We start from the raw sequence: 112,948 nt of genomic DNA on the forward strand, positions 1-112,948 counted from the left end.
TCCAGAGCCGGTTTATCGACTATAAGTATGGCGAGACGCCGGAAGGTTAATCCTTCACGCGCCCCGTCAGCCAGGGCAACCAGCGCAGCGCCGCAAACAGCACGACAGGCCAGAACCAGGTGGCGAGCATATCGCCCTTGGTATCCTGCCACGACCAGAGCGTGCGGAACAGCACATCGTAAAGCTCGTTGAGGCTCTCGGCCACGATCACCGCGATCAGCGGCCCGCGCGAGGCCAAAGGCCGCCGCATCACCACCGCAGCACCCAGCCAGATGGCCAGACCGACATAGGTATGGACAATCTTGTCGGGATACTGGGGCGCGAACGTATCCACGATCCAGTCCATCAGGCGGCCATAATCAGTGATATGCAGCATCGGCCTTCTATGCTGCACCGCACAAAGGGCGTCCAGCAAATTCTCGACCGCAAAGGAAAAGGGCCGGAAAAGGTTGCCCTTTCCCGACCCTTGATTCCGTCCATCCGACGATGAAGCGGATCAGCCGACGATGGAATTAACCACCGTGAACTTCGGCCAGATCCACCTTGATGCCCGGACCCTGCGAGGTCGACAGGCCGATCTTGCGGACATACTTGCCCTTGGCGCCGGCGGGCTTCGCCTTGACGATCGCGTCAACGAAAGCGTCAAAGTTGGCGCGCAGAGCTTCGTCCGAGAACGAGAGCTTGCCGATGCCGCCGTGGATGATACCGGCCTTTTCGACGCGGAATTCGATCTGACCGCCCTTGGCAGCCTTGACCGCTTCGGCAACGTTCGGCGTCACAGTGCCCAGCTTGGGGTTCGGCATCAGGCCCTTGGGGCCCAGCAGCTTGCCCAGACGGCCCACGATGCCCATCATGTCGGGCGTGGCGATGACGCGACCGTAGTCGAGATTGCCGGCCTGCATGTCTTCGAGCAGGTCTTCGGCGCCAACGCGGTCTGCGCCAGCGGCCAGAGCCGCTTCAGCCTTGTCGCCACGTGCGAACACGGCAACCTTCACGTCCTTGCCGGTGCCCGAGGGCAGCGTGACCATGCCGCGGACCATCTGGTCGGCGTGGCGGGGGTCAACGCCCAGGTTCATCGAGATTTCGAGCGTTTCGTCATACTTGGCGCTCTTGAGTTCGCGCAGCAGCGCGATGGCATCGTTGATGCCGTGCAGATTCTGGTTGTCGCCCAGCTTCTCGGCGAGCGACTTCTGCTTCTTGGTCAGCTTGGCCATGTCTTAGCCCTCCACAACCTGAATGCCCATGGCGCGGGCCGAACCGGCGATGATCTTGACAGCCGCGTCCAGATCGTTGGCGTTCAGGTCCTTCATCTTGGCCTGAGCGATTTCAGCGAGCTGAGCGTGGGTGATCTTGCCGGCCGAATCCTTGCCCGGAGCCTTCGAACCCGACTTCAGGCCCAGCGCCTTCTTGATGAAGAAGGTGGCGGGCGGGGTCTTGGTCACGAACGAGAACGACTTGTCCGAATAAACCGTGATCACGGTGGGCAGCGGGGTGCCGGGCTCGACGCCCTGGGTGGCCGCGTTGAATTCCTTACAGAAACCCATGATGTTGACGCCGCGCTGACCCAGAGCCGGGCCGATCGGCGGGCTGGGCTTGGCTTGGCCGGCTGCGATCTGCAGCTTGATATAACCGTCAATTTTCTTGGCCACGATGGCCTCCTTTCATCCTGTACGAGCCGGCGGGCCGACCCTTCAGATCAAGCGGTCGAACGGCGCCCGAAGGCCCCTCCCGCGCGGAAATACCGAAAGAATCGGGCAAGCCCGCCTCATTCGGCAAGCGGTGGCCCATACAGCTTTGTCGGGTAATTGCAAGCGGCGCTGCGGGTCAGCCTTCAAAAAGCCCCGCCGTGCGCATCAGCAGTCCGGCCACGCGCTGCTCCATGCCCGGATCAAAGCGCACGGAGGGCACCGCAACGGCAAAGGCGCCGATCACCTCGCCCCCTGCCATGGCCGCACAGGCCAGCCCCTCGATGCCCACCGAATATTCGCTGCCGGTGCGGCCATAGCCGCGCTCGCGCGTGCGGGCGATCTCGCGGCGCAGATCCGCCGCGCTCACCAGCGTGGCCTCGGTAAAGCTCTCGCGGCGGCTTTCGCGCAGATAACGCTCGACCTCCTCATCGGGCATCGCGGCCAGAATCGCCTTGCCCGCCGCCAACCCATGCAGCGGCGCCCGCGCGCCCACGGCAATCGCATAACGCAGCGCATGTTCGCTGCTTTCGGTCACCAGCGTCTGCAATTGCCAGCCATCGCGGACAAAGAACGAGGCCGTCTCGTTCAATTGCACCCGCAGCGCGCGCACCAGCGGGGCCACGCGATCCTCAAGTGTCGGCTCGGACCGGGCCTGCAAACGCTGCAATCCCGGCCCCGGCAGGTAATTGCGCCCCGCCCGCGCCAGATAGCCCCGCTCGACCAGAGTGGCGAGGAGATAGGACAGGCTGGAAACCGGAATCGCCAGTGCCCCGGCGATTTCCTGCGCCACAGCCGGACCGCCGCGCGCCACGACATATTCGATAATGTCGAGCGTGCGCATCGCCGATTTGACATGCGAGGTGGAAGTTCCAGCTTCAGCCATGCCCCCTCCTATAGAATGCCCACGCCCCAGTAAAAGCCCTGATCAGAGCCGCGCCCCGGCGATATCGGCGCCTTCACGCAGAGACCGCAGCTTTTTCCACGTCACATCCGGGTCAATCTTGCCATAACCGGCAAAGGTGCCAAACCCGCAGTCGGTGCTGGCCACCACGCGCTCGGCGCCCACGATTCCCGCGAAACGCTCGATGCGCTGGGCGATCAGTTCGGGATGTTCGACATAGTTCGAACAGGTGTCGATCAGGCCCGGCGCAAGGATCTTGTGATCGGGGATCCTGGCATCGGCCCAGACCTTCCACTCATGCTCATGGCGCGGATTGGCGGCCTCGAACAGGATCGTGGCGGGGCGGGCTTTCAGGATGATATCGACCACGCGTTCGAGCGGAATGTCATGGTCATGCGGGCCTTCATAATTGCCCCAGCAGATATGCATCCGCATCCGCTCGGGCGGAATGTTGGCGGTCGCAGCGTTCAAGGCGGCCACATTCTCCTCGGCCACCTTGAGGAATTCGGCCTCGCTCAGGTCCTGATAGCCGGTGTGGCGGCTCATCGCCAGATCGGGGCAGTCGAGCTGCAGATAGAAACCTTCATCGACGATGGTTTCATATTCGGTCCGCATCGCCTCGGCCAGATCGGCAAGGTAAGCCTCGTGGCTGGGGTAATATTTGTTCACCTGAAACGCGGTGATCAGGCCCGGCGAGGCGGCATTCATAAATGCCTGCGTGCCCTCGCGGCCCTCTTGCGCCAGCGCGGACTTGAACCGACGGATGTCCTCGTGCAGCGGCTCCAGATTGACCAGCTTGATCGGCCCCACGCAGCTTGCCCGCACGAAATCCTGGCTGCCCATCATCGCAGAAAGCTTCTTCACCAGCGCCGGATGCTCGGCCAGATCAAGCGCGGATTTGCGGTCCACATGGCCGCCAAAGCCGCTCAGCCGCTCGATCATATAGGTCGAATAGCCGATCTTTCCGATCTCGCCGTCCGAGACGATATCGACCCCGCATTCCACCTGATGACGCACCGCTTCCTTCACCGCTGCCGACACCTTGGCGTCAAATTCCGCCGCATCATAAGGTTCGCCACGGTCGCGCGCGATCAGCAGCGGCGTCAGCTCTTCCCCACGCGGCATCGAGCCAACATGGGTGGTGCGGATATGGGGCATGTGTCCTCTCCTGTGACGGGCTTTTGCGTTCTCCTATATGAAATTATCGGATGGGTGAAGAAAGAAGTGTGCCTCCGGCGGGTTAAGGGCGGGGGCCCTTAACAATCCCGATTTTGGGGTAGGGTTATGATGCATAGCCGGGTGATGGCGATAAAGCTTGCGGCGCGGCAGAGGCATCCCTGTCCGCGCCGCAGGCTGTAATAATTCAAACGCTGCGTCCGACACCCATCTGCCGAACCCTTGGCGCAACGCAGACAGTAACGGGAGCGCGAGGGTCTAGACCCTCGCATCTAAACTCCCTTAGAACCCTACCCCATCACCACCACCGGCTTGACCACGGCCCCGCTTTCCCCGGCCTCAATCGCCTCATTGATCTGCTCGAACGGAAATACCCCGATCAGCCGATCATAGGGAAAGCGCCCGGCCAGATGATGCTCGATCAGTTCGGGCAGGAAGCCGAACAGGTCAGAATCCCCGCCAAGAATACCCTTGACCGTGCGCCCGCCGCCCATGAAGGCGGTTTCGTTGAAGGTCAGCATGGCGGTGGGGTCGCTGGCCCCGACGATGCCCAGCACGCCGCGCGGGGCAAGCAGGTTGAAGGCGCTCTCGATGATGCTGCCAAGGCCGGTGTTGTCAAAGGCATAGGCCAGCCCTTGGGGGCAAAGCGCGGCGATCTTGCCGAAAGGATCATCGCGCCCGTCCAACGCATGCGTCGCCCCCAATTCCAGCGCCAGCGCGCGGCGGTTTTCGTGCAGGTCCACCGCGATGATCGGATCCGCTCCGGCAATTTTCGCCGCCATCACCGCCGCAAGGCCCACGGCGCCTGCGCCAAAGATGGCAATCGGCATCCCGGCCTGCACCTTCATGCTGCGCAGCACCGCCCCCGCCCCGGTCATCATCCCGCAGCCCAGCGGCGCAAGGCGCTCCAAAGGCACCGCGCCCGCACTGTCGGGCACGCGCACCACATTGCGCGCCGTGGCCAGCGCATAGGTGGCAAAGCTGCTTTGGCCGAAGAAATTACCATGCACCGGCTCCTCGCCCGCATGCAGGGTGAAGCTGCCGTCGGCGCGCGCGCCGGCAAAATTATGCGGGAAGAAATTGTAGCAATAGGTCGGCGCGTGATCGTGACAGCACGGGCATGTGCCGCAGGAGTTGAAGCTCATCAGCACCCGGTCACCCGGCTTCACATGAGTCACATCCGCGCCCACCGCCTCAACGATGCCCGCCCCTTCATGGCCCAGCACCACCGGCATGGGCGTGGGCAATTGCTGATCACGCACTGCAAGGTCGGTGTGGCAAATGCCCGAGCCGACGATCCGCACCAGCACCTCGTCATCGCGCGGATCATCAAGGCGCAATGTCTCGAGCGTCAAAGCTCCGTGCGGCTGACGGCAAACGGCAGCGGTAATTTCAGGCATAATGGCTCCCTTAAAGCGCGATAACGACCTTGCCGAACAGATCGGGCGAGGATTGATAGGCGAAGGCATCCTTGACCTGCGCCATCGGAAATACCCGATCGACCACCGGCCTGATGCGATTGCTATCGATAAAAGCGTTCAACTCCAAGGCCATCGCCTTCGAGCCAACGAAAATCCCGCGCAAGCTGGCGCCTTTGAGCATCAGCCCGTGGGGGCTGGTGTCGCCCTCACGCGTCAACACACCGATCAGCGCGATCTCTCCGCCAAAGCCGACCGCCGCGATGGATTGCGCCAGCGTGCCCGCTCCGCCCACTTCGACCACATGTTCAAAGCCGCCGTTGGTATGGGTGGCCGCCTCGACGCCCCATTGCGGATTGTCGCGATAATTGACCGTGGCATCGGCCCCCAGCGCCGCCACACGCTCCTGCTTGCCCGCGCTGCTGCTGGTGGCCACCACGCGCGCGCCTGCCGCCTTGGCGATCTGCAGCGCCATCAATGACACGCCCCCGGTGCCCAGCACCAGCACATTGTCGCCCGCCTTGACCGGGGAGGGGCCGCACATCAGCGCATTCCACGCCGTCACCCCGGCGCAGGGCAGACAGGCCGCCTCCTCAAAGCTGAGCGTGCGGGCGATGCGGATCACCCCTTGCGCGGGCAGCACGACATATTCGGCCAGCATCCCGTTGGCCCCGCCAGCCCCCAGCGCGGGGCCGACGCCTGGATTGGCCGGCCCTTCGAGCCAATGCTGGAAAAAGATCCCCGCCACCCGGTCGCCCAGCGCCAGATCATGCACCCCATCGCCCAGCCCGACGATCTCGCCCGCGCCATCGGAAAAGGGCACGATATCCTCGGCCACCGGGCCGCCGATATAGACGCCGCGCACGATCGCAGAATCGCGGAAATTGAGCGAGCAGGCCCGCACCCGGATCAGCACCTCGCCCCAGCCGGGGCGCGGCACATCGCGCTCGACCAGATGCAGGTCATCGAGGCTGGTCGCCCCTTTGCGCAGAACCCATGCCTTCATAGCGTCCTCCTCCGGCCTCGTGTCCCCGTGCTTATGGCGAGGCAAATTTGTATGTAATACATATTTCTTGCTTTGATATTCGCAACCATGAAGTTATCACAAGGATGACAAAGATTCACAGAGTCCCAAGACTCGTTTCTCCGGGAGAGTACCATGGCTGAAGCAACCCTCGCAGACCTTGCCGCGCGCCTTGAACGCGTCGAGCATGATCTGGCCATCCAGCAGGATATCCACCAGATCCGCCGTATCCAGTACACCTATGGCTTCTTCATTGATAAATCACAATATAATGAAGTGGTTGACCTCTTTTCCGATGAAGGCGAAGTGTGGTTTCTGGGCGGGATCTACAAGGGCAAGGCCGGGGTCCGCCGCCTCTATATCGAGCGCTTCCAGACCAATTTCACACAGGGCCACAATGGCCCGCGCTATGGCTGGCTGCTCGACCATCCCCAGTTGCAGATGGTGATCGACGTGGCGCCCGACCGCAAGACCGCCCATGTGCGCGGCCGCTCGATGATGCAGGCGGGCCTGCACGAAAGCGCCGAGGGCAACCAGCGCGCATGGTGGGAAGGCGGCCTGTATGAAAACGAATATGTCCGCGAGGCCAATGAGGCGGGCGAACTCGTCTGGAAAATCAAGGCGCTGCGCTACTATCCCTTCTGGCATGGCACCTTTGCCGATGGTTGGGCCAAAACCCCCATCGACTATATCCCGATGACCAAGACGCTCTTCCCCGAAGATCCGCTCGGCCCCGACGCGCTGGTCGATCCCCTGCCCCGCCTGTGGCCCGCCACCGATACCGTGCCGTTCCACTATCCCCACCCCGTGACCGGCGCGCCCATCGTGCTGGACAATTCGCGGGCGCGGGAAGGGTTTAAGGATTAAGTTTCAGGTGCGAGGGTCTAGACCCTCGCGCTCCCGTTAATGTCTTCGTTGCGCATGGGGTTCGGCGTTGAGTGTCGGACGCCATGGCTGAATTTTAAAGCCTGTGGCACGGATGGGACTCCGCTCGCCGCGCCGCAGGCTTTAATCCCAATCACCCCTCACGCCCCCCACCCCATTAACGGGATTGCAAAGGGACAAGTCCCTTTGCCCGCCGGAGGCAAACCCTGCTAAAGCCCCCACCATGACCGACCTCGACCGCCTCCTTGCCGAACACGCCATCGCCCGCCTCATCACGCGCTACGTCCACCTGAACGACGCTGGCCAATGGGAGGATCTGGCCGCGCTTTACACGCAGGATGGGAGGATGAACCGCCCCACCGCTCCCGACAGTTTCACCACCGGGCACGAGGCGATTCTGGCCGCGTTTCAGGCCCGTCCGCCGCGCGCCAGTCGACATATCGTGGCCAATATCGTGGTGGATGTGGCCGACGACGGGCAAAGCGCCAGCGCCTACAGCCAGCTCCTACTCTTCACCGGCGAGGCCGATGGCGCGGGTTTGCCGCTGCAATCGTCCAAGCCGCCGCTGGTGGGCAGCTATCAGGATCATCTGGTGCTGACTTCAGGCGAATGGAAATTTGCCGAGCGGCGCGGCAGTCTGGATTTCCGGCAAGCCTAGAGCAGATTGGCCGGACCAAAGGCCAGCGGCAGCAGTTCCGACAGCTTCATTTCCGCAACGCCATCGGCCGAAGCGCTCCACACCACCGGGTCGGTGCCGCCCAGTTGCGCCAGCTCGTTCAGCACCTGACGGCAGCGTCCGCAGGGCGTGACCGGCCCCGGTCCGGGCTGGGCCACGCCATCCTCGCCGGGCGATCCGCCGATGACCGCCACGACCACCAGCCCGCCGCGCACGCCATCGGCCATCGCCCGCGACACCGCCACCGTTTCCGCGCAGAGCGCCAGTCCATAGGAGGCATTCTCGACATTCGCGCCGGTCACCACGCTGCCATCGGCAAAGCCGAGCGCCGCGCCGACATGAAACGCCGAATAGGGCGCATAGGCGCGGGCGGAAGCCGAACGAGCGGCGGCAATCAGGGCGTCACGGTTATGATTCATGGCGTGCATCATGGTCCTTTTTACTTCTGCACCACAACCCAGCGCAAGGGCTGCTCGGCCGCCGAGGTCTGCAGGCCCGAATTGGCGGTCCACAGTGCCCATGGCCGCCCGCCGTAATCGGGCTGCACCCGGTCCGCGCTCAGCCACAGCGCACGGTCGAGCGTGGCGGCAATGGGATAGGTCTTTTCAAATTCGCGCCCCAGTTTCAGCACAGCCGGTTTGCCCGTATGCGTCTCGATCTGGTTGAGAAAGGTCATCAGCTCGCTGACCACGGCGGCATCCGACACCGGCACCGGGCAATGATCGGCCAGTTGCTCCAGTTCGACCGCCGGGGGCAGCATCTTTTTATCGCGCGGGACCACGGTGACGAAATTGGCGGCCTGCTTGTCGGCGGGCTGACACGGATCATATTTGTGCAGCGCGCCCCATGGCAGGCCCGCGCTGCGCGCCGCATCGAGATTTTTCACCACGGCGGGATCGCGCGCGAAAGCGCTGGCCGAAGCCTCAATATAGACGAAATTGGCGCCGATTGCCTTCAAGGCGACAAAATCCACCGGCCCGTCCGCGCTGCCCACCAGCGCGCCCTGCGTCGGGAATGTCGTGCGGTCGGGCTGCCAGTGGCGCATGCTCCACCACGCCCAGACCCCGCCCACGATGCCCAGCAGCGCCAGCACTGCCAGCAGACGCCAGAGAAGCGACGGGCGCCCGCTGCGGCCTTTGCCGCGCGGACGGGTTTTGGTTTTTGCCATGTTATTCAACGTTCTTTGTAATGGCCCGTCCGCATGAAACGCGAATCGTCATCAGGCCTTGATATGCAGTACGCAAATCAGCGTAAACAACCGGCGCGCGGTGGGGAAGTCGGTTTCCACCTTGCCCTCCAGCCTTTCGAGCAGAAGTTCGGCAGCATGGTTGTGGACCCCGCGCCGAGCCATGTCGATCGTCTCGATTTCCTTGGCCGAAGCCTTGCGGATCGCCTGATAATAGCTTTCGCAAATGGCGAAATATTCGCGAATCGAGCGGCGGAAGCGCCCCAGCCCCAGCATGATCGTTTCGAGCAATTCGCCCTCATGCCCTTCGCGCCCATCGCTGATCTCCATCGACAGACGCCCGTCATGGACCGCGAGGCGCACCGCATAAGGTCCGTGATAGCCCGCATCCCAGATCCGCAAGGGCTTGAAAACATTGTCCTCGATCAGATCGAACACCGCCACGCGCCGCTCCTGCTCGATGTCGTCATTGCGACGCAGAATCGTCGTTTCATCCAGATCGATGCTGGAAATGCGCGCAGTGGGCGCCACGGGAGGCAGGTTGGACAACATAAGACCTCCTCATTTCGCAAATGCGAGGGGCGCAGGCAAGGGGGTGCAAGGAACTATGGTGCAAACCATAGCATGGGCCCGCACAGAGATTTTCCCGCCAGCGCCCCGCCCCAATCCCCATTATCCACAGGGTCGTTTGCAACACACCCCATTGCGCCGCCCGGCCGCTGGGCGCATGAGGGCCCATCCATGGCACAATCTGACACCCATCTCGCCCCGGCTTTGCCGTTTTCGCCCGCCAATGATTCCGGTGCGCGCGCGCAGGCGCTGCCCGCCAATATCGAGGCCGAGGCAGCCTTTCTGGGCGCCATCCTGATCGACAACCGCGTGGTCGAGGAACTGGCCAAGCCCTTGTCGCCCGCGCATTTCTTCGAACCTGTCCATGGCCGCATCTTTGAGCGCATCCTGCAATTGCTGGATCGCAAGGCGGTGGTCACGCCGGTCACGCTCAAGCCCTATTTCGAAAGCGACGAGGCGCTCAAGGCGCTGGGCGGCACGGCCTATCTGGGCCGCCTGACCGCCGATGGTCAGGGGCTGATCGCGCCGCGCGTGCTGGCCGAACAGATTTACGATCTGGCGCTGCTGCGCGAACTGGTGCGCGTGGGGCGCGATCTGGTTCAGGGCGCGATGGACACCAGCGAATCGGTTGAACCGCTTGAACAGATCGAGGCCGCCGAGGCCGCGCTCTACAAGGTGGCCGACGGCGCGGGCGGCGCGAATGAGGCCAAGAGCTTTGCAGAGGCCACTCGCACCGCCATTTCGGGCATCGAAAAGGCGTTCAACAGCGGCGGCCATGTCGCGGGCAAGACCACGGGCCTTGATTCGGTCAACCAGCGCATCGGCGGTCTGCACGATTCCGACCTTATCATTCTGGCCGGCCGTCCGGGCATGGGCAAAACCTCGCTGGCCACCAATATCGCCTTCAACGCGGCCAACCGCCTGCTGACCGACCGCGAGTTGGGCCTCGATCCAGCCAAGAGCATCGGCGCGGCGACGGCTTTCTTCAGCCTCGAAATGAGCGCGGATCAGCTCGCCACGCGTATCCTTGCCGAGCAATCGGGCATTTCCTCCAGCGCGCTGCGTATGGGCAAGATCAGCCGTGAGGATTTTCAGGCGCTCTCCTTCGCCAGCCAGCGTTTGAGTCAATTGCCGCTGTATATTGACGATACGCCGGGCCTGACGATTGCGGGCCTGCGCGCCCGTGCGCGCCGTTTGAAGCGGCGCCATGACATTGGTCTGGTCATCGTCGACTACCTTCAGCTTCTGCAGGGCAGCGGGCGGGCGACCGACAATCGCGTCAATGAAATTTCGGAAATTTCGCGCGGTTTGAAAACTTTGGCCAAGGAACTGCATGTTCCCGTGATCGCCCTGTCCCAGCTCAGCCGTGCGGTGGAACAGCGCGAGGACAAGCGTCCCCAGCTTTCCGACCTTCGCGAATCCGGCTCGATCGAACAGGACGCCGATATGGTCTGGTTCGTGTTCCGCGAGGACTATTACGTCAAGGGCCGCGAGCCCAAGGAGCCCGGCCCCACCGATCCGCCCGCCGTGGTCGAGGCCCATGCCAAGTGGCAGGAGGAAATGGAGCGCGTCTTTGGTCTGGCCGAACTGATCATCGCCAAGCAGCGCCATGGCGCCACCGGCAAGGTCCGCATGCGCTTTGAGGCCAAGATCACCAAGTTCAGCGATCTGGCGCCCGAGGAATTGGCCAATTATTCCTATGACCTGGAGGAGTGAGGCGTCCTTTGCCTCACGAATCCTTGACTTTCGCCGCTTTGCCGCCTAGGCGCCAAGGTTCGCTGGAATTTCCCTATTCAAGACGGAGTGCCCATGGCGCGCGTAACCGTTGAAGATTGTGTCGACAAGATCCCCAACCGCTTCGATCTCGTGCTGCTGGCTGCCCAGCGCGCGCGCGAAATCTCGGGCGGTGCGGAACTGACGCTCGAACGCGATCGTGATAAAAACCCGGTGGTGGCCCTGCGCGAAATCGCAGAGGAAACCGTCCGTCCCAAGATCCTCAAGGAATCGCTGATCACCTCGATGCAGCGCGTCCTGCCTGACGATGATGATGAAGTCGATGACATCGGCTCGCTCTCGCAAAGCGCCGAGGCGCTGCGCATCACGGCGGCGGCTCCGGTGCGTAACACCTCGCTGGGCGGGGATTACGACGGCTGATTTCATCGCATTGGCGATTAAGACAAAAGGCCCCGGAAGAGCTTCGGCTTTTCCGGGGCCTTTTGTTTTGAGCCTTCGTCGATAGGCCCCCAAAGAAAAGGCCCCGCTGTTGTTGCCAGCGAGGCCCATTTTCGCAACCAAGGCAGCTTTTTACGCCCCCTGCGGCGAAATCCCGCCAAGGCCGTTCGCCAGACTGCTCGACCGGCCCGCGCGCGGCACGCTGGTGCCCCTGATCGCAGCGGGCAGAGGCACACCGCTGGGCGCTTCGGGGCGGTCGATCTTGCCGGTGTCCACCACCTGCTTAATCTCGTCACCGGTCAGCGTTTCGTATTCCAGCAGCGCCTGCGCCAGCGTATGCAGCTTGTCGATCTGCGACTTGAGCAGGTCGGTCGCCCGTACATGGGCATTGTCGACCAGATTGCGGATCTCGCTGTCGATCAGCTTGTTCGTTTCATCCGAGGCGAACAGGCGCTGGCTGGCGCCCATGCCCAGATAGCCCTCGTTCTGATCCTCATACTGCAGCGGCCCCAGCTTGTCGCTCATGCCCCACTTGGTAACCATGTTGCGCGCCAGACCCGTAGCATACTGGATATCGCCCGAGGCGCCGCTCGACACCTTCTCATAACCAAAGATCAGCTCTTCGGCCACACGACCGCCCATGGCGACCGACAGGTTCGCATGCATCTTGTCGCGGTGATACGAATAGCTGTCCCGCTCCGGCAGGCGCATCACCATGCCCAGCGCGCGACCGCGCGGGATGATCGTTGCCTTGTGGATCGGATCGCTGGCCGGTTCATTCACCGAGACAAGCGCATGGCCGGCCTCGTGATAGGCGGTCATCTTCTTTTCTTCCTCGGTCATGACCATGCTGCGACGCTCGGCGCCCATCATGACCTTGTCCTTGGCGTCCTCGAATTCCTGCATCGCCACCAGACGCTTGTTGCGCCGGGCCGCCAGCAGCGCCGCCTCATTGACCAAATTGGCCAGATCCGCACCCGCAAAGCCCGGCGTGCCGCGCGCGATCACGCGGGGCTGAACATCGGGGGCCAACGGCACTTTCTTCATATGCACGGCCAGGATCTTTTCGCGGCCCTCGATATCGGGCACCGGCACCACGACCTGACGGTCGAAACGGCCCGGACGCAGCAGGGCGGGGTCCAGCACATCGGGGCGGTTGGTCGCGGCGATGATGATGATGCCATCATTGCCCTCGAACCCGTCCATCTCGACCAGCAACTGGTTCAGCGTCTGCTCGCGCTCGTCGTTCGAATTGCCAAGGCCGTTGCCACGGCTGCGGCCCACCGCGTCGATTTCGTCGATGAAGACGATGCAGGGCGCGTTCTTCTTGGCCTGTTCGAACATGTCGCGCACGCGGCTCGCGCCCACGCCGACGAACATTTCGACGAAATCCGAACCCGAAATGGTGAAGAAGGGCACGCCCGCCTCACCCGCAATCGCGCGGGCCAGCAGCGTCTTACCGGTCCCCGGCGAACCGACCAGCAGCGCGCCCTTGGGGATCTTGCCGCCAAGCTTGGAAAAGCGGCCCGGATCGCGCAGGAACTCGACGATTTCCTCCAGCTCCTCGCGCGCCTCATCAATGCCGGCCACATCGGCAAAGGTCACGCGCCCCTGCTTTTCGGTCAGCATCTTGGCCTTGCTCTTGCCAAAGCCCATGGCGCCGCCGCCGCCGCCCTTCTGCATCTGGCGCATGGCGAGGAAACCCACCGCCACGATCAGCAGGAAAGGCAGAGCCTGAAGCAGGATATAGAGCAGCACGTTCGGCTCTTCGGGAGCCTTGCCCTGATATTTCACGTTATTCTGGGCCAGAAGCGGCGCCAGCGTCACGTCGTTGGGAATGGGAACGGTGCTGTAGGCCTCGCCGTTCTTGAACTTGCCGGTGATGCGCTGTTCGCCCACCTGCGCGTCATAGACGCTGCCCTCGGCGACCTTGGCGCGGAATTCGGAATAGGGGATCGCCTGCGCGCCTATGTCATTGCGCGCGCTGAACAGCGATACGGCGAAGAACAGGGCGAGGAAGATCCCTCCCCACACCAAAAGGCTCTTCGTCCAGGGGTTTCCATTGGGCTGTTCGTCATTCATCGAGGGGCGCGTCCTTTCACACCCATGTAATGTAGGGCGGCGGGGCTGAATCGCAAGCTGGGGAAGGTGTATATTCCGATCGAGTTTACCGATCAGAAGCGATTATCCCCGCGAAAGCAGATAGACCGCATGTTCCGCGCGCCAGGTTGCCATCGCGGGGCTGATCAGGCTGTCGCCGTTCAAATACCACGCGCCTTCCACCTTCAGCCCGCGCTGGGCCACGAAATCGCGGAAATCGGCGATGGTCAGGTGGTGGATGTTGGGCGTTTCATACCAACCCACCGGCAACAGCCGCGTCACCGGCATCCGCCCGCGCCACAACAGATCGCTGCGCACCCGCCAATGGCCGAAATTGGGAAAGGACACAAAGGCCCGCCGCCCGATCCTCAGCAATTCCTCCAACACCATGTCGGGCCGCTTGGTGGTCTGCAAGGTCTGACTCAGGATCGCGTAATCGAAACTGGCATCGGGATAGAGCGCCAGATCGGTGTCCGCGTCGCCCTGAATGGCCGAAAGCCCATGGCCCACGCATTCGGCCACATTATGCGGGTCGATCTCCAGCCCGCGCACATCACAGCCCCGCTCATCGCGCAGCGCCGCCATCAGCGTGCCATCGCCGCAGCCCACATCCAGCACCTTCGCCCCCGGCGCCACATGCCCGGCGATCACCGCCAGATCGGGGCGTAAATTTGCCATAATCCGGTTCATCGGCTCAAAAATCCCGTAATCACCCGGTCGAGCGCGGGCACATCGAGCAGGAAGCTGTCATGCCCATAGGGCGCAGCCAGTTCCATAAAGGACACCGGCGCCCCGGCGGCATTGACCGCATGGGCGATCTTGCGCGATTCGGCGGTGGGATAGAGCCAGTCGGTGTCGAAACTGACCACACAGAAACGCGCCGTTACCCCGGCAAAGGCTTCGGACAGGCGGGTGGTATGGTCTGCCCCGAACCGCTCCTCGGAAACATCGAAATAGCTCATCGCGCGGGTGATATAGAGATAGGAATTGGCGTCGAACCGGCCGGTAAAGCTGCTGCCCTGATAGCGCAGATAGCTTTCCACCTGAAAATCCGCGCCAAAGCCAAAGCTTTTCGCGTCCCTGTCCTGAAGCCGCCGCCCGAATTTCTCCGACAGCGTTGCTTCCGACAGATAGGTGATATGCGCCGCCATCCGCGCCACCGCCAGCCCCGCATCCGGCGCCCGACCCGTGCCGTAATAGGCCCCGCCCTGCCAATCGGGATCGGCCATGATCGCCTGCCGCCCCACCTCCTGAAACGCGATATTCTGCACCGGCATCACCGCCGTGGTGGCCAGCAGCAGCACTCGCGCCACGCGCTCGGGCCAATGGATCGAGAGCGAGAGCGCCTGCATCCCGCCCATCGAACCGCCCACAACCGCATAAAGCCGCTCCACCCCCAGATGGTCGAGCAGCGCCATATGCGCGCGCACCATGTCACGGATGGTGATGACGGGAAAACGCAGCCCATAGGGCTGGCCATCGGGGGCAAGGCTGCCCGGCCCGGTCGTGCCCATGCAGGAGCCCAGCACATTGGGGCAGATGACGTAAAAGCGGTCGGTGTCGATCGGCTTGCCCGGTCCTACCATCTTGCTCCACCACCCCGGCTTGCCGGTGATGGGATGCGGGCTGGCGACATATTGATCGCCCGTGGTGGCGTGACAGATCAGGATCGCATTGTCGCGCGCATCATTGAGCGCGCCATAGGTTTCAAACGCGATCCGCACGCCTTCAAGGCTCTGTCCGCCATCCAGCGGCAGCGGATCGGGCAGGTCATAGGTTTGCGAACAGGACGTAAAGAGGCTGGCCATTATGCGCGTTGAATTGGGGGCTGATGCGCGCGAAGTCAACGGGAAGTCCATGCGTCACCCCCTGTCATTTCGCCCCATGTTCGGCTAAGGGCCGCGCCATCATGACCAAACTTCCCACCCCCAAGCCCTGGATCAGCGCGATCCACGCCTATGTCCCCGGCAAGTCCAAGGGCAAGGACGGCAGGCCGTTGACCAAGCTTTCGGCCAATGAAAACCCGCTGGGCACGTCGGCTGCGGCGCTGGCGGCGCGCGATGCGGCGGCGGCCCCGGCGCTCTATCCCGATCCCGACAGCAATGCTCTGCGCGCCGCCTTGGGGCAATTGCACGGCATTCCCGCCGCCCGCATCGTGATGGGCACCGGGTCGGACGAGATCCTGCATATTGCCGCGCAGGCCTATGCCGGACCGGGGGACGAGATCATCTATGTCCGCTATGGTTTCAGCGTCTATGACATTGCCGCGCGCCGCTGCGGCGCAACGCCGATTGTCGCGCCGGACGCCGATTACGGCACCGATGTCGATGCGCTGCTGGCGCTGGTGACGGAACGGACGCGGGTGGTCTTTGTCGCCAATCCGAACAATCCGACCGGTTCCTTCCTGCCGAAGGGCGAAATCGCCCGCCTCCATGCCGCGCTGCCATCCGATGTGCTGCTGGTGCTGGATCAGGCCTATGGCGAATATGTCGATCCGGCGGATGAAGATGGCGCGATGGCGCTGGCGGAATCGGCGGACAACGTGCTGGTCACACGTACCTTTTCCAAGATCTATGGTCTGGCGGGCGAGCGTTTGGGCTGGGGCACGGGGGCCGATCACATTATCGACGCCCTCAACCGCATTCGCGGGCCGTTCAACCTCTCGAACACCGCACAGGCAATGGGCCTTGCGGCCGTTGCCGATCAGGCGTTTGTCGTGGCCAGCCGCGAGCATAATGCCGCCACCCGCGCGCGTTTTGTCGAGCGGCTTGAGGCGCTGGGAAATCAGGGCGTGCGCCCGCTGCCCAGCCAAGCCAATTTCGTGCTGATCCTGTTCGAAGGCGCGCTGGAGGCAGAGACGGTCTATAACGGCCTGATGGACATCGGCTATATCACCCGCTGGCTGCCCAATCAGGGCCTGCCGCACGGGCTTCGCATCACCATCGGCAGCCAGGCGCAGATGGATGAAATCGCGGATGAAATCACCCGTCTGGTGCGAGGCGCATAAAGATGTCCTTTGCCAAAATCGCCATCATCGGCTTGGGGCTTCAGGGCGGCTCGATCGGTCTTGCGGTTCAGCAATATCTGCCCAAAATCGCCACCTCAGGCTATGACCGCGACCCGGCAACCCGCGCGCGGGCAGCCGAACGCGGATTGGTGGGCCATGTGGCCGAAACCGCCGTGGAGGCCGTGCAAGACGCCGATCTGGTGATCTTCTGCGTGCCGCTGGGCGCGATGGGCGATGCGGCGCGGGAATGCGCGCCCGGCCTGCGTGGCGATGCTATCATTTCCGATGTCGGTTCTTCAAAGGAAGCGGTCGCCAAAGTGCTGGGCGAGGTGCTGCCCAACCACACGATCATCCCGGCCCACCCGGTCGCGGGCACCGAAAATTCCGGCCCTGACGCCGGTTTCGCCAGCCTGTTCGAAGGCCGCTGGTGCATCATCACCCCGGCCGAGGGCACCGATCCCTTCGAGCTCGAGCGCCTCTCCGTGCTGTGGCAGGCCATCGGCGCGCGGGTGGAAATCATGGCCCCCGCGCATCACGATCGCGTGCTGGCCGTGACCAGCCACCTGCCGCACCTTATCGCATACACAATCGTGGGCACTGCGGGCGACCTCGAAGAAGTGACCCAAAACGAAGTCATCAAATATTCCGCAGGCGGCTTTCGCGATTTCACCCGCATCGCCGCGTCGGACCCCACCATGTGGCGCGATGTCTTCCTCTATAACCGCGACGCCGTCCTCCACATGCTGCAGGTGTTCACCGAAGACCTGACCGAGCTGCAAAAGGCGATCCGCCTTGGCGATGGCGAAAAACTGTTCGACCATTTCACCCGCACCCGCGCGATCCGCCGCTCGATCATCGAACAGGGGCAGGATGTGGCCAGCGCCAATTTCGGGCGGGATGGGAAGGTTTAAGGGGGTTTAAGGGAGTTATAAATGCGAGGGATGATTTTAGATAACCGATTTGTCGAGACAAATCGGTTGGCCCCTCGCGCTCCCATTACTGTCTTTGTCGCGCATGGGGTTCGACGTTTTGTGTCGGACGCACCGCCTGCAAATTAAAAGCCTGCGCCGCAAACAAGGGTAACCCCACCGCGCCGCAGGCTTTCAAATCCATCGCCCAAACAAACCTGATACCCTCCAGCACCACCCCATTAACGGGATTGCAAAGGGCCCCCGCCCTTTGCCCGCCGGAGGCAAAATCTTCCCTAATCATTCAACGCATTAATCGCCGCCTTGACCCGCGCCTCGATCTCCTCACGCGGCAGACCGGCCGGAATCACTTCACCAAAGCGATAGGTCACCGTCCCGCGCCTTTTCCAGAAGCCGTGCAGCAGCGGGCCCGAATTGACAGCCACCGGCACCACCGGCAGCCCGATCATCTTATACAGCCCGGCAAACCCGGCCTGAGGCGCAGGCTGGGTGCCGTGGCGCACGCGGGTGCCTTCGGGAAAGATCGCCAGCGGGCGGTTTTGCTGCGACAAGCCGCGCGCGGCCGAAACCATCGCGCGCAGGGCCTTGGCACCCTGATCGCGTTCGACCGGGACAAGGCCGTACAGCCCCGCCGCCCGGCCCCACAGGGGCACGCGCAGCAGTTCGACCTTGGCGAACACCGCCGGAAAGGGCAGCAGCGTGGGCAGGTCAATCGCCTCGAACATGCTTTCATGTTTCAGCGCGACAAAGACCGGGCCCGAAGGCACCGTGCCCTCGATCACCACCTTGGTCCCCATGATATGCACCACGCCCCAACGGTGCATGTTCGACCATCGGGTGCAGATCCAGATCGCCCCTTCGCGCCCGCCAAACGCGATGAAGAAGGGAATCGTCAGCCCCATCAGGACCGAGCAGGTGTAGAAAAACAAAGAGAAGGCAATCGAGCGCAATGCGTTGCCGATGCCCAGCGGCGATTTATTCATATCAACCTTTTCCGATATGCCACAGGCGCCGCAACACGAACTTGCTGTATTCGGCAAACAGGATGCCCAGCGAGGGCCGTGTCGGCACCGCGTCTTCTGTCAGTTCCACGTCGGCCGGGATGGTCTGGCGCAATTCCCATGCGGCGCGGCGCATATGCCAGTCCGAGGTCACCAGCCGCACCCGGCGCAACCCGTGGCGTTTGATCCATTGGGCCGATTCGCGCGCATTGGAGCGCGTATCGACCGATTCGTAGCCCAGCGTGATGCAGCAGGCCAGCAGGGCCGCGCTCATCTTGTACTGCGCGGCCAGTTCGCCCGGCTTCACCTCCGGGTCCACGCCCGAAATCAGCAGGCGCGGCGCCACGCCATCGCGCAGCAGATCCAGCCCCCGCGCGATCCGCCCCTCGCCGCCGGTCAGCACGATGATGCCATCGGCCTTGGCGATCGGCGCGGGCTGGGGCTGAAACGCGGCGAAACCGGCAAAGCCCAGCGCCCAGACCGTGAGCAGCAGCGCAAGGAGGCGGCGCAGCATCTAAAGCATCCTTCGCAGCGCGATCAGCACGGAAAGCCGCGCCGTCAGCATGGCCAGCACCACCGCCGCCACCGGCACCAGCGCCACCACCGCCCAGTCGAGCGGCCGCAGCACCCCGCCGGCCAGCAGCCCCGCGCCCAGCCCGGCGAAACGCGCACCCAGCACCATCACCGCAATCTGGCCCAGCACCATGCCCACCAGACTGCCCAAGGTGGCGTCCATGCCCATCGAGCGCTGGAAAATGCGCGCGATCTGGGCATCGGTGCCGCCCAGATTATGCACGATCTCAATCGTTCGCCGATGCGTGCCCAGCGCCGAGCGCGCCGAGAGCAGCACCGCCGCCGTCAGCGCCAGCGCCAGCAGGCCGATCATCGAGAGCGCCAGCCAGCGCAGCGAATCCATCGCCTCGAACACCGGGGCCAGCCAATGCGATTGCGCATCCACCCGCGCCCCCGGCGCCACCCGGCCCAGCGCCGCGCGCAGGGCAGCGATGCGTGCACCATTGGCTGCCCCGTCAATCCGCACGTCGATCATCGCGGGCACGGGCACCATATCGCCATCGCTCATCCCCGCGCCCAACCATGGCACGAGCAGTTGGTCCAGCTCCGCCTGGGGCACCACGCGGGCCGAAATCACGCCCGGCACGCCCAACAGCGCCTTTTGCGCGGCCTGCGCCTGCGCGGCGCGGACGGGGGCCTGCGCCTCAATGATCTGAACGCTGACCCCTCCGGCCAGATCCAGCGCGGCGGCATTGGCGATGTTGCGCAGCGCAAGGCCCGTGGCCGCCGCGATCACCGTGATCGTCACCATGATCGCGATCACCCATGGCGTCGGCCCCGACAGCCGCGCCTGAGGCACGAGCACGCCCTCGCCCCCGCTGCCAAAGGCGCGCCAGCCCGCCAGCTTGCCCTCGCCGCTGCCCGAAAGAGCGGCGCGGCCCGAGAACCACCCACGACGCGGCGCGGCAGGCGCAGGATCGACAGGCCCGCCGGTGGGCGCCAGCGGCCGGTGCGGGATCTGCACCTGTTCATCGTCGAGATTCATGCCTGGCAGGTTCATGGCTGGGCATTCTCCCGGCGCGGGGGATAGCGCAGCGCCCCGGTCGGGTCCGACATTCGCCCCCGGTCCAGCCGCATAATCAGGCTGCCTGGCACTTTCTGCAGCAGGTGCAGATCGTGGGTGGCCACCACCACGGTCGTGCCGAGCCGGTTGAGCGCCTCGAACAGGCGCAGCAGCTTGATCGCCATTTCGGGATCGACGTTGCCGGTCGGTTCGTCGGCCACCAGCAGTTCGGGCCGCCCGATCACCGCGCGCGCGATGGCCACGCGCTGCTGCTCACCGCCCGAGAGCGTGGCCGGGCGCGCGCCCATCCGGTCGGCCAGGCCCACCCATTCGAGCATATCCTTGACCGGCTGCACCACATCGCGTTCGGGCACCCCCGCCACGCGCAGCGGCAGCGCCACATTGTCGAAGGCCGAGAGATGCGGCACCAGCCGGTAATCCTGATAGACCACCCCGATCCGCCGCCGAAATCCCGGCAGGCGATGACGCGGCAGGGTGATCGCATCGGTGCCGAACAGGCTGATCATCCCGCGCGAGGGGCGCTGGGCCAGATAGAGCATGCGCAGCAGCGAGGACTTACCCGCGCCGCTGGCCCCGGTCAGAAAATAGAAATGGCCCGCATGAAGCGTGAAACCGACATCGCACAGCACCTCGCGGTCGGGGCCATAGCGCAGGCCCACATTGTCGAAGCGGGCGATTTCTCCTGCTATGCCCGTCATTTGGCTCTCCCACACGCATCGGACGCGGCAATGCATCGGCGCGAAATGCCGTATTGCAGGCTTGTAACAGGAGAACGTTCGACCATCGTTTCCCAGCTATAGTACGGCTTTGCCCGCGAAAAAAGGGCGGTGGAAAAATGGCTGTTCGCGCAGCGGTCGCCCCCTGTTCCCCTTGTGCTGTGCAACGGTTGCATGCTTTAGCTGTGGGCGATGATTATTGCCTGTCCTGCTTGCGCGACACGCTATGCCGTCCCCGACAGCGCCATCGGGGTCGATGGCCGCACCGTGCGCTGCGCCACCTGCCGCCACAGCTGGTTTCAGGAAGGGCCGGTGATCGAGGTGCCCCCGGCGCCTGCGCCCGTGGCCCCGGCCCCTGTGGCGCCCGCGCCGCAAGTGGCGCGCCCCGCTGAACAGGCCCCTGCGCCCGCTCCGGTTGCCGCTCCGGCCCCACCCCCGCCCGCACCCCCGGTTATGGCCGCGCCCCCTCCGGCCCCGGCGGTCGAGCAGGCCCCGCCCCCGATTGCGGACAATTTCGCCGCCACCCCATCCAGCTTTGCCCATGAGCCGCCGTTTCGCCCGCGCCGCAATCCGGCGCGGATGTGGACGATGCTGGCGGTCGGCTTTGCCCTGATGGCAACGGGCGCGATGGCGGCGGTCTATCAGTTCGGCCTGCCCACCTGGCTGCCCCTGCCCCAGACGGGGCACAGCGAGCCGGATCTGAAACTGACCTTTCCGGCCGCGCGTCAGGAGCGCCGCCCGCTCAACAACCAAAACGATTATTTCAACATTTCCGGCACGATCACCAATATCGGCCAGAACCGCCGCAGCGTGCCCAGCCTGATGATCGTGCTGCGCGATGCGCGCAACCGCGCGGTCTATACGGTTGAGGCCGCGCCGCCCAAGCCGGTGCTGAACCCCGGCGAGAACCTGACCATCAACACCGCGATCGTGGACGCGCCGAAAGCGGCGGTCTCGGCCGAGGTGAAATGGAAGGTGAATTGAAACAAATTTTCCACAAGTTCGATTCAGCGCTTGGCAAGCTCAAACTCCTCTGTTAGGGGCGCCCTCCTACCCCACTGATAGGCCAGAGCTTCTGGCAAATCAGACACGGATTGCGGTCGTGGCGGAATTGGTAGACGCGCAACGTTGAGGTCGTTGTGGGTGAAAACCCGTGGAAGTTCGAGTCTTCTCGACCGCACCAATATCCTTTGATTTCAAAGGATAAATTCGGGGGAATGGCACAGTGTGGCACACTGCCATTCCCCGAGTATGCTGTGAAGCGTTCCTAAATCGAGATGTTTTTAGCCGAGAATGGCTTGCCGACCTATCGAATGATGCGGGGGCGGCCACCGTGCCGGCGTGGTAAATCGCTGCTGGCTCTCGCCCATTCCCTCGCGACCTCAGGAAGCCACCTCGGCCGAGCCAAGGCGGAAACCCGTGGTGGCAGCTTTTCAGGGCATTGGGAAACCATCCGGCAGATGGTGCTTTCGGAATAGCCCAGGAATTTCGACAACTCCCTCGGTGTCCAGAGGTGATCCTCCTCAGTCATCCACCTCTATGCCTCAGCGGTCTTGCGCATCTTGGCAAATGCACGATCACTTTCGAGGAATGCTGCCAGCATCGCCGGTATCAGTTCGGTGACGGATTCCTCCCGGCCATATGCCTCGGCATACAGCGTCGCATATTGCTGCAGCGACGTAAGAACCGACCGAGGGGCGGATCTCTGCAACACAGGTGTCGAAATCAAAAGCACCATAAAGGGCCGGGACGCCAGCGGCATTCATTCGGCCGGCGTTTCTCAACCGCCGCGGTGGCGTCCCCAGCAAATTGGCGGGATCAGCGATGACCCTCTCGCGCTCGCTGGCACCGTTGATCTGGCGAGCGCGGTAGATTCGCAAAGTTTCATCTGAGCCGATCTCATACACTACAGGCTGGCCGAGATCGTCCTTCTGGAGATGGATGTTCTCGAAGAGTTGGCGAAGGCGATCCCTCGCGAGGTCGCTAAAGAAGCGGCGGTTGTAGGTAATTTCGAGCTTGAACTGCTCCCACGCTTCGCTGCGCGGGTTGGAAGTATGCTCGACCCGAACGTAATTTTGGTCATCGGAGTAGAAAGGTTCGCCTCCATCACGCGGATCATAGGGATCGTCGTCGATGAGTTGGCTGACGATCGCGTCTGAGATCCGATCATCCTCAGCTTGTGTTAGGTCGCTGATGATTTCTCGCAAGCTCAAGCCTTGTTGCTGCCAATCGGCGCGATCATCCTCGCGGCCATACGATGGCTGATATTCGCCGATCATATAGTTAGGCACAATCACAGCGTCGATGATCGGTGCGATGGCGTCAACGGGAATGCCGCTGCGATTGGAATGAAAGTCGCATTTGAGATCGCGTGGAAACTTTGGTCTCAACTCCTTAAGGCGCCGTCTCAGGCCGGGTTCGCCGAAGCAGAAAGGGCATAGCGTGGTCATTCCCAAGGCTGTGGACGAAATACCAGTAATTCGCACTATAAAATTAGGGCAGCTTAATGGAAACAGAATGGCAAGTTCCAACGGGAACAGTCGTTCAAGCCTCGATCCGGAAACGTCGTATGCTGGTCGCAGCCGGTCACCGCGCTGTCACTATCACACCGATGGCCTTGCCCTTGTTGTCCCAAAAGCCCTGTCTGGACTTATCGCAGCGCGGAACATATCAGGGAAGCCAGCTTCGACGAGGTAATACGATGGCGGCCACCCAATCTCCATCCAGTCAAACCTGGGCCGAAACGCGCGGTGTGAAATGGCGCGATCAGCTTGGTCCGATGGAGGCGATGCTTGCACCCATCGATGCCCCGTTGATCGCCGCGCTGGATCTTGCCGGGCATTTGCGGATCGCCGAGATCGGTGCGGGCGGCGGCGCCACAACGCGCGCCATTGCCGCCGCCACGCCCGGCAGCACGATCGAGGGTTTTGACATTTCGCCGGATCTTGTCGAGGCGGCCAAAGCCCGTGCGGGCAGCATCGCCCGCTTCACCCTTGCCGATGTTGCCCGTTTCCGACCCGCGGAAAAGTTCGATCGCCTCGCATCGCGCTTTGGCGTCATGTTCTTCGAGGCGCCGGAACTTGCCTTTGCCAACCTGCACCACTGGCTGCGGTCGGGCGGCAAGCTAGCTTTCGCGGTTTGGGGGCCCGGCAAAGAGGTGGCCTTTATGGCCAGTGTGCGCGATGCGGTGGCGGCGGTGATCGATTTGCCCCAGCCCGACCCGGATGCGCCCGGGCCCTGCCGCTATGGCGATCCATCAAGGTTGATCGCGCTGCTGGACGCCGTCGGGTTTCGCGATTGCGCCGCCAAGACCTGGCGCGGCGACCTGCAGGTCGGCGGCGGGATGACGCCCGATGCGGCAGCGGAATTTCTCCTTGCATCCTCGTCTGCGGCCGGGCCGCTGGCCGACGCCGGAGCCCGCGAACAGGCCGAGGCCCATGACCGTATGACGGCAGTTTGCGCCGCCAACTTGCGCGATGGCACCGTCTGGATGCCGGCGCGCGTGGAAATCATCACCGCCACGGCCTGAACGGCGCAGGATTCGGGTTGCCAAGCTGGATTGCCGTAACACGGACAGCATGGAAGGAGCCCAAGGATGGCCCGAACATCGATGCCGACGCTCTGCGCAATGCCTCGCTTCGCCCCAATTGCTGCCGTTCCCTGACCTAATCAGCTGATCGGAACCCGCCGTTCATTCATGCTTACGCTGATAGAGCTCAGCGGGGCGAAAGGCGGTTTGGGTCTCGCGCTCGCCCGTCGGTTCGATCCAGCCGGTGTCGAGCATGCGGCGGCGGAAGGCGGGCTTGCTGAAACTGTTGCCGGTGATCGCCTCATGCACCCTTTGCAGGTCGCGCAGAGTGAACAGATCGGGCAACAGGGCAAAGGCGACCGGCGCGTAATCCAGCTTGCCGCGCAACCGGTCATGAGCAAGGGCAAGGATAGCCGCATGATCAAACGCCAGCGCTTCGGGCAAAGCGCCGACCGGCACCAGCATCAGATCATCCCGCAACCCTACCGCTTGCGCAAGTTGTGCATGGGTCAGCAGGGCGAAATAGGCCACACTGACCGTCCGCATGCGGGGATCGCGCCCCGGATCGCCAAAGGTGTAAAGCTGTTCCAGCCAACCGCCCTCGCCCGCAGCAAAGCCCGCCTTGTCGGTCAGTATGCGACGGGCAGCCTGCTCCAGCCCCTCATGTTCGCCCACAAACCCTCCGGGCAGGGCAAGATGGCCGGTGAAAGGCTCAGCCCCACGCCTTTGCAACAGGGCGCAGAGGCGGTCATCGACCACGCTCATCAGGACAAGATCGACGGTGACGGCAAGAAGAGGATAGTTCATGGGCGATACTTATATCTTGACTGAATATAAGTTCAACACTTATAAGCCCTCTTACAACGAGTCGGGGAGCCCGGCTCGTTTCCATCTTTCGAGGGAGCCTCGGACATGACCATCGACTTCGGCGTCTTTATCGGGCGCTTTCAGCCGCTGCATATCGGTCACGAACATGTGATCACCCACGCATTGGAACGGGTCAACCGTCTGATTGTGCTGGTGGGATCGGCCAATGTGGCGCGCGACCCGCGCAACCCCTTCACCTATGCCGAACGCGAAGCCATGCTGCGCTCCGCCTTTCGCCATGAAGTGGCAGAGGGCCGCCTGATCATCGCTCCGCTCGACGATCATCTCTATTCCGACACGGCATGGGTGACGCAGGTTCAGCGCAAGGTGCGCGCCATCGTGCTGGATCATGGCAACAACCATGGCTTTCAAACCCATGGCATCAGCGATTTCCGCGTCGCCCTGACCGGCTATGGCAAGGATGCCTCCTCCTTCTATCTGAAACTCTTCCCCGAATGGGAGAACCTTCAGATCGACAGCCAATATGGCACCTTCTCCTCCAGCGATGTGCGCAGCCGCTATTTTCAACGCATTGCCGAAGTGCCCGCCTCCATCCTCTCGACCGGCGTGACGGAATTCCTGCGCAGCTTTATGCTGGGCGAGACATTCCGCGCTTTGCTGGAGGAAGCCGAATTCCTCGCCGCCTATCCGGAGCAATGGGGGCGCGGGCCTTTTGTCACGGCCGATGCGGTGGTGGTGCAATCGGGCCATATCTTGCTGGTCGAACGGGGCCGCGCGCCCGGCAAGGGCCTGCTCGCCCTGCCCGGCGGTTTCGTGAACCCGGAGGAACGCATCCGCGACGCCGCGATCCGCGAATTGCGCGAGGAAACCTCGATCAGCGACGGCAAGGGTCAGATCCCCCCCGCCATGCTGGCCAGTTTTATCGAGGACGCGCGCACCCGCGTGTTCGATGCGCCGAACCGCTCTTTGCGCGGGCGGATCATTACGCACGCCTTCCTCTTCCGCCTGCCCGAAAGGCGCAAGCTGTTCAGCGTGAAGGGCGGCGATGATGCCGCCCATGCCCGCTGGTATCGCTTTGGCGACCTCTCGCCGGAGATGCTGTTCGAGGACCACTGGTCGATCATCGAAGAGATGGCCGACCTCTGACACCCCAAGACCTGAAGTCCCATGCCGCGCGGGGGAGTCCCGCGTCCGCCTGTCCCTGTGAGGAGTTCACACCATGACCAATCTCATTCTGGCTACTGACAGCTATAAGCACAGCCACTTCCGGCAATATCCGCCCGAAACACGCGCGATCAGCGCCTATGTCGAAGCGCGGGCCAATGATTTTGCCGATGAAGTGCTGTTCATGGGCCTTCAGCCCTTCCTGATCGACAGGCTGGCCCGTCCGATCACCATGGGTGACATTGACGAGGCCGAGGCGATCTGCGCCGCCCATGGTGTGCCCTTCAACCGCGCCGGGTGGGAGATCATCCTGAACGATCACGCCGGTTTCCTGCCCATCACCATCCGCGCCCTGCCCGAAGGGATGATCGTGCCCACCGGCGTGCCCATGGTGCAGGTGGAAACGACCGATCCGCGCCTGCCATGGCTGGCGACCTTTATCGAGACGGCGCTACTGCGCGCTATCTGGTATCCCACCACGGTGGCCACCATTAGCCGCCAATGCCGCCTGATCATCGCCGCAGGGCTGGAGAAGACCGGCGAGGACCCGGCGGGCCAATTGCCCTTCAAACTGCACGATTTCGGCGCACGCGGGGTCAGCAGCGGGGAGAGCGCAGGTCTGGGCGGCATGGCGCATCTGGTGAACTTCATGGGCACGGACACGATGGAGGCTTTGCTGGCCGCACGCCGCTATTATGGCGCGGATATGGCGGGTTTCTCTATCCCTGCGGCGGAACACAGCACGATGACCAGCTGGGGCCGCGAGCGTGAGCAGGACGCCTATGCCAATATGCTCGACGCGTTTGATGGCGTGGTGGCGGTCGTCTCGGACAGCTATGATCTGGATGCGGCGATCACCGGCATATGGGGCGGCGCCTTACGTGAGAAGGTTCTGGCCCGTGACGGAACGTTGGTGGTGCGGCCCGACAGCGGCGATCCGGTGGAAACGCCGGTGCGGGTGATCAGGATGCTGTGGGATGCCTTTGGCGGCGCAGTGAATGCGAAGGGTTATCGTGTTCTCGACCCGCATGTCCGCGTGATACAGGGCGACGGCATGACCCCCGCCACCATCGCTCGCCTGATCGACCGGTTGATTGCGGAAGGTTTTGCCATCGACAACATCGCCTTCGGCATGGGCGGCGGCCTGCTGCAACAGGTCAACCGCGACACTTTGCGCTTTGCCATGAAGGCCAATGCCATGCGCGATGACACCGGTGTTTGGCGCGATGTCGTCAAGGCCCCCGCGACTGACCCGACCAAGGCCAGCAAGGCGGGCCGCCAGGCCGTGGTGCGGCGAGATGGGCGTTTGAACATCGCCCGTGCGGAGAATGTGACCGATGCTGACAATCTGCTGATACCGGTCTGGCGCAATGGCACCATGCTGGTGCGCCACAGTTTTGACCAGTTGAGAGCAAGAGCGGCATAAAAATGATGGCATGGCGTTGAAGCCGGCTTTTCAACGCCATTCGCCCTTAAAGCGGACGAAAGCGTTGCAAAGCAGGCCCTGCGGAAGCGGCCGTCGGTTCACCCCTTCGATGCATTCTGTGAACAGCCACCAGGTTTCTGGACGACTGTGATCCCCAATTGTGAGGACAGGAGGCGGCGATAGGGGAACCCAATTTCAGCGATGAGTGCGTGCGTGATGCGGTGACCCAGATTATCAAGCGCGGTATCCTGTAGAGGATGTGTGGAAACGGCTCGGTGTCAGTCTACATCTATCCCATCACTTTTCAGCTGTAAGTAGCGCAGATACCCCGAAGCTTACGTTGCATGATCTGGCGGACATTAGGTTTGGGCGCAAATTCGCACGTGCCACCGACAATGGCTGTAATGCCCTGCTGTGCCAAAACCCAATTTTCGCAGATCCTTTGCACTATGGTAAATGGGTAGCGACGTCCCATTGAGCATCGAATTGATGCAGAGTTATCTGCAATCCATGCTAAAGGCGGATCTGTCGCGAATTTCGACGTCGAGCCACTCGTGAGCGAGTTACCTGCTGTGCCCCCGCTTAACGAAGGCGGACGCGTCATGTGCCGGAACGAGATCTTCTAAGCCGAATTACGAACCATCACACACGGCGCATTGGCGACAGGGGTTCTGCCCCACCCGCAATCCCGTGCGCTTCGCATCAGCAACGAAGCGAATTCCCGCGCAAATAGCAGGCCCAATGCCTGGGTCACACACCAACCAAGGACACAACCGACATGGCCAAATCACAAAAACGCAGCAATCGAGAGATCCGCAAACCGAAAGCCACAAAGGGCAAAACCATCGTGCCGCTGGCACCGCTGGAAAGTTCGCCGGTATTGGCCGCGACGCGCAAGCCGAAAGGCAAGCTATAAGACGATTTTCAGAATCAACCGCTTCGAGTTGCCTTCGTCGGTAATGCCCTGCCCCGCCGGTGTGGCATCGCAACCTTCACTACTGATCTTGAATTGGCCGTGCGCCACCTTGATGACGTGGCCCAGACCGCAATCATTGCGATGTGTGATCAGGGTGGGCAATATGCCTATCCACCCCATGTTCGCTGGTCTATCGCGCAGGAGGACGCGGGCGGCTATCTGGCAGCGGTCGATTTCATCCATGAACAAGGCTTTGATGTCGTTTCGCTCCAACATGAATTCGGCATCTATGGCGGCGAGGCCGGAGACTATGTCCTTGGCCTGATTTCTGCGCTGCGTATTCCCCTTGTCTCAACATTGCATACTGTTCTGGATCGCCCATCGGACGCCCAGCGCAGGGTCATCATGGCCATTCTGGCTGCTTCGATGCGCGTTGTGGTCATGGCGCAGAAGGGGCGCTCCATCCTGATCGATGTTTACGGCGCTGATCCTAAAAAGATACTCGTCATTCCCCATGGCATTCCGGACATGCCGCTGATCATTCCGCAACAGGCCAAAGAGAAGCTCGGATTTTCCGGGCATCGCATCGTTCTGACATTTGGCCTGATCAGTCCAAATAAGGGGATCGAGGCAATGATCTCGGCAATGCCGGTGGTTTTGGCTGCTGCGCCCGATACAGTCTATGTGGTGATGGGTGCCACTCACCCGACCTTGCTCCGCGAAGCTGGCGAGGCCTATCGCGAGAGCCTGATCGCGCTGGTCCATAATCTGGGGCTGGAAAGGCATGTGGTGTTTCTCAACCACTTTGCCGATCGGCCCGAACTGCTCCAGCATATTGCCATGTGCGACGTTTATGTGACGCCCTATATGGTCGAAACCCAGATGACATCTGGGACGCTGGCCTATGCGCACGGACTTGGGCGACCGGTGGTATCGACGCCTTACTGGCATGCCCTCGAATTGCTGACTGATGGTTCTGGCGCTCTGGTGCCCTTTGGCGATGCGGCCAGCCTTGGCGAGGTGGTCGCCGATCTGTTGACCAATGAAGCCTCCCGCCTTGCCATGGGGCGCCGGGCCTATGTAGCCAGTCGTGCGATGACGTGGCGCAATACCGCTCTGCATTATTGCGAAGCCTTTCGCGCAGCATGCCGCAAGCCGTCGCCCGAATTGCCGGCCATGCCGCTCGATCACTTTGCGGCGATGTGCGACAGCACCGGCCTTATTCAGCACGCGGTTCACGACATTGCAGACCGAAGTCACGGCTACTGCATTGATGACAATGCCCGCGCCCTGCTGCTGTGCTGCGGCATGGAGATGCGGGGAGACCCGAACCGGCATAACAAGTTTATCAAAACGGCGCTGCCCCGATTTGCCAGCTTTATCCAGCATGGATGGAACCCGGACCAAAGCAGGTTTCGCAATTTCATGGGCTTTGATCGCCGATGGCTGGAAGATATTGGATCCGAGGACAGCCACGGTCGCACACTCTGGGCCTTGGGCGCCTGTTTGGCGCAAGGTCGGGAAACGCCGCGGGGCCAGTGGGCTACCGCTCTGTTCGAAAAGGCACTGCCCCCCATTAAAGCCTTCACTTCAGCGCGGGCATGGGCCTTCGCGCTGCTGGGCTTGTCTTTCTATTGCAGCGCCAGGCCAAACAATCACGATGCGCGAAGGCTGCAACTGACACTAGGAGGTCGACTTCAGGCGCGATTGCTTGCCTGTGAAAGCGATGATTGGGTTTGGTTCGAAGATGGGCTGGCCTATGATAACGCCCGCCTTTGCGAGGCGCTTATCGTAACCGGCAGAAGTTGTGGATCGCGCGACCTGATCGATGCCGGTCTGCGCAGCCTGCGCTGGCTGCTTGAACGCCAGACGGCACCGGAGGGTCATTTCCGCCCGGTCGGTACGCAAGGGTTCCTGTTGGCGTCGCGCGAAACCCCGCCATGCTTTGACCAACAGCCCGTTGAAGCCTGCGCCACCATCGCGGCCTGCCTCGCCGCCTCGTTCGTCGATCCATCGCCATCATGGCATGTCGAAGCGCACAAGGCCTTTGCATGGTTTACCGGCGCCAATGATTTGGGCCTGCCTCTGGTTGATATCGCAACCGGCAGTTGTCGCGATGGCCTGCATCCTGATCGTGTCAATGAAAACAGGGGGGCCGAATCCCTGCTCTCCTACCTTCTGTCTCTTTCCGACATGCAGCAATTTGAGCGAGACCTGCCATGGCCAACGGCCATTCGCCTGCCGGATGCATCGTCATTCACTCTTCATGGTGAAGCGGAGGCAGGCTTCCGTCGTTAACACGAAGGTCGTCCGGCGCTCATTCCTTGCCGCATTTGTCCCCCCAGTGCCGGGATTCCGGCAGATGGCTCTGTCCTCCGATGAAAGACATTCAGCATGCTGATCCGCGCCGGATATAATATTGGTTTTGCCTGTGAGCAGCCCGTCCCGATGTTGGCCAAGCTCAGTGTCCATGCATCGCGCAACAAGGACCTGCGCACCGCACAGCGTATCTTCACCACACCCGATGTGCCGATGTACGATTATGTCGATAACTTCGGCAACATCTGCACCCGGCTGACCATGCCGGCAGGCGGCTTGACCATTTCCTGCGGCTTTGTGATCGAGGATTCCTTCGAACCCGACCGGGTGGATGTTCATGCCCGGCAGGCGCCGTTGGCAGAATTGCCCGATGATGTGCTCCACTATCTTCTGAGCAGTCGCTATTGCGAAACCGACCGCCTTACCGAATTGGCCTGGGGCCTATTTGGCCAGGTTCCGCAAGGTTGGGGCCTCGTGCAGGCTATCGTCGATTATGTCCATGGCGCGATTCGCTTTGACTATATGGCCGCTCGCCCGACCAAAACGGCGTGGGATGTGTTTCATGAGCGCACCGGGGTATGCCGCGATTACGCGCATCTGGCGATTGCCCTGTGCCGCTGCATGAACATTCCCGCGCGCTATTGCACCGGCTACCTTGGCGATATGGATCTGCCTGCCGCCGTGGGCGACATGGATTTTTCCGCCTGGTTCGAAGTATGGCTGGGCGATCGCTGGTACGTCTTTGACGCGCGCCATAACTTTCCCCGACGCGGGCGCATTTTGATGGCGCGCGGGCGCGACGCGGCTGATGCAGCGCTTACCACAACTTTTGGTCTGGTTACGCTATCGCGCTTTGAGATCTATACTGACGAGGATCGGTTGGGATAGACCGTCATACATGTTATCTGGCTTGCCGCCGGTTCAGCACCATACCGGCGCGGTTTTAAGGCAAAGAATGCCAATGACTTTGGCCCGATTTCCGCATTAAGGTTATATTTTATTGCCGGAATGCGTCCAGGCCATCACGCAGCACAATCACTCATCAAGCGGGTTTTCATCGTCGGGCAAGCGAGCGGAGATCTCGCGCTCCTGGCTCTCGCGGCGATTGGCCTCTATCTTGGCCACACGCTCTGCCATCGCCTGCCATGCCGCCGCCGAATGCAAATGGCGTTCGCGGGCATTGGCCAGAATACTTGCCTCGGCATGGCGCAGACTTTGTTCGGCGCAATGCCGGTAATATTCGCTTGAGTTGGCCATGGCGATCCTTTCCCAACGGGATAAGCTGTCGATCAATCCACCATATCAGCCACCAACCGCTGCATTTCGGCGACAGTGAGGACGCCCGATGGCAACCGATGCGCAAAATAAGGATGAACCGAAGTGGATTTCACAGAGAAAGCGATAAATTTCAGAATGGTAAGCATATGGATTGTCAAAAATTCAGGTAAGCGGCGGCCTCTCGGCCGTATAAGGACGGGTTGGGTTGAATAGGCAGCAGCCCTCCCGAACCCGAGGTGCGGAAGGAGGCTTCAAAGGCGGCATTTCCCGTGCCCGGCTGCGATCACGCAGAGCGGATCAAGCAGGCCAGACACGGGCCGCCGCGCCGAAAGGAAACCCTTCATCGCGACGGACATTTCCCGATGCCCCTACGGACACCGGCGAACACTTGAATCAGGCAGAAACCAGATTGACTGCGGACTGCTTGCCGCGACGATCGGTTTCGACCTCATAGCTGAGACGCTGGTCCTTGTTCAGCGTGGCCATTCCGGCGTGCTGAACCGCGCTGATGTGGACAAAGCTGTCATTGCCGCCATCTTCGGGCGCAATGAAGCCATAACCTTTGTCAGTATTGAAGAACTTGACGGTGCCGATGGGCATGGGTGTTTCCTTTTCACGAAAACAAGAGAACCCACCCGCAAAAGCGCGGATGGAGCCAGCAGCATGTGAAGAGAAGGATAACCGAATTAATCGGATTCAAATTCCGTCGCAGGCGACGTTAGCGGTTACCGCCATAGGTCGAAATTTTTCAAAAGTCAATTTACGTAGCGGAAGATCGGCTGCGCGATTATCGTGGCAACTTCGCTCCATATCATCTAGGCGCCATATACACCGATCCGGCCGGCATCTGCTTTGCCCAATCATCCCAACCCGCGTCCCCGCCGGAGTTTCCATCCCATTTCCGCACCTCAATCCAGCCCCGCCACAATTACACCCCCTCCTTGCCATGAGATGCCGGTCACCATCGTCAGCCGTTGCCGCAACCATGTAACGGAGCGCCCGTTGGTGGGCGATCTGCCCTTCAATGCTTCCTTTGATGCTGTCGATATTTGGATTACTCGGGCAACCGAAACGGGGAGGTTGGCGTTCATTGCGAACGGAGCGCCACGATGATGAGAAAATATGATCTTGTTGACCGCGCGCAGGTGCCTGGTGGCGTTGAGCTGCAATTGCTGCGCTGCGGCGACGAGTTCGCCATCGTATTTGGTCGGAACGAATTGATGAGCAGCGATATGTTCGCTTCTGAACAGGCGCTGGCCACTCTGACCTGTGAAAGAATCGCCGGACAGAATGCGCCGCAGGTGCTGATCGGCGGCTATGGCATGGGCTTCACCCTACGCGCGGCGCTGGCGGCGCTTGGCAAGGATGCCAGCGTGATCGTGGCCGAACTGGTGCCGAAAATTCTGGTCTGGGCGCGCGGGCCGATGCATCGCCTGACGGATGGCTGCCTGGACGATGCGCGGGTGACGGTGGTGATCGATGACGTCGGCCTGCTGATCCATTCGGCGGCGAGCGGCTATGATGCTATCCTCCTGGATGTGGACAACGGCCCTGAAGGTCTGACCCGCCGTCGCAACGACATTCTCTATTCCCCCGCCGGATTGCAGGCGAGCCGAAAAGCGTTGCGCTCCGGCGGCGTGCTGGCGGTATGGTCAGCCGATGGCGACGGAGATTTTACCCAGCGGCTGGAGCAAGCCGGGTTCGACGTCAGCGAGGTCAGGGTCAACGCCTTTGCTGTCGAAGCCGATCAATCCGTCGATGGAACACGTGTGAACCATCATATCTGGTTTGCCCGCAAGCGCTGATATCCATGGCCCGGTCGACCGGTTCATCTGCCGCCCATGCTGGCCGCCATCCGGCGTCAATATCCCAAGCTGTCGATCGAACTTGTGGCAAGCGATGCTGTCGATGATCTGCTGCAACGCCGCGCGGATATCGCGATCCGCATGGTCGATCCTGTCCAGCAGGCATTGGTCGCGCGCAGGATCGGCACGGTGCAACTCGGTCTTTATGCCCATCGCGACTATCTCGACCGGCGCGGCCTTCCGCAATCCATCGCCGAACTGCCCGGGCACGACCTGATCGGGGTGGCTTCACTTTGCGCGCCGCGCTGGCCAATCTGCCTGATGACGCACAGGTCACCGTTGCGGAAATCGTGCCCGAGATCATTGCCTGGGCGCGCGGGCCGATGGCCGACGTGGCTGCAGGCTGCCTCGACGATCAGCGCGTCAGGCTTGTACAGGGCGATGTCGTCGACGTGATCGCTGGCTCTGCGGGCGGGTTTGATGCCATTCTGCTCGATGTCGATAACGGACCCGACGGCTTGGTGCGCGCCGGCAATGACCGACTGTATGCCAAGGCCGGGTTGCGCACTGCTGCCCGCGCGTTGCGCCCCGGTGGGGTGCTGGCAATCTGGTCCGCCGCGCGCGACGACGCCTTCACACGACGCCTGAAAGCCGCCGGTTTCGCGGTGGACGAGGTTACGGTCTATGCGCGCTATGACAAGCAAGGCAACGGCAAAGGCGCCAAGCATGTGATCTGGTTCGCGAAACTCGACGCCGAACGGCGTTGCAAAACGCTTTAATTCCGGTTGCGCCGCCATTCCTGACGTGCCCGGACGCTGATCAGGGCGTTGGAACCGATCGCACATTCACGTTGATCGATCGCAGCACGGCGTGAGGACAGGTGGATCTGGTGCGCATCTTCGAGGCTCTCTGCCGCGTCAGCCCCGCGCGCGAACACAGCATAGAAGGCGGATTCAACCGGTCATCGCAACACCCCGAAAATTGGAGGTTGTGGTCATGGCGGGTCGACGCGCATCAGAGCGAAGCACACGAGGAAAATTGCGTTCACCTGGACGTCCACCCGCATGGCGGCGTGAGCATCAACGCCGCTTTTGGCAGGCGATTGTCCAAGGCCGCTCAAGTGAGCAAGCCGCTGCCGATGCCGGTATTTCGACGCCGCTTGGTCCACGCTGGTTTCGGAGTTCGGGAGGTATGCCGCCAACACATCTGGCGCCTTTGGCACCTGCACTTACCGGTAGATTTCTAACCTTCCACGAGCGGGAGGAGATCGCAATCGAACTCGCCCGGGGAACCGGGATCCGCGCAATCGCACGCAAGCTCCAGCGTTCGCCGAGTACGATTTCGCGTGAAATTCGGCGCAACGCTGCAACCCGTGGCGGCAATCTGGATTACCGGGCCATTGCAGCCCAATGGCATGCGGACCGTGCGGCAGCGCGACCTAGACCTAGCAAGCTGGCGACAAATCCTGCATTGCGGGCCTATGTGGAGGAGCGTCTTTCCGGCCAGGTTACAGATGCGCAGGGTATCGGCTTTGCCGGCCCGGCAGTGGTATGGAAGAAGCGTCGCGCTGTTCATCGCCAAAGCAGGCGTTGGTCGACTGCATGGAGCCCCGAGCAGATCGCGCAGAGGCTTCGGATCGATTTCCCGGAGGATACTACCATGCGCATCAGCCATGAAGCGATCTATCAGTCGCTGTATATTCAAGGGCGTGGCGCCTTACGCCGGGATCTAACAGCATGCCTGCGCTCTGGCCGTGCGCTGCGCGTACCTCGCGAACGCGTCAGAGGTCGCGGAAAATCATTCGTGACGGATGCCATCATGATCAGCGAACGGCCACCGGAAGTGGAAGATCGGGCTGTTCCCGGACACTGGGAGGGCGATCTTATCCTTGGCATGCACAGCTCGGCGATCGGCACGCTTGTCGAACGCAGTTCGCGCTTTACGATGCTGCTGCACCTGCCGCGCATGGACGGCTATCAACGCGGCCAGGGGATCAAGAACGGTCCTCCTCTTGCCGGGCATGGCGCCGAAGCTGTTCGTGAAGCTATCGCCGAGTCCATGTGCAAACTGCCTGAAAAGCTACGCCAGTCACTGACTTGGGATCAAGGTGCAGAAATGGCGCAACATGCCCGGCTGCGCGTCGAAAGCGGGCTTGATATCTACTTCTGCGATCCGCAAAGCCCTTGGCAGCGAGGATCGAACGAGAACACCAATGGCCTGCTACGCCAGTACTTCCCGAAAGGCACAGACCTGAGCAATCATAACACCCGTGAACTGGATGCTGTTGCTCACACCTTAAATACTCGGCCTCGCAAAACTCTCGGATGGAAAACACCTGCAGAAGCTCTCGACCAATTCCTCGCTGGGCAGTATGAAGCCAGTGTTGCGATGACCGGTTGAATCCGCCGAAGGCGCGGGCCTCACTTTGGCGCCACAACGACTGCAAACAGCCGATCAATATTCAGCTGAAGGTCCTGAACAGCCGGGTTTTCGGCATATTTAGGCAATCCCAGCGGCAGACTCATGCTCTCATGCATGGCCGAGGTCTCCGCGTCATTCAGGAGGCCTCGCTTTCTCAGGATGTTGGCAAGGCTGACAATTCCGTTGATGGCGGAAACGTCCGAGGCCTCAAGTGCATCAATCAGGTCTTTTTCGGCAAGGTTCGGGTTCTCTGTCATTGCGAAGCACCTAGCAAATGGCTCGCAGCGAGCTTTTCGTGCTGGGCAAGCTCCCGGTTGCGCGCGACTTCAAGGACCTGATTGGCCATGCTGCGCCATGCCTTCTCGGAGCGCAATGCCCGTGCCCGCACATTCTCCAGCACGCAGCAAGCCGCTTCTTGGGCGGCTTGCTCGGCTCGTTCGATGAGAAATTCGTACGAAAGCGCCATAAGCATTCACTCCTTGGTTGTGGTCAGGGGCATCGGACATGTCGGCAGTTCCCCAGCAGGCTGCCGACATGTCTGTTGATCAGTTGGCGCTGCTGAGATTGATCGCCGATTCCTTGCCGTTGCGGCCGGTCTCGACGTCATAGGACACGCGCTGGTCCTTGCTCAGAGTTCCAAGGCCGGCAGCCTGCACGGCAGAAATATGGACAAAGCTGTCCTTGCTGCCGTCATCAGGCTGAATGAAGCCATAGCCCTTGTCTTCGTTGAAAAATTTTACGGTTCCGGTAGTCATGATCGTTTCCTTTCAAGAAACATTGGTGGACATCAGCGATTGCTGACGATGTCAGGCTTCAAGTCGTCCATTGAAAGGAAGTCGTCGTCTTGCAGGAATGGGAACACAGCCCCAGATCTGAAACCAATTCGTCGATACCTGTCGAAGTTCGACACGAGCAGGATAGGTGCGCCGGCATTCACTGGCGCGTTTGCATCAGGCGCTTGCCGGCGCCGAACAATGAGTAATGCTCCAGGCGCAGGCAGCAGCAGCGCCGAGTTGGCGCTGGACAGCGCTTATCCGGCCTGCAATCGACAAGGCTTGAGCAAGATGTGCCCGGCGAACGTCATTGCAGACCGAATGATCGGCCCGCATCAACGCTTGCTGATGAGCGGCATATTCTTTGTTGATATCCATAGGACATCTCCTGCTGGACGCGGCCCGGCCCAACGCAAGTCCGCGCCAGGCCTTTCCGCGAGGGTCTTCCTGATCAGTCGACCATCGCTGCGACGATGCGTCGCAGTTCGAGGGGCGAAAGCATGGCGGTGGAAGTCATGTACCGGCCCATGGTTTCGCCTGCCGCCGAGTTCTTGCGCGGCGAGTTTGTGTGGCGCTTGAAAGCGCCAGTATGCATCAAAGTCATTTTATCCTTGCGGGCAGCGATGCGCTGCCGCCTCATGAAATCAGATTAGCGCCTGATCACACGCCTACGGACAGCACCTAGCCCCTGGCCGGGCGTCCGTTCGCGATAGATGATCCGACCTTTGGTCAGGTCGTAAGGCGTCATTTCCAAGTGTACGAGGTCGCCAACGACCGAGCGGATCCGGTGACGGCGCATTTTACCTGCCGTGTAGGCGATAATCCGATACCCATTGTCGAGTGTCACGCCAAAGCGTCCATCGGGCAGTATCTCGTCGATCTTGCCTTCCACCGTCATGAGCTCTTCTTTCGCCAATCCAGTTCCTTGCGTACAAAAAGTCATCCGCGAACGGGCGGATCCCGGCACGGAGCCACACAGCATGAAATGGAAAAGGGGCCGCAAAGGCGGCAATCAAATTCCGTCGCAAACGACGTTAGGCAATTTTCTATTAGCGGATAGTTTGAAAATTACAAGCAGTTTTGAAAAGCATGCGGGTAAGTATGAAGAGGTGCCGTTCCGGGCGCCACGCCATCCGGGCCGTTCCTAGCTACGGCATGGTAACGTGAATGTAGGACAGTTAACTACCTTTGCTCGCCGACAGGAGACTTTCAGATCTGTCCGCAACCTTGGACCTAGTAGAGATGGCCGTCGCTACCTGGTGAATGGCGGGTTTCGGCCTAGCTGGACGTTTTTGGGTATGGCGGAGAATAGCGGCAAAGTCCCACGACACCGCGTTCGCTTCTGGCGGAAGGCGCCCAATTATGGACATTCGATTGCCAACTACAGCGCTGGGCATGCGCTCCGTTCGGCCGCCGCGATCTTCACCATCAACTGGCCGAACACTCTGTCCGAGGCGGTCGGGTGCATCCGCCGCAACGCTTGCGAGGTGACCAGGAACTCATCGGGAGGCACGTCGGCCTGGTGAAATAGGCCGACCGTCCCTACCCGAACGATTTTGGGTGGCGTTCCCGGTTACTCCAGTGTGATTTTGACGCCGCCGCCGCTGGCGCTGAGCTGCAAGCCTTTCGAACTGGTGTCGAGTTCAAGTATGACATTTCCCTTCTTGAGCTTGATGCTGCCCGCGCCTCTGACCGCCGTAGCGCTAGCATCAGCCGCAACATAAGTCCCGGCGAAGTTGGAGATGTTGGTTAGGTTCGAAACTCGACCATAGCCGCGGATTTTCGCAACACCAATTTTGCCGACTGAAATACCGCCGATCTTGAACTTGTATTTTTTGCCGTTGTACGTAAGTGTGCCACCGCCGACGTTACCGCCGAGAAGGAATCCGAACTGGGTTTCACTTATAGTAATCCTGCCGCTGGTTGACTTCGCCTCGGCGATAAGCGGAGTGCCAACCATTGTTGCTACTGCCGTCGCGAAGACGAAGTTGCGGCATATACCCATGTCAAAATCCCTCTGAGATTACGTGCTGAACGGTATCCTTCCGTAACAGTTGCAGGGGCACAAAGTTCCGTCCGCTTCCGGCAGAAGCCGCCGTCGCCGCAAATAGCATCTGTGGACGCCCCTGAAGAAGCAAGCGTAAAATTGGGTCTGGTACGTAGTCGGGTGCTGCCATCTGTCCGGCCTCTGAGTGCAGCGCCATGCTGCGGGCCCGTATGGGAGTTCGCGGATCGGATCCATATCAGCTTATCGCGCTCGAAGCGCTCTGCCATTCCCTGGTTTGCCAATCCGGTCTTGCCGACCGTTGTGCCATACCCTCCTTCGACCGCCTACGTCTCCGACGACCTCTGACGTTGGCCTCGGCTTACGCCGCAACCAACGCCGGAGCCTTGAAATCCTCATGCCTGGTCAGCAAGGCCCAGACAATCCTGGCCATCTTGTTGGCCAGCGCAACGGACACCAGCATGCGCGGCTTGCGCGCCAACATGCTCTCGAGCCAGGAGCCTGCCGGTGCGCCGAACCTGCAGGCCTGTCGCACCATCGAACTGCCGCCTATGATCAGCAAACGCCTGATCGTTCGATCGCCCATTTTCGAGATGGAGCCGAGCTTTGGTTTGCCTCCCGTCGAATGCTGCAATGGCGTCAGGCCCAGCCAGGCTGCGAAGTCGCGCCCCTTCGCGAAAGTTTCGATGGGCGGCGCCAGCGAGAGGATCGCCGCCGCCGTGACCGGGCCGATGCCGGGAATGGTCATCAGCCGGCGAGCAGTATCGTCCTCTCGCGCGCGACGCGCGATCTCGCGGTCAAGATCGGCGATCTGCTCGTCGATCCGCTCAAGATGGTTGGTCATGACCTTGAGCATGGCCCGCGCAGCCGGTGGAAGTGTCGAGGCCATCTCGTCGTCGTCGAGCAAGCCGGCCAGCAGGTTCATGTGCATCTTCCCCTTGGGGGCGATCCAACCATATTCTGCCAGATGACCACGCAGAGCGTTGATGAGTTGGGTCCGTTGGCGGACCATCAGGTCGCGGGTGCGGAACACCATACCAGATGCCTGCTGTTCCTCGGTTTTGACCGCAACGAAGCGCATGCCGGGACGCTGGGCTGCCTCGCAGATCGCTTCGGCATCGACAGCGTCGTTCTTCTGCCGTTTCACGAAGGGCTTCACGTAGGCAGGAGGGATGAGGCGCACGCTATGCCCGAACTGGGTCAGTTGCCGTGCCCAGTGATGTGCGCCACCGCATGCTTCCATCGCAACAAGGCACGCAGGTTGTGCCGCGAAGAAGTCCAGAAGCTTGGCCCTGGTCAGCCTGCGGCTGAAAATCATCTGCCCTCCCGCATCCGCGCCATGCGCGTGGAAAACATTCTTCGCGATATCCAAGCCGATCGTGATAACCTCTGACACGGACGCCTCCATTAAGTGGTGCTCAACACCTCCACTATGGCACATCGATGCCGCCGAGGGGCGTCCACATGGGGTAATCGCGGGAAGCGAGTCGGCCCTGGTCAGCAAGACATAGAAGGGAGTGGCTGTTCCCCGATAAGATGGAAGTACGGGCTCACGACGCGATGCCGGGCCCAGCATCTGATGGAGAACAGCCATGGGAGAATATATCGGCCTCGACGTATCGATGAAAGACACCGCGATCTCGGTTCGGCGCGAGGGCAAGCGGGTCTGGCGAGGCAAGTGCGCGTCGGATCCGGAGGCCATTGCCCGGTTGGTCCGCAAGCACGCCTCAGAACCAGAGCGAGTCATCTTCGAGACCGGCCCGTTGTCGGTATGGTTCTATCACGCGCTTCAAGCCGAAGGACTGCCAGCGATCTGCATTGATGCGCGCCACGCCAAAGCGGCGTTGGACATGGCCACCAACAAGACCGACGCCAACGACGCGGACGGCTTGGCGCATCTGGCCGAGGTCGGCTTCTACCGTGAGGTTCGGGTCAAAGGCTTCGACAGCATGCTGACCCGCACGCTGGTGGCTGCGCGCACCAAGTTGGTCAGGATCAAGACTGAGATCTCCAACCAGATCCGCGGTCTGATGAAAACGTTCGGCCTCGTCATTCCCGCCGGGAAGGGCAGCACGTTCGAGACCAATGTGAGGGTAAGGCTCGGCGAGCATTCCGAACTGGCCGCCATCATCTTGCCGCTGCTCGAGGCTTGGCGCAGCGTGCGAATGCGCGCAGCCGAACTTACGCGACGCCTGATCGCCGATGCGCGTCAGAGCGAGGCATGCCAGCTGCTCATGACTATCCCAGGCGTCGGTGTCGTCACTGCGACCGCCTTCGCGACGGCTGTGGAAGATCCAGCCAACTTCCGAAGGTCGCGATCCGTAGGTGCCTGGCTCGGCCTGACCACGCGCCGCTACCAATCGGGTCAGGTGGACTACAACGGGCACATCTCCAGGCGCGGCGATCACCAGGTACGAAATCTTCTGTACGAAGCGGCCTGCGTCATCCTGACCCGCAGCTCTGCTGAGAGCACCTTACGAGATTGGGGCCTCAAGCTTCGCGAACGCGTCGGCTTCAAGCGCGCAGCCGTTGCGGTTGCGCGCAAGCTCTCGGTCGTGATGCATGCCATGCTCAAGTCAGGCGAGCTGTTCGACAAGACCGCCGGCGCACCAGTGTAGCGACTTCGCCGGCGTGCAGCCGGCGAGCGGATCCGTCCCTGCCGGGACGTGGGCTGAACCATTCCGCTTGATGGGATGCACCGGCATCTGCCGAGTGCGTCGTCCACATAGGAAGGTCCTGTCCGCCGAAGACCCACCGTGCGGCGGCCCTTGCCGACCGCGAAGACGACCCTGAACCCGGCATACGGTCAGCTCAAAATCTGCTTGCAATGGAGGCGGCGATTAGACGACCCCATCAGCTTAGTCCCACGATGCGGCGTTCCAGTGCCAGCGATACTCAACCATTCCCAGCCACCAGCTAGAACGTGTGCAGAAGATGATTTTTGGCGCATTGCTGCCAGGGCCCGGTTCGATCAACGGCTCACCAGTGACCATAGATCTCTGGATGTCTGTTTCCAAGGGCAAAGCCGGGCTGCAGCGGTTACGATGATGGCTCGAGTTGACTATGAAATACTGGGCCCCCCTCGGCTGCGTCCCAACGTCCAGTCAACCCTATCTCCGCGCGTAATAGCAGACACTGATTTGCCGAGCTGATTTTCCAACATGGGCCGCCAAGGCAACAGGGTAAACTCCTTGGTATTTTCGACGAGCGCAAACTGACCGCTGAGCAGATCAATCCGGCGCAACACCCGCCCCTCGACCCGATCACCCTGACAGGCTTCAACGAAGGGTTTACCGATCCCATCTGACAACTCGCCGTCAACTCGAACAAGCTCGCACCTCTCAAGCAGCGCGAGCGCTCCAACGCGAAACGAAACAAGTTAGCGTCCGCGCTCGTGGTGTAATTTTCGGTGTAGATTGAGGCGATCGCATGGGGTGGGGCATGCCCCACCCCATGCGATTTCGATCTCGGTGGCCACCGGGCTCATCGGTAAGGTGGAGTTACCACACTTCACACGCCAACCGAGGAGTTGATCCCGATGACCGACGACAGACTACCGCTTGCCGAGCTGATGGCGAAGACCGGAGATGGAGATTTTCTGCGCACGATCGCTGAGAGCGTCTTGCAGATTATCATGGAGGCCGACGTTGACGGCTTGGTCGGCGCTGGCCGCCATGAACGATCTGGCGACCGGACGACCTGGCGCAATGGCTACCGCGACCGCAGCCTCGACACCCGGCTCGGCACTCTCAACCTGAAGATCCCCAAGCTGCGGACCGGCGCTTACTTTCCCGGCTTTCTGGAACCCAGGAAGACCGTAGAGAAGGCGCTGGTCGCGGTGATCCAGGAGGCGTGGATCGCCGGCGTCAGCACCCGGCGCGTCGATGAGCTGGTCCAGGCGATGGGCATGACCGGCATCTCAAAGTCCTCGGTGTCCAAGCTGTGCAAGGACATCGACGAGCGCGTCCATGCCTTCCTCAAACGCCCGCTCGCCGGTGACTGGCCCTATCTCTGGCTCGATGCCACCTACCTCAAGGTGCGCGAGGGCGGACGGATCGTCAGTGTCGCCGCGATAATCGCCGTCGCCGTAAATACCGAGGGCAAGCGCGAGATCGTCGGCCTCCATATCGGCCCCTCCGAAGCCGAGGTGTTCTGGTCCGACTTCCTCAAGGACCTTGCCCGGCGCGGCCTGACTGGCGTGAAGCTGGTCATCTCCGATGCCCACGAGGGCCTCAAGGCGGCGATTACCCGCGTGCTCAGCGCCACCTGGCAGCGCTGCCGCGTCCACTTCATGCGCAATGCCTTGGCCTACGTGCCCAAGGGCCAGAACACCGTCGTTGCCGCTGCCATCCGCCAGGTCTTCCTCCAGCCCGACCATGCCGCCGCGACACAGGTCTGGCGCCAGGTCGCCGACCAGCTGCGTACCCGCTGGCCGAAGCTCGGCACCTGCATGGACGATGCCGAGCACGACGTGCTCGCTTACATGACCTTCCCCGAGCAGCACCGGGTCAAGTTGCATTCCACCAATCCGCTGGAACGCCTGAACAAGGAAGTGAAGCGCCGTGCCGATGTCGTCGGTATCTTCCCGAACGAGGACAGCATCATCCGTCTCGTCGGCGCCGTCCTGCTCGAGCAGAACGACGAATACCAGCTCCAGCACCGATACATGCAGATCGAGGGCATGGCTGCCCTTGCCGCTCCAACCATTGAGGAGGTTCAGCCGCTACAGATTACACCCAAGGCCGCCTGAAAATGCAGCCCGTTGGCCACACCACAATTTACACCACATTGACGGACGCGACCCGAAACAACGCCGCCGCGCCCCTGCGCGGCGTCAACAGCCGGTCACCTGACCGACCCCCGCCAGGGATCGAAGCCGAATGGCCGAGACGCAATCGCGGCTCGGCGGCGCAGCCGCGAGAGAGCGGTCGTGCGCGCAGCGCTCGAGGCGCCAGCTATCTCGCTTCGGCAGGCAAGATCAGTCTCTAGAATTTCCGAACGCCTCGATTGCTTGGCTGAGTCCATCCCCGGTGATCCATCTCGCTCGTTCGAAATGAGAACGCCAGCACTGCTCAGAACCCTTTTCGTCGGGATCAAGCTTGTTACCGTTGGCGGGACCCGAGCAAACGCCACCTGGCGCAGGTACGCAATTTCCAACGGGGGCGATGTAATCCGCATTGGGAAATGAGGTGAAACGGTCGTGAATGTAGGAAAGACCGCCATTGACTGTCAGGCCGCGCGCGACGGCGATCTCTCCGTCGAGATCGACACCGTAGAGACGCGCCTTACTTCCTCACCGTTCACGCGATCGTCCGGTTTGCGCGCAGCCGGGGCATTCTGTGTCAGGGGCGCGGCAGCGCCGCCAATTCGGCGGTCTGCTTCGTGTTGGGCATTACTTCCATCGACCCGGTGCAGTCCGAATTGCTCTTCGAACGCTTCGTCAGCGCCGAGCGGCGTGAGCCGCCCGACATCGATGTGGATTTCGAGCATGAGCGGCGCGAGGAGGTCAGCCGGGTAAACAGAGCGCCGTTCAAAGCTCCGGCAGAGGCTGATCAGCATGGCCCCAGCCGGCGAGGGATTTTCCCCCTGCCCGCTCGATCAGGCGCGAAAGGTCGGCGATCCCGAAAGGGTGGGCATTCTCCATCCGCTCCAACTCTTCCCAATCCAGCGGCACGGCCACCGGCGCGCCTTCTCGTGCGCGGACTGAATAAGGCAGGACCGCCGTGCTGCCGCGCTGGTTGCGCAGCCAGTCGATGAAGATGCGGCCTTTGCGCTTGGCCTTGCTCATCGTGGCGATGAAGCGGTCGGGCTCGCTCATCGCCATGGCTTTGGCAAAGCGCTGGGCGAAATCCTTGTGGGCCTCCCAATCATGGCCGGGGCGCAGCGGCACCGTGACATGCACGCCCTTGCCGCCCGACAGGAGGGCAAAGCTGACCAGCCCCAGATCGGCAAGCTGGCGACGAATGTCGAAAGCGGCCTTTTTCACCTGCGCGAAATCCAGCCCCACATCGGGGTCGAGGTCAAAGATCATGCGGTCGGGACGCTCCACCGCCCGCGCCGTCGCCGCCCAGCCGTGGAACTCGATGGCGCCCATCTGGACGCAGGCGAGCAGGCCCTCGGCATCCTCGATATAGAGGTAATCCTCGCTCGCGCCGTCTTTCTCGGTGATCGGCACATGATGGACATGCTCGCCGAACGAGCCGCTGTCGTGTTTCTGGAAGAAGCATTGCTTGGCCCGGCCCTGCGGACAGCGCACAAGACTGAGCGGCCGCCCCGCCGCAAAGGGCAGCATCAGCGGCGCAACGGCCTGATAATAGGCGGCCAGATCGCCCTTGGTCTGCCCGCTTTCGGGAAACAGCACGCGGTCCGGGTGGGTGATGGTGATCTGGGCAGGCTCGACCGGCTTTTCGCGGATTTCGGGGGTCACTTCGCTGGCTTTCTTGTCCTGACGCAATCCGATGAAGCTGGCATGGCGGACGCGCCCATCGGCGGTGAATTGGGCAAAGGCGATTTCGGCCACCAGTTCGGGGCGCAGCCAATGCGCGCGGCGGGCCTCGGCGCGGGGCACGTCGGCGGGCGGCGTGTCGGCGGCCAGCGGCGCCATGGTCCGGCTCAGGTCCTCCAGCAACGCGGCGTCAAATCCGGTTCCCACCTTGCCTTTATAGGCCAGTGTTTCGCCTTCCCACTGGCCCAGCAGGAGCGCGCCGAAAGGGCGCCCCCGCGCCGGGCTTTGCGTCCAGCCGAGGAGGACAAATTCCTGCCGCATCGTGCATTTGACCTTGATCCAATTGCGCGTGCGGTCTCTGCGATAGGGGGCATCGGCGCGCTTGGCGATGATGCCTTCCTGCCCCGCCTTGCACATGGCGTCAAACAGCGCCTCGCCCGCGCCGATTACATGATCAGCCACATGCAGCGGCGGCCCCGCATCGGCCAGCAGTGCCGCCAGTCTCTCCTTGCGCTCGATATTGGGCAGGGGTTTGAGATCCTGATCCGACAGGCGCAGCAGGTCGAAGGCAAAATAGGCCATGCCGCCGTCCCGTTCTTCCTTGAGCGCGGCCTGAAGCGCGGAAAAGGAGGGATTGCCCGCGGCATCGAAAGCCACCACCTCGCCGTCGATCAGCGCCGGGGGCAGGTCCAGCGCCGCCAGCGCCTGCGCGATGCCCGCAAACCGTTCGGTCCAGTCCAGGCCGGTGCGGGTATGGAGCCGCACCTTGCCCCCCGCCACCGCAGCCAGGATGCGATAGCCGTCAAACTTGATCTCATGCATCCAGGCATTCGACGCGGGCACGGCATCGACCAGCGTGGCCAGTTGCACCGGTTCAAAATCCGGCAGCACGGCTTTGCGCGATGGCGCAGCCTTGCGGCGCTTGTGGCCTGCCTCGCTGCGGTTATGGACCACCGCGCGCTCCATCACGTCGGCAAAGGCCTGCCCCTTCTTGCCCGCCAGCGATTGCCGCCCGCCTGCATCGCTGGCGATCTGGGCCATGCTGCGCCCGGTCAGCACGCTGGTCAGGTTGCGCTCGACCAGCGTGTCGCCGGTTCCGGCATGGGCGTCCTCGATCTTGCGCAATAGCCAGTTCTCACGCTTTTCCTTGCCGCGCGGCTTCATGCGGACCAACAGCCATTCGCCCTTCATCCGCTCGCCCCACAGGCGGAAATGGAGATGACCCTCCTCGATGTCATTGGCGCTCTTGCCCTGCACGGGGGCCCAATGGCCGCGATCCCACAGCATCACAGTGCCGCCGCCATATTCGCCCTTGGGGATGCTGCCCTCGAATTCGGCATAGGCCATCGGGTGATCCTCAGTGCGCACGGCAAGGCGCTTGTCGGCCGGATCAATGCTGGGGCCGCGCGTCACCGCCCAGCTTTTGAGCACGCCATCAACCTCAAGCCGGAAATCCCAATGCAGGCGGGTGGCGTCATGCTTCTGGGCGATGAATATCGGGCGCTCGGCCGCTTGGGGCGCTTCCTCGCCCGAAGGCTCTGCCGTGCGGGTAAAATCGCGACGGCGGCGATAAGCATCGAGGGGATCGCGCAGGGCCATGTCAGGCGCGCTTGCGACGCGATCGCGCCGGTTTTTCGCCGTCACCCTTACCGCCGTCGCCCTTACCGCCATCGCCCACCGACTTCTTCAGCGCCGCCATCAGGTCGATGACATTGCCGCCCCCTCCTGCGCCCGGTTCCTCCGCATCCTCCAGAATACGCTGGCCGCCCTTGGCCTTGCGCTTCTTTTCGATCAGGCGGTGGAGCGCGTCGATATAGTGGTCGCGGAAAACCTCGGGCTTGAAAGGCGCGGTCTTTTTCTCGATCAAGGTGGTGGCCAGATCGATCAGATCCTCCCCCGGCTCCTGATCGGGCAGGTCGCGGAAGGCGTTCTGCACCTTGGCCACCTCGTCGGCATAGCGCAGGACCTCCATGATAAGCCCCCGTCCGCAGGGGCGCACCGACACCAGTTGCTCGCGCCCGCGCACGGACAATTGCCCCAACCCCGCCCTGCCCGTCTGGCGCAGGGCATCGCGCAGCACGCCGTAAGCCTCCTGCGCCAGATCGTCTGCAGGCTGGATGAAATAGGGCTTTTCGTAAAACAGCACGTCAATCGCGCCGCTCTCGACAAATTGCACCAGTTCGAGCGTCTTGCGGCTTTCGATCCGTACCGCCTCGATCTCCTCCTCATCAAGCAGGACATAGGTGTCCTTCTCGACCTCATAGCCCTTGAGGATCTCGTCGCGGTCCACCGGGCCCAGGCCGGGCACGACCTTTTCATAGCGTACGCGTTTGCCGCTGGGTTCGTGGATCTGGTGAAAGCTGATCGCCGCGCCGGACCGCGTCGCGGGATAGATCTCCACCGGGATCGAAACCAGCGCCAGCCTGATCTGGCCCTGCCAATACGCGCGTGCGGGCATGATGCACCTCCAGCTTACTGGAAGCGCCGGGCAGGATCGGAGTTCCCTTAAACTGCCGGTCTTTCAGCTCTGGTTGCAGGTTGATCGGCAATAATGCCTTCAAGGTCGCGCTGAACATGCTGATCGTGCGATTGGCCGAGGAATTGCGCGACACGCACATCACGGGGAATTCGGTCCGCCCCGGCTATGTGAAAAATGATTTGACCGGTCACAGCGGCTTCATGACCCCCGAAGAGGGCGCCAGATTGCCCCTCAATCTGATGCTGGCGGCGTTTCCACAAGCATGGCCACGAAAGCCTTGACGGCGGGGTTTGCCCGGCGGCTCTCCGGCCAGAGCATGGTGACCGGATGCCCCTCTACGGCGTGATCGGCCAACACGGGGACAAGGCGCCCCGCAGCGACATGGGTCGCCGCAGCGAAAGTCGCCGCCATGCCGATGCCGCCCCCCGCCACCATCGCGGCCAGAGCGGCATCGCTGGCATCGACCACGATGGCGGCGGCGGGCACGATCTCGATCACGCGCTCACCGGTCCTGAACGGCCAGCGGAACATTTGGCCATTGCTCTGGTATCGCAGGTTGATGGTATCGTGTGCCGTCAGTTCTTCCGGATGCTGCGGTGTGCCGCGCGCCGCGAGATAGCCGGGCGAGGCATAGGCGCATAGACGCATCGTCATGAGCCTGCGCGACAGCAGACGGGAGTCCGCAAGGTCCCCGATCCTTATCGCAACGTCGATCCCCTCCTCGATCAGATCGATATGGCGGTCATCCAGCCTGAGGTCGATGGTCACCTGGGGATACCTGGCGCGAAATTCCGGCAGCATCGGCGCGATCACATGCATGCCGATCGGCAGCGACGCGGCGATCCTCAGGTTTCCCGTAGGCTGGCCGCGCGCACGGACCGCCACCTGCCCGATCTCCTCCGCGTCATGCAGCAGGCGCAGCGCCCGCTCATGCAGCTCGCGCCCTTCCGATGTCAGCGTCAGCGACCGCGTGGTGCGCGTGAAGAGCGCCAGCCCAAGCTGTTGCTCCAGCCGTTGCACGCTCTTGCTGATGGCCGATGGCGTGATGCCCAACGCGCGCGCCGCCGCCGCATAGCTGCCCAGCGATCCTGCGCGCGCGAAGGCGATGAGACCCGTCAGCCGATCCAACATCATTCGTTCCTTCATGGAAGGACTAAAGCGAATGATGGGCCAATTATCAAGTTTCACGCTCTGCATTATCTCAAAGGCATCAGCGGCGATCCGCCGCAAGGAGATTGCCCATGAGCGAGATGATGAAAGCAGTCCGACTGCATGTTTTTGGTGGCCCCGAGGTGCTGACCTATGAGGATGCGCCCCGCCCGGAAATTGGAGCGAGCGATGTACTGGTCCGTGTCCACGCCGTCGGCATCAACCCGCCCGATCTCTATCTGCGTGACGGGTATCGCGCCTTGCCGCCCGAATGGCGGCCCGCGCCCAACTTTGCTCTCATCATCGGCACGGACATATCGGGCGTGGTCGAAGCCATCGGCAAGGATGTCACCGATTTCACCGTTGGCGACGAAGTGTTCTCAATGGTGCGCTTTCCCGAAGATCTGATGACGGGCAGCGGCGCCTATGCGGACTATGTGCGGGTCGCGGCATCGGAACTGGCGCACAAGCCCGCCACCATCGACCATGAACAGGCCGCCGGCGCGCCCATGTCGCTGCTGACCGCGTGGCAGTTCCTGATCGATGTGGGCCATGATGCGCCCAACCCGTTCCAATCCGTGCCCCATACGCCTGTGCCGCTTGGCGGTAAGACGGTGGTGGTCAATGGCGCAGGCGGGGGCGTCGGCCACCTCCTTGTCCAGATCGCGAAATGGCAGGGCGCGCGGGTCATCGCCGTGGCCTCGGGCCGGAATGAGGCCCTGATGCGCGATCTGGGCGCGGACCAGTTCATCGACTATACCAAAACCGCCGCGCAAGATGTGATCCGCGATGCCGATCTGGTGATCGACGCGGTGGGCGGCGCCAATATGGAGCGCTTCCTTCAGGTGCTGAAGCCCGGCGGTGCGCTGTTTCTCGTCAATCCTCTGGGATTTGACGGCCATGAGCAGGCCCGCGAACGCGGTGTCACCGTCTCCTCCACGCAGGTTCGCTCCAACGGGCCGCAACTGGCCGAAGCGGGACGCCTGCTCGGTGATGGCACGATTCGCGTTGTGGTCGACAGTCGCTATCCGCTCGCCGAGGCATCGCGCGCTCATGCCCGCGCCATGAAAGGCGGCATCCAGGGCAAGATCGTGCTGACGGCGCTTCCCGCATGACCGGGGCGCTGGTTCAGGGCACGGCGCCATGGTTCGCCATGGTGGGGGTCGCAATCGCAGAGGCGGCGGAAAGGCTCGGGATTCCTCCCGACCTCAACCTGTCAGTTCTGGAGCGCTATGTGGATGGCGAAAGGCTGGACAACGGGCTTTTTCAGGGCCTGCGCGTTGATGTCGTGGGGGGATCGCTCGCCTTCCGCTCCGGCGTGCTGGCGGGCGAGACGGCGCAGGTCGTGATCGACGTGACAGCCGCAACGGCCCGCCGGTTGAACCTGCTGCTCAGCGCCGACCCCGCCTATGCGCAGGCCGTCGGCAAGGCCATGCGGGACGGCGATCTGCGCATCCACGGTGATCTGGGCGCGCTCGGCCCGATCTTCGCCTTGGCCCATGATCGGATAGTCGAGCAGACGTGTTGATGCTCACGCGAGGGCGGATCACCTATCAGCAGCGTTGACCGCACCCAATTTGAACCGGAGGCATTGTTTGCCTCCAGTCGATTACGTAATGGAATCAATCGCCCTCAGGGCGACATTCAGCCTTTCAAATTTGGCCATCGGTAGCGGCCATCTGTTCATGGCAGAAATCTCCAACAACCGAGTATGAAATCTGTTTAACGACCAGTTTTCAACTCTGGCATGCCAGATCCACCATTCATCAAACGCATCAGACGAGCAACCATTGCTCCTACGTATCTAGGGGCGGCGCCGAAACCAAAACATCATCATCAAGGAGGTCGCGCAAGGGCGCGGTAACGTCTGTCAGCCTCAGGGGCGATACGTGGGCGCCAAGCTCCACAAGTTTCCGCCCCTGCACGTAATCCTTGACGCGATTAACAGCATCGATCGCGATGACCCTGCCACCCCTGAGATAGATCACCGAGAATGAGCGATCGGCAGGATCGCCCCGCAGGACGGCCTGATCATGCCCACGCGACAGGCCCACGGTCTGGAGTTTCAGGTCGTATTGGTTCGACCAGAACCAGGGCGTTGCCTCGTAAACACGCGCATCGCCACACAATGACTGCGCAACCGTGGCAGCCATGTCATTGGCGTTTTGAACGCTTTCCAGCCGCATCACTTCGCCACCCGCAAAGGCATTCTCGTGAGCGGCACAGTCCCCGATCGCGTAGATATCGGGGAGCGAGGTCATGCACTGGGCGTTCACGCGCACGCCCGCATGAGCAGTTCCCTCGGCCCCCGCCGCAATCAACGGGGCCACGCTCGGCTCAATGCCGATGCCCACGATGACCAGATCGGCGGGGATGACCGTGCCATCCTCCATGCAAACCCCGGAGACATGGCCGTCAGTGCCGAAGAGATGGCTGATGCTGGCCTGTGTCCGCAGATCCACCCCATGGGCGCGGTGCTCGGCTTCATAAAAGTTGGAAAGCACCTCGCCCGCGACGCGTGCCAACACCCGGCTCGCGGCTTCGAGCACCACCACGGAGCAATCCAGTTTGGTCAGTACGGCGGCAGCCTCCAGGCCGATGTATCCCCCGCCGATGATGACGGCACGGCGGGCCCCTCCCCTGAGTTCATGCACCAATCGGTCAACGTCGGCGCGCGTGCGCACGGCATGAACACCTGCAAGATCCGCCCCGTCGCAGGTGAGGCGGCGCGGGTCACCACCAGTGGCCCAAATCAACGTTCCATAGCTGATAACTCTGCCATCGCTCAGAATCAGGCGTTTGACGGCCGGATCGACATGCGTCCCCGCGCGGCCCAACACGAGGCCGATGCCGCGTTCGGCCCAGAACGCGGCAGGCCTGAGAAGAAGCCGCTCGAATGTCTTTTCGCCAGAGAGATAGCCCTTCGACAGCGGCGGGCGTTCGTAGGGCAGGTCGGGCTCGCGCCCGACGATCAGGATCGACCCTGTAAAGCCGTGCTGTCTCAACGCGATCGCCGCTTGCGCCCCACCATGCCCGCCGCCCACAATCACAATGTCTGCCGTGCCTGCCATAGCTCAGTCCTCTGGTGCGATCTGGACGACCAATCCCTCCATGTCGGCCGCCAGCGTCAGTTGGCAGGACAGGCGGGAGCCTGGCCGGCGGAATTCCGAGCTATCGAGGAGATCATCCTCGTCCTTGCTGGTGGGTACCTCGAGCCCTTCGGCTCCCGCCTCGACGAACACATGGCATGTCGCGCAAGAACAGCAGCCGCCGCAGAGAGCGAGGAGCTCGTCGATGCCGCTCTCGCGAATCGCCTCCATAAGTGTCCGCCCCATGCGGCCCGGAAGCTGATGCGGCGTGCCATTACGGGTTTTGACTGTGATATCGATCATTTCGGAATCCAGGAATCGGCGGACTGAAGGGGCGGTTTGGCGCGACGACGCGCTCGCCAAGGCTGCTATGCGGTTGGCCTCAACATTAATCCGCCACCGGCGACAGCAGCGTGCTCGCTCTCGCAATCTCATGGCCGAACTGATCAGGGCCATGGGCTGGCACGAAGGCGTTGTCGCGGTCCTCGATCTCGGTCCAGCGATCCAGAATTGCCTCGGCAGCACCGGATTCCCCTGCCACGACTCCTTGCGTCAGCAGAATATGCGCGCTTTCGAAGCTGCCTGCACCCGCGCAAAGAATGGCACCATTGGGCGCGCTATCAGCAGCGAGCGCGACGACGGACGGCGCAACCAGCTTCGGGTCAAGGCGCAGGAGGTCATCCGCGCCATACAGACCGTCAGTCATGCGCGTTGCCGCCGAGGGCGAGAGGCAATTGACCCGGATGTTGTATTTCTCGCCCTCAAGGCGCAGCGTTTGCATCAGGCCGACCAATCCCATCTTGGCGGCCGCGTAATTGGCCTGCCCGAAATTGCCGAAAAGCCCCGATGAGGAGGTCGTCAGGACAATTCTGCCATAGCCGCGCTCCCGCATGCCCGCCCAGACCGCCTTGGTGCAATGCACCGATCCCATCAGATGAACCTCAATCACCGCACGAAAGTCCTCGACCTCCATCTTGGCGAAGCTGCGGTCGCGCAGGATGCCCGCATTGTTGACCAGTATATCCACGCCGCCGAATGCATGCTCCACAGCTGCGACCATGTCCGTCACAGCGACGAAATCGGTGATATCCGTTTCATCGAGAAGCGCCTCGCCCCCGCGCGTCACGATCTCCTCGACCACGGCGCGCCCGCCGTCGCTCTGACCGCCAAGATCGTTCACCACCACCCGCGCGCCATGGGCTGCCAGCGCCAGCGCATGGGCGCGGCCCAGTCCGCCACCGGCACCCGTCACGATTGCAGTTTTGCCTGTCAAATCGACCATATGCTTCATCCCTGTCTGCACGAGCCTTTGTCAGGCCGGACTTACCCATGGGAGGAAGCTGTCGGAAATCGCTTCGCGCTATGCCTTTCATAAGTCCAAAAGATGAGCAATCATCGACCGGGCGCCTCATGTAGGCTGAAGATGTACCGAGCCCATCGAAGGCCGGGCACGCAAGAGGATGGAACTGGACCAGGATGGCAAACTTAAATCGGTTCGACTTCAATCTCCTGCTGGCACTGGACACGCTCCTGTCGGAGCGGAGCGTGACGCGGGCGGCCGACCGACTGTGCGTGACCCAACCCGCGCTGAGCGGCTCCTTGCAGCGACTGCGCCAGCATTTCGACGATCCGCTGCTGCTGCGCGTCGGACGCGAGATGGAGCTGACCCCGAAGGCCCGCGCGCTGATCGAGCCGGTGCGCATCGCGCTTTTGCATATCGACGCGGTGCTGGAAACGAAGGCGCAATTCGACCCCGGCACGTCGGAGCGGACATTCCGCGTCGCGATGTCCGACTATTGCGTTCATATCTATCTGCCGAAGGTGGTGCGCATCCTGAGCACCCGCGCGCCGCAGCTCAGGCTCATGGTCGAGAATGTGTTCGGCCCAAGCTTCTCACGCCTTGAGGGCGGCGATATCGACATGGTGATCACCCATGGGGATCGCAGTCTGTTTGGCCGTGAAGGGCGGGATGTCGATCTGTCGAGCGCAGACCTGTTCGTGGACAGCTTCGTTTGTGTTGTCGACCGCGACCATCCGATCGGCGAGACCATGACGAAGGAGGATTACCTCTCCTATCCCCACGCTCTCGCCTTCTTTGGCGCCAATGTGCGGACAGTGGAGGAAGCGGAGATCGAGCGGCGCGGCATCGTCATCAAGGAATTGCTGCATGTGCCGACCTTCGCGGGGCTGCTGCAGATGCTGCCGGGCACCGAACTGATTGCCACGGTGCAAAGCAAGCTGGCCGAACAGCTCGCCGATTCTCAAAAACTGCGTGTCCTGCGGCCGCCGATCAATCTGGGCACGCTTCAGGAAACGTTGATCTGGCATAACCGGAACCATGACGATCCGGGCCATATGTGGCTGCGCGGCGTCATGAACGAGGCCGCAGTGGAGCTAACCTGATGGGTAGCTCCACTGCGGCCCTGTGCCCTCCGACTGCAACCCGTCTAGAGGAAAACCGCCAGATTGGGCGTTTGCAGGATCGTCTCTGCCAGGATGACGGTGCGCCGCATCAGACGGCATTCTCCATCCGCGGCGATCCGGATGCGGTCGGTCCGGCGCGCGGGGATCCATTCATAGGCCCGGTCAATCGCGCGCTGCCTGTAGAGTGTTAGCGCGCTGTGCACCCGGTACACGCCGCCGCCTTCATCCGCCTCGATGAAGACAGACCCCACCGTGCGCACCGTCCGCGAGGCAGGATCTTCCGCCCAGTTTTCGTTGGTGCGCATCCGTTCCAGACGTTTCTGGATCATGGCCATGTCCTCATGCATGCGGAACGCGCCGGCGGGAAACTCATCCTCGCGCTTGCGCGCACTGATGCGCATGGGGATCTCGTAGAGGATCGCCTCGTCGAGCAGACCGGCCCAATCCTCCAGCCGCCCTGTGTCGAGCAGCATGGCCTCATATCCGAGGAACTGACGGATCGCAATGTCGATCTCTGGTGTGATCGCGCTCATTTCCCGCTCTCCACCATCTGGCTAAGCCAATGCCGGTAAAACGCGCGCTGGCTCGGCTCGCCTGGGCCGGGGCGCCAGGCTTCGCCCGGCCCCTCCCAGCTTTCGTCCAGCTTCTGCTGGCCCATGCCCTCAAGCCCCATCTGCATATTGAACGCGGTGTTTTCCTTGCGCGCCCACACGCTGCGGGCAGCCTCAGGGGCACCTTCCCAGACGACGGTATCGTCCTGCTCGAAAATGCCGGCGGAGCTGAAGCCGAACTGACCGGCGGCATAGCTGTCGGCAGCCTGCTGCTCATCCATGAAATTCCATTTGAGCTGCCAGGACCATAACTCCATCTCGCCTGGCCCGGACGGCTGCCACTGCCGCCAGGATGTATAAACCGCCGGCGGCTTGCCAGGCGAAGGCGGCCCGAAGAAGCGCAGAAATGACAGGTTGGGGAAGATCGTCCCGACGATTGGCGGATTCTTCTTCACCACATCCTGCAAAAGCGGATCGAGCCGATCGAGATCGAAATGCTCCTGGATATCGGACGGGTAGTACCAGACGTGCCCATCGGGTCCGAACATGCTGTCGAAATCATGCCCAAGGAAACTGTGGCCGCCGGGAATGACATAGTGTGTCGAGAAGTTGTTCAGGACGTCAAACCCTTGGGCAAGCTCGATCGTTTGTACCGACCCATGTGCAACGCCAACATGATAGCCGTCGCCACCAAAGTTCTCGGAACCTGTCTTCCAGTCACCGCGAACCTTGTAGCGGTCAGGTGGCCCCATCGGGCTCATCCCGCCGGGATGCAGGTCCATCAGTCCGCGCATGAACCATGCAGCGCCCCCCAGATATTCCATCAGAGTCGGAGCATTGGGATCAAGCGAAGCGAAGATCATGCCGAGAAAGCTCTCGACATGCGGTGCCTTGAGAAGGCCCCAATCCTTGGGGTCGAGCCCAGCATAGGCCTTGCTCTTGTCAGGCGCGCCGATCCAGTCGCCGTTGTTCTTGAAAACCCAACCATGATAGGGGCACCGGAAATGGCTCTGATTGCCAACATCGGTCTGGCACAGCTTGGTGCCGCGATGGCGGCAGAAATTAGCCAGAACGTGGATGGCGCTCTTGGTATCACGGGTGACGATAACGCTGTCGCGCCCGATCCGGCGCTGCATGAAATCACCCTTGTCGGGAATCTCCGACTCGAAACCGAGGAACACCCAGCTTTTGGCGAAAATGCGCTCCATCTCGGCATCGAAGATGTCGGCATTGGCGAAAATGTTGACAGGAACGAGCCCCTTTTCCAGCTCGCTGCCTGTACGTTCCAGGATATCGTCCAGCCTCTCGCCGATGCCGGGGCAGGACTGTGCTGCATGCATGACCATGACGGCCCTCCCTCCTTCAGCGCGCCGAGATGATCGGGCGGTTGGCAAGCCCCTGGTCTGCCATGATGATTTCCCCGGTCAGGATCCGCTGCTTAGGGTCGGCCAGCAGGGCATAGGCCGGGCCATATTCCGCGCCGGTCGGCAGGTGATCGAGCAGCGTCACCTTGCGGATCATGGCCATGAAGCTGTCTTTGGGAATGTCATTCTGGCTCTCGCTTTCAAGGCCGAGCGCACCCGGCCCCCGCAGGTCGGAATCGGCAATGCCGCAGGGCGATACGGCGTTGACCCGGATATCGGGCGCGAATTCGAACGCCAACTGGCGCACCACGCCCAGCACGGCATGCTTTGAAGCCGTGTAGAGCAGGCCGCCGCCATCGGCGCAGTAAGACGCATTGGAGGATGCGGTGAGCGTGATCGACCCGTTGCGCCTGGCCAGTGCCTCGCGGAACACCACGGCCGACAGGATGTAGCCGAGCACGTTGATCTGCATCACCTCGTTGAAGGCGGCTGGAATCTTGTCCAGCGCCAGATCGGAGATCGGGCGGTTCCCGTCGAAGATGCCTTGCGCGCCCACGAGGCAGTCGACATCGCCGAACCGCGCGAGAATGGCATTGCGAAATGCCTCCAGCGCCGCGATGTCGCGCACGTCGCCCTGCATGACGAGCGTATCTTCACCGAAGGCCTGTTGCAGCGCGGTGACCTTCTCGGGCGAGATATCGAGCAGGGCTAGCCTGGCTCCCAGCGTTCGGAAATATTGTGCGAGCCCGAGGCCAAGGCCCGAACCGCTGCCGGTCAGGGCTATGACGGCGCCTGTCAGATCGGTCATCTTCTTCCCACTCCTGTTATGGTGTCACGCGGTTTGCGCACGATCAGATCATTTCGATAAATCTCTCGCGAATCCAGTCCGCGATAAAGCTGCGGACCGGTTCCATATTGTCCGCGCTGCAATGCTCGATACCGCCTTCGCGGGGCGTGAAAATCTTGAGGTCCGCACGGGGGCTTCGCACCGCCTGTTCATGCGAGCGATAGGCATATTCTAGGGGAATCTGCCGATCGTTCTCGCCATGCACCACGAGGAAAGGCACGTCGATCTGCTCGACCACACCGGTCAGTGTGATCCGCTCCGACAGGGCCATGAAATCCTCCAGACTGGTCTGACCCCAGACCCACATCACATGCGCCCAGTAATGCGGCACCGGATTCTCGCCCTCATTGCGCCGACGGCGTTGCTGTACCAGACCCCATTCATGGTTGGCACCCCAGGCCACGCAAAGGCGGAACCGCTTCTCGAAGGCGGCGGCGCGCGGCGCGTAATAGCCGCCGAGCGACCAGCCCATCATCCCGATGCGGCCAGAGGCGACATCCGCGCGCCCTTCAAGCCAGTCGACCGCCTTACCCGCCCAGAGTTCGGTCTCGACAATCGCAGGCAACCGGTTTGCCCGGAGCGCGCCGCCTACGCCGGGCTGGTCCACGATCAGGCAGGATATGCCCCGGGCCCGCAACGCCTTGGGCAGCCCGACCAGAAAGACCATCTCCTTCACGCTGTCGAGGCCGTTGCAAAAGACCATGCAGGGCGGCGACGGATTCTCAGGAGTGGCCGCCGAGCAGAACAGCGCGGGATAATGACTGTCCGCGTATGGGATCTCGACCATCTCGCAGGGCTCGCCGTTGCATGCGACATAGCGTGCGAAGGTTGCCAGCATGTCCGCATAGGCTTGCATCCGGGGCGGGTAATCGCTGGCCTGCATGCGTTCCGCAGTGATCAGATAGGCGCAAGACCGGCGATATTTCGCTGCAGCGCTCTCCAGGTTTCCGGCTGCTTCGTCATCCTGCGCCATCTCGCCCACCCGATCTGCCATGGCGAGCCAGGTATCGAAAAAGGCGTCAACGCCGCTGTCCCCAGCTTCGGCCGCACGGGCGGTTTCCCGGTTGGCGAGATCGATATCGCCAATCGCCCCGCCCATCTCCAGCGCAAGGTTGATCGACAGGTTCCAGACGTAGTTGGTGGGGAAGGGTTCAAACATTGTCCATCCCCTCAGCCACGCCCTCGGCTACTTGGGCCTCGGTCAGATATTTGAAGCTCCACGCGGGCTCAGTTTCGAGAAAGGCTGGCACGCTATGCGTGAAATGGCTGTAACCGAACAGCGGAACATCAAACTCGCGGGGGACCCAGTTGTCATCCACATAGTCCGCATCGGCACCATATTCTGCTTCTCCCCCCGCCGGAGAAGGGAGATAATAGAAAAGCGCGGAATCTATCCGGTGTCGGCCAAGCCCGATGTCAGATGGCTGCCAACCGCGCCGCACCATATAATTGGCGCCGATCATCAGCTCGTCAATATCCTCGACACCGAAATTGGCGTGATCGAAGCGCAATTGGCCATCGCAACCAGGGAAATTCGCATTGGCATTGAGAAATAGCAAATTGTGGTGGTTGTTGCTGCCGCTGGCGCGCAGATATTGACCAAAGCCGGTCTGCACATCGCTCAGCCGGAAACCCAGACGTGCGCGCATGAAGCGGCTCGCTTCCTCGAAATCGGGAATGCGGAAGACCACATGGTTGATCACCTTGGGCCTTGCGCGGCGGCGCCATTTGCGGTGGGTGTTCAGGCGCCGCACACAGCCGGGCGCGTTGACCGCATCGGGCGCGTTGGCGAAGGATTGCGGGGTCCAGCGCAGAAAGGAAAAGGGTATGCCGAAGAGCTGAACCCTGAACCCGTCCGCGACCTGCTCCAGCGCATGATCCTGCCCAAGGTTGGCGGCCAATGCGTCGAGCGAAGCCTCGTCGCTCACGCCCCAGGCCACCTCGTGAACGCCATCGCCCACGATATCTGAAGGAGCGAGCGCAGCGTCGCCGGTGCCGAGAATTTCGACTTCGGCCCCGTTTGCGAGTGTAAAGAGACCCGGACGTTCATTGCCCGCCGGCGCCAGACCGAAATCAGTGAAAAAGCGCCGCGCGACGCTGGTGTCGGACACCGCATAACGCAGGCGCCTGATCCCGATAATTGCCATTCCGCTCTCTCCCCAGCCCAACAACAGGCCGACTCCTGCCAGCCATCCAAAGGCCGCTCGTCGTTGGGAGGTGGGCTAGACCCACCCGCTACTGGTCAAAAATTGTTTATCGGAATGCGTGACATAAGCTCTGCCTATTGGCCCTGAGGCGAATGGATCAGGGGGACTTATCCAACTTATCGGGCAAAGTGATTTCCCACATCCTCGGTGATCTGGAACCGTGCTTTCAAACAGGCGACGGGAAAGGATTGGTTATGCGCAAGGCAATCGTGACATGTGCGGTGACGGGCGGGGTCCACACACCCTCCATGTCGCCGCACCTCCCGGTTACCCCAGAGGAGATTGCGGGCTCCGCGATCGAGGCAGCCCGCGCGGGCGCGACCATCGTGCATCTTCATGCCCGTGATCCCGAGACGGGAAAGCCGACGCAGGACCCTGACGTCTATCGCCAGTTCCTGCCGGTCATAGCCGATCGCTGCGATGCCATCATCAATGTCACGACCGGCGGCTCGCCTGTTCTGACACTGGAGGACCGCCTGGCTCCTGCGCTGACCTTCCAACCCGAGATTGCATCGCTCAACATGGGATCGATGAACTTCGCTTTTTACGAGATGCTGCAGCGCTTCACCTGCTTCGAGCATGACTGGGAAGAACCCTATGTCAGGGGCAGTGACGACTACATTTTCCGCAACACCTTCCGCGATATCGCCTATATCCTCGAAAAATGCGAAGCGCTGGGCACGCGCTTCGAGATTGAGTGCTATGACATCGGGCACCTCTATTCGGCCGCACATTTCGCCGATCGCGGCCTCCTCAAGCCACCCTTTTTCATCCAGTCAGTCTTCGGCATCCGGGGGGGGATCGGCGTCCACCCCGAAGATGTCGCGATGATGCGGCGGACGGCAGATCGCCTGTTTGGCGCCGATTATGTCTGGTCAGTAATGGGGGCGGGCAGGCATCAGATGCCGATCGCCACAATGTCAGCCGCAATGGGCGGCAATGTTCGCGTCGGGCTGGAGGACTCGCTGTGGGGCGAGCCAGGCCGGCTCGCACAATCCAATGCTGAACAGGTCTCGCGCATTATCAACGTGCTCCATAGCCTTTCGATCGAGGTCGCCACACCGCAGGACGCGCGCGAAATCTTGCAGCTCAAGGGAGCCGCCGCGACGCGGATCGCCGCGTGACTCTTATCCGGCAGGGGCGAGGCCCCAATCCGCTTGTTGGCTTTCGTGTCGAAGACCGAATGCTGCGCAACATAGGCCGCGATTTGCAGCGCCCCGAATGCATCCTGGCCGAACGCGACGGCACCTTGTGGTCGGCCGATGCGCGCGGCGGTGTGATGCGGATCGCGCCCGATGGTAGCCAGCAGTTGATCTGTCAGGAGGCAGACGGGCATTTCAATCTATCTGGCGATGCGAAAAGCAGTCTGGTTTCCGGCACCCTCCCCAATGGCCTCGCCTTCGGGCCGGATGGCACCATCCTTGTCTCGAACTTCGGCAAGGACCGCCTGGAGGCGATGGACCGGCACACGGGGACGACGCGCATTCTGCACGACACGATTGACGGCAAGCCGATGGGAAAGGTCAATTTTGTGCTGCGCGACCGCAAAGGCCGGATCTGGCTGACGGTCTCGACAATGGTGAACCCGTGGACCGACGCCATCACGCCCTCGATTCGCGACGGCTATATCGCCCTGATCGACGATCGGGGCATCCGCGTGGTGGCGGAGGGCTTCGCCTTCACCAATGAGCTGCGCCTCGATGCCGCCGAGGAATGGCTGTATGTGGCCGAAACGACGGGCAAATGCATCACCCGTATGCGCGTTGGCAATGATGGCTCGCTCAGTGATCGCGAAACCTATGGCCCCGCCTCGCTCGGAACCGGGGCGATCGACGGCATTTGCTTCGATGCCTATGGCAATCTGTGGGCGACGATGATCTTTGCCGACCGGCTTGTGGCCATCACTCCGGAGGGCGATGTCCTGGAACTGGCCGACTTTGGCAATGCCGCGGCGACCGACCGGTTCGAAGCGGAATTCGCAAGCGGGGCGTCGGTCTCCTTTGAGACGCTGTCGGCCTGTGGCGGAACCGTCGCGCCGTGGCTGGCCAGTATGACATTCGCCGGAGCGGATTTGCGCACCGTTTGCCTGGGCTCGCTGCGGGGCACGACGATCCCGACCTTTACGGCGCCGGTCGCCGGTCTGCCGATGGCGCATTGGTGATATGCCGCGCCCGATATTCCACGCTTATGCTTCCCATCAGCAATGGCAATTGGATGCGTTAGCCGAAGCGCAATAGGCAGGACAACAGGGAAGGGCGCGAGACAATGACGCCTTCCAGGCCATGAAGGAGCAGGATTTGTCGACAGGGGCTCGTCATCGCAGCTACCCGCTGAACGCCTGGTATATGGCGTGCTGGGCCAGTGACCTGGTTGCCGGCAGCCTGATGGCGCGAACCCTGCTCGATCAACCGCTTGTTTTCTTCCGGGATGAGGATGGCGCGCCGGTTGCCATGGACGACATGTGCCCCCACCGCTTCGCCCCGCTTTCTCGCGGCAGGCTGGAAGGCGGCGTTCTGCGCTGCGTCTATCACGGCTTGCGCTTCGATGCCTCGGGCGCCTGTCTCGGCAATGGTGCCGCCTACAGCCGCTTTCCGCCGGGCACGCGGGTGCGCACCCACCGCCTGGTGGAACGGTATCGTGCGATCTGGATATGGCTGGGTGATCCTGATCGGGCCGACCCGGAGCATATCCCCGCGCTCTCACGCATGCCGGAGCCTGGCGGGCATGAGAACATCGGCAATTATCTGCATGTCCACGCGAACTGGCTGCTCGAGATCGACAACATCATGGATCTCACCCACGTCCATTACCTGCATCTTGGCTCGCTGGGCAACGAGAGCATGCGGACGGGCGAGATGGAGGTCAGCGAGAAGGACGGTGTGGTGCGAGCGGAACTCCGCATGCCGAACACGATCTGCCCGTTCGGCCCGCTCGAAGGCCAGCTTTGCGATCAGTGGAACAATGTCGAATGGCATTCGCCATCGGCCATGATCCTGGACTTCGGGGCGCTGCCGCCGGGCGAGCCGCCCGTGCAGGACGAGGGCGGCTATGCGTTCCATATTTTCACGCCCGAGACCGAGCACAGCACGCATTATTTCTTCGGCAGTTCCGGCTCCTACCCCGAGGAGGAAGCGTGGCGGCCGCGCATGATCGGCGAATTGCAGAACCGCGTTTTCCTGGAGGAGGACAATCCTCTGATCGAAGCCGTGCAGCAACGCATGGCCGGGCGCGATTTCTGGGACATGCGCCCGGCCATCTTGTCCAGCGGTGCCGCCGCGATCAGGGTCCGCCGCAAGATCGCCAAGCTCTGCCGTGATGAAGCGAACACCTCGGGCTGACGCCAGGCCTGGCAACCGCCACAATCGATAAACCACGATAATGGGAGGATTTATGGCTCATCTGCCCTTGCGGGCGGCGGTGCTCTGTGGCGCCGCGTTTATCGCCCTTGGAAGCAGCCCGGTGCTGGCTCAAGATAGTCACCCCAAATCACCGGCCGCCGCCGATCCCCAATCCTCGGGCACCATCGCCGACATCGTGGTCACGGCGCAAAAGCGCGCCGAATCGGTGCAGAACACGCCGCTGGCGGTGTCCGCCATCGGTGGCGCTGCCCTTGCCCAGCGCGGCGCCACCGATCTGACATCGATTGCCTCCGCCGTGCCCGGCCTGAACGTTTCAGAACAGGTCGGACAGGCTCGCCTGACCCTGCGCGGGATCGGCGTCGACAACATTTCGACCGGCGCCGAGAGCAGCGTTGCATTTAACCAGGATGGAGTGTTCTTCTCCCGCTCAGCGGCGGCGCTGGCGTCCTTTTACGATGTCGAGCGTGTCGAGGTGCTGCGCGGCCCTCAGGGCACGCTTTATGGCCGCAACGCGACCGGCGGCAGTGTCAACATCATCACCAACCGCCCGACCTTCAGCACAAAGGCCGGGACCAGCCTGACCTATGGCAATTACGACACGATCAATACCGAAGCCTATTACTCAACCGGCCTGACCGACACGGTGGCCGTCCGCTTCGCTGGGCAAATCCAGAACCATGCTGGTTATGGGAAAAATGTCCTCACGGATACCGACATCGACGATAAACATTCGCAGGCAGTTCGTGGGCAGCTGCTGTTCGAGCCGAACACGCGCCTCACCATCCTGCTGGGGGCGGATTATTATCATCAGAATGACCGCTCGAACACCTATCACTATTTCGGGGCAGCCGGGTTTACGGCGACGGGCACGCCCATCACGCCGACCGGCCTGTTGCTTGGCGGGGTCGACCCTGGCCCGCGCAACGTGGCCAGCGTGCGCGATCCTGCCAACAATGCGCAATTCTGGGGTGCGCGGGCGGTCATTTCCTTCAAGCTGACCGACCATCTCTCCCTGCGCTCGCTCAGCGCCTATCGTTCCAGCCATTATCTGGTCAATTCGGATTTGAACCCGATCGGCGTGAACCTCTTCCCGATCGACTTTGGCGAGACATCGAACGAATATTCCCAGGAATTTCAGCTCAATCTGGACACCAGCCGCAACAAGCTGGTCGTGGGCGCCTTCTACATGCACGAGGATATCGACGGTTTCATCCAGGGACCGTTCAACCTTCGCACGCTGGGCGGGCCGAGCTCCTTTGTTCAGGGCTTTTACTCGGGCGGGCATCTCAAGACCGACGCCGCCGCCATCTTCGCGCAAGACAGTTTTTCCATCACCCACAAGCTGCGACTGACCCTGGGCGGGCGCTACAGCTGGGAAAGGAAGGGCGTCGCGGACCAGTCCGACTTTGACTTTGCCGACGCCTATGTTCCCGGCGCGCCTGTGACCGTGCCTGTCCATGTAGCCAGCAAGACCTTCGGATCCTTCACCCCGAAAATCGGCCTCGATTATAACATCGCGGAAAAAGTGATGGCCTATGCCTCCTATTCGAAGGGGTTCAAAGCGGGCACGTTCAACCTTGGTTCCGCCAGCCCCGCGCTCAACCCAGAAAAGGTGAATGCTTACGAACTCGGGCTCAAGTCGACCCTGCTTGATGGACATCTGCGCGCCAACCTTTCCGGTTTCTACTATGATTATTCCGATCTTCAGGTCGGCAAGGTGCAGGGGCAACTGCTGGTGCTCGAAAACGCGGCTGCGGCCCAGATTTACGGCCTGGAAAGCGAGTTCACGCTGAAGCCTGTGCGCGACCTCACCATCGGGCTCAACGCCAGCTGGCTTCACGGGCGGTTCAAGCGATATGTCACCGCCGATCAGGCTCGGCCCGGTGGCGACGGGCACACGCTCGACGAGAACGGCGTTCCAGCCTTCAATCTGGCGGGGAACACCCTGCCGCAATCGCCCAATTACACAATCGACCTGTCAGCGGAGTACAGCGTCCATCTTCCAAACGGCTCGCTCACGCTCCGGGGCGAGAGCTACTGGTCGGACCAGGTCTACTTCTCGGCCTTTAACCTTCAGCCGATGTCACAGCCAGCCTACAACCAGCAGAACGCCTACCTCACCTATCGCCTGAAGAGTGGCCTGCGGCTGACAGGCTTCGTGCGGAATATCGGCAACAAGACCATCCGGGCCTCAGGCCAGGTGGCAAGCGCGCTGCTCGGCTCACCGATACTCGGATTCGTGAAACCTCCTCGCACCTACGGGCTAACCGTCGCTTTCGATTATTGAGGGGGAGGCCTCTTTCCCTTTCAACGAGCCTATGCATTTGCCAAGACAATCAAAGCACACGAGGCGGCAGAGGCTCGTTGAAATTCGTTTCGGTGTTGCGGGTCTGTCAAGACCCGTACGCACTTCCGGTCGGAAGCCAATCCCATTCTCGAATAGACAGTTAATGGAATTAGCCTGGGGCCGCATGAAATCCTTCTCATCGGCATCGTGCGTAGCGGTTGAACCGGCTCAACGTATGCCAGCTATAATCCATCTATGGTTTTGAAGCTGAACTTTCGGTTAGCACTCTAAATAGGCGCCATTTGCTCTCACTGGCCCAGCGGACCACTTTACTCGAGGGGCATATCTGAACGAAGGGCGGCTTGGCCTCATGGCTGAAAATTCGGAGACGTTCCGGTCCGTCCTCACTTCTTGCTATTCGCTCCGGGGATGACAGACCCAGAATATATGGCAAATTGCGACGTGCGCAATTCAAGTCGAGGCCATCAGATCTTGGGGACGAAATGGGTACAAGATTGCCATTTTGCTAGAAGAGCTGGGCGCGGCCTAGCCTCAACGGCATGCGGCATGGTCAACAGCTTACGAGTCTCACGACAGACATGGCGATCGGCACCGCACCTTAGGGTGCCGCGCACCGGTCTTGGCGGCAATGTCTCAACCAAATCGACATCAAGGCCGGAAAGATTGCGGGCTCGCATTATCAGTCGGGTTGTATCTGAGCAGGCTTGTCGTATAGCACCTAACACTATCACTAAACCGCATCAGCCAGAGCAGAAAATACACCGTCCGCTGACGGCCAGACTTTTCCAGACGATCTGTTGGACTAAAGGCAATTCAGGTGATTTTCTTTTTTGCGATTTGTATCTGAAATCAGTTTCTTGGTCGTCCTCGACATTTCCCCTCCCGGGCAGCGGTCAAGTGATTGCCTGCAACCCCTTCGCCTTCACGAGATTCAGCAGCTTGAGCGAAGGTCCGTCGGGGCGTTTTTCGCCGCGTTCCCATTTGCTGACGGCGTCCTTCCGGACGTTGAGGTAATGAGCGAACACCGGCTGCGAGACCTTTTCGCGCGCTCGCAAGGCACGAATTTCCTCGGGGGTCATCGGCTCGACGGGGGTAAGACATAGCGCATCGAACCCGCGCATGGTCGACTTGTCGACGAGTCCAATCCGATGGAGTCCCGCCGCGGCCTCATGCACCGAAGCCAGAATCGGACTTTCAGTCCGCTTGCGTTTCGCCTTCACGATCATCGTCCGAAACCTCGATTAATTCGCCCGCCTCGACAGCGGCCTCTACCTCGTCCTCGGAAAGGCCCAGGTACACCGTCGCCAATTGCTTCAGTGCCTTGAGTTCTTTCACGCTTACATTTGCCTTCTCATTCTTGGCAAAGCCATGAGCAAAGAAGCTGTGCCCGCCAACCCTGAAGAAGATGATCGTCCGAAATCCTCCTGACCTGCCACCGCCGCTTCTGGCCACGCGTTGCTTGAACACGCCGCCGCCTAGGTCCGCGTCGTGAACCCCGGCCGCGACGTCAGCTGCCGCAGCGCGAAGGGTTTCCGACGCGAGTCCCGCCTTGCGCGCGAAACGAGCAAAGCCCTTCGTCATGAACACGGTCACGATGGTTCACGCTCGACGGAACAAGCCATAGTATAGTCCTTAGAGCTACAATTTCAAGACCTGCAGGGCGGCCCTGTCTGGTGGGCCGAATAAGGTCGCCATCGCACCTCCAACAGGCATGCGATGCCTATGCATCCAGCCGCTCAGCGAGATCGGCCGCTCGCGGCTTGTAGTAGATTTGAAGCATCGAAAGGGACTTGTGCCCTGTGATTGCTGCCAGCTCCAGGACGTTGGAGAGTTTCGGGGCCATTGTCGTGGCCGCCTCGCGACGGCTGTCATGAAAGTGAATGTGGGGCGGGCCAGCCTCGCGCTTTGCCTCCCGAAACAACTTGTCGAAGTGCCCCGTCTGGACAGGGACACAACTGGCGCGGTCGGCTGTCGCTTCTTCACAATCTGCAGCAGCGCCATCGCGACCTTGGACAGCGGCACGTCACGTTCCTCGCCGTTCTTCGTCATGTCGAGGTGCGCGTGGCGGGCGTCGAAATCGATGTCCGACCATCGCAGCGAAAGGATTTCACCCTTTCGCATGGCCGTCTCCAGCGCGAGGTAGAAGGCAAATGCGACCCATTGCGCCGACATCGTCGGCTCGGACTTTCCATCCCAACCAAGCTTTGCGATGATCGCCTTGCGGTCGGCGACCGTGATGCGCTGCGTGCGCGGCCGTGGCTTGCGCGGTTTGGTGATCTGAGCGCAGGGATTGGAGGTCAGGCCCACGCGCCACTCCTTCATCGCGTGGGTGAACATGCTCGAAATCAGGCAGAGTTCGCGGTTCATCGTCGAGGGAGACACCTTGCACAGCCGCTTGTCGCGCCATTCCGCCATGTCAGGACCGGTGATCGCAGTGATCGGCCGGTCGAACAGGCGGCTCCGGCGGATGAGCATCTTGATACGGATCTGCTCCCACCGACAGCCTCTTTTCGCGGGCGACACTTCTTTCGCATAGCGCGTAAACACGTCCTTGGCGGGCTTTCCGGCAACGGGGGTTACCGGTTCCTGAACGATGCTCTCGGCGCTGTTGCCCGCGATGATCTTGGCTTCGGTCGCGATGGCCCAGGCTTCTGCCTCAGCCCGCGTATCGAAGGTCGCGGACAGCGCTTCGCCCTTACGGCGAACCTGGGCGCGCCATGATTTCTTTCTCCTCTGAAGTGTCGCCATTGTGCCAAATCCTGCTATTTTTGTGCCACGCCGCTTGGGGGGGGGCGGTTCGCCTGACTCGGCATAGACATCTCGGCACAAAAGGCACAAGAGGGGGTCAGAATACGTCATTCCGGGTAAGATTTTGTCAGAACAAATATATTGATAACAATGTATTAGCCGGAGATGCTGGCCATCAACTGGCATCTGAACCGCACTTTCAGGGACTTGGGGTGTCACTCAAGGTTGAGCGCGTGTTCTGACTATTCGCCAGGCATCGTGCAGCGACTATCGCAGCTGCAAAGCCCGACAGCGCCCCTACCACGAGCGCCCAGCGCGGGCCAAAATGATCAGCGATCCACCCCAAAATCGGCGCGCCGATTGGCGTGCCTCCCAACGCAATGCCAACGCGCAACGCCATCACGCGACCGCGCATGGCCGGTTCGGTCGAAAGTTGCATCAGACTGTTTGTCGTGTTGGTGAAAGTCAGCGAGGCCCCGCCGATCACCACCAATGCAGCGCCAAACAACCAATAGGTTGGCGCGACCGCCGCCAAGGCACAGCCCACGCCAAAAATGGTGGCACCTGCCAGCAATGCCCCGAATCCCGAATGTCCGCGCCCGGCATTTAGCAGCGCTCCCGCAAGGGTTCCAATCGCCATGGTCGATGACAACAAGCCATAAGCGCGCGCGTCGACATGGAAGACACCAACCGCCATCGTCGAGATGAAGATCGGGAAATTCAATCCGAAAGTGCCGATCAGGAACAGCATGATCAGGATCGCCTTGAGGTCAGGGCGCGACCTGACATAGCGCAGGCCGTCGGCGAAGCTGCCTGGCGCGCTGCGTGTCTGGGGGTGAGGGTGTAACTCATCGCCGCGCAGCATCAGAAGGGAGATCAGCACGGCCATAAAGGAAGCGCCGTTGATCAGAAAAGCCCAGCCGGTGCCGACCGCGGCGATGATGATGCCCGACGCCGCAGGACCAATCATGCGGGCCGCGTTGAAAGAGGTGGAGTTCAGCGCGACCGCGTTGGCAAGATGCTCATCGCCCACCAGTTGCGCGACGAAAACCTGCCTCACCGGGGCATCGAACGCGGCGGCGGCGCCAAAAATCAGCGCAAATGCATAGACATGCCACAATTGCACGAGGCCGCTGACGGTCAGCAGGCCGAGCGCGATAGCCAACAGGCCCATCGCCGCCTGAGTCACGATCAGTAATTTGCGTTGATCGAGGTGATCAGCGGCAGAGCCGGTCCACGGAAGCAGCAGCAATTGCGGCGCGAATTGCAGCGCCGTGACGATGCCCACCGCCCCGGCGCTGTGATGGGTGAGGACAGTCAGAACCAGCCAGTCCTGAGCCGTACGCTGCACCCAGGTACCCAGATTTGAAACGAACGCCCCACCCACCCACAACCGGTAGTTGAAGCTGCGCAAGGAGCGAAAAATGCCGCCGGCAGGCTCGCTCATGACTGCTCCGGCATGATCCCACCGTGAAAGCGTCCGAAGTGACGAGCCGCGAACAAGCCAAGCCCGAGCATTCCGAGACCAAGTGCCGCAACCTGCGTTATATCCCGCAGATCAAAACTGCCGACACGCACAACCAGCAGGTAGAAGAGAACGAGATTGGCAAAGCCCCACAGGACGTTCACGATTGAGGAGGACAGCCCCTCCCCGCCCGGCGTGGCAAAGGGGCTTTGAAAGGACCTCCCCATCACCCCACTGACAAAGTGTGGAATGGCATTCGCCAGAAACGCGCCGCCAAGGAAATACGACAGCAGATGTGTCCAGACCATCATGAGCGCCCTTCGAGCAAAGCGATAATATCGGCGACAAGCCCGGTTTCGCCCAGGCGAGGAAACACCGTGCCGACGCTGTAGTCATGCGCCTGCGGGCGCGAATCCGTCATCGCATCAATGGCCAGGGTGACATTGAAGCCGAGTTCATAGGCTTGACGTGCGGTTGCCTCCACGCCGGTGGCCGTCGCGATGCCAGCGATCACGACTTGCGTCACATCCAGCGCCTTCAGTCGTGTTTCGAGATCGGTCTTGGCAAAGGCGCCCCAGGTCCGCTTGGTGACAAGAATGTCGTCACCCTGCTGGCCAAGTTCTGGCACCAATTCGGCAAAATCCGCGGGCAAGCCACTGATATCACGCCGGGGCTGTTCGGTTCGCCCGGGCGCACCACCCACAACGTTCACCAGCACCACAGGCAGTTTATGTACTCGGAACGCGTCGGCCAATGCGCGGCTGCGCGCGATCACGCCTTCCACAGGATGGGTGGCGGGCATTTTGACGATGCCCTTCTGCAGGTCAATAATGATCAGGGCGGTGTTCGTGTCGAGTGAGGTCAGTGCCATGGGTAGTCCTTTCGAAAACATCGCCTTGGATGGGGTAAATCAGTCGTCGACCAGGCGTTCGAGCAAGGCGAGCGCGGCCAGAAGCTGCTCCTGTTCCGGCGCGGAGAGCCGGGCGTGGATGGTTCGCATCAGCCAATCCTGCCGGGCGGCGCGGCCTTCCTCGATCCATCTCCTGCACGTGTCGGTCAGCGACAGGATTGTCTGGCGGCCATCGCCCGGATCCTGAACACCTTGCACCAGCCCAACGTTTTCCAACGCGGCGATGACCGCCCCCATGGACTGCGGCCGCATCCCTTCGGCTCTGGCCAGGCTGGAGGTCGTAGTAGGGCCGTCCTTTTCGAGGCGAAGCAGCACGGCCGTTTGTGACGGAGTGAGGTCGCCCACATCGGCCTGTTCACGCAGGCGGCGCTTCAGCTTTCCGGCCAGCCCGCGAATGTCGCCCGCCAAACGCGTCGCGCGGGCGAGTTCAGCATCTGTGTGTGAAGAATCCATGTGCGAAGGATAAAGATAGGAAGACAAACTGTAAAGCTTAACTTCCCATCTTTCTGCCGAGGCGGGCCGCTGCAAGCTCCGCCAGAGAAGGAACGCCTGTCCCGCCCCGCTGTTTCGTCACAAGGCGCGGTCCGCCAAATCCGCAGGCAGCGCGAACGGCGATCCCGCTATCCTCAAGCGACCTGCGGGAGGGAGCGAGAAGGCATCTGGCGGAGCCTTTGATCGTGCGGTCCGCCTAATGGATTATAAGGAAGACAGGCCATAGTTTGAACGCCGGCTCACCGATAAGCTTGCCCCAACAAAAAAAATGACAGGGGAGGCTTTCCGGAATGAAATCCCGTAACCGCGTTACACACAACGCGCTTTTGGCCGGCGTCGCAGCAGGCACCTTTCTTTCGCTGCCTGCGATGGCCACAGCGCAAGGCGTCGGCTCAGAGTCAAAAGCCACCGGTGTGGGAAAGGCGCAGGCCTCGTCGAGCCAGCCAGACACCGCCGCCGAAGAGATTATAGTGACCGCTCAGCTTCGTACGGAGCGCCTTCAGGAAGTCCCCATATCGGCTGTGGTTGTTGGCGCCAAGGAACTCACCCTGCGCAACATCACGAATCTCAACACGTTGACGGAAGCCATGCCGTCTATCCACGTCGGCAATACAGCGTCGGCGAATGACCTCTATATGCGGGGCGTTGGCTCGGGCAACAATGTATCATTCGATCAGGCGGTGGGGACGTTTATTGACGGTATCTATTATGGTCGGGCGCGCATTTCCTCGGCCACCTTTTTCGATCTTGAGCAAATCGAGGTCCTGAAGGGACCGCAGAGCACATTCTTCGGAAACAACACGATTGCTGGCGCCTTCAACGTGCGCACACGTGATCCATCCAGCACCTTCAGTGGTGCGGGGCGCTTCCTTTACGGAACACATGGCAATCGCGTCGCCGAGGTCGCGGTCAGCGCGCCGATCAGCGATACGCTCAGCGTCCGCTTGGCCGGGCATTATGACGGCTCGGACGGCTGGCTGCACAACATCACCGCGCCCAATGTCGAGACCGGGCGCAAGACGCCCGCCAGCGATAATTACGGTGGCCGCGCGACCATCGTGTACACGCCGGTGCCGAACCTGAAGATCAAGCTCAAGCTCGATTACAGCAACAACAAGAGCAATGGCCTAGCCATCCAGACCACCGGTTGTCCGCCGCCCGCACCGTTCACAGCCGCCGGAAACTGCCTGGCGCTCCTGAACGCCGGGCTCGGTAACACGGTGGGACTGGATAAGAACGACATCAACGTCAATGAAGGGCAAGCCATTGCCTTGAAAACCAATTCCCAATCGCTGCACGTCGATTACACGTTGGGAGACCTGACGATCACCTCGATCAGTGCCCGGCTCAATTATGACTATTTTTCGGCACTCGATGTTGATCGCACGCCGACTTATCTGTCCAACGGACTGGCTTACGAAAATTACACACAATACAGCCAAGAACTGCGCGTGGCCTCGCCCCAGAACGTTCCGGTGGAGTATCTTTTCGGTATCTACTACCAAAATGACAGCCTTTACTCCAATCAGCAGATCAACTTCCCCCAGTTGAGTCCCGGCATCCTGGCCAAGCCTTCCCTAGCGCCGCTGGCGGGCCTTTTGCCGATCGCACGCTCGATCTCCTTCGATCAGAAGCAGGACAGCATTGCGGCTTTCGGGTCGTTGAGCTGGCACATCACCGATCAACTGACGCTTTCGGGCGGATTGCGCTACACGCGGTCGCATAAGGCCACCGACAGTGTGCAGCAATTCGGTCAGGCGACGAGCCCCTATTCCGGTTTTGCCCCCTATTCGGGGGTGCTCAACCCGCAAAATAATGGCGCGATTGTGTCGACCGGATTGCAGGGCACCGCAAGCGCAGTGGGGATCGGGCCGGCTGGGACAGAATCGAGCGCGGGCACCTATGATGCCTTCCTTCCCTCGGCCAAAATCCAGTACAAGATCTCACCAGCCTCCATGGCCTATTTCTCCTATTCCAAGGGCTTTCTAGCGGGCGGTTTCAACGGCCTGGAAAATACCGGCTTTACCGCCAATGCGGCCTTCAAGCCTGAAAAAGTCGATGCCTTTGAACTGGGCATCAAAAATCGCCTGTTCGGTGGGAAAGTCACCTTTAACATCGCGGCATTCATCAACAATTTTTCTGACTTCCAGGTCACACAGACAATCCAGCAACTGGGCGGCGTGCGCAGCCTGATCACGAATGCCGCATCGCTGAAAAGCAAAGGCGTTGAGGTCGACGCGGCGTGGAACGTGACGCGCGCGTTCCGGCTTTCCGGAAACCTGACGTATCTCCATTCGCGCTATGGCACTTACACCGGCGTTGCGCTGGATTCCCTCGGCTCCTTTTGCCATACTGCATCCAACATCGGCAATCCTGCCTGCGTCAGCGCCTACGGTGGCAACGGCGATCCCGGCTCTCTGCGCGACTTGAGCGGGCAGGTCACACCTTTCGCGCCGACTTGGTCCGGCAGCGCCACGGCCTCGTACGGCCTCGATCTGGGCGAGGTGAAGGTAACGCCAGCAATCACCGCCATTTTTTCATCAAGTTTCTATCCGAGCGGCTCCACGCTCAACGATCCACTCCAGTTGCAGACATCGTATCTGCGACTCGATGCACAGATAACCGTTGCACAGTCCAGCAATGGGCGATGGGGTGTCGATCTGATCGGCAAGAATTTGACGGACAGGAATATCACCACAGCAGCCTTGCTTGCCTCTGGTTCGGCAGGGACGATCTCCAAGGCGAAGGAAGAGCCGCGCAATTTCGCCGCGCAGTTCCGGCTGAATTTCTAATGCCCATGTGGCCGAAGGAAGCCGCGATCATCCAAACTTTCTGCCGGCCACAAGGTCTTTCCATGAGAGAAGCACATGCCCTCCAGATATAAAATTCTCGCGGTTATCTGGTTTTTTCAGATCACCCTTAACTTTGATCGCGTGATCATGGCTTTTTCAGGGCCGGCAATTCTCAAGGCGCTGGCGCTCGGCCCGCAGTCGCTGGGGACCATTCTGTCGGGCTTTGCGATTGGATACATGTGCGGCCAGATTCCCGGGGGCTTGTTGGCTGACCGCTGGCGGATCAAGACGATGCTGATCGTGCTGCCGGTCCTGTGGGGGCTATTCACAGGCCTGACCGCTCTGGCCGCTACGGTTGCCGGTTTTGTCGCTTTTCGAGCGTGTCTTGGTTTGGCAGAAGGTCTTGCGGTTCCGGCCTGTTTTCGCGTGATCGGCGAAACATTCGACAGCCAGCGGCGCACCGGCGCCATGGCACTGTCCAGCACGGCGGGGGCCTTGGGACCTGCCATTGCCGGCCCGATCATCGGTCTGGTCATTGCCGCTTACGGCTGGCAGGCGGCCTTCTATGTACTGGCCGTTCCGCCGTTCATCGCCGCGGTCCTGATTTTTCTGGTCCTGCCATCGCGCCGATCGGTGGAAAAACACCCCGAACACACGTCCCCCGCCGAGGCGGTGGCAAAGCCGAGCATATCGACCGTCTTGCTGAATGGCCGCCTGTGGGTCACCTCCTTCGCCTATTTCTGCTTCAATATCGGCTATTGGGGCTACAATGGCTGGATGCCAACCTATCTGGCCACCGCGCATCATCTCGATATCAAGCATCTCGGTCTGATCGGCTCGATTCCTTATGTGATGGCGTTTGCCGGGTTGCTTTCTTTTGGCGCGCTTGGTGCAAGGCTACAGCGGTTTCGTATTCAGACTCTCGCCATCGCCTATCTTTTGACTGGCGCCTCGCTGTTTCTGGCCTTCGGGGCGGGCGCACTGTTCGGCACAATGCTTGGGCTTTGTTTCGCATCATTCTTCCTGAGCGGGGGCATACCTCTGTTCGGCTCGATGCTGTTTGATCTGGCGCCCCGCGGCGGCAGTGGGAGTTACGCCGGCATCGTCTTTACAGCAGGGCAACTTGGAGGGGTGTTCGCGCCTTTCGCGATTGGGCGTCTGGTCCAGCTCACAGGGAATTTCGCCGCAGGTTTCGCCCTGATGGAAATCGCTCTGGTCGCAGGGGGCCTCGCGGTTTTCCTCCTTCCATTTCTGCAACGCCCGGCGCGATCAGCCGCGAACTGAGCGCCCCCCTCACCACCGTCCAAGGATCATTGCATGTCTTCGCTTGAACTCGATCAGCGCGCCGCCCTTCTAACGATTGATCTCCAGGAGGCGTTCCGCGCTATGCCAGCAACGTCCCCAATCCCCGAAATCTTTGCCCGTGCCGCAGAACTTGGCCATGCTTTTCGGGCTCACGGCCTGCCGGTGGTGCTGGTGAATGTGAAGCCCAACCCGAGCGGCCCAACCCGGCGTGTGGACGGCAATCGCCCGAGACCGGCAGCACCGGAGAATGCGGCAGATCTTGTGCCCGAACTCGAAGCGCAGCCTGCCGACCTTCGTATCACCAAGCATAGCTGGAGCGCGTTCTATGAAACCGGCCTGCATGACAGGCTTCAGGAACTGGGCGTGACCGAAGTGGTGATCATCGGCATTGCCACCAGCATCGGCGTCGAGGCCACGGCCAGAGCCGCCTATGAGCGCGGCTACAACCTCACGATCGCGGTAGACGCCGTCGCCGATCGCGACCAGACAGCCCACGATTACAGTATGTCGCGGGTGTTCCCCAGGATTGGGCAAACTGCGACGTCAGCAGACATCCTCGCGGCGCTCGCGCAACGCCAGGCCGCTTCCGCATAGGCATGTCCCTTTCAGGTGGGGCCACAGGTCACCTGATCGCCAGTACACGATCCTAGAGCGGATCGTCCGGCACAGCCGGTTCGTGAGCCGCTCTAGGGCACCCCTGCGGAACTGCCCAGTTCGCGCACCGCGACTGATCGGCGGCCGCGATCAAGATCGACGACAATGTCGGCAGGCTGATCCTCGATAATCCAACAGGTAAGCCGCTCATAATGCGCTATGAACCGCTCGATCTCCGCGGCTTCCATGGCGGGGAGAGCGCCCGGTGCGTTTCGGTCAAGCCGCTCCTCCTGCTCAAGACGCCAGGCATGAACATAAGCGAATGTGGGCGCACGAAGCAGAATTTTCAGATCGAGCATGGCAAAAATCGCCGCATAGTCCGCGCCCAAAGCGGCATTGACATAACGCCGCCACCTGCCATCGGCGTCCTCGTCCTGTTCCAGCCTGTTGATCGGCATATCCAGGGCATGATCGGGCTGCGGTCGCGCGCCAACGCACCAGCCTTCCAGCAGCACGACGTCGACCTCTCCCTCGCAAACCTGCCAATCGGCCTCGGGCTGCCGATCGTCGATCGCTTTGTCGAATGCCGGAAGCGGGACGGCCCGGCCACCACCTTCCAGCAACGCGCGCAGGGTCGCTTGCATCAGCGGGATATCATGCGTGCCGGGAACGCCGCGTGTCGCAAGCAAGGGATGTACATCAACAGACAGTGTCTTTCGCGCGGCACGCGTAAGGTAGAAGTCGTCCAACGACCGCACCACGGCCTTGCGCCCCTGGTGTTCGAGCAGACTCGCAAGCCTCGCGGCAGTCGTCGACTTGCCACTGCCCTGCGGACCACAAAGCCCGACAAGAATCGGCCGGTCAGCCCGAGCGCTGCAGCCTTCAATACGTGCCACGAGACGGGCATCACTCGCGATCACCGACGGATCGAGGCCGCCTGCTTCCGGGTTATACGGGGTCATCTCACCTGATCCGGGGGCACTTGCCCCGTCATGATCGCATCCACATTGGCCAGCGCGCGCATGCCCATGGCAATCCGCGTCTCCACTGTAGCGCTGCCCAGATGTGGCAGCAAGACGACGTTTTCGAGTTCTGAAAGACCGGGGAATACACGCGGCTCGTCGCGATAGACGTCCAGCCCGGCCGCAGCCAATCGCCCCTTGGCGAGGGCATCTGCCAGCGCGGGCTCATCCACCAAATCACCCCGCGCCGTGTTTACGAGGATCGCGGATGGCTTCATCATGGCGAGCCTGTACCGGTCGATCATGCCGCGGGTTGCCTCCCCCCCCGGCGCGTGCAGCGAGACGATGTCGGAACATTGCAAAAGGTCTTCGAGGCCCATGGCTCGCCCGCCAAGCGCGTCCATCTCAGCATCGCGCCTCCCACTTCGACTTGTATAAATGATCTCCATCCTGAAACCGAGGCGCGCGCGGCGCGCGGTTGCCCTGCCAATGCGCCCGGCGCCCACAATACCCATGGTTTTGCCAGAGAGCGATTGCCCCATCATGTGAGTCGGGTGCCAACCCTGCCAGCCACCGCCGCGTATCAAACGTTCCCCCTCGCCCGCGCGCCGGGCGCACATCGCTGCCAGCAGGATTGCCATATCTGCGGTGTCATCGGTGAGCACGTCAGGCGTGTTCGTAACAATCACCCCGGCTTCGGTGCAAGCGCCGAGATCAATGTGATCAAGCCCCGCGCCAAAATTGCAGAAGGCGCGGGTCCGCATGCCCCCTTGTGACAACACGGATCGGTCAATCTTGTCGGTGATGGTGGGGCAGATAACATCATAGGTGGTGATCGCCTCAGACCATTCCAACGACGACAATGGAGCATCCGCCACCGAGAGAGTGACGTCATAACGACCGGCAAGGGCGCGTTCGACGACCTCGGGCCAGCGACGGGTCAACAGGATTTTGGGGGTCATGATGGGTTCACACCTTGAGAGACAGGAAATTTGACAAGCGGAGGCGTTGTTCATGCCACCCTGGCCGGATCATGCCCGGTGCGCCACGGCAGGCAATGCGCGCGCCCGGGGGCGGGCTCGTCAAACGGGCGCATTCGGGCCGAGGGTTTCTTGACGAGAAGCATTACCTATGTAACATAGGTAATAGATCGCCAATTGGAAAGAGGTGATTGCACAGCGGGCCGCGCGATCCCGCGTCGCATGGATGCCTGGCCTGAAACTTTCGCTTGAAGGGAGTGAGACATGCACATCAAGGTCGCCACCGAGGTTGAAGCAGAGGTCCGTGGAGAGGTGACCCGCAAGGGCTCAACACCCCGGCAATGGCTGATGATGGAGGATGGCCCCGGCGCCTTCAGCTTCCGCCTTGTCCGCAGCCACTATCAAGGCGGCAGCGATGCCTTTGAAACGCCACGCCATCACCATGCCTTTCAACAAATCCGATGGGCCGAGAGCGGATATATGAACTTCGCTCCGGACCAGGACATTCACGAGGGTGACATCGCCTACTTCCCCCGCGGGACCTATTACGGGCCACAAAAGCGCGATCATGGTGTCGGACTTACACTGCAATTCGGCTTCGGCCCGGAAATGCTTGGCGGCACCAAGGCGAGCGAAGTGTACCGCGCCAGTGTCGAGCGCCTGCGGGCACACGGAACATTCGAAGATGGCAGCTATATCGACACCGATCCCGATACAGGGCTCGAGCGGCGGCGTGATCCTGCCGAAGCCGTCGTCGAAGAAGTCACAGGCGCGCCCTATGTCATCCCGGACGAGCGCTATGCGGCGCCTGTCCTCATGCATCCGCGCGCCTATTCCTATCACGAAGCGGCAGCAGGCGTCAGCGTCAAGCATCTCGGCGCCTTCTATGATCATGCAGGCCCCAACGCGGATCTCAGACTGTCGATGGTCCGTCTGGACAACGGCGGTGCCTATACCCTTGGCAGCGAACGTGCAGAATTGCTTTGGACGATCTCTGAAGGGCTGATGGTCGATGATCGCGTCTACCCCGCGCTGACCTGCATCTACAGCCCGATCGGGGAGGCCGCGACGATGACCGGCAAAGATGGCGTCGAGATGTTCGTCGTTGAATTCCCCCGCTTGAGCGAGGCAGCCTGACGCTTCTGGCCGCTAAACCACTGCCCTCACAGGTCCGAAGGCGTGGCGTGGGCCGCTTTGGCCACACCACGCCTTCTATGGCTGCGCGCGGCAGGAGTATCGGCCTGATGTTGCGAGCCTTGATCCGCCAGCCGCTGCATCAGCATCCCTGCCTGCAGCAGCAGGCTTTGCTCCTGTTCGGTCAGCGAGGATTCGATGGCGCGGGAAAGCTTGGCATAATAGGAACGCCGGGTCTGATCCGCAACGCTGCGCCCCAGATCGGTGATGTCGATAAACGCCTTGCGCCCGTCGGCCGGATCACTTCGCCGCAAAACCAGATTTTGACTCTCAAGGGACCGCAAGGCGGCCGCCACATTCGAATCGGTCATTTGCAGCTCCGTCGCGATCTCGCCGGGCCGCATGGCCGTTGCCGCCCGATCCAGTGTGGCGAGGATATGCAGCGTCGTGAGGGAGAGGCCGTTGGAGATCGGCAGATCACGCTGCAGGCGTCGATGAAACGCTTTCACCTGTTTGCGCAGTCGGGCGACGTCCTCATCAAGCATTCTGTCTCTTATGGACAGGTTCTTTGGCCAGTCAACACGCGACTGGAAGCTTGCTGACGTCGGGAGGCAAAGGGAAAAGCCAGGTCCCGTCCTTGAAACCATGGCGATGGGCAGAGGCTTGGCCTCGCCGCAGGCCCCACCCAGCCCTTCAAAGGACCGAGAGGCTGTTTGGCCATGATGCACCGGCCTCTCCACAACAACATCGTGATCAGGGTCGTGAAAGAGGCGTTCGCGTCGGGAATCGGTGCTTGCAATTGACGTCACAATATTCCTATGTAACATAGGTATTAGCGCCATCTAGGCAAGTCGGCATCGCAGCCGACCACGATCAATACGGGCCGCAGAAGCGGCCCTTTGGCAGGAGGTGTCAGAATGGAAATCGTCGTTGTCGCAGATGTGCCCGAACATGTTCCCGGAAACGGTCCAACGGCCCGGCCTGGATCGGAATATGGCCGCAAAAGCCTGCTTGGCGACGAGGCTGCCGACGGCCTCAGGTTCCGTTTCGTACGGAACGAGGATGGCATCGGAGGCCGGGCTTTTGAATCGCCAAGGCACCACCACACGTTTCAACAAATCCGATGGACCGAAACAGGAGCGGTCAATTTCGCACCGGGGCAGGACATTGAACAGGGCGACATCGCTTATTTCCCGCGCGGCGCCTATTACGGGCCGCAAGTGAAAGACAAAGGGGCGCAACTCCTGCTGCAATTCGGCTTTGGCGATGAGTATCCCGCCGGCGGCAAGGACTGGTACCAAAAGTACCAGTCAGCGATGAGGGATCTGGCGACGCGCGGCACCTTTCGCGATGGCCTTTACGTCGATGCCGATCCTGAAACCGGGGAAGAGCGTGTTCGCGATGCCGTGCAAGCATTGCTGGAGGAACGCACTGGCAAGACGCAGACCATTCCGCCCGAGGGTTATGAAGCGCCCATCCTGATGCATCCACGCGCATTTGACTATTATGGCGCGGGATCGGGTGTCGAAATCAAGCATCTGGGCAGGTTCTTCGATCAACCAGGGCCGAATGGCGACGTACGCCTGTCCGTGGTTCGCATTTCCGATGGCGGTACGTATCAACTGAATGCCGACCGAGCGCAGGTCGTTTGGTCGGTCTCCGCCGGGATGAGCGTGCAGGGCACAATCTATCCCGCGCTCACCTGCCTTTACAGCCCGCGTGGGGAAGAGATCGCCATCAGCGGGCAAAATAGCGTCGAGTTTTTCGTCGTGGATCTGCCGCGCCTCGACTGACGCGCAGGCCTATCGGCGAGGATGCCGCTGCCAACATGATGCCGCGCGCCCGGAACAGGAAGGACGAGACTTTGGAACTCGAAAACAGGATCGCGCTGGTCACGGGCGGGGCATCCGGCATCGGCTTGGCATCGGCGAAAACCTTTGCTGCCGCTGGCGCAGCGGTTATCATCGTCGACCGTGATGGCGACGCCGCGCATGAGGCGGCCGCCGCCATCACAGCCTCTGGCGCCACAGCGCATGCGCGCGCGGTTGATGTCTCCGATATTGGCGCCTTGCGCGCGTTGTTTGACTGGGTCGACGGCGCATACGGAAAATTGCATATCCTGCTCAATCACGCCGGTATGCAAGGGCCCATCGGCCTGGACATCAGCGAAGACCAGTTTGATCAGGTCATTGCCGTCAATCTGAAAAGCCAGTTCTTCGCAACCAATTTTGCCGCCCCGCTGTTGCGCGCCAGTGCAGGTGCAGGCTCGATCATCTACACGTCGTCCACCGCGGCCATCCGCGCATCAGAGCGAAGCCCCCTTTACGGAACCTGCAAAGCTGGCACGCTGATGCTCATGCGCTCGGTGGCGCGTCGGTTGGGGCCCGAAGGCATCCGCGCCAACGCGCTGTGTCCCGGCCCTGTCGACACGCCTTTCTCACGTGATTTTGCAATTTCGTCGGGGTTGGACGAGGCCATGATCGAGGCAACCCTGACGGCGCGGGCGCGCAGCATTCCGCTGGGCCGCCTCGCGCAGCCAGACGAGGTTGCAAGCGTCGCACTCTTCCTCGCATCCGATCGCTCCGCCTTTGTCAACGGAATCGCGATCCCGGTCGATGGCGGCATGACCGCCTGACGCGGCATGCCCGCGTAATGCCGGCGCCTCCACTCCCGCCCATGACCATCCTGTGATCGGATTGTGAAGCAGGCCTCATCAGCTTCGAAGAACGGGCACAATTGTCGCCTGACGTTGGACCTCATACGGATTTGACGACCACAACCTTGGGAAAACGGGATGGATAGCTTGGCGATGACAGGTTCAATGCAGAATTGGCCCCTGCTGGTCTGGAAACTGATCGACCATGCCGCCGCGACAGCGCCGCGGCAGGAGATCGTGACGCAATCCGTCGAAGGGAACCTGCACCGGACGAACTGGAGCGAGGTGCGCATGCGCGCGAAAAAGGTCGCCCAAGCGCTGGACCGCTTCGGCATTCAGCGCGGTGATCGCGTGGGCACCCTGGCATGGAACACCTATCGCCATGTTGAATGCTGGTACGGGATTTCCGGCGCCGGGGCGGTTGCCCACACGATCAACCCGCGCCTGTTCGAAGACCAGATCGTCTACATCATCAATCACGCGCAGGATCGGATCCTGTTTTTTGACCTGACATTCATGGATCTGGTCACCCGGATCGCACCGCGATTGACCGGCGTCGAGCGGTTCATCGTCATGACCGACCGGGCGCATATGATAACGGCCCCTGCCGAATTTGAATGCTATGAAGATCTGCTCGCAGAACAGGACGACACGTTCCCGTGGGTCGAGCTTGAGGAAACCGAGCCGGCCGGGCTGTGCTACACATCCGGCACCACCGGGAACCCCAAAGGGGTACTTTACAGCCACCGCTCCAACGTTCTGCACAGCTTCGCGGCGACGCAGGCTGCGGTTTTCGGCTTGTCCGCGCGCAGCGTCGTGATGCCGATTGTTCCGATGTTCCATGCCAACGCATGGGCCATTCCTTATGCAGCCGCGCTGGCTGGTGCGAAACTCGTGCTTGGAGGTCCCCATCATGACGCGGTCACGCTCCAACGCCTGATCGTGGAGGAGCAGGTGAGCATCACCGCCGCTGTACCCACGGTTTGGCTGGCGATGTTGCAGCACCTGACCGAAACCCGAACCGACCTTGGAGCCTTGCAACGGGTTATCATCGGAGGGGCAGCGGCGCCCCAGTCGATGATCAAGGCGTTTGAAGACGATTTCGGTGTCGAAGTCATGCATGCTTGGGGCCTTACGGAACTGTCGCCACTGGGGGCCACCGCCACGCTCTCCGCAGAGGCAGCGAAGCTCCCCCGCCAGCAGCAACTCGATGTCAAATCTAGGCAGGGGCGCCCGCTGTTTGGCATCGAGATGAAGGTGGTTGACGAGAACGGGCGCGAACTTCCCCGTGACGGACACAGCGCGGGCATCCTGAAGGTTCGCGGCCCCTGGGTGGTCGCGCAATATTTTGGTGGCGGCGAAGGCACGATCCTTGACGAAGGAGGCTGGTTCGACACAGGGGATATCGCGACCCTCGACAGCGAAAGCTGCATGCAGATCACCGACCGTTCCAAGGATGTCATCAAGTCTGGCGGTGAATGGATCAGTTCGGTCGAGTTAGAAAACGCGGCGGTCGCCTGCCCCGGAATCGCCGAAGCCGCCGTGATCGGGATCCCGCATCCACGCTGGGGAGAGCGCCCGCTGCTTGTTCTGGTACGCAAACCCGACAGCACCGTCGCGGCAGCCGAGGTTCGCGAGCATCTGGCTGGACAGATCGCCAAATGGTGGATGCCCGACGACATCGCATTCGTGAGCGACATTCCCCACACAGCGACCGGAAAAATCCTGAAAACTGAATTGCGGAAACAATTTTCGGACTATTGCTCAGTCGCGCGATAATGGCGCAATCAAGGTGGTGTGATGGCAGCGGAATAATACCTATTCCGCTGCCTCTACATATCCCTCTTCAAGAAACGCGATGCGCGCCGCTTCCAGCGCGGAGGCATAGGCGGCCATCGCCGCGTCCTTGACCGGGCCAAAGCCTCGTACCATGTCACCAAGCGCCAGAACCTGGACCGCGCGCTGGTAATTGACAACGGTAGTCCGGGAGAGGACCCAGTCGACCAACGCTTCATACTCAACGATCAGGGCACGTTCGCGCCGCCGCTCATCGAAGTAGCCAAACGGGTCGAACGCCGTTCCGCGCAGCCTCTTGCAACGCGCCAGAAGCGTCAGAAACGGCGTCATCGCAGCGGCCTTGAAGGCATATTTCCTGGGCCGTCCGTTGATCCGGCGCCCTGCGAGGATGGGCGGCGCCAAATTGAAGCTGAAGGTCGCGCCATCGGCAAAAGTTTGTTTTAACTCCGCCACGAGAGCCGGGCTCGTCAGCAACCGAGCGACCTCATATTCGTCCTTGTAGGCAAGGAATTTAGCATAAACTTGCGCAACAGCCCTTGTCATCGCGACACTGTCCGGCGCGATGACGGCCTCGACCGCCTCCACCTGCGCTACGAGCGCCTTGTAACGTTCCGCATAGGCGCGGTTCTGATAGGCCACGAGATGACCGGCCCGCCGGGCGATCAGCGCCTCGACGTTTTGATCGTCCGCCTCTGCTTGCGGCAGCATGGCCTTGACCCTTTCAGGATCGGACGCAAATAAACGTCCCAATCGAAAGGCGGAAAGGTTGAATGCCACCGCTGTGCCATTCAGGGTAATAGCCTGCTCGACCGCATCGGTGGTGAACGGCAGCAGGCCGTTTTGAGCCGTGACGCCGACCATAAAGAAATTCGCCCCTATGCTGTCGCCAAGCAGGCTGGTCGCGATGGACGTGGCATCGACAGTCGACACAGCGTCGGCTTTCACATGTTTCGCCAGGCGGGCCAGCAACATGGGTGTGTCGATCGTCGCATCGCGGTTGAATTGAAACGCCACGGTCGTCGACACATCGGTGTTGACCACGACCTGGGTCCGCCCGGCCGCAAGGGTGAGGCTTGCTTCATCACTCAGCGCTGCGACCAGATCGAACGCCAACAAGACATCGGCCTCCGAACGGCCGAGCCGCTGCGCGTTCAGCGCCTGTGGAGTTTTCGCGATACGGATATGACTGAAAACCGCTCCGTTTTTCTGTGCAAGGCCAGTCATGTCGAACAATGACGCCGCAAGCCCGTCTATGTGCGCCGCCATGCCCAAAACCGCCGCGACCGTGGTCACGCCGGTGCCACCGATGCCAGTAATCAGCATATTGAAGCTGGCCGCGCCGATAGGTGCGCGCGCCGGACAGTCGATGGTGCCAAGCCGCGCCGGGTCGATACCAAGGGTTTGGGGCTTGCGCGGCTCTGCGCCATGCACCGTGACGAAGCTGGGACAAAAGCCGTTCAGGCAGCTGTAATCCTTGTTGCAACTCGCCTGATCAATCGCGCGCTTGGTGCCAAAATCGGTTTCAACGGGCGTCAGGCTGACGCAAGTCGACTGAACCGAGCAATCCCCGCAGCCCTCGCACACGGCCTTGGAAATGAAGAGGCGCTTGGGCGGATTAGGGAACGTGCCGCGTTTGCGCCGGCGCCGTTTCTCAGCCGCGCAGGTCTGCTCATAAATCAACACGGTGCATCCCGGCGTCGCTTGCAACTTGCGCTGGACGACATCGAGATCGTCGCGATGCTCGATCCTGATGTCCGCCGGGAAATCCGGATTGCCCCGGTGCACATCAGGGTTATCGCTGACCACCACAATCGTGCGCACACCTTCGTGGCGAACCTGCTGCGCGATCTCCGCAACCGAAATCGGACCATCGATCGGCTGTCCGCCCGTCATCGCGACGGCATCGTTGTAGAGGATCTTGTAGGTGATCGCCACGCCGGACGCGACCGCTGCCCGAATGGCCAGCAGCCCGGAATGATAATAGGTGCCGTCGCCCATGTTCTGGAACATATGCCTGGTACCGGTGAAGGGCGCGAGGCCGAGCCAGTTGCCCCCTTCGCCTCCCATCTGGGTGGGCGGCAGCGCCTCTTGCGGCCTTGCGAGCAAAGCCATCGTATGACAGCCGATACCTGTCATGCTGAGGCTGCCATCAGGAATGCGTGTGGACCGGCTATGCGGACATCCTGAGCAAAAATACGGGGTGCGTCTTGGCAATCCGAACTGATCGCCGCCCGCCGCATCAAGCATGGCGGAAAAGCGGGCTTGGGCCTGCTCCGGAACCGCATCAGCGATGCGGAGGTGTGTGAGGCGACCAAGGATGGCGCGCGCGATTGTGACCGGTTCGAGTTGTGAGGCTGATGGCAGCAGAGGATGCCCGTTTTCATCACGCTTGCCGATCAGGCGCGGGCGATCAGGAAGGTTGACGAGAACCGACGCCGCCTGAAGCTCGACGAAGCTCTTCTTCTCCTCAATCACCAACAGCGTTTCGTGGCCGACAGCAAACTCGGTAAGCCCTTCGGGCTCAAGCGGCCAGATACAACCCAGTTTGTAAAGCGACACACCGAGCGCCGCCGCGCGCTCGTCATCAAGGCCAAGCAGTTCGAGCGCCCGGCGCGTATCACCATAACTCTTGCCCGCTGTGACAAGGCCAAGCCTTGGTCGCGGGCCGCGAAACACGGTGCGATCAATCCGGTTGGCGCGGATAAACCGCTGCACCAGGGGCAAACGATACTCGCTGACGATCTGATCCGCACGCATCGGGTTGAACGCACGGGTGCGGATGTGCACGCCTTCCGGCGGCAACCCGACCGGCGTGGGCAGCACGCGATTGTGCCCGGCAAGATTGATATCGACTGTCGCGGTCTGCTCGACCACCTCATTGACGAGTTTCAGGCCTACCCAGCTTCCGCTGTAGCGTGATAACGCGAAACCGAGCAGGCCATAGTCGAGAATTTCGCCCACATCCGCCGGATAGAGCGACGGGATCAGCGCCGCCGCCACGGCCTGCTCGCTCTGGTGCGCGGTGGTTGACGACTTGCCGCCGTGATCGTCGCCATACAGCACCACAACGCCGCCTGCCGGGTGCGCGCCCGCCAGGTTTCCGTGCTTTAGGGCATCGCCTGAGCGGTCAACCCCCGGCCCCTTGCCGTACCATGCCGCGAAAACACCATCATACAGTGGATCGGGCACGCTATCGAGCTGTTGGGTGCCCAGGACTGCGGTTGCAGCGACATCCTCATTCACCCCGGGAACAAATCGAATATCGGCCGCTGTCAGACGGTTGGCAATCGACCATAAGGTGGTGTCCACCCCGCCGAGCGGGGAGCCACGATAGCCCGAGATATATCCGGCGGTGTTCAGGCCAGCCGCAACGTCCAGGCTTTTCTGTACCAGCAAAACGCGGGCCAGCGCCTGTGTTCCGTTAATGAGCACGCGCCCCTGCTCGATCGTCCATTTGTCGTCGAGGCTGATCCGTGTCGGACTTTCAGCCTGCAAAATGTCCCTGCTCATGGTGTCCTCTTGCCTGCGAGGACTGGAGGGGGCGTCAATGCCGTCAACCAGTGTACTCGGTGCGCGTCATGCGGTCGTGGCTTTCGGGCCTGCGTGATGCAGATTGTCCGGTGTCAGTATGCAGGCATCCGGTCCGGATCGAGCTTCATATCGATAAGAACAGGATATTGCTGATCCGCAAGCGACTCCAGCACGACTTCAAGCTCTGCCTGCGACCGCACGGTGAACCCCGTGCCACCCAGCGCCACGGCCAGCGGCGCAAAATCCGGCCATTTGAAAAGGCAAAGCCGCGGGTCGATCTCCCGCTTCATGAAATGAACGTGCTCCGCCCCATAGGCGCCATCGTTGCACAGGATCACGATCAGCTTGATGCCATAACGCACCGCCGTGTTGAATTCGGCCAGACCGCCGTGCATGAAGCCGCCATCGCCGGTGAAAAGAACGATTGGCCGTCCTGCCGCCGCAAAAGAGGCGCCAACCGCATGCGACAGACCAAGGCCGATTGATCCGAAATTGGTGGTCGTCACGAAGGACGACGGCCCTGGCGCCTTGATCCGCTTCCAGGTTTCGCGACCGAACCGACCACCGTCCGTAACCAGCACGCGGTCCGCAGGTAAAAGCCGATCGAGCACCGCAAGCGCCTGCAGGAAATCCACCGTACCGGCATGGGCATCAGCTACGGGCGCGCTGAGTTGTGAATCCAGCGGTATCACCCTGTCGATCTCGTTGCGGAAACCGGAAGCGGGAATTTCAGCCTCGTCCAGCCAGTGCAGGAAGATCTCGGCCGTGCCGGCGGGATCGCCAGCGAGAGCGGCATCCGAGCTCACATTTTTGCCGACGTCGCCAGAATCCAGATTCACCTCGACGACGCGCTTGCCCTTGAGGAAGGTGCCGTGCGAGGTCGTCAGGATGTTCAGACTGGCGCCGAACGCAATGACACAATCGCTCTGCATGATGACATCGACGGCGGCGGTGGAACTCAGCGTGCCGAAAATGCCGAGATTGTAATCCTCACCATCGAAAAGGCCGCGCGCCTTGAGGGTGGTGGCCAAGGGTGCCTCGATACGGGCCGCCAGCTTGAGCAGCGCGGCCTTGGCCTCCGGCGAGATTGCGCCCCGCCCGGCCAGCACGATCGGACGCTTGGCAGCCGCGATGATGCCGATCGCCTTGTCCAGTTCGTCGCCCGCGGACACGACCGGCCGATTGTCCGGAACGTGATAATGAACAGGCTGATATTCAACCTCGCTCCACTGCATCTCGACGGGCATGTTGAGCACGATGGGGCGACGCTCGGTCATCGCACGACGCAAGGCAGTCGCCACATCCTGAGCGACGGTTTTCGGACTGCGCAGCTGTTCAAAGCCGGCCCCCGTCGCCATGATGAATTCGCGCTGCGACACCTTCTGGATACTGTCGCGATCATCCTGAGGCGTGTCGCCGCACAGCAACAGCATCGGCACCGATCCCTTGACGCCCTCCACCAGCGCGGTGAGCGTGTTGATCAAGGCTGGCCCCACTGTCACTGTGGCAATGCCAACCTTGCCGGACATCAGCGAATAACCCAGCGCCATCGTCGCCGCGCCACTTTCATGCGCCGCCGCAATATAGGAGCCCCCGAAATCCTCGACGAAACTATTCGCCATATACAGATTGGCTTCGCCGATCAGGCCAAACATTGTCTGCGCGCCGTTATCGACCAGTGCTTTTGCAATCGCTTGGTGGACCTTCAAAGTCTTGACTGCCTGGATCGCCATTAAAGCCTCACTTATCTATGATTATTAATTGATATTACGCCTGATATTTCAGAAATTATTTGAAATAGAACTCCCGATGTCGGCTGCATACCGTACGATCGCCGCATCACCCAGATATCTTCTTTCAAAATCCTCAAGATCACCCAGAAGGAATTTGTTGCGAATTCTTGAAAGTAATTTTTCCTCGACCGGGCAAGTCGCGTTGAATTTATCAATCGCCCCATAACCCTCCGTGCGAATTTCCTGGTAAAGGTGCCACATGAAGCGGATCTGTGATCGCAAGGTCTGCAGGTAGACAACCGCTGACAGGCCAAGTTCGCGCCCCTGCTCCGCCGTGATTTCCTGCGGTAAGTTGTACGCGGTGCAATAGAGCGGGCCGGGCACCGCCTCGCGAACCGCGTGCACCTCTTCAAGAGTGCGGGGGCCCTCGAAGTGCAGAACGTCAGCCCCAGCCTCCTTGTAGGCTAACATCCGCTCGATCACATCGGGCAGGCCTTTCGCATTGACCGCAGTCAGCGCATCGCACCGGGCAATGATCTGAAAATCCGGACAAAGTTCTTTACGCACTGCCGAGGCTACGCGGAATTTGGCAACAGCCTCGTCAAGCGGCAGAACCTCCTTGCCGGGCATGGCGCCCATCCGCTTGGTCAGGAAGGGCTGGTCCTCGATCAGCATGCCGCCGACGCCCGCCTGGATATACTCCTGCACCGCTCGCTCGACCTGGAAAATACCGCCAAAACAGGAGTCCGCATCGGTAATGACCGGGATCGAGACGGAATCGGCAAACCATTTCGAAATCTGGACCGATTCCGTCATGGTCAGCGTGCCATTGTCAAAGCGGCCCGCGATCGGCGCGATCACCGCAGCAGCGCCCAGAATCGCCACCTCGTAACCCAAATCCTCCAGGATGCGGGCGTGCAGCGCGTTCATCGGAAACACGAAAGTCATGCACGTGTCAGGCCTGTTGAACAAAGCCTTCAGTGCGGTTCCAGCATTTTTCACACTCATGCCCCTCGCCGACCTTTACCATCACCACCCTGTCTCATCGCGACAGATGGCCACGTGCGTGCGAACCGCGCGCATCCGCCGCCGCGTCATGGGTCGGCTCGTCCCCAGAGCATTGCGTGCGATGCAGAATGCGGGTTTGGGTTTCGTCAAAAGCGTCGCGGCGGTGCATCGTGGCGCGGTTATCCCACACCACCACATCCCCCACCTGCCAGCGATGCGGATAGGCGAAATCGCCGTTGCTGGCATGCGCCCACAAGGCGTTCAGCAAATCCTCGGACTCCTCGAGCGACAGGCCGTTGATGTAGGCGTCAGGGCGCCGGCCAAGGTAAAGGGCATTGCGCCCCGTTTCAGGGTGGGTTCTGATGATCGGATGGCTCGGCCCCTTGTGCAGGCGCACATCCGTGATTGCCTCGCCGATCTGCTCCCCGGCACTGTTGGTGCTGATCGCGTTCTTGATGGTCAGGCCCCGGATTTTGGCCTTTAGGCCATCCGGCAACGTGTCTAGCGCCAGATACATATTGCTGTAATGGGTATCACCGCCAGACGGCGGAATGGCGATCGCCTGCAAGATCGACGCACTGAACGGTCGGGCCTCGAAACTGTGATCCGAATGCCACCGCAACTCCCCGAAGCCCAGCCCGCCACCGGGTTGATTGGAGACCATCGCCACCATCCGGCGCTTGCCATCCGCCAGGCCGGTATAGGAATCGGTCACCGGCCCGAACAGGGATGTGAACGCGATTTGCTCGTCGTCAGAAAGATGCTGGCCAGGAAAGACCAGCACCAGATGGTCGAGATAGGCCTGGCGTATCAGCGCTTGCGCCGCCGCATCCAGCCTGGACACGTCACCACATTCGATGGTGGCGCCGAGCGCGAACGGCAGAGGCTTGATGACAACATCTTTGGTCGACAAGATTTCGGTTCCGACGGAAGCCACGGCTTTTCCCTCTCCATTTCAATCGTTACCTTCTCCTATGGGGAGGGCGCGACGGGAACAATGCGGCCCGTTCCGCGCAATCCATTAGAGCGCCTTCACAATCCCGGTTTCCGGTTGCGGAAATGTTTTATATTCCGCATAGATGGGGCGTATAAATGGGTCGCATGGATGGGCTTTGGCCACGCATATCAGCGGACTGAATTCACCCCCTCAATCTTGCGCCACACCGAGCCGGCCTTGAAGGCCCGTCGGACATGCTGTTGATTGAAGGCGACGCGCCTGGCTTGTGCGCCGGGACCGAGCGTCAGGGAGACCAATGTGCGACAGATTTTCTCTCTTCGACAGATTGAAGGCTTCCTGCTCGCCAGCGATCTGCGCTCCTTCACGCGCGCGGCCGAGGCCATGCGCATCTCGCAATCCGCCTTTTCCCAACTGATCCGGGAGTTGGAGACCCGCCTCGAGATCCGGCTGTTCGATCGCACGACCCGCAGCATCGCGCTCACCAACGCAGGCGAAGTGATGTATCGCAAGCTGAGCAAATGCATGAGCGCGATCGACGAAGCCTGCGAGGAAGCGCGCGCCATCGCGCGTGCGGAACATGGTCATATCGTGCTGGGCACGGTTGCCTCGATTGCGTCGGGAATCGTGACGCGAGCCCTCGGGCGATTACGCGCAGAACATCCCGGGATCAGAGTCACCCTGACCGAGGGGCTGAATGATGATCTGATGGATAAGGTCGCCAAGGGAGATCTAGACCTCGCGGTTGCCGCGCAGGTGGACAAGGTGCTGCCCATTTCCTTCCGTTCTCTGGTGGAGGATGAACTGGTTGTGGTGTTGCCCGGCGGGCATAGGATGGCGGGGGCCAAGCGTCTCAAATGGTCTGATCTCGACAATGAGAACCTGGTTCTCGCGGTTCGAATGTCTTCAACCTATGAATACATATCAGACAAAATCGGCTCTCATAATATCAATCTTGGGGCCGAATATCAGGCGGCCAGCGTGTTCACCGCACTCAGTATGGTGCGCGCCGGCTTTGGCCTATCCTTTATACCGGGTATTATACTGGCCGATCTCAATCTCGACGGGCTGTCCATCGTCCAGATCGAGGACCCGCCAATCCGGCGAATCGGGATCTGCCATTCGAGTGATCGCGGCGTTTCGCCCGCAGCACATCAGTTTGAAATCTTCCTGAAGGCCGAGATCGCCGCTGCGCAGCGCAATCGCCCCTTCACGGCGCACGCATAGGATTGCGGGGGCGTGACTGGCCCGGGCGGTTTGTTTCGTACCCTGTCGCCCCCGCGCTTGCCAAGTCATAAGGCACAAGCACCCAACGCCCCGTCCGTCGGCCAGACCCGCAAAGACAGCGTCAGTGACTGACCTCAGCGCCCTTTAAAGTCTGGTTTGCGTTTTTCGGCAAAAGCGCGGATCGCCTCCCCAAAGTCTTGGGTTCGACCGGCCAGCGACTGGTTGGTCCGCTCCACATCCAGCATGGCATCAAAGCCTTGTTCCAGCGCGACTGCTACCTGTTTGCGGATCATCCCGATCGCGCGGGTCGGCCCGGCGGCCAGTCTTGCGGCAACGCCCTGCGCCTCTGGCAGCACCTCGCCATCGGGCACCACCCGCGTTACCAATCCCGCGTCCAAGGCCTCGGCCGCCCCCATCCGCTCCCCGAGCAGCGCCATCTCGAGCGCCCTTGCCCTGCCAGCGCTCCGGGCGACCAGCCAAGTCGCCCCTGCGTCGGGGACCAGACCGATATTGACAAAGGCCAGCAGCAGATAGCCGCTATCGCCCATCACCACGATGTCTGAAGCGAGCGCAAGGCTGAGCCCTGCCCCGGCACACGGACCATTGAGCGCACACACCACAGGAATATCCAAACCGGCCAGCTTGCGCATGACGGGATGATAGGCCGCATCAAGCAGGGCTCCCAGATCCTCGGGCAGGCCGTCATAACCAGCCCCATCAGGCTGGATATCGGCGCCCGCGCAGAAAAATCGCCCATCGCCCGTCAACAGCAGCGCCCGCGCACACCGAACCTCGGCCGAATCCAGTGCGGCGCCCAACTCACGAAGCAGAGCAGGTGTCAGCGCATTGAGCTTCTCGGGACGGTTGAGCGTGATGGTCGCCACATCGTCCACATGGCCAGTTTTGATGAAGTGGTAGGGCGTCATCATTCTTCCCCGCTCGCTCCTGCCGTTAGGGTGAGGATTTGCACGCCCCACGCCTTACTGGGGCACGTCGGAACAGGTATGGCGCGCGTATCCGCCGGTTCCCGCTGTGAGCCAACCAGGCGGCGAAACGCGCCCTGAGGGTACTGACGCAAAGATCGATCCCTGTAAGAACAGGAGCGTGAATCGCTCTGGGGCGATCCTAATCCGATGGCCCAAGTGCGCCCTTCCAGATCCAGGGGCGCTTGATCCGGTCTGCCGCCTGCCAAGCGCCAATCGCCTCACGGAGGCGCAGCGTCTGACCGATATCATCGAGGCCCAGCAGCAGAGCCTCGCGCCGTCGTCGTTCAATATCGAAAGCGATCGTGCGGCCGCAAGGCGTGGTGATGGTCTGCTCAGACAGGTCAACGGTCATAGGCATATCACAGACCTCGACCTCGGCGGCAAGGGCGGCGATGGTCGCGGTATCGAGTCGTATCGGCAACAGGCCGTTCTGGAAGCAATTGGCATGGAAGATATCGCCGAAGCTGGGCGCGATGACGACCTTGATGCCACGTCCAGCCAGCGCCGTCACCGCCCCTTCGCGCGAGGAACCGCAACCGAAATTGGCGCCAGCCAGCAGGATTGGCGCCTCACGAAAACGCGGTTGGTTGAGCACAAACGTCCCATTCTCGCTGCCATCGGGCAGGAAACGCAGCATTTCAAAGGCATAATCACCCAGCCTGGTCTGATCGGGCGCAGTGAGGCGCTCGATGCGGATGATCACATCGGTATCCATGTTCGCCTGCAACAAAGGCGCGGCCTGCCCGGCCACAATGGTAAAGGGTGGCATGGCTAGATCGTCCTTACATCGGCAATGGCGCCCGCGATGGCCGCCGCCGCCGCCATCGCGGGGCTGGCAAGATGGGTGCGTGCCCCCGGCCCCTGACGCCCCACGAAGTTGCGGTTCGAGGTCGAAACACAGCGCTCACCCGGCGCCACAAGCTCGCCGTTGGCGGCCACACACATGCTGCACCCCGGCTCGCGCCATTCAAAGCCGGCTTCGCGGAAGACGCGGTCAAGCCCTTCGGCTTCAGCGGCAGATTTGACCGCGACCGAACCGGGCACGACCCAGGCAGCAACATTGGTCGCCTTGCGGCGCCCGCGCACAATCGCCGCCGCCTCACGCAAATCCGAAAGGCGTGAATTTGCGCAGGATCCAATGAAAACGCGGTCGACCTTGCGGCCAGCCAAGGGGCGCCCCGGTTCAAGTCCCATGTAATCGAGTGCGGCGCACATGTCAGCGCGCGCGCGCGCATCGATGCCGCTGGCAGGGTCAGGAACAGGTTCATTGACGCCAATGGCCTGCTCGGGACTGGTACCCCAGGTGATGGTGGGTTGCACCTGCCCGACATCGATGGAAACTGACCGATCAAAATGTGCATCAGCGTCGGAAGCCAGCCCGCGCCATTGTACGACCGCACGGTCGAACGCCTCGCCAGTCGGCGCGAAGGGGCGGCCCGCGAGATAGGCGAACGTCACGTCGTCGGGCGCAATCAGACCGGAGCGTGCGCCAAGTTCAACCGCAAGGTTGCAGATCGTCAGCCGCCCTTCCATCTCCATCGTTGCAACGGCAGGCCCGTCGAACTCCACCGCCTTGCCCACGCCCGCGGCAACGCCCAACCGGGCGATCACATGGAGGATCACATCCTTGGGCGACACGCCGCGCGCCAATTGGCCCTCCAGCGTGACCCGCATCGTGCCTGGTCGCTGCAACCGCAACGTCTGGGTGGCCAGCGCATGCACGCACTCCAATGTGCCGACACCGAAAGCCAGCGCGCCAAGTCCGCCATTGGTGCAGGTATGGCTGTCGGCGCAGATCAGCACCATCCCGGGTAGCACAAGGCCGAGTTCAGGTGCCATCACATGCACAATGCCCTGACCACCCGTGCCCGCATCGAACAGGCGAATGCCCGCCTTGGTCACCCCGGCCTTCATCCGGTCATACAGCCGCGCACCTCGCTCAAACGTCCGCGCGGTTCGCCCTGGCATGGTCGAGATGGCATGATCAACCGTCGCGAAACACAGTTCCGGGCTGGCGACCGGCAGGCCGCGCGCGGCCATCTCGTCGAAAGCCAGTGCCCCGGAAAGATCGTGAAGCAGATGGCGATCAACATGCATCAGATCCCAGCCATCGCCGAGATCCGCCACGACATGGTCATCCCAGATCTTGTCCAGCAAGGTCTTGGCCATGATCTTCAATCCTCTTCTCCTCCAGCCATTGCGCGAATGGCATCCCATTTGTCCGAACCCAGTCGTCGGTAGAAGCCGGCCAGCAGACCGGGCGGCGGCGCTTCGGGTGGCCCTCCATCGCGCAGGTGATGCAGCGCCGCTTCGATTGCGCCGGTTGCCGCAAGCAGCGCCACCGCCGGATAGATCGCCAGCCGATACCCCATCTGCCTAGCCTCGGACTGATCGAGCAGCGGGGTGCGACCGCCCGGTACAAGGTTCAGAACGCAAGGCCCGGCAACCCGCTGCGGCACCTGCACGAGTTCATCGCGGTTTTCGATTGCCTCGACAAAGGTCATGTCCGCCCCCGCCCGCAAGGCAGCATTGGCACGCGCCACCGCTTCCTCGAAATCAGCAACCGCTCTTGCGTCGGTGCGGGCAATGATCACGAAATCGGGATTGCGCCGGGCAGCAACCGCCGCGCGGATCTTGCTGACGAATTCGTCGCGCGCAATGACGTCCTTGCCCTCCAGATGCCCGCACCGCTTGGGCGACACCTGGTCCTCGATATGAATGGCGGCGATGCCGCGCGCCTCGAACTCCCGTACGGTGCGGGTGACATTGAGTTCGTTGCCATACCCTGTGTCGGCGTCCGAGATGAGCGGGATGGCGACCGACCGGCTCATCCGTCCGGCGTGCTCGGCCATTTCGGTGAGCGTGAGGAGGCCATAGTCGGGAAAACCATGCGCCGCCGAGGCGCCCGCTCCTGTCATGTAGCAGGCCTCGAACCCCGCTCCCTCGACCAGACATGCGCTAAGGCTGTCATAGGCGCCGGGCGCTATCAGCAGATCCCCCTGCGCGAGACGTTGCCGCAATCGGGCAGAGGGGGTCATCGGCGCGCCTCCAAACCAGACAGGTTGATCATGGATACAAGGTGCATCGATCAATACTTCACGCTGAACTGGATGCCATAGGTGGCCGGCATGCCAGCATAGCGGCGGACATTGTCGACGGCGCGCGCAACATTGGTCCAGTAATACTGGTTGGTGACATTTTTCCCATAAACCTGAACGCGATAGCGTCCGTCACCAAACTCCATGCCCGCACGCAGGTCGAGCAGCCAATAGGCGTCGATAGCGAGCAGCCCATTCCCGCCGAAGCCCGACGTCGTCTGTGAACGGTAATTGGCATTGCCGCCCAGAATAGCCGTCCTGCCGCCGCCGACGGCGAAGCGGTATTCGCCATCGAACACTACTTGCCATGTGGGCGTGTAAGGGAATGCATTCCCCTGGAAATCCACGGTATTGCCAAGGATATCGGCATTCACGAAAGAGCCCAGAACCTTGGAATGGAGATAGGTGCCCGCCGCGCTCAGCGTCAGGCCATGGATCGGAAAGACGGAAATCTGCGCCTCGGCGCCGTCGATCTCGGACTTGGGCACATTGGTCAGTGCGTTCAGCGCGCCAAAGACGTTGGGCTGGAACACCTGCCTGCCAAGGACCTGCTTGTCGCGATAGTCGTAGTAGAAAGCGGCCGCCGTGAATTCCAGCTTCCGATCCAGCAGCGTGGTCTTGATGCCAGCCTCATAGGCCAGAACCGATTCCTGCGATGCTGGCGAATATTGCAGATCGTTCGTCGCGGTGGGCGTGGAGGAACTGCCCGCCTTGTAACCCTTGCTGACATTTGCATAGAGTAGCGTATTGGGCGTCGGCTTGAAGTCCACGCCGCCGCGCCATGACAGGTTGTGCTGGTCGAGGTTATTGAAATAGCGATCGGTGGTATATTGCGGGTTCAGCGTGGCGCACTGGCCCACCGGGATCGATGTCAGCGGCGGCAGATTCTGGCTGGCCCGGGTCTTGTTGGCAAGCTGGGTGAATGCGCTGGCCGAGCTGTCATCCAGCGCGAAGGTACAACCATCATAATTGAGGTTTGCCTGTGTATAGCGGATCCCACCGTGGAAGGTGAGACGATTGGTGGCGTGCAAGTCGACATTGACAAAGGCCGCCTTGGTATCGAAATGCTGCCGCAGGTCGGCCTCGATGTTGTCGAGTGGCGTCGCCGCATTGACGGACAGCGCCGTGGTCGAATAGGGAATCTGGATGGCCTGCTGCTGATGCGTATCATCCTTCGCATAATTGACACCAAGAATGTACGAGACCGGCCCAAGATCGCCAGCACCACGCAGTTCCTGCGAGATCGATTTGAGTTCGCCCGGCATTTCTGAATCGATATTGGTTAGGTTGGTCCCATCGGCATCGACCATCTGGCGAATCCGGGCGTAGGCATAAGACGTGATCGATGTCAGCGTCAGGGCGCGTGATACAGCATAATCCATGCGCAGGTTGGCCTGTACAAAACCGCTGTCACTCCGATAGGCCTTGCCGGGGTCCCAGTCGGCGGCGCGCGGGTTGGCGGGCGCTACGGGATAGCTGGCAAGCAACGGAGTCGCGCTGGCAAGACGGGCCGTACCCGGTATGAAGGCTTGAAACTGGGGAGCCTGGGTTTCGGACTTGTCGATCCAGCCATTGACATTGAGCGCAACCTTCAGCTTGTCGGTCGGCCGCCAGGCCAGCATCACCCGGCCCTGCGTGAAATGTTGCGCGCCCTGGCTGTCATTACGTGTATAGCTGCGCTGCCAGTCACCGCTCTGTACCGTGCGGACCGCGATGCGCCCATCCAACGTCGAGCTCAGCGGGCCGCTGACATAGCCCTGCACATCCGCCGTGTTGAAACGACCAAAACTACCCACGAAACCAGCATGAAAGCTGTCGGTAGGTTTGGCCGCGATATAGTTGATCGCGCCACCAGTTGCATTCTGGCCAAACAGTGTGCCCTGCGGCCCCTTCAAAACTTCGACACGTTCGAGATCAAAGGCGCTGCCCTTGGCCTCGATGGAAAAAGGCAGCGGCGCCTCGTCAACATAGACGCTGACCGTGGGGCGGGCGGCGATCGACGTGTCGAAGAAGCCAACGCCACGCAGCGAGAATACCGGCACCGAACGCCCACTTTCCACGTAGCTGAGCCCCGGCGTGACCTTGACCAGATCCTGTACGTCGTAAATCCCTTTACTGACGAGCTGCGTGCCAGACAGCGCGGTCACCGAAGCCGCCACATTCATCAGGCTTTCACGACGCTTGTTGGCGGTGACGATGATTTCCCCAGCCGTTCCTGCATCGGCAGGCTCCGTGGTGAGGGCAGCCGACGCCCTCGGCGCGGGGGAGACTGGCGGCGCATCCGTCTGCGCCCATGCCTCGCAGACCCCAACCCCAGAAGCGATGCCAAGCGCGCATGCCCAGGCAGCCACAGAACCACCGAGGCTCCTTTGAACACGTAAAATCCCCATCATCACATCATCCTCTCGTCGCCGCCATGTTGCCTGGTCGGACTCGTTCATAAGCAGTTAGCTCGCGCCACCTTGCGCGGTACTCCCCTTCCCGGTCATCGCCGCCCTAGAGTCAGCGCGAGAGCCGCAACCGCAGCCATGTCCGCTGCTCCGACTCTTACGTCATTTCATTTTTGCATGCAATATTTTTCTCTTGCGCATTACGGTGTCAAGAAATGTCGGAATTTCAGCTTATTCACGGGCATTTTTGTCCTACCCCTCAGCAATTACCGAAATCTTGCATGTAATCTTCTTTTGTGCGAGGACAGCCTCAGGTATCCAAACCCTGAACAGGAGCGAGCCGCATGATGCGCAAGACCACCCGCCTGAGGCATTTGATCGAGCAGCCCGGCCTGCTTGAAATGCCGGGCGCGTACGAGCCCATGGGGGCAAAACTGATCGAGAAAGCAGGTTTCGAGGCGATCCAGTGCTCTGGCCTTGGCATTTCAGCCACCTATCTCGGACTGCCCGATTATTCGATGCTGGCCATGAGCGACATGGTCGCGGCGACGCGGCTCATTGCGTCCGCTGTCGATATCCCGGTCATGGCCGATGGCGACACCGGTTTCGGCAATGCTGTCAATGTGTTCTATGCCGTTCAAGCGTTCGAGGCAGCGGGCGCTGCGGGCATGAACCTCGAAGATCAGGTCATGCCGAAACGCTGCGGCCACCTCGATGGCAAGCAGGTCGTCTCGCTGGAGGAAGCGGTGGCCAAGATCAGCGCCGCCTGCGCCGCGCGTCGCGACCCTGATTTCGTCATCAACGCCCGCACCGATGCCCTGGCATCGCACGGCATTGACGAGGTCATTCGCCGTGGCAATGCCTATCTTGAGGCAGGCGCAACGATGGTCTTTGTCGAAGGCGCGGCAACGCTCGACCTCATCGCGCAAGCGGTGCGCGGCATTCGCGGCCCGGTTGGCGTCAACATCGTCCATGGCGGCAAGTCGCAGGATCTCGACCTTCCCGAGCTCAAGGCGATCGGCGTCGCGCGGGTCAGCCTGCCGGGCCTTTTGCTGGGTGCCGCATGGCAGGCCATCGCCGAGGTGCTCGACGAAGTACGCGAGAGCGGACGCGTGGCGGCGGTGGCATCGAGGATGCATCCTTTCACCGCGATCCACCAGTTGATGGGCACGCCTGACGTCACCGCACTCGAGGAACGCTTTCTGGCACCGCTTAAATCCGTGACCGAAGGCCTGCGCGCATGACCACGCCGCGCTCGCTCTTTGCCAAACTGTGGGACCAGCACCGCATCGCCCGCCTCGACGATGGCGCCGAGCTACTTTATCTTGATCGCATAATCCTGCATGACCGCTCCGGCCCCCCGGCCCTCCGGGCGATGGCTCGCGCTCATCGGGAGGTGCTCGATCCGTATCTGGTATTCGGCACACTTGATCACGTCGTCGATACCACGATCGGCCGCACGGATCGGACGCTGATCCCCAGCGGTCAGGAATTCATCCGCGCCTTTCGCGAGGAGACCGGCAAGCGCGGCATAAGCCTCTTCGACATGGGGGATGCGCGGCAGGGCATCGCCCATGTCGCCATGCCCGAACAGGGGATTGCGCTCCCCGGCCTGTCGCTGGTTTGCGCCGACAGCCACACCGGAACGGTCGGCGGAATCGGTGCGCTGGCATGGGGCATCGGCATCAGCGAGATGGAGCATGCACTGGTGACCCAGACGCTTGCGCTAAAGCGGCCCAAGACCATGCGGATCATCATGAACGGCCAGTTGGCGTCGCATATTAGCGCCAAGGACCTTGTACTGCACCTGATCGGGCAGATCGGTGCCAACGGGGGCGTCGGCTACATGGCGGAGTTTGCCGGCGATGCCGTCACCGCGCTCGACATCGAGGGCCGGATGACGCTTTGCAACATGGGCGTGGAATTCGGCGCATGGTCGGCGATTGTCGCGCCCGACGAGACAACCTTCGCCTATTTCGCCGGGCGCCCCTTTGCGCCGCGAGGTGCGATGTGGGATCACGCCGTTGCCCATTGGCGAACATTGCGCAGCGACGACGATGCCATTTTTGACCGGGACATCACGCTGGATGTCTCCGGCCTTGCCCCGCAGATCACGTGGGGCACCAGCCCGCAGCACGTCATCAACGCCGATGGTCATATTCCCTATCCCGAGGCTCTGGCCGACCCGGTATCCCGCCAGACTGCCGAGGGCGCCCTGCGCTACATGGGCCTGACACCCGGACAAGCATTATGTGATATTCCTGTCGATGCGGTGTTTATCGGCTCTTGCACGAATGCGCGGATCGGCGACCTGCGCGCTGCCGCCGCAATGCTGCGTGGCCGCAAGATCGCGCCGACGCTCAAGAAGGCGATCGTCGTGCCCGGCTCCTCCACCGTAAAGCTTCAGGCACAAGCCGAGGGTCTTGATGCGGTCTTCACCGAAGCCGGCTTCGAATGGCGCGAGTCGGGATGCTCGCTCTGTTTCTTTGGCGGTGGCGAGACCTTCCCCCCCGGCGCGCGCGTTGCCTCAACCACCAACCGCAACTTCGAAAATCGCCAGGGCCCCGGCATTCGGACCCATTTGATGAGCCCTGCCACAGCCGCCGCCGCCGCAATCACAGGCACACTTGCTGATCCACGGAGAGTTGCATCATGAGAAACACACCCCTGGTTCATTTGGAAGGGCCTGCGGCCGCGATGCTGCGGGCCAATATCGACACAGACGCGATCTTCCCCTCGCGATCCAAATTCGGCGTGGAAGTGGTTGATGCCTCGCCCTTCCTGTTCGCGGAGTGGCGCTATGCTCCAGATGGCACCGAACGGCCCGACTTCGTGCTCAACCAGCCGGAACGGCGCCACAGCGCTTTCCTGATCGCGCTGGACAATTTCGGCTGCGGGAGTTCACGCGAATTCGCGCCGTGGGCGCTGCGTGATTTTGGGATACGCTGTATTGTTGCACCCAGCTTCGGTTCGATCTTTGAGTCGAATTGCCACCGCAACGGCATTGCCCCGGTCGTCCTCGAGCGCGCCGTTGTCGAGGACCTGGGGCATCGCGTCGAGGCTGACGCCAGCCTGCGGTTGACGCTTGATCTGGAGCGCCAGGCGATCACGGCCTCGGACGGCTTCTCCTGCACCTTCGCCATGGCCGAGGGGCCACGACAAATGCTGCTTCACGGCCTCGACGCGATCGGCCTCACACTGACACGGCTGAACGCCATTGAGGCGTTTCGCGCCCATGATCGCGCTGAGCGCCCCTGGGTCTACACCGCGTCGCCCGCGCCGGTGCCCCCCCCCTTAAATCACGTCGGCTGCCGCTCGCGGTGATGGCCAACTGCATCCCGCGTGCTGCTGGCCATCACCAGCATGCACACACCGGAAACAAACAGCCCTGCGATCATCAAGGCGAAACCGCCGGCAAAGCTACCGCTTGACCCCACCAGATAGCCGATCGCGGCGGGCGCGATGATGCTACCCAGATGGCCCGCCGTGCTGATGGCACTCATAAAGGTCGCCCGCGCATGCGGCGGCGCGACTTCAAGCATGACGGTGCTCATCAGCGACAGCCCGCCGTAGATGAAGAAGCCCGCCCCTGACAGGCCCAGCATCGTCATCACCAGCGTGTTGGCGGCAAAGGCAATGAACAGGGCCGCAGCCGCCAGAACAAAGCATACCGCGACCACATGCGCCTTGCGCCGCGCCCATACGCCTCCGCCAAGCCAACCCATGATCAACAGGCCTGCGACCCCGCAGACATACGGCAGCCCGCCGAGGAGACCCATTGCCTTGAGGTTGAGGTGATGCGCGGAGGCCAGATAGGTCGGCATCCAGCCGAGAAAGCCCCAATAGCCAAAGTTGTAGGCAAAAAAGGTGACCGCCAGCACCCAGAGGCTCGGCATCCGCAGGATCGCCACGAGCGGCGTCCGCTCCTTGGCCGAACCGGGCTCTGGGCTGGTATCCTCAATACGGGGTTGATGGCGGGGCATGATGCGGGCGTTGATCGCAGCCGCCAGCAATGCGGGCACCGCCAACAGGACAAAAGTCGCACGCCAGCCCGCCGTCGCCAGGCACAGACCGATGATCGGCCCCGCGACCGCCGGCCCGATCGCATAGCTTGTGAACCACAAGGCCGAAGCACGCGCCCGATCATTGGCGTGAAACAGGTCGCCAATCACCTTGAAGCAGGCACCGTTCGAAACGCCTTCCGCCGCGCCGAAACACACCCTCACAATGACAAAGCCAAGCACGGTCGAAGCCGCCCCGAGCAGACCGGTAAACAAGGCCCAGAACAGCGGCGCGGTCATCAGGACGGCGCGCGCGCCCCAGCGGTCGGAAAGAACTCCGCCCGGCAATTGGGCAATAACATAACCGATGGCAAACGATGAAAGGATGATCCCGAACTGCTCAGGGCCGATGGCCAGAGCCTTCATGACCGCAGGGCCGGCAAAGGCCATCGCGGTTCGATCAAGGTAATTGACCAGTTGAAAGAACCACAGCGCGCCCAGCACCGCGTAGCGGGAGGCGACATAAGGCGGCGCGGAATCCTGGTGTGCGGCTGGCTGGCTCATATTGAGGTCTCTCCCGGAATATCCTGCCTGAATGGATGGTCGTTGCGGATCAGCTTTGATTCAGCAACGCGACGCAGCCTAACCGAACCAACGTTTGCGTGCAATCATATCTTTTTTCTCCGTATGATTGGCAAAAATTCGGCATATTGCATGTAATATTACCTCCATCCTCTTGCACGCACCAAGCCCTGCGGCTATCGGTCCGGCAACAGAATCGAATCTGGCGCACCATGCACCGCGACCGCCATGCGCTGGTCACAAAGCGCGAGGACGCCTGGCCATCATGCAACAAAAGGATGCCCGACGATGACAACGCCGCCGCCCCAAGCCCTACAGCTGCCAACCGACCCCGAAGGGCCCACCGGGAAACTCTGCCTTTGGCTGGCGGGTCTACAACTGGCGGACGTGCCGGAGCCGGTCATCGAACGTGCGAAGGACTTGCTGCTCGACGGTATCGCCTGCGCGCTGGTCGGGGCACAACTGCCCTGGTCACGGGTGGCAACCCAGGCCGTATTCGGCTTCGAGGGTGCTGGCGACGGCATCGTCATCGGCTGGGGGCGCACCATCGGCCGACCGGCAGCGGCGCTGCTCAATGGCACCTTTATCCAGGGTTTCGAACTCGATGACGTCCACTATCGTGGTCCCCTGCACAGTGCCTCGCTGGTGATCCCCGCGATCCTGGCGGTCGCGGCTGGCCAGCCGGTGTCGGGCGCCGATGCATTGGTCGCCGCCATCGCCGGGTTCGAGACGGGGCCGCGCGTCGGCATGGCGCTGCATGGTCTGCAGATGCTTTCGCGCGGATGGCATTCAGGCGCGGTGTTTGGCACGCATGCCGCCGCAGCCACGGCTGGCCGGCTGCTTGGACTCGCGCCTGATGCGATGGAGGATGCCATCGGCCTTGCCGGAACCCAGTCCGCAGGGTTGATGGCAGCCCAGTTCGAGGCGATGTCGAAGCGGATGCACCATGGCTTTTCGGCCCGCGCGGGCTATTCGGCCGCAATGCTCGCGTCTGCCGGTTATACCGGCATCAAGCGCGTCTATGAGCGCGACTACGGCGGGTTCCTTGCCATGTTCGGCGAAGGTCACAATCCTGACGCCACCAAGATTACCGAGGGGCTCGGCATGCAATGGGAAACGTCGCATATCTCCATCAAGCGCTATGCCGCTATGGGGGCCTTGCATGGCCCGCTGGACGCAGTGTTTGAACTGAGAGCCCGACGCCCCTTCCGTCCCGAAGAGATCCAAAGCGTGAGCATCGGCATGTCGCACGCCTCCTTCCATCACGGCTGGTGGGAGGCCGAGCGCCCGCTGACCCCGATCGGCGCGCAGATGCATGTGGGCTATGCGGTCGCGGCGGCCATCCTCGATGGTGCGGCGATGGCGCGGCAATTCTCGCCCGCGCGCATCGATTCGGCTGACATCTGGGCCCTGATGCCGCGCATTCGCGCCTATCACGAGCCCGCCTTCGACACCGACTTTGCTGCGCGCCTCAACAGCGTGATGACGGTCCGCTTTGCCGATGGCAGCGAGGAGGTCGTGCGTATCGCAACCCCAAAAACGGTGGGTGAGCCGCTTCAACGGTCAGGGGTGATCGACAAGTACAACGCCTTGACCGACGGCATCATTAGCCACGACCGCCGTGACAGTATCCGCCAGATGGTGCTGGCACTCGAGACCTTGCCGAGCCTGACGCCCCTGATCGATGCGTTGGCCGCCCCAGTCGGCTGCACATTCGACCTGTAAGCGTTTGTTTGGAGTTGGCAGTGCTCCCCATTGTCCCGGCCCCTGCCCCGGCCCGCTATCCCAAGGGATACGGTCCGGGCGGAAGGCAGGGGGGGGGGGAGGCAGTGGCGATATGCGGACGCAGTCGGCTCAACCTGAAGGCAGCAGTTGTTGAATGATCCGGCGCGCCTTTTCGCGGCTGGAGAACACATGCTCCTTCATCATGTTCTCAGCGCGTGATCCCTGCCCTAGCTCAATCGCTTCGACAATGCGTACGTGGTCGCGCCAGGCGTCCTGACTGAATTTGAGTTCGAGCAGTGGCCAGATTTCATCGGTGGCGTCGCTCCCGTGGGTCCGGTCGAGAATAGGCGGCAGCGAGCGCGCGCTGGCAACCCCGGACGTGAGATAGCTGTTGTTGGCTTCTTCGAGCAAAAGGTCGTGAAACTCGAGATTGAGTTGGCGCCACCTTGCATGCTTTTCGCTCGACCAGTTCGGGGCGAACAGCAAATCCTCGGACCGGCCAAGATTGCTTCGCAACTGGGCCACCGTCTCGGCGCGCACCCCGCGCTCGGCGATCAGGCGACAAGCCAGGCCCTCCAGTGTCAACCGCACGTCGAAGGCATCGAGCAAGGTGCACAGATCGAAACGGCGAACGCCATAGCCGCGATTGACCCCATAATCGAGCAGCCCCTCCTTATGCAGAACCGCCAACGCATCATTGACGGGCGTGCGCGAAACGCCCAGCCGATCCGCAAGCATCTGGGCCTGCAACCGGTCACCCGGCTGCAATTCACCCGACACGATCATCTGGCGGACTCTTTCTGTGGTCGTCTGCGCGCGGGTAAGGACTGTTTTGGATTTGGGCATGCTCTCTGGATGCTCTCTGAGGTGTCACAACAAGCGGACTGTTCGTCAGACGCTGACTTAACTCCCTTGATGCAAGCACGCCAGACCCATCGACGTAAAGTCCCCCGGAGTCGACGTGAAGCATCCTCGAAACATTATCATTGCATGCAATCATATGCCTTGCTAAAGAATTTTAGCGGCATTTTTTCCAGAAACCGGAATTTTGCATGCTTTGATGAGATGGGCAAGAGGACTTTGATCAATGCAAAACTGGCCGTTGCTGATCTCGAAGCTGATCGACCATGCAGCGCAGAACCACGGCACGCGCGAGATCGTCAGCCGCACCCCTGAAGGCCCTCTGGTGCGCAGCAACTGGCGAACGGTCGCAACGCGATCACGCCAGCTGGCGCAATGGCTTGTCGGCAAGGGTATTTCACCGGGCGACAGGATCGGGACACTGGCGTCCAACACACACCGTCACCTTGAAACCTGGTTTGGTATTGCCGGGGCGGGCGCCATCGTGAACACGGTCAACCCCCGGCTGTTCGATGAACAAATAACCTACATCATCAACCACGCGCATGACAGGGTCCTGTTCTTCGATTCGACCTTCCTGCCGATTGTTGAGAAAATCGCCGAGCATCTTTCAGTCGACCATTACATAGTGCTCACTGATGCCCAAAACATGCCTGAAAGCAGCCTGCCCCTTTTGTGCTACGAGGACATTCTGTCATCGGTGGACGGCGATTTCACATGGGTCGCGGTGGGCGAGGATGATCCGGTCGGCCTGTGCTACACTTCGGGAACGACCGGCGCACCCAAGGGCGTGCTCTACAGCCACCGCTCGAACGTGCTGCAAAGCTGGTCGGTGTGCATGCCGGATGGCTTTGCCATCGCCGCGCGCAGCGTGGTGATGCCAGTGGTACCGATGTTCCACGCCAATGCCTGGTCGCTGCCTTATGCCTGCGCGATGGCCGGCGCCAAACTGGTGCTGGCAGGGCCAGCCAATGACGCCGCTTCGCTTCAGGCGCTGATGATCGATGAAGGCGTGACGGTCACCGCCGCCGTCCCCACCATCTGGCTTGGCATGCTGCGACATCTCGATGCAACGGGCGGCGGCCTTGGTCAGCTCAACCGCGTGGTCATTGGCGGATCGGCGGCGCCGGCCTCGATGATCGAGCGGTTCGAACGCGACTTCGCGGTGACGGTGATTCATGCGTGGGGCATGACGGAAACCTCGCCGCTCGGCTCGTTCGGCACACTTTGTCCGGAGGTTGAAAAGATGCCCTATCCGGCCCAGCTCGACTACAAGGCCAAGCAGGGGCGCGCGCCGTTCGGGGTCGAACTGAAAGTCACGCTCAACGGTGACGGTGCACCGGTGCCCCGCGATGGCCGGACATCGGGGCATCTGCTGATCCGCGGCCCCTGGATCATCGATCGCTACTTCGGGGCCAATACCGACACGATCGATGCCGAAGGGTGGTTCGATACAGGCGATATCGCGATGATCGATCCGTTCGGCTATATGCAGATCACGGATCGCGCCAAAGACGTGATCAAATCCGGCGGCGAATGGATCAGCTCGATCGATCTGGAAAACGTCGCTGTCGGCTGCCCCGGCGTCGCCGAGGCGGCAGTCATTGGCGTGCCGCACAGCAAATGGGATGAGCGCCCGCTGCTGATCGTCGTCCGCCAACCCGGTGCAGCCGTCACCAAGCCCGATATCCTGGCCTATCTCTCAGGACGCATCGCGAAATGGTGGATGCCAAACGAGGTGGTCTTCGTCGACGCGATGCCACATTCCGCCACCGGCAAGATCCTAAAGGTGGCCCTGCGGGAACAGTTCAACGGCTTTCGCTTCCCCGACGACCTATCCACCATCACGCCATCCACTTAGACAGCGCCTCGATCAGGCGGGAGTACATCCACATATGCAGTGGGTATACGTGAGCAATGGACTATGCCCCTACCGAGTAGTCGCGCCTGACGCAGTTTCCTTGCGGGTGAGGTGTCGCATGACCGGTCTGCCTTTGTCGTCGTTGCAAAGTGCGTTTGCTCACCTGAACTACATAGAGGCAACCACGCTTGCAATTGATCGACCCCACCGAGCGTGCCGAACGTGTCCTCGATTTGATCGTCAGCGCCTATCTAGGGCCGAACCATACCCCGCACGAACTGCGGCAATTCGCGAGTGAGGGCTGTCGCGCCAAACTCAAGCGTTTCGGCGACGCCTGAAGCATCACGTGGTATGGCAGTGAGGTGGTCCCGCCTTTCTGGACAGGTTTGCGGCGAAGTTAAGCTCAAGCCGATGTCGTCATGCCGCGAGTTTGGCCATCAGATCATGGGAGGCATGCCCCCCATGATCTGATGCGTCGATGTGCCCATATGCCTCTGCCGGGGTTCTGCCGGCAAGGGCTGAATGGGGCCGATGGTGGTTATAGTAGGTGAACCAGCGCCCGAGGCCCGCCCTTAGTTCGCTGCCGGTCTCGAAGGCGTGGAGATAGACGCATTCGTACTTCACCGACCGCCAAAGGCGTTCAATGAAGACGTTGTCCATCCAGCGCCCCCGGCCATCCATGCTGATCCGCACTTCGGCCCCGCGCAGCACGCTGGTGAAGGCGTGGCTGGTAAATTGGCTGCCCTGATCGGTATTGAAGATCTCCGGCTTGCCGTAGCGGGTCATGGCGTCCTGCAGCGCTTCGACGCAGAACCCGGCATCCATGGTGTTGGATATGCGCCAAGCCAGCACTTTGCGCGTCGCCCAGTCCATAATCGCCACCAGGTAGAGGAAGCCGCGCCGCATCGGCAGGTACGTCACGTCAGCGCACCAGACCTGATTGGGCCGGATGATCGCAAGATCGCGCAGCAAGTAGGGATAGATCCGATGCTCCGGATGCGGATCGCTGGTGCGCGGGCGCTGGTATATCGCCGCCAGACCCATCCTGGCCATCAGGCGCCGTAGGCGGCGACCAACGGCATGGCCCATCCGCTGCAGGTGGCGAGCCATCTGCCGGCCGCCATACCACGGACAATCCATGAACACCTGGTCGATCACGGCCATCAGCGCCGGCATCGCGCTATTCTCCGGCACCGGCGCATAATAATAGCCCGAGCGGCTGATCGAGAGCAGGCGGCATTGCGCCGTGATCGACAGGTCCGAGTTGTCCGGTTCGATCATCTTTCGCCTCCGATCCATGCTCATCGACCGGAGGCTCGCGCCAAAAAATCGCGCTCCACCAGCAACTGCCCGATCTTGGCGTGCAGTTTCTCGATCTCCGCCTCGCTGGAAGCCTTGGCCGCCTGATCGCCACCGTCAAACAGGCTGGCCATGCCATCCGGCGCCTGCCGCTTCCACGCGCCGATCTTTTCGCGGGTCAGATGATCCCCCGGATCATCCGCTGCCGCTCAAATGTGATGCACGCCGTGCTTGGCGGCCAGTTCCGCCAGCGTCAGATCGCCCCGGATCGCCTCCATCGCAACCTTGGCCTTGAACTCCGCGCTGTAGCGCTTTCTCGTCGTCTTCATTCCAGTCCATTCCTCAGGTCAGGCTCAGCTTATCACCCTGTCCAGAAAAACGGCACCATCTCCCGCATCCGTGTGCGAGCAGTGTCAGGCTTGTGGCACCGCCTCGACTCGCCTCGATTCTGTGGAGCTTGGCTTGCTTGTTCGATTCCCCACTCCCTTACATATCCAGTCTGGCGGCGAGATCGGCAGCTTTGGGTTTGTAATAGATTTGAAGCATCGAAAGGGATTTGTGGCCGGTGATTGCCGCCAGTTCCAGGACGTTCGAGAGCTTCGGCGCCATCGTCGTCGTTGCTTCCCGTCTGCTGTCGTGAAAACGAATATGCTTCAAGCCTGTCGCGATCCTCGCCAGCCGGAACAGCTTGTCAAAATTGCCGGTCGCGACCGGCACGACCGGCAAATCGGGATCGCGATTCTTGACGATGCGCAGCAGGGACATTGCCGCTTTTGACAAGGGAACATAACGCTCCTCACCGTTCTTCGTTCGTTCGAGGTAGGCGTGCCGGGCCTCGAAATCGATGTTCGACCATTGCAGCGACAGGATCTCGCCCTTCCGCATGGCTGTCTCCAGGGCGAGATACAGGGCAAACGCCACCCACTGAGATGGGGTTTTCGGTTCCTTCCTGCCGTCCCAGTTCAGGTGACCGATGGGGCTTTTGCGATCTTCCAGCGAAATACGCTGCGTTCGCGGGCGCGGCTTGCGCGGTTTCGTCACCAAGGAACAGGGATTGAAGGTGATCCCCATGTGCCATTCTTTCATGGCATAGGTGAACACGCTGGAGAGCAGGCAAAGCTCCCGATTCACGGACGATGCGGCGACTTTCCTAAGCCGCTTGTTCCGCCACTCGGCGATGTCGGGCCCCGTGATCGAGGCGATGGGGCGCTGGAACAGGTTGTCGTTGCGCATGAAGGCCTTGATCCTGATCTGCTCCCACCGCGCGCCACGCTTGGTCGAGGACACTTCGTCGGCATAGCGTTTCAGGGCCTCCGTCATCGGGATACCTTCTGGTGGCGGCAGGGTCTCCCGAACGATGGCCTCTACGGCGAAGCCTTCGAGTATCTTTGCTTCGGTTGAGATCGCCCAAGCTTCCGCTTGGGCCTTGGTATCGAAAGTGGCCGTTACCGTTTTTCCCTTGCGGCGGACCATGGCCCGCCATGATTTCTTTCGCTTCTGAATCGTCGCCATGACCTGACCTTTGTGCCAAATGTGTACCACGGTCACACCGGCACGAGGTCCAGTGCGGTTCGGTCCAAACCGAACGCCAGATTTGCTAGCGATGGTACAAATTGGTGCAATAGGGGGTCAGAACACGTCATTCCGGGTAAGATTTTATCAAAACAAATATATTGATAACAATATATTACCCGGAGATGCTGGCCATCAACAGGCATCTGAACCGCACTTCTTACGGCGATTCCACTTTTATCGGGGCACAAGAATGAAGCTGCCTCCGCTCAACGAATGGCGCTGATTCATATGGGTTCTGATGAGCACGTAAGATGGATGGGACCAATCCACGTTGCCCGTCCGCCATATTGAAAACGCCTTGAATTCAGGCTTCAACTCCTGAGTGAAAGTATAGACCCCATCCTCGGCGACCGCGAATGCCTTGTCGCCCTTTGCGCCCGCAGCCATGGACTGGAACGCGACGCTGGTTTCGGTGTCACTCAACTTGCCATCCCAATGCCAGTCCGGGTTGAGCGTGTAGGGCTTGGCATATGCTAGCGACACTTCCTTGCCGCATATGCGGACCACACCACCACGCGACATCATGTGGACCAACCCGACTGCGGCCAATATGCAATCGGGATGCGAAGGGTCAGGCGCCAGTCCGGTGACCGGATGGCAGCCAGGATTGAGTGCTCCACCGCACAAGGTCTTTGGATCAATGTCTGACGGTGCGCCCATCAGACCATCTGCCAGGGTGATGCGCCGCAGCCCGCCACCCCATTCCCCGGCATTGAGCCCGAGCCAAAGCACACCGCCCTGCACTTGCGACACCACATAGCCCGGGCCGATCGGCTTGCCCCCCTTCAGGGCGACGTTTCTTCCGGAAAGCGGCATCGTCAGATGATCGCTGAACACCACAATCGGTTCGACCCCGCTGCAATCGACCGCCAAGACCGGGCTTTCATCACTTTGAGGAAAGGTGCCAGCCCTGGACCAGGCGCCAGCATTGGTCTCTTGCTCGGTTGACACTGGGCGCGACCACAACAAGGTTTGTTTCGCCTTGCGATCCACGGTCGCGGCCCACATTTGTTGACCGGCAAAGCAAAAGCTGGTGACGGGGCCGGGCGTCTTGTAGGGCGTGCCACGCTCCTCGCCTTCGGGCCAGATTTCAACCGCGCCGCTCTCGTCAAGAAGGTAGAGGAGCCCATTGTGGTATGCCCCCTTGATGACCTCCGGTTTGCGTTCGTTGCGCTTGGGGGCCGCTGTCCCGGCGTCCGGTAATGTCACATCAGCCAGTTCCACCACTTTGGCTGGAAGGTCGAAGCGTTTGGGGTCGATAGGCGTAAATGTGACCTGCGTCAGATCCTGCTCCCCAAAAAGGGAAAGGACGCCATGCGTTGCGGCCAGAGCTCGAAACTGGGCAAGGTTGGACTCCGGCCCTTCGGTGAGAATTTGGCTGAGATACCGATTCAGAGCCATGCCGAGCGGCTTGAACCGAGGATCATCGGTCACCACCAGACTTGGCCCGTTGCCATCGGCAAATTCATACCGCGTGCCGTGATAGCCCGCGATATGAGCCGCCCCTTTGGCGATCAATGCCCGCTGCTTGCTTCGCTTATGGCGGCTCTCGGTAAAAATGATCTCGCCGCGCGCCACGCTTTGCCGATAGCTGTAAGCCTCGGCCTCCGCCGAAACCGCCACTGGTCCACCGGGGCCCGGAGAAACCTGATAGACCTTGCTATCACGAATGAGCGTGTAGCCCTGATCGATCGTGCCGCCGTTGTCCTGCCGGATGCGCGCAGAACCATCCGAGGCAGCTTCGATCACGGTGCGCAGTCGGCCTTTGTCAGCAAAGGTTGCGGTCACATCGGCCATAGCCGCAGAAGAAGCCATGCTGCACATCAGAGCCAGGACCGCCAAGCCTTGTTTCATGCCGACAGTGCGCAAATCAACTCTCCCGATTACACTGCCTTCGCCATGGCAATGGTGAAGGGTATCAAATATCCGTGAGAATCGAAACGAATAGGTGATCGGTGCCACCTCCGCCGCGAATTCGGACATTCCGACGGGGTGCTGCTTGGCTTGAGACCTGCCTGTCATTCACTCGACACTTTGATCTAGCGCGGCCTCGGCACGCGGTCGGATCACTCAGCTCCACTTTTCCGAAACCGGTTCGGGCTTGCAGCGGCGGAATTTAGTATGATAATATGACTATCCTGATTATTTACTATGAGGCGGATATGCCAGATAGCGCATGGTATGAGACCATCTCGATCCCCGCCTTGATGCGGCACGCACGCGCCACCTATGGCACAGCCATGCGCCACGCTTTGGAGCAGGCAGGCTATGACGACCTTCCCCGCAACGGCCTCTATGTTATCGGGGGCCTTGCGAAGGAGCAGGATGACGTCCCCCTGGCCCAAATCATCGACGATTTGCGACTTTCCAAACAGGCCGCAGGGCAGTTGGTCGATACGCTGGTTGTCCGTGGCTATCTGGAACGCAGGATCGACCCGCAGGATAGGCGACGGTTGAGCGTGTCCCTGACGGAGCGGGGCCGCGATGCGGCCGGCGTGCAAACCAAAGCGCGCGAAGACGTCGATCAGGCCCTTGTCGAAAAGGTGGGC

104 protein-coding genes, 1 tRNA gene and 6 pseudogenes (2 of these 111 cut by a window edge) are annotated in these 112,948 nt (G+C 61.5%); 46 read left to right on the forward strand and 65 right to left on the reverse strand.

Annotated features, from left to right (window positions below; all coding sequences use genetic code 11):
- Positions 1-50, forward strand: partial view of a hypothetical protein gene (locus FHW92_RS14615; protein WP_168603975.1) — the final stretch only. Its footprint begins 700 nt before the window's first position; 50 of the gene's 750 nt are visible here — the last part of the coding sequence; its start codon lies beyond the left edge, outside the window; its stop codon occupies positions 48-50.
- On the opposite strand, the gene FHW92_RS14620 is transcribed toward FHW92_RS14615, so the two are convergent.
- From FHW92_RS14620 to FHW92_RS14650, 7 genes are all read right to left on the reverse strand, one after another.
- Entirely contained in the window at positions 47-376 is a 330-nt protein-coding gene (locus tag FHW92_RS14620; RefSeq protein ID WP_168603976.1) for a hypothetical protein, read from the reverse strand. The two genes, FHW92_RS14615 and FHW92_RS14620, sit on opposite strands and share 4 nt — an antisense overlap.
- 136 nt (positions 377-512) lie before the next feature.
- Positions 513-1,214: a 50S ribosomal protein L1 gene (gene rplA, locus FHW92_RS14625; protein WP_168603977.1), complete on the reverse strand. Its 702-nt coding sequence runs from the start codon at positions 1,212-1,214 to the stop codon at positions 513-515.
- A gap of 3 nt (positions 1,215-1,217) precedes the next feature.
- A complete protein-coding gene (gene rplK / locus FHW92_RS14630; RefSeq protein ID WP_168603978.1) occupies positions 1,218-1,649 on the reverse strand; it encodes a 50S ribosomal protein L11 in 432 nt (143 codons plus the stop codon).
- Between the two features lie 175 nt (positions 1,650-1,824).
- Positions 1,825-2,571, reverse strand: coding sequence for an IclR family transcriptional regulator (locus FHW92_RS14635; protein WP_246870166.1), 747 nt, complete (start codon positions 2,569-2,571; stop codon positions 1,825-1,827).
- 42 nt (positions 2,572-2,613) lie between these two features.
- The gene (locus FHW92_RS14640) at positions 2,614-3,747 is read right to left on the reverse strand and encodes a cobalamin-independent methionine synthase II family protein (RefSeq protein WP_168603979.1); all 1,134 of its coding nucleotides are present in this window, start codon (positions 3,745-3,747) and stop codon (positions 2,614-2,616) included.
- A gap of 308 nt (positions 3,748-4,055) precedes the next feature.
- The gene (locus tag FHW92_RS14645) at positions 4,056-5,120 is read right to left on the reverse strand and encodes an NAD(P)-dependent alcohol dehydrogenase (protein WP_349237689.1); all 1,065 of its coding nucleotides are present in this window, start codon (positions 5,118-5,120) and stop codon (positions 4,056-4,058) included.
- Between the two features lie 55 nt (positions 5,121-5,175).
- Complete coding sequence (locus FHW92_RS14650; RefSeq protein WP_168603981.1) at positions 5,176-6,189, reverse strand: NAD(P)-dependent alcohol dehydrogenase; 1,014 nt, start codon at positions 6,187-6,189, stop codon at positions 5,176-5,178.
- 153 nt (positions 6,190-6,342) lie between these two features.
- On the opposite strand from FHW92_RS14650, the gene FHW92_RS14655 reads away from it, so the two are divergent.
- The gene (locus tag FHW92_RS14655) at positions 6,343-7,074 is read left to right on the forward strand and encodes a nuclear transport factor 2 family protein (RefSeq protein WP_168603982.1); all 732 of its coding nucleotides are present in this window, start codon (positions 6,343-6,345) and stop codon (positions 7,072-7,074) included.
- A 241-nt stretch (positions 7,075-7,315) separates the two neighbouring features.
- Positions 7,316-7,750 (forward strand): nuclear transport factor 2 family protein, encoded by a 435-nt coding sequence (locus FHW92_RS14660; protein ID WP_168603983.1) that lies wholly within the window; start codon positions 7,316-7,318, stop codon positions 7,748-7,750.
- On the opposite strand, the gene FHW92_RS14665 is transcribed toward FHW92_RS14660, so the two are convergent.
- The 3 genes from FHW92_RS14665 to FHW92_RS14675 are packed head-to-tail and all read right to left on the reverse strand — an operon-like array spanning position 7,747 to position 9,506.
- Entirely contained in the window at positions 7,747-8,289 is a 543-nt protein-coding gene (locus tag FHW92_RS14665; RefSeq protein ID WP_168603984.1) for a cytidine deaminase, read from the reverse strand. The genes FHW92_RS14660 and FHW92_RS14665 overlap by 4 nt on opposite strands.
- The gene (locus tag FHW92_RS14670; protein ID WP_168603985.1) at positions 8,208-8,936 is read right to left on the reverse strand and encodes a glycoside hydrolase family 25 protein; all 729 of its coding nucleotides are present in this window, start codon (positions 8,934-8,936) and stop codon (positions 8,208-8,210) included. The genes FHW92_RS14665 and FHW92_RS14670 overlap by 82 nt, the downstream gene beginning before the upstream one ends.
- A 51-nt stretch (positions 8,937-8,987) precedes the next feature.
- Entirely contained in the window at positions 8,988-9,506 is a 519-nt protein-coding gene (locus FHW92_RS14675) for a UPF0262 family protein (protein WP_168603986.1), read from the reverse strand.
- Positions 9,507-9,695: 189 nt separating this feature from the next.
- Between FHW92_RS14675 and FHW92_RS14680 the strand changes: the two genes are divergently transcribed.
- Both FHW92_RS14680 and rpoZ read left to right on the forward strand, forming a co-directional pair.
- On the forward strand, positions 9,696-11,240 hold the full coding sequence (locus FHW92_RS14680; protein WP_168603987.1) for a replicative DNA helicase: 1,545 nt from the start codon (positions 9,696-9,698) through the stop codon (positions 11,238-11,240).
- Between the two features lie 93 nt (positions 11,241-11,333).
- A complete protein-coding gene (rpoZ, locus tag FHW92_RS14685) occupies positions 11,334-11,678 on the forward strand; it encodes a DNA-directed RNA polymerase subunit omega (RefSeq protein ID WP_168603988.1) in 345 nt (114 codons plus the stop codon).
- 150 nt (positions 11,679-11,828) lie between these two features.
- Here the strand turns inward: rpoZ and ftsH are convergent, their stop codons facing one another.
- The 3 genes from ftsH to FHW92_RS14700 form a co-directional block, all read right to left on the reverse strand.
- Positions 11,829-13,778: an ATP-dependent zinc metalloprotease FtsH gene (ftsH, locus tag FHW92_RS14690; protein WP_168603989.1), complete on the reverse strand. Its 1,950-nt coding sequence runs from the start codon at positions 13,776-13,778 to the stop codon at positions 11,829-11,831.
- A 102-nt stretch (positions 13,779-13,880) separates the two neighbouring features.
- Positions 13,881-14,474, reverse strand: a complete 594-nt coding sequence (metW, locus tag FHW92_RS14695) for a methionine biosynthesis protein MetW (protein ID WP_168603990.1) — start codon at positions 14,472-14,474, stop codon at positions 13,881-13,883.
- An 8-nt stretch (positions 14,475-14,482) separates the two neighbouring features.
- Positions 14,483-15,604, reverse strand: a complete 1,122-nt coding sequence (locus FHW92_RS14700; RefSeq protein ID WP_172249261.1) for a homoserine O-acetyltransferase — start codon at positions 15,602-15,604, stop codon at positions 14,483-14,485.
- Between the two features lie 101 nt (positions 15,605-15,705).
- On the opposite strand from FHW92_RS14700, the gene FHW92_RS14705 reads away from it, so the two are divergent.
- Complete coding sequence (locus FHW92_RS14705; protein WP_168603992.1) at positions 15,706-16,803, forward strand: histidinol-phosphate transaminase; 1,098 nt, start codon at positions 15,706-15,708, stop codon at positions 16,801-16,803.
- A 2-nt stretch (positions 16,804-16,805) separates the two neighbouring features.
- Positions 16,806-17,714 (forward strand): prephenate/arogenate dehydrogenase family protein, encoded by a 909-nt coding sequence (locus FHW92_RS14710; RefSeq protein WP_168603993.1) that lies wholly within the window; start codon positions 16,806-16,808, stop codon positions 17,712-17,714.
- Positions 17,715-18,007: 293 nt separating this feature from the next.
- On the opposite strand, the gene FHW92_RS14715 is transcribed toward FHW92_RS14710, so the two are convergent.
- Genes FHW92_RS14715 through ftsE form a run of 4 tightly spaced genes read right to left on the reverse strand, consistent with a single transcriptional unit; the run spans position 18,008 to position 21,028 of the window.
- A complete protein-coding gene (locus FHW92_RS14715; RefSeq protein WP_168603994.1) occupies positions 18,008-18,715 on the reverse strand; it encodes a lysophospholipid acyltransferase family protein in 708 nt (235 codons plus the stop codon).
- Between the two features lies 1 nt (position 18,716).
- Positions 18,717-19,247, reverse strand: a complete 531-nt coding sequence (locus FHW92_RS14720) for a YdcF family protein (protein WP_168603995.1) — start codon at positions 19,245-19,247, stop codon at positions 18,717-18,719.
- Positions 19,248-20,306, reverse strand: a complete 1,059-nt coding sequence (locus FHW92_RS14725; RefSeq protein WP_246870167.1) for a cell division protein — start codon at positions 20,304-20,306, stop codon at positions 19,248-19,250.
- The gene (gene ftsE, locus FHW92_RS14730; RefSeq protein ID WP_168603996.1) at positions 20,303-21,028 is read right to left on the reverse strand and encodes a cell division ATP-binding protein FtsE; all 726 of its coding nucleotides are present in this window, start codon (positions 21,026-21,028) and stop codon (positions 20,303-20,305) included. The genes FHW92_RS14725 and ftsE overlap by 4 nt, the downstream gene beginning before the upstream one ends.
- Before the next feature lie 210 nt (positions 21,029-21,238).
- On the opposite strand from ftsE, the gene FHW92_RS14735 reads away from it, so the two are divergent.
- On the forward strand, positions 21,239-22,030 hold the full coding sequence (locus FHW92_RS14735; RefSeq protein ID WP_168603997.1) for a zinc-ribbon domain-containing protein: 792 nt from the start codon (positions 21,239-21,241) through the stop codon (positions 22,028-22,030).
- Positions 22,031-22,142: 112 nt separating this feature from the next.
- A tRNA-Leu gene (locus FHW92_RS14740) sits at positions 22,143-22,229 on the forward strand.
- Positions 22,230-22,583: 354 nt separating this feature from the next.
- Here the strand turns inward: FHW92_RS14740 and FHW92_RS25790 are convergent.
- A pseudogene (locus FHW92_RS25790) lies at positions 22,584-22,712 on the reverse strand (DUF2274 domain-containing protein); the annotation flags it as partial.
- A 64-nt stretch (positions 22,713-22,776) separates the two neighbouring features.
- Positions 22,777-23,496, reverse strand: a pseudogene (locus tag FHW92_RS26240) (hypothetical protein); the annotation flags it as partial.
- 251 nt (positions 23,497-23,747) lie between these two features.
- Here FHW92_RS26240 and FHW92_RS14750 point away from each other — a divergent pair.
- Positions 23,748-24,575: a class I SAM-dependent methyltransferase gene (locus FHW92_RS14750; protein ID WP_210428508.1), complete on the forward strand. Its 828-nt coding sequence runs from the start codon at positions 23,748-23,750 to the stop codon at positions 24,573-24,575.
- Between the two features lie 162 nt (positions 24,576-24,737).
- On the opposite strand, the gene FHW92_RS14755 is transcribed toward FHW92_RS14750, so the two are convergent.
- Positions 24,738-25,382, reverse strand: coding sequence for an NUDIX domain-containing protein (locus tag FHW92_RS14755; protein WP_168604000.1), 645 nt, complete (start codon positions 25,380-25,382; stop codon positions 24,738-24,740).
- Positions 25,383-25,487: 105 nt separating this feature from the next.
- Between FHW92_RS14755 and FHW92_RS14760 the strand changes: the two genes are divergently transcribed.
- The 5 genes from FHW92_RS14760 (at position 25,488) to FHW92_RS14780 (ending at position 32,116) form a co-directional block, all read left to right on the forward strand.
- Positions 25,488-26,549: a bifunctional nicotinamide-nucleotide adenylyltransferase/Nudix hydroxylase gene (locus FHW92_RS14760; protein ID WP_168604001.1), complete on the forward strand. Its 1,062-nt coding sequence runs from the start codon at positions 25,488-25,490 to the stop codon at positions 26,547-26,549.
- Positions 26,550-26,622: 73 nt separating this feature from the next.
- A complete protein-coding gene (locus FHW92_RS14765; protein ID WP_168604002.1) occupies positions 26,623-27,993 on the forward strand; it encodes a nicotinate phosphoribosyltransferase in 1,371 nt (456 codons plus the stop codon).
- A gap of 778 nt (positions 27,994-28,771) precedes the next feature.
- Positions 28,772-28,909: a hypothetical protein gene (locus FHW92_RS14770; protein WP_168604003.1), complete on the forward strand. Its 138-nt coding sequence runs from the start codon at positions 28,772-28,774 to the stop codon at positions 28,907-28,909.
- Between the two features lie 99 nt (positions 28,910-29,008).
- Entirely contained in the window at positions 29,009-31,207 is a 2,199-nt protein-coding gene (locus FHW92_RS14775) for a glycosyltransferase family 4 protein (protein ID WP_349237690.1), read from the forward strand.
- Between the two features lie 96 nt (positions 31,208-31,303).
- Positions 31,304-32,116, forward strand: coding sequence for a transglutaminase family protein (locus FHW92_RS14780; RefSeq protein WP_168604004.1), 813 nt, complete (start codon positions 31,304-31,306; stop codon positions 32,114-32,116).
- A gap of 147 nt (positions 32,117-32,263) precedes the next feature.
- Here FHW92_RS14780 and FHW92_RS14785 read toward each other — a convergent pair whose 3' ends face one another.
- Both FHW92_RS14785 and FHW92_RS14790 read right to left on the reverse strand, forming a co-directional pair.
- Positions 32,264-32,485, reverse strand: a complete 222-nt coding sequence (locus FHW92_RS14785; RefSeq protein WP_168603607.1) for a hypothetical protein — start codon at positions 32,483-32,485, stop codon at positions 32,264-32,266.
- Positions 32,486-32,899: 414 nt separating this feature from the next.
- Positions 32,900-33,106, reverse strand: coding sequence for a cold-shock protein (locus FHW92_RS14790; RefSeq protein WP_168604005.1), 207 nt, complete (start codon positions 33,104-33,106; stop codon positions 32,900-32,902).
- A 449-nt stretch (positions 33,107-33,555) separates the two neighbouring features.
- Here FHW92_RS14790 and FHW92_RS14795 point away from each other — a divergent pair, with 449 nt between their 5' ends.
- The 4 genes and pseudogenes from FHW92_RS14795 to FHW92_RS14810 all read left to right on the forward strand — a co-directional run bounded on the left by FHW92_RS14795 (position 33,556) and on the right by FHW92_RS14810 (position 36,711).
- Positions 33,556-34,311 carry a spermidine synthase gene (locus FHW92_RS14795; protein ID WP_349237691.1) on the forward strand — a complete coding sequence of 252 codons (756 nt, stop codon included), beginning with the start codon at positions 33,556-33,558 and terminating at the stop codon, positions 34,309-34,311.
- Between the two features lie 36 nt (positions 34,312-34,347).
- Positions 34,348-34,566 (forward strand): annotated as a pseudogene (locus FHW92_RS25800) (LysR substrate-binding domain-containing protein); the annotation flags it as partial.
- Between the two features lie 29 nt (positions 34,567-34,595).
- A pseudogene (locus FHW92_RS14805) lies at positions 34,596-35,090 on the forward strand (MnmC family methyltransferase); the annotation flags it as partial.
- Positions 35,091-35,307: 217 nt separating this feature from the next.
- Positions 35,308-36,711: an IS30 family transposase gene (locus FHW92_RS14810; RefSeq protein ID WP_168604006.1), complete on the forward strand. Its 1,404-nt coding sequence runs from the start codon at positions 35,308-35,310 to the stop codon at positions 36,709-36,711.
- A 20-nt stretch (positions 36,712-36,731) separates the two neighbouring features.
- On the opposite strand, the gene FHW92_RS14815 is transcribed toward FHW92_RS14810, so the two are convergent.
- From FHW92_RS14815 to infA, 6 genes are all read right to left on the reverse strand, one after another.
- The gene (locus tag FHW92_RS14815) at positions 36,732-36,989 is read right to left on the reverse strand and encodes a hypothetical protein (protein WP_168604007.1); all 258 of its coding nucleotides are present in this window, start codon (positions 36,987-36,989) and stop codon (positions 36,732-36,734) included.
- Complete coding sequence (locus FHW92_RS14820) at positions 36,986-37,198, reverse strand: hypothetical protein (protein WP_168604008.1); 213 nt, start codon at positions 37,196-37,198, stop codon at positions 36,986-36,988. Before FHW92_RS14820 ends, FHW92_RS14815 begins: the two co-directional genes overlap by 4 nt.
- A gap of 79 nt (positions 37,199-37,277) precedes the next feature.
- Positions 37,278-37,487 (reverse strand): cold-shock protein, encoded by a 210-nt coding sequence (locus FHW92_RS14825; protein ID WP_172249258.1) that lies wholly within the window; start codon positions 37,485-37,487, stop codon positions 37,278-37,280.
- Positions 37,488-37,682: 195 nt separating this feature from the next.
- Positions 37,683-37,883, reverse strand: a complete 201-nt coding sequence (locus FHW92_RS14830; RefSeq protein WP_168604009.1) for a hypothetical protein — start codon at positions 37,881-37,883, stop codon at positions 37,683-37,685.
- 73 nt (positions 37,884-37,956) lie between these two features.
- Positions 37,957-38,145, reverse strand: a complete 189-nt coding sequence (locus FHW92_RS14835; RefSeq protein ID WP_168604010.1) for a hypothetical protein — start codon at positions 38,143-38,145, stop codon at positions 37,957-37,959.
- Between the two features lie 9 nt (positions 38,146-38,154).
- A complete protein-coding gene (gene infA / locus FHW92_RS14840) occupies positions 38,155-38,421 on the reverse strand; it encodes a translation initiation factor IF-1 (protein WP_168604011.1) in 267 nt (88 codons plus the stop codon).
- Here infA and FHW92_RS14845 point away from each other — a divergent pair.
- The gene (locus FHW92_RS14845; protein WP_168604012.1) at positions 38,402-38,653 is read left to right on the forward strand and encodes a hypothetical protein; all 252 of its coding nucleotides are present in this window, start codon (positions 38,402-38,404) and stop codon (positions 38,651-38,653) included. The genes infA and FHW92_RS14845 overlap by 20 nt on opposite strands.
- A 425-nt stretch (positions 38,654-39,078) precedes the next feature.
- On the opposite strand, the gene FHW92_RS14850 is transcribed toward FHW92_RS14845, so the two are convergent.
- Complete coding sequence (locus tag FHW92_RS14850; protein WP_168604013.1) at positions 39,079-39,510, reverse strand: DUF1134 domain-containing protein; 432 nt, start codon at positions 39,508-39,510, stop codon at positions 39,079-39,081.
- Between the two features lie 361 nt (positions 39,511-39,871).
- Entirely contained in the window at positions 39,872-40,906 is a 1,035-nt protein-coding gene (locus FHW92_RS14855) for an IS110 family transposase (protein ID WP_168604014.1), read from the reverse strand.
- A 196-nt stretch (positions 40,907-41,102) separates the two neighbouring features.
- Here FHW92_RS14855 and FHW92_RS14860 point away from each other — a divergent pair, with 196 nt between their 5' ends.
- The 3 genes and pseudogenes from FHW92_RS14860 to FHW92_RS14875 form a co-directional block, all read left to right on the forward strand.
- Positions 41,103-42,128 (forward strand): IS110 family transposase, encoded by a 1,026-nt coding sequence (locus tag FHW92_RS14860; RefSeq protein ID WP_168604015.1) that lies wholly within the window; start codon positions 41,103-41,105, stop codon positions 42,126-42,128.
- 920 nt (positions 42,129-43,048) lie between these two features.
- Entirely contained in the window at positions 43,049-44,260 is a 1,212-nt protein-coding gene (locus FHW92_RS14870) for an IS256 family transposase (RefSeq protein ID WP_168604016.1), read from the forward strand.
- Between the two features lie 536 nt (positions 44,261-44,796).
- Positions 44,797-45,018 (forward strand): annotated as a pseudogene (locus tag FHW92_RS14875) (hypothetical protein); the annotation flags it as partial.
- Between the two features lie 22 nt (positions 45,019-45,040).
- Here the strand turns inward: FHW92_RS14875 and ligD are convergent.
- Both ligD and FHW92_RS14885 read right to left on the reverse strand, forming a co-directional pair.
- On the reverse strand, positions 45,041-47,554 hold the full coding sequence (gene ligD / locus FHW92_RS14880) for a DNA ligase D (protein ID WP_168604017.1): 2,514 nt from the start codon (positions 47,552-47,554) through the stop codon (positions 45,041-45,043).
- A 1-nt stretch (position 47,555) separates the two neighbouring features.
- Positions 47,556-48,413, reverse strand: coding sequence for a Ku protein (locus FHW92_RS14885; RefSeq protein ID WP_168604018.1), 858 nt, complete (start codon positions 48,411-48,413; stop codon positions 47,556-47,558).
- Positions 48,414-48,493: 80 nt separating this feature from the next.
- Here FHW92_RS14885 and FHW92_RS14890 point away from each other — a divergent pair, with 80 nt between their 5' ends.
- Positions 48,494-48,715 (forward strand): hypothetical protein, encoded by a 222-nt coding sequence (locus FHW92_RS14890; RefSeq protein WP_210428510.1) that lies wholly within the window; start codon positions 48,494-48,496, stop codon positions 48,713-48,715.
- On the opposite strand, the gene FHW92_RS14895 is transcribed toward FHW92_RS14890, so the two are convergent.
- Complete coding sequence (locus FHW92_RS14895; protein ID WP_172249256.1) at positions 48,666-49,580, reverse strand: LysR family transcriptional regulator; 915 nt, start codon at positions 49,578-49,580, stop codon at positions 48,666-48,668. The genes FHW92_RS14890 and FHW92_RS14895 overlap by 50 nt on opposite strands.
- A gap of 95 nt (positions 49,581-49,675) precedes the next feature.
- Here FHW92_RS14895 and FHW92_RS14900 point away from each other — a divergent pair, with 95 nt between their 5' ends.
- Positions 49,676-50,698 (forward strand): NADP-dependent oxidoreductase, encoded by a 1,023-nt coding sequence (locus tag FHW92_RS14900; protein ID WP_168604019.1) that lies wholly within the window; start codon positions 49,676-49,678, stop codon positions 50,696-50,698.
- Positions 50,695-51,111, forward strand: a complete 417-nt coding sequence (locus tag FHW92_RS14905; RefSeq protein ID WP_210428511.1) for a hypothetical protein — start codon at positions 50,695-50,697, stop codon at positions 51,109-51,111. Before FHW92_RS14900 ends, FHW92_RS14905 begins: the two co-directional genes overlap by 4 nt.
- Positions 51,112-51,379: 268 nt before the next feature.
- Here FHW92_RS14905 and FHW92_RS14910 read toward each other — a convergent pair whose 3' ends face one another.
- From FHW92_RS14910 to FHW92_RS14920, 3 genes are all read right to left on the reverse strand, one after another.
- Positions 51,380-52,654 carry an FAD-dependent oxidoreductase gene (locus FHW92_RS14910; protein WP_168604020.1) on the reverse strand — a complete coding sequence of 425 codons (1,275 nt, stop codon included), beginning with the start codon at positions 52,652-52,654 and terminating at the stop codon, positions 51,380-51,382.
- Between the two features lie 3 nt (positions 52,655-52,657).
- Entirely contained in the window at positions 52,658-52,975 is a 318-nt protein-coding gene (locus FHW92_RS14915; RefSeq protein WP_168604021.1) for a 2Fe-2S iron-sulfur cluster-binding protein, read from the reverse strand.
- Between the two features lie 85 nt (positions 52,976-53,060).
- Entirely contained in the window at positions 53,061-53,954 is an 894-nt protein-coding gene (locus FHW92_RS14920; protein ID WP_210428512.1) for an SDR family NAD(P)-dependent oxidoreductase, read from the reverse strand.
- A 194-nt stretch (positions 53,955-54,148) separates the two neighbouring features.
- Here FHW92_RS14920 and FHW92_RS14925 point away from each other — a divergent pair, with 194 nt between their 5' ends.
- The gene (locus FHW92_RS14925) at positions 54,149-55,075 is read left to right on the forward strand and encodes a LysR family transcriptional regulator (protein ID WP_168604023.1); all 927 of its coding nucleotides are present in this window, start codon (positions 54,149-54,151) and stop codon (positions 55,073-55,075) included.
- A 44-nt stretch (positions 55,076-55,119) separates the two neighbouring features.
- Here the strand turns inward: FHW92_RS14925 and FHW92_RS14930 are convergent, their stop codons facing one another.
- Genes FHW92_RS14930 through FHW92_RS14950 form a run of 5 tightly spaced genes read right to left on the reverse strand, consistent with a single transcriptional unit; the run spans position 55,120 to position 60,005 of the window.
- Entirely contained in the window at positions 55,120-55,629 is a 510-nt protein-coding gene (locus tag FHW92_RS14930; RefSeq protein ID WP_168604024.1) for an aromatic-ring-hydroxylating dioxygenase subunit beta, read from the reverse strand.
- Positions 55,626-56,993 (reverse strand): Rieske 2Fe-2S domain-containing protein, encoded by a 1,368-nt coding sequence (locus FHW92_RS14935; protein ID WP_168604025.1) that lies wholly within the window; start codon positions 56,991-56,993, stop codon positions 55,626-55,628. Before FHW92_RS14935 ends, FHW92_RS14930 begins: the two co-directional genes overlap by 4 nt.
- Before the next feature lie 16 nt (positions 56,994-57,009).
- Complete coding sequence (locus tag FHW92_RS14940; protein ID WP_168604026.1) at positions 57,010-57,819, reverse strand: SDR family oxidoreductase; 810 nt, start codon at positions 57,817-57,819, stop codon at positions 57,010-57,012.
- Between the two features lie 43 nt (positions 57,820-57,862).
- Positions 57,863-59,017: an alpha/beta fold hydrolase gene (locus tag FHW92_RS14945; protein ID WP_168604027.1), complete on the reverse strand. Its 1,155-nt coding sequence runs from the start codon at positions 59,015-59,017 to the stop codon at positions 57,863-57,865.
- Positions 59,010-60,005 carry a VOC family protein gene (locus FHW92_RS14950; protein WP_168604028.1) on the reverse strand — a complete coding sequence of 332 codons (996 nt, stop codon included), beginning with the start codon at positions 60,003-60,005 and terminating at the stop codon, positions 59,010-59,012. Before FHW92_RS14950 ends, FHW92_RS14945 begins: the two co-directional genes overlap by 8 nt.
- Positions 60,006-60,259: 254 nt before the next feature.
- Here FHW92_RS14950 and FHW92_RS14955 point away from each other — a divergent pair, with 254 nt between their 5' ends.
- From FHW92_RS14955 to FHW92_RS14970, 4 genes are all read left to right on the forward strand, one after another.
- Complete coding sequence (locus FHW92_RS14955) at positions 60,260-61,189, forward strand: 3-keto-5-aminohexanoate cleavage protein (RefSeq protein WP_172249254.1); 930 nt, start codon at positions 60,260-60,262, stop codon at positions 61,187-61,189.
- Positions 61,190-61,248: 59 nt separating this feature from the next.
- On the forward strand, positions 61,249-62,226 hold the full coding sequence (locus tag FHW92_RS14960; RefSeq protein WP_172249252.1) for an SMP-30/gluconolactonase/LRE family protein: 978 nt from the start codon (positions 61,249-61,251) through the stop codon (positions 62,224-62,226).
- Between the two features lie 121 nt (positions 62,227-62,347).
- On the forward strand, positions 62,348-63,403 hold the full coding sequence (locus tag FHW92_RS14965; protein ID WP_246870168.1) for an aromatic ring-hydroxylating dioxygenase subunit alpha: 1,056 nt from the start codon (positions 62,348-62,350) through the stop codon (positions 63,401-63,403).
- A 52-nt stretch (positions 63,404-63,455) separates the two neighbouring features.
- On the forward strand, positions 63,456-65,711 hold the full coding sequence (locus FHW92_RS14970) for a TonB-dependent receptor (protein ID WP_168604030.1): 2,256 nt from the start codon (positions 63,456-63,458) through the stop codon (positions 65,709-65,711).
- A gap of 914 nt (positions 65,712-66,625) precedes the next feature.
- Here FHW92_RS14970 and FHW92_RS14975 read toward each other — a convergent pair.
- The 7 genes from FHW92_RS14975 to FHW92_RS15005 all read right to left on the reverse strand — a co-directional run bounded on the left by FHW92_RS14975 (position 66,626) and on the right by FHW92_RS15005 (position 71,308).
- Positions 66,626-66,958 carry a DNA-binding transcriptional regulator gene (locus tag FHW92_RS14975; RefSeq protein ID WP_168604031.1) on the reverse strand — a complete coding sequence of 111 codons (333 nt, stop codon included), beginning with the start codon at positions 66,956-66,958 and terminating at the stop codon, positions 66,626-66,628.
- Positions 66,927-67,325, reverse strand: a complete 399-nt coding sequence (locus FHW92_RS14980; RefSeq protein ID WP_168604032.1) for a type II toxin-antitoxin system RelE/ParE family toxin — start codon at positions 67,323-67,325, stop codon at positions 66,927-66,929. The genes FHW92_RS14975 and FHW92_RS14980 overlap by 32 nt, the downstream gene beginning before the upstream one ends.
- Positions 67,326-67,370: 45 nt before the next feature.
- Positions 67,371-68,480, reverse strand: coding sequence for a tyrosine-type recombinase/integrase (locus tag FHW92_RS25550; protein WP_210428513.1), 1,110 nt, complete (start codon positions 68,478-68,480; stop codon positions 67,371-67,373).
- 199 nt (positions 68,481-68,679) lie between these two features.
- Entirely contained in the window at positions 68,680-69,927 is a 1,248-nt protein-coding gene (locus tag FHW92_RS14990; protein ID WP_168604033.1) for an MFS transporter, read from the reverse strand.
- Positions 69,924-70,256, reverse strand: a complete 333-nt coding sequence (locus tag FHW92_RS14995) for a hypothetical protein (RefSeq protein ID WP_246870169.1) — start codon at positions 70,254-70,256, stop codon at positions 69,924-69,926. Before FHW92_RS14995 ends, FHW92_RS14990 begins: the two co-directional genes overlap by 4 nt.
- Positions 70,253-70,816, reverse strand: coding sequence for an isochorismatase family protein (locus FHW92_RS15000; RefSeq protein ID WP_168604034.1), 564 nt, complete (start codon positions 70,814-70,816; stop codon positions 70,253-70,255). The genes FHW92_RS14995 and FHW92_RS15000 overlap by 4 nt, the downstream gene beginning before the upstream one ends.
- 39 nt (positions 70,817-70,855) lie before the next feature.
- The gene (locus FHW92_RS15005; RefSeq protein WP_168604035.1) at positions 70,856-71,308 is read right to left on the reverse strand and encodes a MarR family transcriptional regulator; all 453 of its coding nucleotides are present in this window, start codon (positions 71,306-71,308) and stop codon (positions 70,856-70,858) included.
- 329 nt (positions 71,309-71,637) lie between these two features.
- Between FHW92_RS15005 and FHW92_RS15010 the strand changes: the two genes are divergently transcribed.
- From FHW92_RS15010 to FHW92_RS15020, 3 genes are all read left to right on the forward strand, one after another.
- Positions 71,638-74,139 carry a TonB-dependent receptor gene (locus FHW92_RS15010; RefSeq protein WP_168604036.1) on the forward strand — a complete coding sequence of 834 codons (2,502 nt, stop codon included), beginning with the start codon at positions 71,638-71,640 and terminating at the stop codon, positions 74,137-74,139.
- 75 nt (positions 74,140-74,214) lie between these two features.
- Positions 74,215-75,423, forward strand: coding sequence for an MFS transporter (locus tag FHW92_RS15015; protein ID WP_168604037.1), 1,209 nt, complete (start codon positions 74,215-74,217; stop codon positions 75,421-75,423).
- A 33-nt stretch (positions 75,424-75,456) separates the two neighbouring features.
- Complete coding sequence (locus FHW92_RS15020) at positions 75,457-76,038, forward strand: cysteine hydrolase (protein ID WP_168604038.1); 582 nt, start codon at positions 75,457-75,459, stop codon at positions 76,036-76,038.
- A gap of 92 nt (positions 76,039-76,130) precedes the next feature.
- Here FHW92_RS15020 and FHW92_RS15025 read toward each other — a convergent pair whose 3' ends face one another.
- On the reverse strand, positions 76,131-77,000 hold the full coding sequence (locus FHW92_RS15025) for a kinase (RefSeq protein ID WP_168604039.1): 870 nt from the start codon (positions 76,998-77,000) through the stop codon (positions 76,131-76,133).
- Positions 76,997-77,962, reverse strand: a complete 966-nt coding sequence (locus FHW92_RS15030) for a D-glycerate dehydrogenase (protein WP_168604040.1) — start codon at positions 77,960-77,962, stop codon at positions 76,997-76,999. Before FHW92_RS15030 ends, FHW92_RS15025 begins: the two co-directional genes overlap by 4 nt.
- Before the next feature lie 282 nt (positions 77,963-78,244).
- On the opposite strand from FHW92_RS15030, the gene FHW92_RS15035 reads away from it, so the two are divergent.
- A complete protein-coding gene (locus FHW92_RS15035) occupies positions 78,245-79,117 on the forward strand; it encodes a hypothetical protein (RefSeq protein WP_168604041.1) in 873 nt (290 codons plus the stop codon).
- A 26-nt stretch (positions 79,118-79,143) separates the two neighbouring features.
- Here the strand turns inward: FHW92_RS15035 and FHW92_RS15040 are convergent, their stop codons facing one another.
- Positions 79,144-79,659 carry a MarR family transcriptional regulator gene (locus tag FHW92_RS15040; protein ID WP_168604042.1) on the reverse strand — a complete coding sequence of 172 codons (516 nt, stop codon included), beginning with the start codon at positions 79,657-79,659 and terminating at the stop codon, positions 79,144-79,146.
- 372 nt (positions 79,660-80,031) lie between these two features.
- Here FHW92_RS15040 and FHW92_RS15045 point away from each other — a divergent pair, with 372 nt between their 5' ends.
- From FHW92_RS15045 to FHW92_RS15055, 3 genes are all read left to right on the forward strand, one after another.
- Positions 80,032-80,907, forward strand: coding sequence for a hypothetical protein (locus FHW92_RS15045; protein WP_168604043.1), 876 nt, complete (start codon positions 80,032-80,034; stop codon positions 80,905-80,907).
- Positions 80,908-80,942: 35 nt separating this feature from the next.
- Complete coding sequence (locus FHW92_RS15050; protein WP_168604044.1) at positions 80,943-81,749, forward strand: SDR family oxidoreductase; 807 nt, start codon at positions 80,943-80,945, stop codon at positions 81,747-81,749.
- Between the two features lie 186 nt (positions 81,750-81,935).
- Complete coding sequence (locus FHW92_RS15055; RefSeq protein ID WP_282599760.1) at positions 81,936-83,549, forward strand: long-chain fatty acid--CoA ligase; 1,614 nt, start codon at positions 81,936-81,938, stop codon at positions 83,547-83,549.
- A gap of 39 nt (positions 83,550-83,588) precedes the next feature.
- Here FHW92_RS15055 and FHW92_RS15060 read toward each other — a convergent pair whose 3' ends face one another.
- From FHW92_RS15060 to FHW92_RS15075, 4 genes are all read right to left on the reverse strand, one after another.
- Positions 83,589-87,077 (reverse strand): indolepyruvate ferredoxin oxidoreductase family protein, encoded by a 3,489-nt coding sequence (locus FHW92_RS15060; RefSeq protein ID WP_168604045.1) that lies wholly within the window; start codon positions 87,075-87,077, stop codon positions 83,589-83,591.
- A gap of 113 nt (positions 87,078-87,190) precedes the next feature.
- Positions 87,191-88,831, reverse strand: coding sequence for a thiamine pyrophosphate-binding protein (locus FHW92_RS15065; protein ID WP_168604046.1), 1,641 nt, complete (start codon positions 88,829-88,831; stop codon positions 87,191-87,193).
- A 48-nt stretch (positions 88,832-88,879) separates the two neighbouring features.
- Positions 88,880-89,839 carry an isocitrate lyase/PEP mutase family protein gene (locus FHW92_RS15070; RefSeq protein WP_210428514.1) on the reverse strand — a complete coding sequence of 320 codons (960 nt, stop codon included), beginning with the start codon at positions 89,837-89,839 and terminating at the stop codon, positions 88,880-88,882.
- Positions 89,840-89,873: 34 nt separating this feature from the next.
- Positions 89,874-90,752, reverse strand: a complete 879-nt coding sequence (locus tag FHW92_RS15075; RefSeq protein ID WP_210428515.1) for a TauD/TfdA family dioxygenase — start codon at positions 90,750-90,752, stop codon at positions 89,874-89,876.
- A 342-nt stretch (positions 90,753-91,094) separates the two neighbouring features.
- Between FHW92_RS15075 and FHW92_RS15080 the strand changes: the two genes are divergently transcribed.
- On the forward strand, positions 91,095-92,021 hold the full coding sequence (locus FHW92_RS15080) for a LysR family transcriptional regulator (RefSeq protein ID WP_168604049.1): 927 nt from the start codon (positions 91,095-91,097) through the stop codon (positions 92,019-92,021).
- A gap of 134 nt (positions 92,022-92,155) precedes the next feature.
- On the opposite strand, the gene FHW92_RS15085 is transcribed toward FHW92_RS15080, so the two are convergent.
- From FHW92_RS15085 to FHW92_RS15105, 5 genes are all read right to left on the reverse strand, one after another.
- Complete coding sequence (locus FHW92_RS15085; RefSeq protein WP_349237692.1) at positions 92,156-92,950, reverse strand: enoyl-CoA hydratase-related protein; 795 nt, start codon at positions 92,948-92,950, stop codon at positions 92,156-92,158.
- A gap of 196 nt (positions 92,951-93,146) precedes the next feature.
- Complete coding sequence (gene leuD / locus FHW92_RS15090) at positions 93,147-93,776, reverse strand: 3-isopropylmalate dehydratase small subunit (protein ID WP_168604050.1); 630 nt, start codon at positions 93,774-93,776, stop codon at positions 93,147-93,149.
- 2 nt (positions 93,777-93,778) lie between these two features.
- Complete coding sequence (gene leuC, locus FHW92_RS15095; protein ID WP_168604051.1) at positions 93,779-95,176, reverse strand: 3-isopropylmalate dehydratase large subunit; 1,398 nt, start codon at positions 95,174-95,176, stop codon at positions 93,779-93,781.
- A 5-nt stretch (positions 95,177-95,181) separates the two neighbouring features.
- Positions 95,182-96,045, reverse strand: coding sequence for an isocitrate lyase/PEP mutase family protein (locus FHW92_RS15100; protein WP_168604052.1), 864 nt, complete (start codon positions 96,043-96,045; stop codon positions 95,182-95,184).
- A gap of 50 nt (positions 96,046-96,095) precedes the next feature.
- Entirely contained in the window at positions 96,096-98,498 is a 2,403-nt protein-coding gene (locus FHW92_RS15105) for a TonB-dependent receptor (RefSeq protein WP_246870171.1), read from the reverse strand.
- Positions 98,499-98,839: 341 nt separating this feature from the next.
- On the opposite strand from FHW92_RS15105, the gene FHW92_RS15110 reads away from it, so the two are divergent.
- From FHW92_RS15110 to leuD (FHW92_RS15120), 3 genes are read left to right on the forward strand one after another with little or no spacing between them, the layout of a single operon-like run.
- Positions 98,840-99,739, forward strand: a complete 900-nt coding sequence (locus FHW92_RS15110; RefSeq protein ID WP_168604053.1) for an isocitrate lyase/PEP mutase family protein — start codon at positions 98,840-98,842, stop codon at positions 99,737-99,739.
- A complete protein-coding gene (gene leuC / locus FHW92_RS15115) occupies positions 99,736-101,151 on the forward strand; it encodes a 3-isopropylmalate dehydratase large subunit (RefSeq protein ID WP_168604054.1) in 1,416 nt (471 codons plus the stop codon). The genes FHW92_RS15110 and leuC (FHW92_RS15115) overlap by 4 nt, the downstream gene beginning before the upstream one ends.
- Positions 101,148-101,819, forward strand: a complete 672-nt coding sequence (gene leuD, locus FHW92_RS15120) for a 3-isopropylmalate dehydratase small subunit (RefSeq protein WP_168604055.1) — start codon at positions 101,148-101,150, stop codon at positions 101,817-101,819. The genes leuC (FHW92_RS15115) and leuD (FHW92_RS15120) overlap by 4 nt, the downstream gene beginning before the upstream one ends.
- Here the strand turns inward: leuD (FHW92_RS15120) and FHW92_RS15125 are convergent.
- On the reverse strand, positions 101,795-103,060 hold the full coding sequence (locus tag FHW92_RS15125) for an MFS transporter (RefSeq protein WP_168604056.1): 1,266 nt from the start codon (positions 103,058-103,060) through the stop codon (positions 101,795-101,797). The two genes, leuD (FHW92_RS15120) and FHW92_RS15125, sit on opposite strands and share 25 nt — an antisense overlap.
- Before the next feature lie 306 nt (positions 103,061-103,366).
- Here FHW92_RS15125 and FHW92_RS15130 point away from each other — a divergent pair, with 306 nt between their 5' ends.
- Positions 103,367-104,803, forward strand: a complete 1,437-nt coding sequence (locus FHW92_RS15130) for an MmgE/PrpD family protein (protein ID WP_168604057.1) — start codon at positions 103,367-103,369, stop codon at positions 104,801-104,803.
- A 129-nt stretch (positions 104,804-104,932) separates the two neighbouring features.
- Here FHW92_RS15130 and FHW92_RS15135 read toward each other — a convergent pair whose 3' ends face one another.
- Entirely contained in the window at positions 104,933-105,649 is a 717-nt protein-coding gene (locus FHW92_RS15135; protein ID WP_282599761.1) for a GntR family transcriptional regulator, read from the reverse strand.
- A gap of 241 nt (positions 105,650-105,890) precedes the next feature.
- On the opposite strand from FHW92_RS15135, the gene FHW92_RS15140 reads away from it, so the two are divergent.
- Together FHW92_RS15140 and FHW92_RS15145 are read left to right on the forward strand one after the other, a co-directional pair.
- Positions 105,891-107,525 (forward strand): long-chain-fatty-acid--CoA ligase, encoded by a 1,635-nt coding sequence (locus FHW92_RS15140; RefSeq protein WP_168604059.1) that lies wholly within the window; start codon positions 105,891-105,893, stop codon positions 107,523-107,525.
- A gap of 188 nt (positions 107,526-107,713) precedes the next feature.
- Complete coding sequence (locus tag FHW92_RS15145) at positions 107,714-107,863, forward strand: hypothetical protein (RefSeq protein WP_210428516.1); 150 nt, start codon at positions 107,714-107,716, stop codon at positions 107,861-107,863.
- A 79-nt stretch (positions 107,864-107,942) separates the two neighbouring features.
- On the opposite strand, the pseudogene FHW92_RS15150 reads toward FHW92_RS15145, so the two are convergent.
- The 3 genes and pseudogenes from FHW92_RS15150 to FHW92_RS15160 all read right to left on the reverse strand — a co-directional run bounded on the left by FHW92_RS15150 (position 107,943) and on the right by FHW92_RS15160 (position 112,382).
- Positions 107,943-109,153: pseudogene (locus tag FHW92_RS15150) on the reverse strand (IS3 family transposase).
- A 157-nt stretch (positions 109,154-109,310) separates the two neighbouring features.
- The gene (locus FHW92_RS15155) at positions 109,311-110,336 is read right to left on the reverse strand and encodes a site-specific integrase (protein WP_168604061.1); all 1,026 of its coding nucleotides are present in this window, start codon (positions 110,334-110,336) and stop codon (positions 109,311-109,313) included.
- Positions 110,337-110,573: 237 nt separating this feature from the next.
- Complete coding sequence (locus FHW92_RS15160) at positions 110,574-112,382, reverse strand: hypothetical protein (protein WP_168604062.1); 1,809 nt, start codon at positions 112,380-112,382, stop codon at positions 110,574-110,576.
- 257 nt (positions 112,383-112,639) lie between these two features.
- Between FHW92_RS15160 and FHW92_RS15165 the strand changes: the two genes are divergently transcribed.
- Positions 112,640-112,948, forward strand: partial view of a glyoxalase superfamily protein gene (locus FHW92_RS15165; protein WP_168604063.1) — the 5' portion only. It continues 486 nt past the right edge of the window; only the first 309 of its 795 coding nucleotides appear in the window; the start codon lies at positions 112,640-112,642; its stop codon lies off the right edge, out of view.

The organism is Novosphingobium sp. SG707 (assembly GCF_012275515.1).
GTDB lineage: Bacteria > Pseudomonadota > Alphaproteobacteria > Sphingomonadales > Sphingomonadaceae > Novosphingobium.

Excerpts from the sequence above, each read along its gene's own strand:
- FHW92_RS15110 (WP_168604053.1), top strand. The coding sequence starts at position 98,840 with ATGATGCGCAAGACCACCCGCCTGAGGCATTTGATCGAGCAGCCCGGC.
- FHW92_RS14860 (WP_168604015.1), top strand. The coding sequence starts at position 41,103 with ATGGGAGAATATATCGGCCTCGACGTATCGATGAAAGACACCGCGATC.
- FHW92_RS14785 (WP_168603607.1), bottom strand. The coding sequence starts at position 32,485 with ATGGCCAACTCAAGCGAATATTACCGGCATTGCGCCGAACAAAGTCTG.
- FHW92_RS15100 (WP_168604052.1), bottom strand. The coding sequence starts at position 96,045 with ATGACCCCCTCTGCCCGATTGCGGCAACGTCTCGCGCAGGGGGATCTG.
- FHW92_RS15155 (WP_168604061.1), bottom strand. The coding sequence starts at position 110,336 with ATGGCGACGATTCAGAAGCGAAAGAAATCATGGCGGGCCATGGTCCGC.
- FHW92_RS15015 (WP_168604037.1), top strand. The coding sequence starts at position 74,215 with ATGCCCTCCAGATATAAAATTCTCGCGGTTATCTGGTTTTTTCAGATC.
- FHW92_RS14765 (WP_168604002.1), top strand. The coding sequence starts at position 26,623 with ATGACCAATCTCATTCTGGCTACTGACAGCTATAAGCACAGCCACTTC.
- ftsH (WP_168603989.1), bottom strand. The coding sequence starts at position 13,778 with ATGAATGACGAACAGCCCAATGGAAACCCCTGGACGAAGAGCCTTTTG.
- FHW92_RS14975 (WP_168604031.1), bottom strand. The coding sequence starts at position 66,958 with ATGATCGTGAAGGCGAAACGCAAGCGGACTGAAAGTCCGATTCTGGCT.
- leuC (WP_168604054.1), top strand. The coding sequence starts at position 99,736 with ATGACCACGCCGCGCTCGCTCTTTGCCAAACTGTGGGACCAGCACCGC.
- FHW92_RS15085 (WP_349237692.1), bottom strand. The coding sequence starts at position 92,950 with ATGATGACGCCCTACCACTTCATCAAAACTGGCCATGTGGACGATGTG.
- FHW92_RS15000 (WP_168604034.1), bottom strand. The coding sequence starts at position 70,816 with ATGGCACTGACCTCACTCGACACGAACACCGCCCTGATCATTATTGAC.
- FHW92_RS14925 (WP_168604023.1), top strand. The coding sequence starts at position 54,149 with ATGGCAAACTTAAATCGGTTCGACTTCAATCTCCTGCTGGCACTGGAC.
- FHW92_RS15140 (WP_168604059.1), top strand. The coding sequence starts at position 105,891 with ATGCAAAACTGGCCGTTGCTGATCTCGAAGCTGATCGACCATGCAGCG.
- ftsE (WP_168603996.1), bottom strand. The coding sequence starts at position 21,028 with ATGACGGGCATAGCAGGAGAAATCGCCCGCTTCGACAATGTGGGCCTG.
- FHW92_RS15035 (WP_168604041.1), top strand. The coding sequence starts at position 78,245 with ATGCACATCAAGGTCGCCACCGAGGTTGAAGCAGAGGTCCGTGGAGAG.
- FHW92_RS15030 (WP_168604040.1), bottom strand. The coding sequence starts at position 77,962 with ATGACCCCCAAAATCCTGTTGACCCGTCGCTGGCCCGAGGTCGTCGAA.
- FHW92_RS14735 (WP_168603997.1), top strand. The coding sequence starts at position 21,239 with ATGATTATTGCCTGTCCTGCTTGCGCGACACGCTATGCCGTCCCCGAC.
- FHW92_RS14905 (WP_210428511.1), top strand. The coding sequence starts at position 50,695 with ATGACCGGGGCGCTGGTTCAGGGCACGGCGCCATGGTTCGCCATGGTG.
- FHW92_RS14680 (WP_168603987.1), top strand. The coding sequence starts at position 9,696 with ATGGCACAATCTGACACCCATCTCGCCCCGGCTTTGCCGTTTTCGCCC.
- FHW92_RS14640 (WP_168603979.1), bottom strand. The coding sequence starts at position 3,747 with ATGCCCCATATCCGCACCACCCATGTTGGCTCGATGCCGCGTGGGGAA.
- leuC (WP_168604051.1), bottom strand. The coding sequence starts at position 95,176 with ATGGCCAAGACCTTGCTGGACAAGATCTGGGATGACCATGTCGTGGCG.
- FHW92_RS14895 (WP_172249256.1), bottom strand. The coding sequence starts at position 49,580 with ATGAAGGAACGAATGATGTTGGATCGGCTGACGGGTCTCATCGCCTTC.
- FHW92_RS15135 (WP_282599761.1), bottom strand. The coding sequence starts at position 105,649 with ATGCCCAAATCCAAAACAGTCCTTACCCGCGCGCAGACGACCACAGAA.
- FHW92_RS14705 (WP_168603992.1), top strand. The coding sequence starts at position 15,706 with ATGACCAAACTTCCCACCCCCAAGCCCTGGATCAGCGCGATCCACGCC.
- FHW92_RS14750 (WP_210428508.1), top strand. The coding sequence starts at position 23,748 with ATGGCGGCCACCCAATCTCCATCCAGTCAAACCTGGGCCGAAACGCGC.
- FHW92_RS14950 (WP_168604028.1), bottom strand. The coding sequence starts at position 60,005 with ATGGCAATTATCGGGATCAGGCGCCTGCGTTATGCGGTGTCCGACACC.
- FHW92_RS14620 (WP_168603976.1), bottom strand. The coding sequence starts at position 376 with ATGCTGCATATCACTGATTATGGCCGCCTGATGGACTGGATCGTGGAT.
- FHW92_RS14930 (WP_168604024.1), bottom strand. The coding sequence starts at position 55,629 with ATGAGCGCGATCACACCAGAGATCGACATTGCGATCCGTCAGTTCCTC.
- FHW92_RS15055 (WP_282599760.1), top strand. The coding sequence starts at position 81,936 with ATGCAGAATTGGCCCCTGCTGGTCTGGAAACTGATCGACCATGCCGCC.
- FHW92_RS14655 (WP_168603982.1), top strand. The coding sequence starts at position 6,343 with ATGGCTGAAGCAACCCTCGCAGACCTTGCCGCGCGCCTTGAACGCGTC.
- FHW92_RS15070 (WP_210428514.1), bottom strand. The coding sequence starts at position 89,839 with ATGAGTGTGAAAAATGCTGGAACCGCACTGAAGGCTTTGTTCAACAGG.
- FHW92_RS14825 (WP_172249258.1), bottom strand. The coding sequence starts at position 37,487 with ATGACTACCGGAACCGTAAAATTTTTCAACGAAGACAAGGGCTATGGC.
- FHW92_RS15160 (WP_168604062.1), bottom strand. The coding sequence starts at position 112,382 with ATGTCCGAATTCGCGGCGGAGGTGGCACCGATCACCTATTCGTTTCGA.
- FHW92_RS15045 (WP_168604043.1), top strand. The coding sequence starts at position 80,032 with ATGGAAATCGTCGTTGTCGCAGATGTGCCCGAACATGTTCCCGGAAAC.
- FHW92_RS15065 (WP_168604046.1), bottom strand. The coding sequence starts at position 88,831 with ATGGCGATCCAGGCAGTCAAGACTTTGAAGGTCCACCAAGCGATTGCA.
- leuD (WP_168604050.1), bottom strand. The coding sequence starts at position 93,776 with ATGCCACCCTTTACCATTGTGGCCGGGCAGGCCGCGCCTTTGTTGCAG.
- FHW92_RS15010 (WP_168604036.1), top strand. The coding sequence starts at position 71,638 with ATGAAATCCCGTAACCGCGTTACACACAACGCGCTTTTGGCCGGCGTC.
- FHW92_RS15105 (WP_246870171.1), bottom strand. The coding sequence starts at position 98,498 with ATGATGGGGATTTTACGTGTTCAAAGGAGCCTCGGTGGTTCTGTGGCT.
- FHW92_RS14955 (WP_172249254.1), top strand. The coding sequence starts at position 60,260 with ATGCGCAAGGCAATCGTGACATGTGCGGTGACGGGCGGGGTCCACACA.
- rpoZ (WP_168603988.1), top strand. The coding sequence starts at position 11,334 with ATGGCGCGCGTAACCGTTGAAGATTGTGTCGACAAGATCCCCAACCGC.
- ligD (WP_168604017.1), bottom strand. The coding sequence starts at position 47,554 with ATGGCCCTGCGCGATCCCCTCGATGCTTATCGCCGCCGTCGCGATTTT.
- FHW92_RS14835 (WP_168604010.1), bottom strand. The coding sequence starts at position 38,145 with ATGAGGCGGCAGCGCATCGCTGCCCGCAAGGATAAAATGACTTTGATG.
- FHW92_RS14790 (WP_168604005.1), bottom strand. The coding sequence starts at position 33,106 with ATGCCCATCGGCACCGTCAAGTTCTTCAATACTGACAAAGGTTATGGC.
- FHW92_RS14845 (WP_168604012.1), top strand. The coding sequence starts at position 38,402 with ATGAGCTCTTCTTTCGCCAATCCAGTTCCTTGCGTACAAAAAGTCATC.
- FHW92_RS14885 (WP_168604018.1), bottom strand. The coding sequence starts at position 48,413 with ATGCCCGCACGCGCGTATTGGCAGGGCCAGATCAGGCTGGCGCTGGTT.
- FHW92_RS14940 (WP_168604026.1), bottom strand. The coding sequence starts at position 57,819 with ATGACCGATCTGACAGGCGCCGTCATAGCCCTGACCGGCAGCGGTTCG.
- metW (WP_168603990.1), bottom strand. The coding sequence starts at position 14,474 with ATGGCAAATTTACGCCCCGATCTGGCGGTGATCGCCGGGCATGTGGCG.
- FHW92_RS14945 (WP_168604027.1), bottom strand. The coding sequence starts at position 59,017 with ATGTTTGAACCCTTCCCCACCAACTACGTCTGGAACCTGTCGATCAAC.
- FHW92_RS14660 (WP_168603983.1), top strand. The coding sequence starts at position 7,316 with ATGACCGACCTCGACCGCCTCCTTGCCGAACACGCCATCGCCCGCCTC.
- FHW92_RS14725 (WP_246870167.1), bottom strand. The coding sequence starts at position 20,306 with ATGAACCTGCCAGGCATGAATCTCGACGATGAACAGGTGCAGATCCCG.
- FHW92_RS14810 (WP_168604006.1), top strand. The coding sequence starts at position 35,308 with ATGGCGGGTCGACGCGCATCAGAGCGAAGCACACGAGGAAAATTGCGT.
- FHW92_RS15025 (WP_168604039.1), bottom strand. The coding sequence starts at position 77,000 with ATGACCCCGTATAACCCGGAAGCAGGCGGCCTCGATCCGTCGGTGATC.
- FHW92_RS25550 (WP_210428513.1), bottom strand. The coding sequence starts at position 68,480 with ATGGCGACACTTCAGAGGAGAAAGAAATCATGGCGCGCCCAGGTTCGC.
- FHW92_RS14710 (WP_168603993.1), top strand. The coding sequence starts at position 16,806 with ATGTCCTTTGCCAAAATCGCCATCATCGGCTTGGGGCTTCAGGGCGGC.
- FHW92_RS14910 (WP_168604020.1), bottom strand. The coding sequence starts at position 52,654 with ATGGCAGGCACGGCAGACATTGTGATTGTGGGCGGCGGGCATGGTGGG.
- FHW92_RS15060 (WP_168604045.1), bottom strand. The coding sequence starts at position 87,077 with ATGAGCAGGGACATTTTGCAGGCTGAAAGTCCGACACGGATCAGCCTC.
- FHW92_RS14960 (WP_172249252.1), top strand. The coding sequence starts at position 61,249 with ATGCTGCGCAACATAGGCCGCGATTTGCAGCGCCCCGAATGCATCCTG.
- FHW92_RS14920 (WP_210428512.1), bottom strand. The coding sequence starts at position 53,954 with ATGGTCGATTTGACAGGCAAAACTGCAATCGTGACGGGTGCCGGTGGC.
- FHW92_RS15050 (WP_168604044.1), top strand. The coding sequence starts at position 80,943 with ATGATGCCGCGCGCCCGGAACAGGAAGGACGAGACTTTGGAACTCGAA.
- FHW92_RS14915 (WP_168604021.1), bottom strand. The coding sequence starts at position 52,975 with ATGATCGATATCACAGTCAAAACCCGTAATGGCACGCCGCATCAGCTT.
- FHW92_RS14830 (WP_168604009.1), bottom strand. The coding sequence starts at position 37,883 with ATGGATATCAACAAAGAATATGCCGCTCATCAGCAAGCGTTGATGCGG.
- FHW92_RS14665 (WP_168603984.1), bottom strand. The coding sequence starts at position 8,289 with ATGGGCACTGTGGACCGCCAATTCGGGCCTGCAGACCTCGGCGGCCGA.
- FHW92_RS14760 (WP_168604001.1), top strand. The coding sequence starts at position 25,488 with ATGACCATCGACTTCGGCGTCTTTATCGGGCGCTTTCAGCCGCTGCAT.
- FHW92_RS14995 (WP_246870169.1), bottom strand. The coding sequence starts at position 70,256 with ATGATGGTCTGGACACATCTGCTGTCGTATTTCCTTGGCGGCGCGTTT.
- FHW92_RS14815 (WP_168604007.1), bottom strand. The coding sequence starts at position 36,989 with ATGACAGAGAACCCGAACCTTGCCGAAAAAGACCTGATTGATGCACTT.
- rplA (WP_168603977.1), bottom strand. The coding sequence starts at position 1,214 with ATGGCCAAGCTGACCAAGAAGCAGAAGTCGCTCGCCGAGAAGCTGGGC.
- FHW92_RS14770 (WP_168604003.1), top strand. The coding sequence starts at position 28,772 with ATGGCCAAATCACAAAAACGCAGCAATCGAGAGATCCGCAAACCGAAA.
- FHW92_RS14670 (WP_168603985.1), bottom strand. The coding sequence starts at position 8,936 with ATGGCAAAAACCAAAACCCGTCCGCGCGGCAAAGGCCGCAGCGGGCGC.
- FHW92_RS14820 (WP_168604008.1), bottom strand. The coding sequence starts at position 37,198 with ATGGCGCTTTCGTACGAATTTCTCATCGAACGAGCCGAGCAAGCCGCC.
- FHW92_RS14635 (WP_246870166.1), bottom strand. The coding sequence starts at position 2,571 with ATGGCTGAAGCTGGAACTTCCACCTCGCATGTCAAATCGGCGATGCGC.
- FHW92_RS14675 (WP_168603986.1), bottom strand. The coding sequence starts at position 9,506 with ATGTTGTCCAACCTGCCTCCCGTGGCGCCCACTGCGCGCATTTCCAGC.
- FHW92_RS15130 (WP_168604057.1), top strand. The coding sequence starts at position 103,367 with ATGACAACGCCGCCGCCCCAAGCCCTACAGCTGCCAACCGACCCCGAA.
- FHW92_RS15040 (WP_168604042.1), bottom strand. The coding sequence starts at position 79,659 with ATGCTTGATGAGGACGTCGCCCGACTGCGCAAACAGGTGAAAGCGTTT.
- FHW92_RS14935 (WP_168604025.1), bottom strand. The coding sequence starts at position 56,993 with ATGGTCATGCATGCAGCACAGTCCTGCCCCGGCATCGGCGAGAGGCTG.
- FHW92_RS15125 (WP_168604056.1), bottom strand. The coding sequence starts at position 103,060 with ATGAGCCAGCCAGCCGCACACCAGGATTCCGCGCCGCCTTATGTCGCC.
- leuD (WP_168604055.1), top strand. The coding sequence starts at position 101,148 with ATGAGAAACACACCCCTGGTTCATTTGGAAGGGCCTGCGGCCGCGATG.
- FHW92_RS14650 (WP_168603981.1), bottom strand. The coding sequence starts at position 6,189 with ATGAAGGCATGGGTTCTGCGCAAAGGGGCGACCAGCCTCGATGACCTG.
- FHW92_RS14755 (WP_168604000.1), bottom strand. The coding sequence starts at position 25,382 with ATGAACTATCCTCTTCTTGCCGTCACCGTCGATCTTGTCCTGATGAGC.
- FHW92_RS14780 (WP_168604004.1), top strand. The coding sequence starts at position 31,304 with ATGCTGATCCGCGCCGGATATAATATTGGTTTTGCCTGTGAGCAGCCC.
- FHW92_RS14870 (WP_168604016.1), top strand. The coding sequence starts at position 43,049 with ATGACCGACGACAGACTACCGCTTGCCGAGCTGATGGCGAAGACCGGA.
- FHW92_RS14965 (WP_246870168.1), top strand. The coding sequence starts at position 62,348 with ATGAAGGAGCAGGATTTGTCGACAGGGGCTCGTCATCGCAGCTACCCG.
- FHW92_RS14850 (WP_168604013.1), bottom strand. The coding sequence starts at position 39,510 with ATGGGTATATGCCGCAACTTCGTCTTCGCGACGGCAGTAGCAACAATG.
- FHW92_RS14990 (WP_168604033.1), bottom strand. The coding sequence starts at position 69,927 with ATGAGCGAGCCTGCCGGCGGCATTTTTCGCTCCTTGCGCAGCTTCAAC.
- FHW92_RS14900 (WP_168604019.1), top strand. The coding sequence starts at position 49,676 with ATGAGCGAGATGATGAAAGCAGTCCGACTGCATGTTTTTGGTGGCCCC.
- FHW92_RS15020 (WP_168604038.1), top strand. The coding sequence starts at position 75,457 with ATGTCTTCGCTTGAACTCGATCAGCGCGCCGCCCTTCTAACGATTGAT.
- FHW92_RS14970 (WP_168604030.1), top strand. The coding sequence starts at position 63,456 with ATGGCTCATCTGCCCTTGCGGGCGGCGGTGCTCTGTGGCGCCGCGTTT.
- FHW92_RS14700 (WP_172249261.1), bottom strand. The coding sequence starts at position 15,604 with ATGGCCAGCCTCTTTACGTCCTGTTCGCAAACCTATGACCTGCCCGAT.
- FHW92_RS15005 (WP_168604035.1), bottom strand. The coding sequence starts at position 71,308 with ATGGATTCTTCACACACAGATGCTGAACTCGCCCGCGCGACGCGTTTG.
- FHW92_RS14720 (WP_168603995.1), bottom strand. The coding sequence starts at position 19,247 with ATGCTGCGCCGCCTCCTTGCGCTGCTGCTCACGGTCTGGGCGCTGGGC.
- FHW92_RS14715 (WP_168603994.1), bottom strand. The coding sequence starts at position 18,715 with ATGAATAAATCGCCGCTGGGCATCGGCAACGCATTGCGCTCGATTGCC.